112 protein-coding genes (1 of these 112 running past the window's edge) are annotated in these 115,043 nt (G+C 44.8%); 75 read left to right on the top strand and 37 right to left on the bottom strand.

Going from position 1 to position 115,043, the window contains the following annotated elements; translation table 11 throughout:
- Window positions 1-1,468 carry the 3' portion of an isocitrate lyase gene (locus ACUM5Y_RS13375; RefSeq protein WP_445977381.1) on the top strand. The gene continues 137 nt to the left of window position 1, outside the view, so only the last 1,468 of its 1,605 coding nucleotides appear in the window; its start codon lies off the left edge, out of view; the stop codon is at window positions 1,466-1,468.
- An 88-nt stretch (window positions 1,469-1,556) separates the two neighbouring features.
- On the opposite strand, the gene ACUM5Y_RS13370 is transcribed toward ACUM5Y_RS13375, so the two are convergent.
- Window positions 1,557-3,227: a methyl-accepting chemotaxis protein gene (locus ACUM5Y_RS13370; protein ID WP_445977380.1), complete on the bottom strand. Its 1,671-nt coding sequence runs from the start codon at window positions 3,225-3,227 to the stop codon at window positions 1,557-1,559.
- Between the two features lie 255 nt (window positions 3,228-3,482).
- Between ACUM5Y_RS13370 and ACUM5Y_RS13365 the strand changes: the two genes are divergently transcribed.
- Window positions 3,483-4,643 (top strand): diguanylate cyclase, encoded by a 1,161-nt coding sequence (locus ACUM5Y_RS13365; protein ID WP_445977379.1) that lies wholly within the window; start codon window positions 3,483-3,485, stop codon window positions 4,641-4,643.
- Between the two features lie 133 nt (window positions 4,644-4,776).
- Window positions 4,777-5,490: a YccT family protein gene (locus ACUM5Y_RS13360; protein WP_445977378.1), complete on the top strand. Its 714-nt coding sequence runs from the start codon at window positions 4,777-4,779 to the stop codon at window positions 5,488-5,490.
- Window positions 5,491-5,551: 61 nt separating this feature from the next.
- On the opposite strand, the gene ACUM5Y_RS13355 is transcribed toward ACUM5Y_RS13360, so the two are convergent.
- Window positions 5,552-6,436, bottom strand: coding sequence for a carboxylate/amino acid/amine transporter (locus ACUM5Y_RS13355; protein ID WP_445977377.1), 885 nt, complete (start codon window positions 6,434-6,436; stop codon window positions 5,552-5,554).
- Window positions 6,437-6,604: 168 nt separating this feature from the next.
- Between ACUM5Y_RS13355 and ACUM5Y_RS13350 the strand changes: the two genes are divergently transcribed.
- Window positions 6,605-7,243 carry an HD domain-containing protein gene (locus ACUM5Y_RS13350; RefSeq protein WP_445977376.1) on the top strand — a complete coding sequence of 213 codons (639 nt, stop codon included), beginning with the start codon at window positions 6,605-6,607 and terminating at the stop codon, window positions 7,241-7,243.
- Here ACUM5Y_RS13350 and modC read toward each other — a convergent pair.
- From modC to ACUM5Y_RS13330, 4 genes are read right to left on the bottom strand one after another with little or no spacing between them, the layout of a single operon-like run.
- Window positions 7,240-8,343 carry a molybdenum ABC transporter ATP-binding protein gene (gene modC / locus ACUM5Y_RS13345; RefSeq protein ID WP_445977375.1) on the bottom strand — a complete coding sequence of 368 codons (1,104 nt, stop codon included), beginning with the start codon at window positions 8,341-8,343 and terminating at the stop codon, window positions 7,240-7,242. The two genes, ACUM5Y_RS13350 and modC, sit on opposite strands and share 4 nt — an antisense overlap.
- Window positions 8,343-9,068 (bottom strand): molybdate ABC transporter permease subunit, encoded by a 726-nt coding sequence (gene modB / locus ACUM5Y_RS13340; protein WP_445977374.1) that lies wholly within the window; start codon window positions 9,066-9,068, stop codon window positions 8,343-8,345. The genes modC and modB overlap by 1 nt, the downstream gene beginning before the upstream one ends.
- A gap of 12 nt (window positions 9,069-9,080) precedes the next feature.
- Entirely contained in the window at window positions 9,081-9,899 is an 819-nt protein-coding gene (gene modA, locus ACUM5Y_RS13335; RefSeq protein WP_445977373.1) for a molybdate ABC transporter substrate-binding protein, read from the bottom strand.
- Window positions 9,900-9,916: 17 nt separating this feature from the next.
- Window positions 9,917-10,246, bottom strand: coding sequence for a Rieske (2Fe-2S) protein (locus ACUM5Y_RS13330; protein WP_445977372.1), 330 nt, complete (start codon window positions 10,244-10,246; stop codon window positions 9,917-9,919).
- 245 nt (window positions 10,247-10,491) lie between these two features.
- Here ACUM5Y_RS13330 and ACUM5Y_RS13325 point away from each other — a divergent pair, with 245 nt between their 5' ends.
- Window positions 10,492-12,804, top strand: coding sequence for a transglycosylase domain-containing protein (locus ACUM5Y_RS13325; RefSeq protein WP_445977371.1), 2,313 nt, complete (start codon window positions 10,492-10,494; stop codon window positions 12,802-12,804).
- 8 nt (window positions 12,805-12,812) lie between these two features.
- On the opposite strand, the gene glgA is transcribed toward ACUM5Y_RS13325, so the two are convergent.
- A complete protein-coding gene (gene glgA / locus ACUM5Y_RS13320) occupies window positions 12,813-14,252 on the bottom strand; it encodes a glycogen synthase GlgA (protein WP_445977370.1) in 1,440 nt (479 codons plus the stop codon).
- A gap of 111 nt (window positions 14,253-14,363) precedes the next feature.
- Here glgA and glgC point away from each other — a divergent pair, with 111 nt between their 5' ends.
- From glgC to acpS, 8 genes are all read left to right on the top strand, one after another.
- Window positions 14,364-15,614: a glucose-1-phosphate adenylyltransferase gene (gene glgC, locus ACUM5Y_RS13315; RefSeq protein WP_445977369.1), complete on the top strand. Its 1,251-nt coding sequence runs from the start codon at window positions 14,364-14,366 to the stop codon at window positions 15,612-15,614.
- A 271-nt stretch (window positions 15,615-15,885) separates the two neighbouring features.
- Window positions 15,886-16,506 carry a riboflavin synthase subunit alpha gene (locus ACUM5Y_RS13310; protein ID WP_445977368.1) on the top strand — a complete coding sequence of 207 codons (621 nt, stop codon included), beginning with the start codon at window positions 15,886-15,888 and terminating at the stop codon, window positions 16,504-16,506.
- 268 nt (window positions 16,507-16,774) lie between these two features.
- Window positions 16,775-18,580 (top strand): translation elongation factor 4, encoded by a 1,806-nt coding sequence (lepA, locus tag ACUM5Y_RS13305; protein WP_445977367.1) that lies wholly within the window; start codon window positions 16,775-16,777, stop codon window positions 18,578-18,580.
- A 52-nt stretch (window positions 18,581-18,632) separates the two neighbouring features.
- On the top strand, window positions 18,633-19,457 hold the full coding sequence (gene lepB / locus ACUM5Y_RS13300; protein ID WP_445977366.1) for a signal peptidase I: 825 nt from the start codon (window positions 18,633-18,635) through the stop codon (window positions 19,455-19,457).
- Window positions 19,458-19,475: 18 nt separating this feature from the next.
- Entirely contained in the window at window positions 19,476-20,159 is a 684-nt protein-coding gene (gene rnc, locus ACUM5Y_RS13295; protein ID WP_445977365.1) for a ribonuclease III, read from the top strand.
- Window positions 20,152-21,054 carry a GTPase Era gene (gene era, locus ACUM5Y_RS13290; protein WP_445977364.1) on the top strand — a complete coding sequence of 301 codons (903 nt, stop codon included), beginning with the start codon at window positions 20,152-20,154 and terminating at the stop codon, window positions 21,052-21,054. The genes rnc and era overlap by 8 nt, the downstream gene beginning before the upstream one ends.
- A 5-nt stretch (window positions 21,055-21,059) precedes the next feature.
- Entirely contained in the window at window positions 21,060-21,794 is a 735-nt protein-coding gene (recO, locus tag ACUM5Y_RS13285) for a DNA repair protein RecO (RefSeq protein ID WP_445977363.1), read from the top strand.
- Between the two features lie 29 nt (window positions 21,795-21,823).
- Window positions 21,824-22,210, top strand: a complete 387-nt coding sequence (gene acpS, locus ACUM5Y_RS13280) for a holo-ACP synthase (protein ID WP_445977362.1) — start codon at window positions 21,824-21,826, stop codon at window positions 22,208-22,210.
- Here acpS and ACUM5Y_RS13275 read toward each other — a convergent pair.
- Complete coding sequence (locus ACUM5Y_RS13275; RefSeq protein ID WP_445977361.1) at window positions 22,188-24,962, bottom strand: response regulator; 2,775 nt, start codon at window positions 24,960-24,962, stop codon at window positions 22,188-22,190. The genes acpS and ACUM5Y_RS13275 overlap by 23 nt on opposite strands.
- A gap of 24 nt (window positions 24,963-24,986) precedes the next feature.
- Window positions 24,987-25,211: a hypothetical protein gene (locus tag ACUM5Y_RS13270; protein ID WP_445977360.1), complete on the bottom strand. Its 225-nt coding sequence runs from the start codon at window positions 25,209-25,211 to the stop codon at window positions 24,987-24,989.
- Between the two features lie 132 nt (window positions 25,212-25,343).
- On the opposite strand from ACUM5Y_RS13270, the gene cysM reads away from it, so the two are divergent.
- The 10 genes from cysM (at window position 25,344) to ACUM5Y_RS13220 (ending at window position 37,015) form a co-directional block, all read left to right on the top strand.
- Window positions 25,344-26,234, top strand: coding sequence for a cysteine synthase CysM (gene cysM, locus ACUM5Y_RS13265; protein WP_445977359.1), 891 nt, complete (start codon window positions 25,344-25,346; stop codon window positions 26,232-26,234).
- Window positions 26,235-26,409: 175 nt separating this feature from the next.
- Window positions 26,410-27,714, top strand: coding sequence for a 23S rRNA (uracil(1939)-C(5))-methyltransferase RlmD (gene rlmD, locus ACUM5Y_RS13260; protein WP_445977358.1), 1,305 nt, complete (start codon window positions 26,410-26,412; stop codon window positions 27,712-27,714).
- Between the two features lie 11 nt (window positions 27,715-27,725).
- Window positions 27,726-29,975, top strand: coding sequence for a GTP diphosphokinase (gene relA / locus ACUM5Y_RS13255; RefSeq protein WP_445977357.1), 2,250 nt, complete (start codon window positions 27,726-27,728; stop codon window positions 29,973-29,975).
- Window positions 29,972-30,784, top strand: coding sequence for a nucleoside triphosphate pyrophosphohydrolase (mazG, locus tag ACUM5Y_RS13250; RefSeq protein ID WP_445977356.1), 813 nt, complete (start codon window positions 29,972-29,974; stop codon window positions 30,782-30,784). Before relA ends, mazG begins: the two co-directional genes overlap by 4 nt.
- A 101-nt stretch (window positions 30,785-30,885) precedes the next feature.
- Window positions 30,886-33,516 carry a phosphoenolpyruvate carboxylase gene (ppc, locus tag ACUM5Y_RS13245; protein WP_445977355.1) on the top strand — a complete coding sequence of 877 codons (2,631 nt, stop codon included), beginning with the start codon at window positions 30,886-30,888 and terminating at the stop codon, window positions 33,514-33,516.
- A 230-nt stretch (window positions 33,517-33,746) separates the two neighbouring features.
- The gene (gene adk / locus ACUM5Y_RS13240; protein ID WP_445977354.1) at window positions 33,747-34,403 is read left to right on the top strand and encodes an adenylate kinase; all 657 of its coding nucleotides are present in this window, start codon (window positions 33,747-33,749) and stop codon (window positions 34,401-34,403) included.
- Window positions 34,404-34,410: 7 nt separating this feature from the next.
- Window positions 34,411-35,118, top strand: a complete 708-nt coding sequence (tsaB, locus tag ACUM5Y_RS13235) for a tRNA (adenosine(37)-N6)-threonylcarbamoyltransferase complex dimerization subunit type 1 TsaB (protein ID WP_445977353.1) — start codon at window positions 34,411-34,413, stop codon at window positions 35,116-35,118.
- Between the two features lie 3 nt (window positions 35,119-35,121).
- Window positions 35,122-35,922: an undecaprenyl-diphosphate phosphatase gene (locus ACUM5Y_RS13230; protein ID WP_445977352.1), complete on the top strand. Its 801-nt coding sequence runs from the start codon at window positions 35,122-35,124 to the stop codon at window positions 35,920-35,922.
- Window positions 35,923-35,946: 24 nt separating this feature from the next.
- Complete coding sequence (locus tag ACUM5Y_RS13225) at window positions 35,947-36,234, top strand: hypothetical protein (protein ID WP_445977351.1); 288 nt, start codon at window positions 35,947-35,949, stop codon at window positions 36,232-36,234.
- Window positions 36,227-37,015: a class I SAM-dependent methyltransferase gene (locus tag ACUM5Y_RS13220; protein ID WP_445977350.1), complete on the top strand. Its 789-nt coding sequence runs from the start codon at window positions 36,227-36,229 to the stop codon at window positions 37,013-37,015. The genes ACUM5Y_RS13225 and ACUM5Y_RS13220 overlap by 8 nt, the downstream gene beginning before the upstream one ends.
- On the opposite strand, the gene ACUM5Y_RS13215 is transcribed toward ACUM5Y_RS13220, so the two are convergent.
- Window positions 37,012-37,245, bottom strand: a complete 234-nt coding sequence (locus tag ACUM5Y_RS13215) for a SlyX family protein (RefSeq protein ID WP_445977349.1) — start codon at window positions 37,243-37,245, stop codon at window positions 37,012-37,014. The two genes, ACUM5Y_RS13220 and ACUM5Y_RS13215, sit on opposite strands and share 4 nt — an antisense overlap.
- A 273-nt stretch (window positions 37,246-37,518) precedes the next feature.
- On the opposite strand from ACUM5Y_RS13215, the gene ACUM5Y_RS13210 reads away from it, so the two are divergent.
- Both ACUM5Y_RS13210 and tpx read left to right on the top strand, forming a co-directional pair.
- The gene (locus ACUM5Y_RS13210) at window positions 37,519-37,989 is read left to right on the top strand and encodes a cold-shock protein (protein WP_445977348.1); all 471 of its coding nucleotides are present in this window, start codon (window positions 37,519-37,521) and stop codon (window positions 37,987-37,989) included.
- A gap of 33 nt (window positions 37,990-38,022) precedes the next feature.
- Complete coding sequence (gene tpx / locus ACUM5Y_RS13205) at window positions 38,023-38,520, top strand: thiol peroxidase (protein ID WP_445977347.1); 498 nt, start codon at window positions 38,023-38,025, stop codon at window positions 38,518-38,520.
- 81 nt (window positions 38,521-38,601) lie between these two features.
- Here the strand turns inward: tpx and panD are convergent, their stop codons facing one another.
- From panD to dapE, 4 genes are read right to left on the bottom strand one after another with little or no spacing between them, the layout of a single operon-like run.
- Window positions 38,602-38,982, bottom strand: a complete 381-nt coding sequence (gene panD, locus ACUM5Y_RS13200) for an aspartate 1-decarboxylase (protein WP_445977346.1) — start codon at window positions 38,980-38,982, stop codon at window positions 38,602-38,604.
- Between the two features lie 54 nt (window positions 38,983-39,036).
- Entirely contained in the window at window positions 39,037-39,411 is a 375-nt protein-coding gene (locus ACUM5Y_RS13195; protein ID WP_445977345.1) for a hypothetical protein, read from the bottom strand.
- Window positions 39,412-39,414: 3 nt separating this feature from the next.
- Entirely contained in the window at window positions 39,415-39,687 is a 273-nt protein-coding gene (locus ACUM5Y_RS13190) for a hypothetical protein (RefSeq protein WP_445977344.1), read from the bottom strand.
- 8 nt (window positions 39,688-39,695) lie between these two features.
- Window positions 39,696-40,835: a succinyl-diaminopimelate desuccinylase gene (gene dapE / locus ACUM5Y_RS13185; protein WP_445977343.1), complete on the bottom strand. Its 1,140-nt coding sequence runs from the start codon at window positions 40,833-40,835 to the stop codon at window positions 39,696-39,698.
- A 79-nt stretch (window positions 40,836-40,914) separates the two neighbouring features.
- On the opposite strand from dapE, the gene ACUM5Y_RS13180 reads away from it, so the two are divergent.
- Window positions 40,915-41,112 carry a hypothetical protein gene (locus tag ACUM5Y_RS13180; protein ID WP_445977342.1) on the top strand — a complete coding sequence of 66 codons (198 nt, stop codon included), beginning with the start codon at window positions 40,915-40,917 and terminating at the stop codon, window positions 41,110-41,112.
- On the opposite strand, the gene ACUM5Y_RS13175 is transcribed toward ACUM5Y_RS13180, so the two are convergent.
- From ACUM5Y_RS13175 to map, 5 genes are all read right to left on the bottom strand, one after another.
- Complete coding sequence (locus ACUM5Y_RS13175) at window positions 41,102-41,509, bottom strand: ArsC family reductase (protein WP_445977341.1); 408 nt, start codon at window positions 41,507-41,509, stop codon at window positions 41,102-41,104. The genes ACUM5Y_RS13180 and ACUM5Y_RS13175 overlap by 11 nt on opposite strands.
- Window positions 41,509-42,546, bottom strand: a complete 1,038-nt coding sequence (gene dapD, locus ACUM5Y_RS13170; protein WP_445977340.1) for a 2,3,4,5-tetrahydropyridine-2,6-dicarboxylate N-succinyltransferase — start codon at window positions 42,544-42,546, stop codon at window positions 41,509-41,511. Before dapD ends, ACUM5Y_RS13175 begins: the two co-directional genes overlap by 1 nt.
- Before the next feature lie 31 nt (window positions 42,547-42,577).
- Window positions 42,578-43,783: a succinyldiaminopimelate transaminase gene (gene dapC / locus ACUM5Y_RS13165; protein ID WP_445977339.1), complete on the bottom strand. Its 1,206-nt coding sequence runs from the start codon at window positions 43,781-43,783 to the stop codon at window positions 42,578-42,580.
- Window positions 43,784-43,787: 4 nt separating this feature from the next.
- Window positions 43,788-46,481 carry a [protein-PII] uridylyltransferase gene (gene glnD, locus ACUM5Y_RS13160; RefSeq protein WP_445977338.1) on the bottom strand — a complete coding sequence of 898 codons (2,694 nt, stop codon included), beginning with the start codon at window positions 46,479-46,481 and terminating at the stop codon, window positions 43,788-43,790.
- Window positions 46,482-46,542: 61 nt separating this feature from the next.
- Window positions 46,543-47,400, bottom strand: coding sequence for a type I methionyl aminopeptidase (map, locus tag ACUM5Y_RS13155; RefSeq protein ID WP_445977337.1), 858 nt, complete (start codon window positions 47,398-47,400; stop codon window positions 46,543-46,545).
- A gap of 322 nt (window positions 47,401-47,722) precedes the next feature.
- Between map and rpsB the strand changes: the two genes are divergently transcribed.
- The 23 genes from rpsB (at window position 47,723) to ACUM5Y_RS13040 (ending at window position 73,278) form a co-directional block, all read left to right on the top strand.
- Entirely contained in the window at window positions 47,723-48,457 is a 735-nt protein-coding gene (gene rpsB, locus ACUM5Y_RS13150; protein ID WP_445977336.1) for a 30S ribosomal protein S2, read from the top strand.
- Between the two features lie 86 nt (window positions 48,458-48,543).
- Window positions 48,544-49,404 (top strand): translation elongation factor Ts, encoded by an 861-nt coding sequence (tsf, locus tag ACUM5Y_RS13145; protein ID WP_445977335.1) that lies wholly within the window; start codon window positions 48,544-48,546, stop codon window positions 49,402-49,404.
- Between the two features lie 131 nt (window positions 49,405-49,535).
- Window positions 49,536-50,258 (top strand): UMP kinase, encoded by a 723-nt coding sequence (pyrH, locus tag ACUM5Y_RS13140; protein ID WP_445977334.1) that lies wholly within the window; start codon window positions 49,536-49,538, stop codon window positions 50,256-50,258.
- Window positions 50,259-50,265: 7 nt separating this feature from the next.
- The gene (gene frr / locus ACUM5Y_RS13135) at window positions 50,266-50,823 is read left to right on the top strand and encodes a ribosome recycling factor (protein WP_445977333.1); all 558 of its coding nucleotides are present in this window, start codon (window positions 50,266-50,268) and stop codon (window positions 50,821-50,823) included.
- 56 nt (window positions 50,824-50,879) lie between these two features.
- On the top strand, window positions 50,880-51,611 hold the full coding sequence (gene uppS / locus ACUM5Y_RS13130; protein ID WP_445977332.1) for an undecaprenyl pyrophosphate synthase: 732 nt from the start codon (window positions 50,880-50,882) through the stop codon (window positions 51,609-51,611).
- 3 nt (window positions 51,612-51,614) lie between these two features.
- On the top strand, window positions 51,615-52,418 hold the full coding sequence (locus tag ACUM5Y_RS13125; RefSeq protein ID WP_445977331.1) for a phosphatidate cytidylyltransferase: 804 nt from the start codon (window positions 51,615-51,617) through the stop codon (window positions 52,416-52,418).
- On the top strand, window positions 52,418-53,590 hold the full coding sequence (gene ispC / locus ACUM5Y_RS13120) for a 1-deoxy-D-xylulose-5-phosphate reductoisomerase (RefSeq protein ID WP_445977330.1): 1,173 nt from the start codon (window positions 52,418-52,420) through the stop codon (window positions 53,588-53,590). Before ACUM5Y_RS13125 ends, ispC begins: the two co-directional genes overlap by 1 nt.
- On the top strand, window positions 53,590-54,936 hold the full coding sequence (gene rseP / locus ACUM5Y_RS13115) for an RIP metalloprotease RseP (protein WP_445977329.1): 1,347 nt from the start codon (window positions 53,590-53,592) through the stop codon (window positions 54,934-54,936). The genes ispC and rseP overlap by 1 nt, the downstream gene beginning before the upstream one ends.
- A 43-nt stretch (window positions 54,937-54,979) precedes the next feature.
- On the top strand, window positions 54,980-57,259 hold the full coding sequence (bamA, locus tag ACUM5Y_RS13110; protein WP_445977328.1) for an outer membrane protein assembly factor BamA: 2,280 nt from the start codon (window positions 54,980-54,982) through the stop codon (window positions 57,257-57,259).
- Between the two features lie 31 nt (window positions 57,260-57,290).
- A complete protein-coding gene (locus ACUM5Y_RS13105) occupies window positions 57,291-57,785 on the top strand; it encodes an OmpH/Skp family outer membrane protein (protein WP_445977327.1) in 495 nt (164 codons plus the stop codon).
- Window positions 57,786-57,788: 3 nt separating this feature from the next.
- Window positions 57,789-58,829, top strand: a complete 1,041-nt coding sequence (gene lpxD, locus ACUM5Y_RS13100) for a UDP-3-O-(3-hydroxymyristoyl)glucosamine N-acyltransferase (RefSeq protein ID WP_445977326.1) — start codon at window positions 57,789-57,791, stop codon at window positions 58,827-58,829.
- The gene (gene fabZ / locus ACUM5Y_RS13095) at window positions 58,826-59,263 is read left to right on the top strand and encodes a 3-hydroxyacyl-ACP dehydratase FabZ (protein ID WP_445977325.1); all 438 of its coding nucleotides are present in this window, start codon (window positions 58,826-58,828) and stop codon (window positions 59,261-59,263) included. The genes lpxD and fabZ overlap by 4 nt, the downstream gene beginning before the upstream one ends.
- Window positions 59,263-60,039 (top strand): acyl-ACP--UDP-N-acetylglucosamine O-acyltransferase, encoded by a 777-nt coding sequence (gene lpxA / locus ACUM5Y_RS13090; RefSeq protein ID WP_445977324.1) that lies wholly within the window; start codon window positions 59,263-59,265, stop codon window positions 60,037-60,039. Before fabZ ends, lpxA begins: the two co-directional genes overlap by 1 nt.
- A gap of 74 nt (window positions 60,040-60,113) precedes the next feature.
- Window positions 60,114-61,280, top strand: a complete 1,167-nt coding sequence (gene lpxB / locus ACUM5Y_RS13085; protein WP_445977323.1) for a lipid-A-disaccharide synthase — start codon at window positions 60,114-60,116, stop codon at window positions 61,278-61,280.
- The gene (gene rnhB, locus ACUM5Y_RS13080) at window positions 61,280-61,882 is read left to right on the top strand and encodes a ribonuclease HII (protein ID WP_445977497.1); all 603 of its coding nucleotides are present in this window, start codon (window positions 61,280-61,282) and stop codon (window positions 61,880-61,882) included. The genes lpxB and rnhB overlap by 1 nt, the downstream gene beginning before the upstream one ends.
- 1 nt (window position 61,883) lies before the next feature.
- Window positions 61,884-65,360: a DNA polymerase III subunit alpha gene (gene dnaE / locus ACUM5Y_RS13075; protein WP_445977322.1), complete on the top strand. Its 3,477-nt coding sequence runs from the start codon at window positions 61,884-61,886 to the stop codon at window positions 65,358-65,360.
- A gap of 116 nt (window positions 65,361-65,476) precedes the next feature.
- Window positions 65,477-66,424 (top strand): acetyl-CoA carboxylase carboxyl transferase subunit alpha, encoded by a 948-nt coding sequence (accA, locus tag ACUM5Y_RS13070; RefSeq protein ID WP_445977321.1) that lies wholly within the window; start codon window positions 65,477-65,479, stop codon window positions 66,422-66,424.
- A gap of 72 nt (window positions 66,425-66,496) precedes the next feature.
- Window positions 66,497-67,789: a tRNA lysidine(34) synthetase TilS gene (gene tilS / locus ACUM5Y_RS13065; RefSeq protein ID WP_445977320.1), complete on the top strand. Its 1,293-nt coding sequence runs from the start codon at window positions 66,497-66,499 to the stop codon at window positions 67,787-67,789.
- Window positions 67,790-68,481: 692 nt separating this feature from the next.
- On the top strand, window positions 68,482-69,312 hold the full coding sequence (locus ACUM5Y_RS13060; RefSeq protein WP_445977319.1) for a DUF2971 domain-containing protein: 831 nt from the start codon (window positions 68,482-68,484) through the stop codon (window positions 69,310-69,312).
- Window positions 69,313-69,416: 104 nt separating this feature from the next.
- Window positions 69,417-70,259, top strand: coding sequence for a hypothetical protein (locus ACUM5Y_RS13055; RefSeq protein WP_445977318.1), 843 nt, complete (start codon window positions 69,417-69,419; stop codon window positions 70,257-70,259).
- Between the two features lie 452 nt (window positions 70,260-70,711).
- The gene (locus ACUM5Y_RS13050; protein WP_445977496.1) at window positions 70,712-71,683 is read left to right on the top strand and encodes a transposase; all 972 of its coding nucleotides are present in this window, start codon (window positions 70,712-70,714) and stop codon (window positions 71,681-71,683) included.
- Between the two features lie 503 nt (window positions 71,684-72,186).
- Complete coding sequence (locus tag ACUM5Y_RS13045; protein WP_445977317.1) at window positions 72,187-72,633, top strand: GNAT family N-acetyltransferase; 447 nt, start codon at window positions 72,187-72,189, stop codon at window positions 72,631-72,633.
- A gap of 102 nt (window positions 72,634-72,735) precedes the next feature.
- Window positions 72,736-73,278 carry a hypothetical protein gene (locus ACUM5Y_RS13040; RefSeq protein ID WP_445977316.1) on the top strand — a complete coding sequence of 181 codons (543 nt, stop codon included), beginning with the start codon at window positions 72,736-72,738 and terminating at the stop codon, window positions 73,276-73,278.
- Between the two features lie 102 nt (window positions 73,279-73,380).
- Here the strand turns inward: ACUM5Y_RS13040 and ACUM5Y_RS13035 are convergent, their stop codons facing one another.
- The gene (locus tag ACUM5Y_RS13035; protein WP_445977315.1) at window positions 73,381-73,968 is read right to left on the bottom strand and encodes a TetR/AcrR family transcriptional regulator; all 588 of its coding nucleotides are present in this window, start codon (window positions 73,966-73,968) and stop codon (window positions 73,381-73,383) included.
- Between the two features lie 162 nt (window positions 73,969-74,130).
- Between ACUM5Y_RS13035 and ACUM5Y_RS13030 the strand changes: the two genes are divergently transcribed.
- A complete protein-coding gene (locus ACUM5Y_RS13030; protein WP_445977314.1) occupies window positions 74,131-74,532 on the top strand; it encodes a RidA family protein in 402 nt (133 codons plus the stop codon).
- A gap of 189 nt (window positions 74,533-74,721) precedes the next feature.
- Here the strand turns inward: ACUM5Y_RS13030 and ACUM5Y_RS13025 are convergent, their stop codons facing one another.
- The 3 genes from ACUM5Y_RS13025 to ACUM5Y_RS13015 form a co-directional block, all read right to left on the bottom strand.
- Complete coding sequence (locus ACUM5Y_RS13025; RefSeq protein WP_445977313.1) at window positions 74,722-75,000, bottom strand: type II toxin-antitoxin system RelE/ParE family toxin; 279 nt, start codon at window positions 74,998-75,000, stop codon at window positions 74,722-74,724.
- Complete coding sequence (locus ACUM5Y_RS13020) at window positions 75,000-75,281, bottom strand: type II toxin-antitoxin system RelB/DinJ family antitoxin (protein WP_445977312.1); 282 nt, start codon at window positions 75,279-75,281, stop codon at window positions 75,000-75,002. Before ACUM5Y_RS13020 ends, ACUM5Y_RS13025 begins: the two co-directional genes overlap by 1 nt.
- A 133-nt stretch (window positions 75,282-75,414) precedes the next feature.
- Window positions 75,415-76,092 carry a nucleoside/nucleotide kinase family protein gene (locus ACUM5Y_RS13015; protein WP_445977311.1) on the bottom strand — a complete coding sequence of 226 codons (678 nt, stop codon included), beginning with the start codon at window positions 76,090-76,092 and terminating at the stop codon, window positions 75,415-75,417.
- Window positions 76,093-76,341: 249 nt separating this feature from the next.
- Between ACUM5Y_RS13015 and pyrG the strand changes: the two genes are divergently transcribed.
- The 11 genes from pyrG to rpoS all read left to right on the top strand — a co-directional run bounded on the left by pyrG (window position 76,342) and on the right by rpoS (window position 86,223).
- Window positions 76,342-77,976: a CTP synthase gene (gene pyrG / locus ACUM5Y_RS13010; protein ID WP_445977310.1), complete on the top strand. Its 1,635-nt coding sequence runs from the start codon at window positions 76,342-76,344 to the stop codon at window positions 77,974-77,976.
- 51 nt (window positions 77,977-78,027) lie between these two features.
- Window positions 78,028-79,323 carry a phosphopyruvate hydratase gene (eno, locus tag ACUM5Y_RS13005; protein ID WP_445977309.1) on the top strand — a complete coding sequence of 432 codons (1,296 nt, stop codon included), beginning with the start codon at window positions 78,028-78,030 and terminating at the stop codon, window positions 79,321-79,323.
- Window positions 79,324-79,427: 104 nt separating this feature from the next.
- Complete coding sequence (locus tag ACUM5Y_RS13000; protein WP_445977308.1) at window positions 79,428-79,703, top strand: septum formation initiator family protein; 276 nt, start codon at window positions 79,428-79,430, stop codon at window positions 79,701-79,703.
- Window positions 79,700-80,434: a 2-C-methyl-D-erythritol 4-phosphate cytidylyltransferase gene (ispD, locus tag ACUM5Y_RS12995; RefSeq protein ID WP_445977307.1), complete on the top strand. Its 735-nt coding sequence runs from the start codon at window positions 79,700-79,702 to the stop codon at window positions 80,432-80,434. Before ACUM5Y_RS13000 ends, ispD begins: the two co-directional genes overlap by 4 nt.
- Entirely contained in the window at window positions 80,431-80,922 is a 492-nt protein-coding gene (gene ispF, locus ACUM5Y_RS12990) for a 2-C-methyl-D-erythritol 2,4-cyclodiphosphate synthase (protein WP_445977306.1), read from the top strand. The genes ispD and ispF overlap by 4 nt, the downstream gene beginning before the upstream one ends.
- Entirely contained in the window at window positions 80,919-82,013 is a 1,095-nt protein-coding gene (gene truD, locus ACUM5Y_RS12985; protein WP_445977305.1) for a tRNA pseudouridine(13) synthase TruD, read from the top strand. Before ispF ends, truD begins: the two co-directional genes overlap by 4 nt.
- Window positions 81,991-82,737 (top strand): 5'/3'-nucleotidase SurE, encoded by a 747-nt coding sequence (gene surE / locus ACUM5Y_RS12980; protein ID WP_445977304.1) that lies wholly within the window; start codon window positions 81,991-81,993, stop codon window positions 82,735-82,737. Before truD ends, surE begins: the two co-directional genes overlap by 23 nt.
- On the top strand, window positions 82,734-83,399 hold the full coding sequence (locus ACUM5Y_RS12975; RefSeq protein ID WP_445977303.1) for a protein-L-isoaspartate(D-aspartate) O-methyltransferase: 666 nt from the start codon (window positions 82,734-82,736) through the stop codon (window positions 83,397-83,399). The genes surE and ACUM5Y_RS12975 overlap by 4 nt, the downstream gene beginning before the upstream one ends.
- Window positions 83,392-84,318: a DUF368 domain-containing protein gene (locus ACUM5Y_RS12970; protein ID WP_445977302.1), complete on the top strand. Its 927-nt coding sequence runs from the start codon at window positions 83,392-83,394 to the stop codon at window positions 84,316-84,318. Before ACUM5Y_RS12975 ends, ACUM5Y_RS12970 begins: the two co-directional genes overlap by 8 nt.
- 48 nt (window positions 84,319-84,366) lie before the next feature.
- Complete coding sequence (locus ACUM5Y_RS12965; protein WP_445977301.1) at window positions 84,367-85,191, top strand: peptidoglycan DD-metalloendopeptidase family protein; 825 nt, start codon at window positions 84,367-84,369, stop codon at window positions 85,189-85,191.
- 27 nt (window positions 85,192-85,218) lie between these two features.
- Complete coding sequence (rpoS, locus tag ACUM5Y_RS12960; RefSeq protein ID WP_445977300.1) at window positions 85,219-86,223, top strand: RNA polymerase sigma factor RpoS; 1,005 nt, start codon at window positions 85,219-85,221, stop codon at window positions 86,221-86,223.
- A gap of 70 nt (window positions 86,224-86,293) precedes the next feature.
- Here rpoS and ACUM5Y_RS12955 read toward each other — a convergent pair whose 3' ends face one another.
- A complete protein-coding gene (locus ACUM5Y_RS12955) occupies window positions 86,294-87,709 on the bottom strand; it encodes an AhpA/YtjB family protein (protein WP_445977299.1) in 1,416 nt (471 codons plus the stop codon).
- 269 nt (window positions 87,710-87,978) lie between these two features.
- On the opposite strand from ACUM5Y_RS12955, the gene serB reads away from it, so the two are divergent.
- Both serB and ACUM5Y_RS12945 read left to right on the top strand, forming a co-directional pair.
- The gene (gene serB / locus ACUM5Y_RS12950) at window positions 87,979-88,893 is read left to right on the top strand and encodes a phosphoserine phosphatase SerB (RefSeq protein WP_445977298.1); all 915 of its coding nucleotides are present in this window, start codon (window positions 87,979-87,981) and stop codon (window positions 88,891-88,893) included.
- A gap of 87 nt (window positions 88,894-88,980) precedes the next feature.
- Window positions 88,981-89,895, top strand: coding sequence for a LysR family transcriptional regulator (locus ACUM5Y_RS12945; protein WP_445977297.1), 915 nt, complete (start codon window positions 88,981-88,983; stop codon window positions 89,893-89,895).
- A 79-nt stretch (window positions 89,896-89,974) separates the two neighbouring features.
- On the opposite strand, the gene ACUM5Y_RS12940 is transcribed toward ACUM5Y_RS12945, so the two are convergent.
- The 5 genes from ACUM5Y_RS12940 to ACUM5Y_RS12920 form a co-directional block, all read right to left on the bottom strand.
- A complete protein-coding gene (locus tag ACUM5Y_RS12940; RefSeq protein ID WP_445977296.1) occupies window positions 89,975-91,168 on the bottom strand; it encodes a molybdopterin molybdotransferase MoeA in 1,194 nt (397 codons plus the stop codon).
- 3 nt (window positions 91,169-91,171) lie between these two features.
- Window positions 91,172-91,711 (bottom strand): molybdenum cofactor biosynthesis protein B, encoded by a 540-nt coding sequence (gene moaB / locus ACUM5Y_RS12935; RefSeq protein ID WP_445977295.1) that lies wholly within the window; start codon window positions 91,709-91,711, stop codon window positions 91,172-91,174.
- Window positions 91,712-91,723: 12 nt separating this feature from the next.
- The gene (gene moaA / locus ACUM5Y_RS12930; RefSeq protein ID WP_445977294.1) at window positions 91,724-92,716 is read right to left on the bottom strand and encodes a GTP 3',8-cyclase MoaA; all 993 of its coding nucleotides are present in this window, start codon (window positions 92,714-92,716) and stop codon (window positions 91,724-91,726) included.
- A 143-nt stretch (window positions 92,717-92,859) separates the two neighbouring features.
- Window positions 92,860-93,933, bottom strand: a complete 1,074-nt coding sequence (gene queG, locus ACUM5Y_RS12925) for a tRNA epoxyqueuosine(34) reductase QueG (protein ID WP_445977293.1) — start codon at window positions 93,931-93,933, stop codon at window positions 92,860-92,862.
- Between the two features lie 54 nt (window positions 93,934-93,987).
- The gene (locus ACUM5Y_RS12920) at window positions 93,988-94,248 is read right to left on the bottom strand and encodes a hypothetical protein (RefSeq protein WP_445977292.1); all 261 of its coding nucleotides are present in this window, start codon (window positions 94,246-94,248) and stop codon (window positions 93,988-93,990) included.
- Window positions 94,249-94,670: 422 nt separating this feature from the next.
- Between ACUM5Y_RS12920 and ACUM5Y_RS12915 the strand changes: the two genes are divergently transcribed.
- The 3 genes from ACUM5Y_RS12915 (at window position 94,671) to ACUM5Y_RS12905 (ending at window position 97,430) form a co-directional block, all read left to right on the top strand.
- Window positions 94,671-96,383 (top strand): acetolactate synthase 3 large subunit, encoded by a 1,713-nt coding sequence (locus tag ACUM5Y_RS12915; protein WP_445977291.1) that lies wholly within the window; start codon window positions 94,671-94,673, stop codon window positions 96,381-96,383.
- 1 nt (window position 96,384) lies between these two features.
- Window positions 96,385-96,876, top strand: a complete 492-nt coding sequence (ilvN, locus tag ACUM5Y_RS12910; RefSeq protein ID WP_445977290.1) for an acetolactate synthase small subunit — start codon at window positions 96,385-96,387, stop codon at window positions 96,874-96,876.
- 116 nt (window positions 96,877-96,992) lie between these two features.
- Window positions 96,993-97,430, top strand: coding sequence for an Lrp/AsnC family transcriptional regulator (locus ACUM5Y_RS12905; protein ID WP_445977289.1), 438 nt, complete (start codon window positions 96,993-96,995; stop codon window positions 97,428-97,430).
- On the opposite strand, the gene ACUM5Y_RS12900 is transcribed toward ACUM5Y_RS12905, so the two are convergent.
- The 4 genes from ACUM5Y_RS12900 to ggt form a co-directional block, all read right to left on the bottom strand.
- The gene (locus tag ACUM5Y_RS12900; protein ID WP_445977288.1) at window positions 97,427-98,311 is read right to left on the bottom strand and encodes a DMT family transporter; all 885 of its coding nucleotides are present in this window, start codon (window positions 98,309-98,311) and stop codon (window positions 97,427-97,429) included. The two genes, ACUM5Y_RS12905 and ACUM5Y_RS12900, sit on opposite strands and share 4 nt — an antisense overlap.
- 321 nt (window positions 98,312-98,632) lie before the next feature.
- Window positions 98,633-98,776: a type B 50S ribosomal protein L36 gene (gene ykgO, locus ACUM5Y_RS12895; RefSeq protein WP_445977287.1), complete on the bottom strand. Its 144-nt coding sequence runs from the start codon at window positions 98,774-98,776 to the stop codon at window positions 98,633-98,635.
- Window positions 98,777-98,778: 2 nt separating this feature from the next.
- A complete protein-coding gene (locus tag ACUM5Y_RS12890) occupies window positions 98,779-99,027 on the bottom strand; it encodes a type B 50S ribosomal protein L31 (RefSeq protein WP_445977286.1) in 249 nt (82 codons plus the stop codon).
- A gap of 216 nt (window positions 99,028-99,243) precedes the next feature.
- Window positions 99,244-101,004 (bottom strand): gamma-glutamyltransferase, encoded by a 1,761-nt coding sequence (ggt, locus tag ACUM5Y_RS12885; RefSeq protein WP_445977285.1) that lies wholly within the window; start codon window positions 101,002-101,004, stop codon window positions 99,244-99,246.
- Window positions 101,005-101,212: 208 nt separating this feature from the next.
- On the opposite strand from ggt, the gene ACUM5Y_RS12880 reads away from it, so the two are divergent.
- From ACUM5Y_RS12880 to ACUM5Y_RS12870, 3 genes are all read left to right on the top strand, one after another.
- Complete coding sequence (locus ACUM5Y_RS12880) at window positions 101,213-101,608, top strand: ACT domain-containing protein (protein ID WP_445977284.1); 396 nt, start codon at window positions 101,213-101,215, stop codon at window positions 101,606-101,608.
- A 123-nt stretch (window positions 101,609-101,731) separates the two neighbouring features.
- Window positions 101,732-102,316: a DUF938 domain-containing protein gene (locus tag ACUM5Y_RS12875; RefSeq protein WP_445977283.1), complete on the top strand. Its 585-nt coding sequence runs from the start codon at window positions 101,732-101,734 to the stop codon at window positions 102,314-102,316.
- 100 nt (window positions 102,317-102,416) lie between these two features.
- The gene (locus ACUM5Y_RS12870) at window positions 102,417-103,055 is read left to right on the top strand and encodes a LysE family translocator (protein ID WP_445977282.1); all 639 of its coding nucleotides are present in this window, start codon (window positions 102,417-102,419) and stop codon (window positions 103,053-103,055) included.
- A gap of 78 nt (window positions 103,056-103,133) precedes the next feature.
- On the opposite strand, the gene luxS is transcribed toward ACUM5Y_RS12870, so the two are convergent.
- From luxS to yjeH, 3 genes are all read right to left on the bottom strand, one after another.
- A complete protein-coding gene (luxS, locus tag ACUM5Y_RS12865; protein WP_445977281.1) occupies window positions 103,134-103,646 on the bottom strand; it encodes an S-ribosylhomocysteine lyase in 513 nt (170 codons plus the stop codon).
- Window positions 103,647-103,814: 168 nt separating this feature from the next.
- Window positions 103,815-105,989, bottom strand: coding sequence for an esterase-like activity of phytase family protein (locus ACUM5Y_RS12860; RefSeq protein WP_445977280.1), 2,175 nt, complete (start codon window positions 105,987-105,989; stop codon window positions 103,815-103,817).
- A 174-nt stretch (window positions 105,990-106,163) separates the two neighbouring features.
- Window positions 106,164-107,435 (bottom strand): L-methionine/branched-chain amino acid transporter, encoded by a 1,272-nt coding sequence (yjeH, locus tag ACUM5Y_RS12855; RefSeq protein ID WP_445977279.1) that lies wholly within the window; start codon window positions 107,433-107,435, stop codon window positions 106,164-106,166.
- A gap of 159 nt (window positions 107,436-107,594) precedes the next feature.
- Here yjeH and ACUM5Y_RS12850 point away from each other — a divergent pair, with 159 nt between their 5' ends.
- Window positions 107,595-108,026, top strand: coding sequence for an Lrp/AsnC family transcriptional regulator (locus tag ACUM5Y_RS12850; protein WP_445977278.1), 432 nt, complete (start codon window positions 107,595-107,597; stop codon window positions 108,024-108,026).
- Between the two features lie 42 nt (window positions 108,027-108,068).
- On the opposite strand, the gene argC is transcribed toward ACUM5Y_RS12850, so the two are convergent.
- Window positions 108,069-109,100, bottom strand: coding sequence for an N-acetyl-gamma-glutamyl-phosphate reductase (gene argC / locus ACUM5Y_RS12845; RefSeq protein WP_445977277.1), 1,032 nt, complete (start codon window positions 109,098-109,100; stop codon window positions 108,069-108,071).
- Window positions 109,101-109,199: 99 nt separating this feature from the next.
- On the opposite strand from argC, the gene ACUM5Y_RS12840 reads away from it, so the two are divergent.
- The 5 genes from ACUM5Y_RS12840 to msrQ all read left to right on the top strand — a co-directional run bounded on the left by ACUM5Y_RS12840 (window position 109,200) and on the right by msrQ (window position 114,823).
- A complete protein-coding gene (locus ACUM5Y_RS12840; protein ID WP_445977276.1) occupies window positions 109,200-110,933 on the top strand; it encodes a chloride channel protein in 1,734 nt (577 codons plus the stop codon).
- Window positions 110,934-111,018: 85 nt separating this feature from the next.
- Entirely contained in the window at window positions 111,019-112,305 is a 1,287-nt protein-coding gene (hemL, locus tag ACUM5Y_RS12835) for a glutamate-1-semialdehyde 2,1-aminomutase (RefSeq protein ID WP_445977275.1), read from the top strand.
- A gap of 22 nt (window positions 112,306-112,327) precedes the next feature.
- Window positions 112,328-113,101 carry a CDP-diacylglycerol--serine O-phosphatidyltransferase gene (gene pssA / locus ACUM5Y_RS12830; RefSeq protein WP_445977274.1) on the top strand — a complete coding sequence of 258 codons (774 nt, stop codon included), beginning with the start codon at window positions 112,328-112,330 and terminating at the stop codon, window positions 113,099-113,101.
- Window positions 113,102-113,225: 124 nt separating this feature from the next.
- Window positions 113,226-114,215: a protein-methionine-sulfoxide reductase catalytic subunit MsrP gene (gene msrP, locus ACUM5Y_RS12825; protein WP_445977273.1), complete on the top strand. Its 990-nt coding sequence runs from the start codon at window positions 113,226-113,228 to the stop codon at window positions 114,213-114,215.
- A 2-nt stretch (window positions 114,216-114,217) separates the two neighbouring features.
- A complete protein-coding gene (gene msrQ, locus ACUM5Y_RS12820; protein ID WP_445977272.1) occupies window positions 114,218-114,823 on the top strand; it encodes a protein-methionine-sulfoxide reductase heme-binding subunit MsrQ in 606 nt (201 codons plus the stop codon).
- Window positions 114,824-115,043 lie beyond the last annotated feature (220 nt).

Raw genomic sequence — 115,043 nt, 5'->3', positions numbered from 1 at the left:
CAAGTACACGGCCAAAATTATGCGTGAAGACATGGCTAAATACGATGCCGATGCCAGCCAATACACCCAATCTTTAGGTTGCTGGCATGGCTTTGTGGGCCAGCAAAAAATGATTTCTATTAAGAAACACTTTGGCACCACACGCAGTCGTTACCTCTACTTGTCAGGTTGGATGGTAGCGGCCATGCGTTCTGAGTTCGGGCCTCTACCGGATCAATCCATGCACGAGAAAACCTCAGTGCCTGCGCTGATTGAAGAGTTATACACCTTTTTAAAACAAGCCGATGCCCGTGAGCTACAGCATTTGTTTAAAGCCATGGATGAAGCTCGTGAAGCGGGGGATGAAGTGAAAGCGCAAGCCATCCAAGAGCAGATAGATAACTTTGAAACCCACGTGGTGCCAATTATCGCAGACATCGATGCAGGTTTTGGTAACGAAGAAGCGACCTACTTGTTGGCGAAGAAAATGATTGAAGCGGGGGCTTGCTGTATCCAGATTGAGAATCAGGTATCGGATGCCAAGCAGTGTGGTCATCAGGACGGTAAAGTGACCGTGCCTCATGAAGACTTTTTGGCCAAGATCAATGCGGTGCGTTATGCCTTCATGGAACTTGGAGTGGAAGATGGGGTGATCGTGGCTCGAACGGATTCTTTGGGAGCGGGTCTTACTCAGAAGATTCCAGTGTCCCAAACGCCTGGGGATCTTGCCGAGCAATACAATGCCTACCTTGATGGGCAAGAGGTGCAGAGTCTAACTGAGCTTAAGTCCGGCGATATGGCGATTATGCAAGGAGATCGTTTAATTAAACCGACTCGTCTTGCCAACGGTCTCGTTCGCTTTAAGGCCAATACTGGCGCAGATCGCGTGGTGCTCGATTGTATTACCTCCCTGCAAAATGGTGCTGATCTTTTATGGATAGAAACAGAAAAACCGCACATCGGGCAAATTGCAGACTTGGTGAATCGTGTTCGAGCCGTAGTGCCAAATGCCAAGTTGGTCTACAACAACAGCCCATCTTTTAACTGGACGCTAAATTTCCGTCAGCAGGTATTTGATGCTTGGTTGGAAGCTGGAAAAGATGTCTCTGCTTATCAGCGTGAACAGCTAATGGCGCAAGCTTATGATGGCACTGAGTTGGCCGAAGAAGCGGATGATCGCATCCGTAACTTCCAAAAAGATGCGGCGGCGCAAGCAGGCATTTTCCACCACTTGATCACTCTGCCAACTTACCATACGGCGGCTTTGTCGACGGATAACCTAGCGAAAGATTACTTTGGTGAGCAAGGTATGCTGGGTTACGTGTTAGAAGTTCAACGTAAGGAAATTCGCCAAGGTTTGGCTTGTGTGAAGCACCAAGACATGTCTGGCTCAAATATTGGTGATGACCACAAGGAGTACTTCTCAGGCGCTCACGCACTGAAAGCCTCCGGTAAAGATAACACCATGAATCAGTTCGCCGCGATCTAGGGGCGAAGGGTAACGACATTTCCCTTTTTAAGGTCGACAACACCGCTATGTTGTCGGCCTTTTTTTATTAAGGGTTGGTAGGGGATGATTAGGTTTTAAATTTACGGGTAACCGCTTGAATGTTTTCTGACTGTTTTTCAAGTCGTGCGAATTGATCGCTGGTTTGCTGAGAACTTTTCCCAATGGTTTCTGCAAGTAGCGCAATGTCCGCAATGTTTTTAGACATGTCATTCACCACATCGGATTGCTGGGATGCAGCGTTGGAGACATCGACATTCATTGCTGTTAACTCTTTCATGGATTTAGAGCTGGAATGAATAATACCCGTAATGGTTTCCATGGCTTGTACAACCGAAGTTCGTTTTTCTGTTGTGTTGGCCATATCTTGAATGGTTTTCTCAGCACTGGCTTGGAGTTTATCAAGGATATTTTTGATTTCCTCCGTGCTTTGTTGACTGCGTTGGGCAAGGGTTCTTACTTCATCTGCGACCACAGCAAAACCACGACCAAGTTCGCCTGCACGAGCGGCTTCTATGGCAGCGTTAAGGGCAAGCAAGTTTGTCTGTTCGGAAATGTCTTGGATAACACTCAATACAGAATTGATGTCGTCCACATTACCACCAAGCTCTTGTACCGAGCCTTCAACACTGTTTAAAACTTGAGTCAGAGCGTCCAGTTCTTTACCAGATATTTGAATCTGAGAAAGCATTTCTTGAACTTCTTTATCTGTGTTTTCAGCAGATGTACGAGTAAGTTCTGCGTTATTAGCAATTTCTAGCGCAGTAGATGACATCTCTTCGATGGCGGCGGCTGTGCTGGTGGTTTCTTGGATCTGGCTGTCGGAGTCATTCGCTAAACGTTGATGCTGTTCTCTAGAAACGACAGCAATATCATTCAGTTGATCCCCCGCATCTTTCAGCGATTGTATGTCTTTAGACATGGAAGCGAGAAAACGATTGAAATGCTTAGAAGTGTCATCCAATACATCTAAAGAGCTGCCTGGTAGGGTTGCGGTTAAATCACCTTCTCCATCCGCGAGGTCTTCAACAGCATCCCTTAGGGCATGTAAGGCAGATAGAATGGATCGGATGGCCAAGAAAACAATAATAGCGACTAAGGCAGAAAGTAGCGCGATAATGATGAGTTTGGTGGTGAGGCTTTTTTGCTCCGACTCTTTTAGGGAGGCATTAATATTGACTAAGGCGGTATCAACACCGTCGATGAAAAAGCCTGTGGCAATGGCGATGCCCCATTTTTCAATCCAAACGGCATAGCTGTATTTCGCCGAAGGTTCTTTTTCACCCGCCTTAGGGAAGTAGTAGGTGGTGAACCCTTCCCCCGATTGAGCGGCGGTTAAAATATTTTGTACGATCAAGTTACCGTGTTTATCTTTAGAGTTAATGTAGTTACCACCAACCCCAACCCCAGAACCACTCATTAACCGATTGCCATCACCATCGTAGGCAAATAAGTAGCCCACATTGTTGTCATAACGATAATTGAAAAGCAGATCAAGGGCCTCTTTCATCCCCGTGTTACCAGGCTTATCAATATAAGGTTGAATAATACTTAGAGAAGAGTCGATGACGGTTACAAGGCGTTTTTTCTCGACATTAATAATGGTCTCTTCCGATATCTTAGACATATCTTTGTTGACCGTATTAAGGGTTTGGATTTGGGTAATGATACTGACCAAGCCGACCAGAATGAAGGGAACAAACGCAAGCATGTATACTTGGGCTTTGAGGGATCGAAACATAAATCTGTCTCCACTTGGGGTCAATTTAGTTGAATTTTATTGGCTTATAAAGAATTACAAAAGTATCAAAAATAGGCAAAGACTCAAAATTGCTATTGCCATACAATATATGTCCTTATAATAGCCTCAATATGAGAGCTCACTTTCGTTGATTTACAAATAATTACAATAATTATAAGGACTCTAAGCCTTATATGTTGCCACCATATATTTTTTTAAATGACATGAACTTGACGGAAAGTCTTTATTCATTTTATGCGCCAGCCAAGATACCAAAATCATATTATTACGCTATCACTGGTGAGTGTTATCAACATGGTGATTTTGTTGTCCGTGATCGTCTGGCACATCCATTCTGCTGTGGTCAAAGAACGCAAAGACTTAATTCATTCACAAGTTGAGTCAGCATTGGGACTTGCCAATAAAATTTTTCAGAAATCCTTAGCGGATGGAGCTTCATCAGCCGAAGCTGAGCAAGAGTTATTCAAATACATTGGCGCAATGACATTTCAAGAAAATGGCTATTTTTGGGTATTAGATCGACAAGGCAAAATGCTAGCACATCCGAATTTAGCCAATATGTCCACAAAATCTTTAATTGATGTGCAAGACAGTGAAGGGCGATTCTTTATTCGTGACATGCTCAATACTGCCGATCAAGGAGGTGGCTTTGTTCATTATGAATGGCCTAAACCTGGCGGCCGCCAGCCAGTGGCTAAAATAGGTTATGTGGAATTGTTCAAACCTTGGCAGCTAGTGTTTGTTTCTGGGCTTTATGTGGATGATTTAAATCAAGATATTATGGAGCAGTTCTCATTAGGGTTCGTAATAATTTTTGTTTTATTTGTGTTGAGTATTTTTGTATCGCTGCGTTTATCTAAGGGGTATTTAAAAGAGTTTCGTCACAAAGCCACTCATGACTCATTAACCCTTTTATATTCCCGTGGGCATTTAAATGATGTCGCTCCAAGGATGTTTGATAAGGCGGCTAAGACACCTTTTTCAATCGTGTTTTTTGATTTGGACAAATTTAAGTCGATCAATGATGAGCTCGGCCATAAATACGGGGACTCTGTGCTCTCGGAAGCCAGTATGATTATTAAAAGTGCCTTGTTACCCCATAAAAATGTTTTTCGCTATGGTGGTGAAGAGCTGGTGGCCCTGCTAAAAGCGACAGAAGAAGAAAGCTTTGATATCGCTGAAAAGGTTCGACTCGCCATTGCTGAGCACGAATTTCATGGCCCTAAAGGCAAGCCGTTTCATATTACGGTTAGTGCTGGTATTGCTCAGAAAAAAGCAGGGGACAGTTTGGTTGAGCTATTGAAGCGTGCTGATCTATGTATGTACATAGCCAAAGAAAGAGGCCGTAACAAAGTAGTGATGGACTCTGATGTGCGCAAAGCGGACCGAGATTAAGCCTGACTCAGTTGAATTGTGCAGCCACTATGGATTAATGGCTTTTGCCACTTCTTGCTAGCCGAAAAGGCCAAAAAGTACTGTTTATTATGATAAATTTGCCACTTTCTAGTGGCTTATTAAAAGGAACAGTATGTTACACCCGATTAAGTTGGCATTATTCGGTGGTTTGGTTTCACTCGCTGCAAGCCCTCTCTTAGCCGCGACATTTGAAGTGCCCCGTGCCTTTGAAATCATGTATGTGGACCAACAAGCAGCGAATAAATTTGGTAATGATTTTAAAGTCGAGGTTGCGGCAGGTCAGCACCAATTAGTGGTACGCTTTAATAAATTGCTACGCCAAGGTGGTGATACCCAGCTGTATCGTTCGGAACCTTTTGTGTTAGATGTCAGCTTTGTGCAAGACACCAACATTTTGTTGCAGGCTCCTTATGTTTCCTCTCAAAAACAAGCCCAAGAATACGCTGAACGCCCCCAGTTTGACTTAATCGATAGGGATTCAGAGCAAAGCGTTAACTTTCAAAAAATACAGCTAAAAACCCGCTCAGGATTTCAAAATACCCGAGATTATCTCGCCGAAGTCGCTTTGCTTACTGAGAAATCCGCTGCATCTCCCTCACCCGTTGCGCCAGTGCTGGATGGTCGGTTAGAGGATATTGCATTAGAAATGCTGAAGTTTTGGTACAACAAAGCCAGCTTAGTCACACGTGAAGAAGTTCAATCGTGGCGTTCTAACTCAGAGCGCAAGGTTGAAGTGAGTGATGTTGCCGCAGAGATGCTGAACTTTTGGTCACAAAAAGCCAATGTTGCCCAGCAAGATGCGTTCTTAGCTTGGACACTGAAGTAGTCTTTCAAGGGTAGAAGGTGTTGGCCACTCAATAATGAAACTTAGTGAGTGGCCAATTGGTTTAGGCGTGGCTCATTTTCTTTTGGCGAGCTTGGATTCTTTGGTTGAATTTATCGTTCACAACCAGCGCTAATAGAATGATGGCTGCACCGATGGACAAACGTAAAATGTCGGCGTCACGGTTCCAAAACAGTACATTCACCAAGATGCCCGCAGGGATCAGTAGATTGTTAGCAATGGCTAAGGTGCCCACGTTAACTAAGGTCGCCCCCTTGTTCCAAGCGAAATACCCCACTCCAGAGGCTACCACACCTAGATACACCAGAATGGACCATTGCAGATTGGTCGTGGGTAGTTTGTCTGTGTTACCCATTAAAAGGAAGCAAGGCACTACCACAATCAAGGCACCAATGAAGAACCAGCCAAAGACTGTGCGTTGTGGTAAGTCTGGACGCTCTTTGGCTATGATGCGTTTATAGCCTACTTGCCCAGCAGCGAAGCACAGGTTAGCCCCTTGCACGATTAGTAAGCCTTTAAGGAAGCCTTCGTCAATGCCTTGGTAGCGAATCGCCACAGCTCCTAGAACGGCGAGTAGCGCACTGATAACAAAGCCCACATTGAGTCGACGGTCAATAAGGTCGTTGAGCAGGGTAATATAAATTGGTGTCATGACGGTAAACAAGAGCACTTCCGGCACCGACAAGTAAAGGAAGGACTGGTAGTAAAAACCGTACATAATGCCGAGCTGAAAAGCGCCACAGGCCATGAGTTGTAAAATAACTTTGCGTTCAATTTGACGAGGGTTTAGAAAAGGCAGAAACACCAGCGTCGCCAAGGACACGCGTATGAGTACGGAGAACCATGCATCTACTTGCCCCGCAAGATAGACGCCGATTAAACTGAAAGAAAATGCCCACAAAAGAGTGACAGCAACAAGTATCGACATGAGAATCAATTCCATCTAAGAAAATTTGCGCCAGTGTACCCATTTATAATATTGGGGTAAATCAGTTTACTGAAATTAATTTTCTGGTTTACTAATGGTTAGTAATATTTTTGATTAAGAGGGGATGCTGGTAGGGCTCTTGGGGAAAATGATTAGAAGGATTCGTTTGTGACAGAAAGCCAGTTAGCGAACTATGAGATGTTATTTCAGCCATTTTTAGACAATAACCAAGAGGGTGATGTCGCCCATGATATGGCTCACTTAACACGAGTTGTTAAAACTGCGAAGAAACTCGCTCTTGAGGAAAAAGCAGAGCTGGCCATTGTGGTGCCTGCGGCGTGGTTACACGACTGTGTGTCTTACCCAAAGAACCATCCTGAAAGGCATTTAGCCTCTCTTAGGGCAGCGGATAAAGCCATAGAGTTTTTGGTTTCTGTGGATTACCCGAGGGAATACTTTGCCGACATTCATCATGCGATACATGTCCACAGTTTTAGTGCCAATCAACCTGCCAATAGCTTGGCGGCAAAAATTGTCCAAGACGCCGACCGCTTGGATGCTTTAGGTGCCATTGGAATTGCTCGTTGTATGCAGGTAAGTGGCGCGCTAAACCGGCCATTATATGCACCAGAAGACCCTTTTTGTGAAACGCGACCGTTAGATGATCAGCACTATTCCATCGATCATTTTTATAAAAAGCTATTTCATATTTCAGATCAGTTGAATACCGCTTCTGCTCGAACGGAAGGTAAGCGCAGAGAGCAAGTTATGCGAGACTTTTTGACGCAATTAGCGGCGGAAATTTAGACGATGACCGCCACAGACTTAATTTGTGCATAGACGATCATGCCTGTTTTGAGCTGTAAATGATGGACAGATAGTGCGGTGATTCTTGCCAAAATGGGGGTGTTACCAGCCAGTAAGCGTACGGTGACCATGCTGGTATCATTTGGTTCTTGGGCTATTTGATCTACCTTAACTTGTAATCGATTGAGGATGCTGGTGTCATCGTGAGCACTTAAAGATAAGCTAACATCTTTGGCTTGAACCCTTACTTTTACATCCTCGCCGATTTTACGTTGCGGGGTTTTTACCCGTAAACTTTGGCCATCGAAATGCAGTTCAGATAACCCCCACTCGGACTTTTCGGCTGATAGCCTCCCCTGTATGACAACACTGGCATCTTGATAGTGACAAAAAGTCGTGCCCAGTTTACCCAGCAATTGCTGAGTAGGACCATGCTCTGTGATACGGCCATTATTCAGTACTAGCATGTTATCCGCTAGGCGAATAACCTCATCCAGCGCATGGCTAACATAGACAATGGGCAGCTGAGTTTGATGGCAAAGGGTTTCTAGGTAAGGCAATATTTCTTGTTTTAAAGCCTCGTCTAATGCAGATAAAGGTTCATCCATTAGTAGTAATTTGGGTTGAATTAATAAGGCTCTGGCAATGGCGATACGCTGTCTTTCCCCCCCTGAAAGTTGATGTGGGTAGCGTTTGAGTAGAGGGCCAATTTGCATGAGCGCCACCACATCTGAGTATTGGATTTGGGGCTGGCTAGTGTCCGCTCTATTGAGTGCAAAACGAAGATTTTGTTCCCCATTCAAATGATCAAACAAGCTACTTTCTTGAAAAACATAACCTATAGGGCGACGGTGGGTGGCTAACCTATGGGTTTGGCTTTGCCAGACCTGGTCTTCAAAAACAATATCCCCTACTAAGTGACTGTCGAGACCGGCAATCGCCCGTAGTAAACTGGTTTTTCCTGACCCTGACGGCCCAAATATAGCGGTGACCCCTTGAGTTGCAATCTTGGTTTTCACATCAAGAGAAAATTGTCCGTCAGCACTGGGGAAGCTTTTTAAGGCGAGATATAAACTAGATTGAGTTTCAGCCACAGGCATTATTGTTCTCCAAATGGCGAATGTGTTTTGGCCTTTTTATGCCCGCCAAATAAATTGTGTTGGCGTTTCTTTTGGCTGTACAAAAGCGTCAAAATTAGAAAGGCAAAGCCCACCATGAGCAGGGATAGAGAATGGGCTTGTTGATATTCCAATGCTTCTACATGTTCGTAGATCTTCACTGAGATCACGCTGGTTTGTGAAGATATATTGCCCCCTATCATTAACACCACACCAAATTCGCCGAGTGTATGGGCAAAGCCCAAAATGGCAGCGCTTAGATAACCGGGTTTGGCTAAAGGCAGTACAACATAGATAAAGGTTTGCCAAGGAGAAGCTCGTAAGGTGGCGGCGACTTCTAACGGACGACGACCAATAGCCGAAAAAGCATTTTGTAATGGCTGCACTACAAAGGGCAGTGAATACACCATGGATGCAATGACTAACCCCGTGAAGCTAAAGGGAAGCGGGGCGATACCAAGCTGGTCAAGGAGCTTTCCAACAGCACTGTTAGGGCTAAGAAAGATGAGTAAGTAAAACCCTAAAACAGTGGGAGGAAGCACCAATGGCATGGCGACAATGGCGTTAATGGGGCCTTTTAACACAGATTGTGTACGGCTTAGCCACCATGCAAGAGGAGTAGTGATAACCAGTAATAAGCAGGTCACAAGGCTTGCTAACTTGAGGGTTAACCAAATAGCGGATAGGTCGTCTGCGCTCAATGTCATGAATAGAGTGCCTTATGAAGGAGAGGCAGATAGATAGCCAAATCGTGTGATCAGCCTTTGAATATCTGGGCTATTTAGAAAGACCAAAAATTCTTCTATTGCTTCTTGGTGAGGGCTTTTTACAAGAGAGACCACGGCCTGATTAATAGGTTTATGCAGATTCGCCGGAATAAGCAAAAATTGTTTTTCAGTCTCTTTGTCAGACAGACTAATTTGATCTTGATAGGCGAGCACTTGCGATAGGGCAACTAGGCCTAAATCCGCATTGTGAGAATAGGCAAACTGGAAAGCTTGGCCAATATTTTCCCCTTGGACTAGTTTGCTTTTTACCGAGTCCCACAATTTAAGAGATTCAAGACTTTGCTGTGCGGCCATCCCGTAAGGGGCAAGCTTGGGGTTGGCAATCGCGATGCGCCTGGCTTTGGTGAAAAGCGGATCAAAGTTTTGTGTTTCTAAAGGTGTGGCGGACCATAAGGCTAATTGACCTTGGGCATAGATACTAAAACTATTCGCTTTCGCCAGCCCAGCGGCAATCAGTTTTTGGGGGTTTTCTGTGTCAGCGGATAAGAAAGCATCATAGGGTGCGCCATGCTGAATTTGTGCATACAGCTTTGCCGACGAGGCGTAGGCTAGGGTGATTTCATGACCTGAAACTTGTTCAAATCGCTGGGCGATAATGGTCATCGGAGCAATGAAGTTCGAGGCAACCGCCAATCGCAATGGCTGTGAGAACACCTGAGTTGAGAGGCTGAGCGTTAAGCAGATTAGAACAACGCGCCAGCGATAAATTGAGAAAGCTGTGTTTTTCAATTTATCGCGCCTGTGAGGCATATTTGCTCCAAAAATTATTAAGCCAATAGTAGGTAGCAGTCACCTTGGTGCATACCAACGGTGGCTTTGGCGAGCTGACTTCCTTGGCATGGGCCCGTGATACAGGTGCCATCTTTCGGGGAAAACAAAGCGCCATGGTGCTTACATTTTAGGTAGTCGCCGTCACCATCGAATGCGCAGTCTGTAGGTTGCGACAAAGGTTTATTTTGGTGAGGGCATAAGTTTTTATAAGCAAGGATCTGGCCATCGTATTTTGTAATAAGAAAATGGTGTTGCTCAATATTAACACTTAAGGCCTGACCTTCCGGTAAGTTCTCTACGTTGGGTATTAGATGTTTATTAAACACGTGATCGCTACACTTCTTCTGGTGAATGTTTTTGTTTTAATGTTAACAAGCTTTAGTATTTGTTACCTAATTGTGACCACATCTTAGCGGTATCCCACAATTATAAAAATAGAAAAAAGTAAGTAAATTGTAATATATGTAAAAGATGACTCTAAAACGGCTGAGCGGTTGAGTCAATATGCAGTAACTGAGTTAGTTTCTTAGATGACATTGATCCTAAACTTTAAGCTCCTTATACTGCGCCCATGACTAAAAAAAGCCCTGCCAAATCCACTCGAAAATCCTCACCTGGCCGTAAACGATCTGTATCGCGAAAGCGTCGCCCCTCTTTTTTGAGTCGTTCTATACGGTTTGTTTTTAAATGGGGGATCATCTTAGGCCTTCTTGCCAGTATCCCATTTGCCCTTTGGGTTTGGTGGTTAAATGGCCAAGTCGTGGCACGTTTTGAAGGCCAAAAGTGGCAGGTGCCTTCCGAGGTTTACAGTGCTCCGATCACTTTGCAAAGTGGTTCACCTTGGAACAAAACGGATTTAGAAACCTTGTTAAAAGACAATGGCTACCGGTTTGGCCGGAATAGCCAAAAAGTGGGTTGGGCTGCACGCAGTAATACAAAGGTGAGTGCTTACTTACGGTCTTATGTAGATCACCTAGGTTACCATGAAAGTGCTCGACGAATATTCTCGTTTCCAAATGGTAAACTCGCCATCCATACCCTTAGTGGTGAAGCGGTTGATCAAGCGCAAATTGAACCCCAGCGAATCGGCTTTTTATATGGGGGTAATACTGAGCGGCGCCAGATTCTTACTTTCGAACAAATCCCTGTTAGTCTGATCGATATTCTTATCGCGGTGGAAGACCAAGATTTTTATCAGCACTGGGGGATCTCTTTAAGTGGTATTGCTCGTGCTGTTTGGGTGAATTTTACCCATGGCTCTCGTCGTCAGGGAGGCTCAACCTTGACTCAGCAGCTGGTGAAGAACATGTATTTAAGTTCCGAGCGAACTTATACCAGAAAGCTCACCGAAGTGATTATGAGTTTGTTGCTTGAGTATCACTATTCTAAACAAGACATTATTACCGCTTACATGAACGAGGTGTACTTAGCTCAAGTAGGTAACAGTGGTTTACACGGCTTCGCTGCGGCCAGTCAGCATTTCTTTGCCCGTCCGCTTAACGAGTTGAACATTGATGAATTGTCCTTGCTGGTGGGGATGGTGAAAGGTCCTTCTTTGTATAACCCGCAGCGCTCTCCCGAGCGGGCTATGTCACGTCGTAATACGGTGTTGGCTGTCTTGAAAGCGCAGGGTAGGCTGACGGATAAGGATTATCAACTGTTAATAAAACGACCGATTCGTTTATCGGAAAAGCAAAAATCTCGTTCGGTGTATGGCGACTATCTAGATTTGGTGTCTTTACAGCTGTCTCGGGATTTTGATGAAGATACGCTCGCCACCGAGAACTTGCGCATTTATACGGGACTCGACATTCGCGCACAGCAAGCGGCCAGCATTGCTGTACGTCGACAAGTAAAAGCGTTAGAAAAACGCGATAAAAAGTTACAAGGCTTGCAGGCGGCAATGGTCATTACGGATCGGGGCAATGGTCAGGTTCGTGCTGTGGTTGGCTCTAGTGGGGATCACTATACGGGCTTTAACCGTGCCTTAGGCGCTGTACGACCGATAGGTTCTTTGGTGAAACCTCCTTTATACCTTTCGGCGATCGCCTCGGGTAAATATACATGGTGGTCGAAAATTGAAGATAAACGCCTGCGATTTAATGTAGGTGGTGAAGTCTGGCAACCAGAAAACTATGATCGCAAGTTGCATGGGGAAGTTCATCTGTATGAAGCCATGGCTAAGTCATATAACTTAGCGACTCTAAATCTGGCCACACAATTAGGCTTCGACAGAATTGGGCAAACCTTACGTGATTTGGGGGTTAAGCGACCCTTTACCATGCGACCTTCTACGACTTTGGGGGCATTAGAGTTGTCCCCATTTGAAGTCGCGCGTTTATATCAGCCGATTGCTTCCCAAGGACGAAGCAGTGAGTTAGGTGTGGTGCTGGCGGTCACTGATCAACAGGACAGGCTCATTAAACGCTTCACCCATAAGGGTAACGTCCCTTTCACGGATGCCGCCCTTGCGGTGACCCTAGATGGCATGACAAAAGTGCCTGAGATAGGTACGGCGAGAGCGTCGAAAAGAGAGTTTCCTAATTTAACTTATGGGGCTAAAACCGGGACAACCAATGGTCAAAAAGACAGCTGGTTTGTAGGCATTACCGGAGATTACTCGTCTGTTATCTGGCTAGGGGATGACGATAATGTGCCCTTGAGCATCACCGGTAGCAGTGGCGCGCAAAAAGTCTGGATGGATTTTGCCAAAGCTTTGCCGCAACGTTCGCTGCCAAGCAGCCTACCGGATGGCGCATTTCGCTATAGTATTCTTAAGGATAAGTTTGAGATTGCAGCCCCCCGTTGTGATAACAAGGTAGAGCTGGCTTTCATTGTAGGAACTCAGCCACAGGAAAGTACGTCTTGCCTGTGGCCGTTCTAGTCTAAGTTTTAGCGGTTATTGAGAAGTGATTGGTATAGGCCAAGCCATTGGTCTGTAACCGCTTGCCAACTATAGTCGTATGACATAGCGTTGGTTTGTAGCTGCTGCCATTTTTCAGTATCACGGAAGGCTTCAACCGTGCGCTGTAAGGCTTCATACAAAGCATGAGCAGACGCTTCTTCAAAGACGAAACCATTAGCTTTATCACCGCCTTCAAACACAGTGTCTGCCAACCCACCGGTTCGACGAACCACAGGCAGGGTGCCGTATTTAAGGGCGTAGAGTTGAGTCAGACCACAAGGTTCAAAGCGCGATGGAATAAGAAGCGCATCGACACCCGCCTGTAAGCGGTGAGAGTAGTCCTCCATGTAGCCGATGCGCACAGAGACTTGCTGAGGGTAACGTTTTTGTAGCTCAAGGAAGCCTGCTTCGAGTTGTTTGTCTCCTGAACCAAGCAGTACCAGCTTACAGCCTTGCTCTAACATATTCGGCATGACTTCGAGTACTAGGTCCAAACCTTTTTGTTCCGTTAAACGACTGACTATACCTAGCACGGGCTGGTCGAGATGGGTGTCTAATCCACATTCTTCTAATAGTAAGCGTTTGTTATCTTGCTTAAGATGTAAGCTGTTTTTGTCGTAATTAATGGCAAGTAAAGCGTCTTTTTCAGGCGACCATTGGTCATAATCTACACCATTAAGAATGCCGGTTAACTTACCTTGCATAGCGGTTAAAACGCCGTCTAAACCGTCCCCATAGTGAGGGGTTAAAATTTCACTGGCGTAAGTTGGGCTAACCGTAGTAATGGCGTCAGCGTAGACAAGTCCTGCTTTTAACGCAGAAAACTGTCCGTAAAATTCCAGACCATGCATGTTAAACATATGGTGAGGCAATTGCAGATCATAGAACTTTTCTTGAGCAAAGCTACCGTTGTAACGTAAGTTGTGAACCGTAGTGACGACTGCGCTATCTTGGTTTCCCCAGCTGTGTAAATAGGCCGCGGCTAGGCCGGTTTGCCAATCATTTAAATGCGCAATATCCGCTTGCCAATTAATGACGGTACTGTTAGAAATGATATGAGCCACTGCCCACGAAAATGCGGCGAACCTAAGGTGATTGTCTGCGTAATCTAACCCATGATTATCGACGTATGGGCCACCATCCCGTTCAAACAAGGCTTGGCATTGTACTAGCCAAATAGGGGTGTCATTTTCAGGTAGGTGGCTTTCCAGTAACAGTAAATCACCTACCCCAAAAGGGTTTCCTAGGTTGATAGTGTTATGAATAGGGGCTACTTTATCTAGTATGCCGTTATAAGCAGGCATGATCAGCCTAACATCACAGCCTTTTTTCCTTAATGCTAAGGGAAGTGCGCCGGCTACATCGGCTAACCCACCTGTTTTAATCAGAGGATAAATTTCTGAAGCAGCAAAGAGAATTTTCATCATGTTGTTATCTTTTAGGTGTTAGGTTGATTCAAGAGTATACCGAAATTGAGTTTCAAGTAGAGTGTGACTATTAAAAATAATATTTAAAGTCTTTAGTGTAAGGGAATTAATATGGATTTAAATACGGCGTGTATGAAAACCCTGTCTATTATCTTGGCGGGTGGTCGAGGCTCTAGGCTGAAACAATTGACGGATAATCGATCAAAGCCTGCCGTGCCGATTGCTGGCAAGTATAAAATTATCGATTTTCCACTTTCTAATTGTGTAAATTCGGGTATGCGCCGCATAGCGGTATTAACTCAATATCGTTCTCACACATTGAATCAGCATGTACAAAGAGGTTGGAACTTTCTTCGTTCAGATTTTAATGAATTTATTGAGCTCTGGCCTGCCCAACAACAGACTGGAGGGGATTGGTATCAAGGTACCGCGGATGCTGTTTATCAAAACTTAAGTATGATTGATGGCCTAGATAGCGAATATATTTTGATTCTCGCGGGTGATCATGTTTATAAGCAAGACTATAGCATCATGCTCAAAGAGCATATTGAGAGCGGTGCAGATGTATCGGTGGCTTGTATTGAAGTGCCGGTTAATGAGGCGAATCAGTTTGGTATTATGCATGTCGATGAAAGCGACAATATCATTGCTTTCGAGGAAAAACCTTCCAATCCTCCAACTATGCCGGGTAACCCAGACGTCTCTTTGGCGAGCATGGGGATCTACATTTTCAATACGAAATTCTTATGTGAAAAGCTTCGCTCGGATGCTGGGGACAAAGATTCCAGCCATGATTTCGGTAAAGATTTAATTCCTTTCTTTGTGGGTAGAAGTACCATCAAGGCGCATCACTTTTCCCGAAGCGTGATAAAAAATGAAAGCTACTCACACCCATATTGGCGTGATGTAGGTACTTTAACGGCCTACTGGGAATCTAATATGGATTTAACCCGCTTAGTGCCAGAACTAGATTTATACGATGAAGATTGGCCAATACGTACCGCCCATTACCAGCGCCCAGCGGCTAAGTTTAATTACAATTATGAGGAGCGTATGGGGACGGCATTAAACTCTGTTGTATCGGCGGGCTGTATTGTGTCTGGGTCTACAGTTGAAAAGTCCATCCTCTTTAACAATGTTAGGGTGAACTCTTACTCTCACGTTAATCGCTCAGTGATCTTGCCAAGGTGTGATATTGGCCGTAACTGTCGCCTTACAAAAGTTGTTTTGGATTCGGATTGCCGTTTACCTGAAGGCACCATCATAGGGGAGGATGCTCAGCAGGATGCAGAGCGTTTTTATCGAAATGAAGATGGTATTACCCTAGTGACACAAGAGATGATCGAAAAATTGTATAACTGATACTTTCTTAACTCTTCTCTAAGCCCGTTTAAAACTTTGTTTTAAACGGGCTTTTTGTTTCTGGGTGAATAATGACTCGTAGCTATCTCCCGAGTACCCCCTGTATGACAGGTTATCCCCTCAACCTGTGGATAACCCTATTGGTGAGTGAATGATAAGTCTCTATAAGCTAGAGGTGGCGTAGCTTTTACTATTAGTGTTTAATTCTTCCCCAGTGATGCGTATATGGTGTCAATTTCAGTTTATTTCCCCTACGAGGTTTAGAAATTATATGTTTACAGGAATAGTTCAGGGTGTCGGAGAAGTCGCTCTGGTAGAAAAAGTGGGTCGCAATAAACGTTTACAAATACAATTCCCAGAAGCCAGTATGCAAGGTCAGCAGTTGGGTGCAAGTGTCGCCATTAATGGTGTGTGTTTGACCGTTGCAGAAATATCCACAGACCAATTAACTTTCGATGTGATTGATACGACCCTAGCGCTGACTAACATTGGCGAGCTTACTGTTGGTTCGAAAGTGAATTTTGAGCGAGCGGCACGCATTGGTGATGAGATTGGTGGTCACCTAATGTCTGGTCATATTATGACCACAGTTAGCGTGGTCGGCGTTGAACAGATCGATGAGAGTGTCCACATTCGTTTTACGACTGACCGTCAGCAAGAAGTCGATGCAAGACGCTACCTTTTCGATAAAGGCTATGTTGGCCTGAATGGCGCCAGTTTAACCATCAGTAATATTGGCCCAGACTGGTTGGAGGTTTCCTTGATCCCTGAAACCCTAAGATTGACCAATTTTGTGAATTTGGTAACGGGCAGTCGGGTGAATCTAGAGATTGATGCCCATACTCAAGCAACGGTTGATACGGTTGAGCGTATTCTTCAAAACAAAGCTTAATCATCTGTGAATAGGCCTAGGCAACAAGATGACTGAGTGTGGTGTTAAAAACTCCTGCCTAAGCACTCTAAATGAATGGAGTCCTGACGGGAATTTCGGTAGAATGCTCGCCATTTCTATCCTCAGAAATTGTTAACGAGTGGCGTCATAAACCACAGGGCAGCAACAAATGTTTTGCACCTATGTTGAAGTGGCAACTAGCCTTGCCTATCACCATAACCGTTAACCATTACTGAGCCTAATATCGCTTTTAAAGTGTGAGTAAATAGTGTCTTCTAATAATCTTAAGCACATACGTAATTTCAGTATCATCGCCCATATCGACCATGGTAAATCTACCTTGGCTGACCGCTTCATCCAAACTTGTGAAGGTTTGAGTGAGCGTGAAATGTCCGCCCAAGTACTTGATTCTATGGACATAGAACGTGAGCGTGGTATCACCATCAAGGCCCAGAGTGTGACTTTGGATTACCATGCCAAAGATGGTCAAACTTATCAGCTAAACTTCATCGACACCCCTGGGCACGTGGATTTCTCTTACGAAGTCTCTCGTTCTCTTGCTGCGTGTGAAGGGGCCCTTTTGGTAGTAGATGCCGCACAAGGCGTGGAGGCTCAATCAGTCGCTAACTGTTACACAGCGATCGAGCAAGGCTTAGAAGTTATGCCTGTGCTGAACAAAATTGATTTGCCGCAAGCCGAGCCTGAGCGTGTGTGTGAAGAGATCGAAGAAATTATCGGTATTGATGCCATGGACGCGGTCACCTGTTCTGCGAAAACTGGCATGGGTGTAGACGATGTACTAGAGCGTTTAGTTGCTACCATCCCACCACCAGAAGGGGATGTGGATGCACCACTGCAAGCACTGATTATCGACTCATGGTTTGATAACTACTTGGGCGTTGTTTCCTTAGTACGTATCAAGCAAGGTACTTTGCGTAAGAAAGATAAAATCTTCATTAAATCGACCAAGCAAGTTCACCCTGTCGACATGGCTGGTATCTTTACACCAAAACGTAAAGAGACTGGCGTCTTGAAAGCCGGTGAAGTGGGCTATGTTGTGGCCGGTATTAAAGACATCCATGGGGCGCCAGTGGGTGACACCATCACGCACGCTTCGACGCCGGACGTTGAACAACTTGCGGGTTTCCAAAAAGTTAAGCCACAGGTTTATGCGGGTTTGTTCCCAGTTAGCTCCGACGACTACGAAGACTTCCGTGTTGCGCTAGATAAGCTGACGCTAAATGATGCCTCCTTGTTCTTCGAACCAGAAAGCTCCGACGCCCTAGGCTTTGGTTTCCGCTGTGGCTTTTTAGGTATGCTGCACATGGAGATCATCCAAGAGCGATTAGAGCGTGAATATGATCTGGATTTGATCACCACAGCCCCAACAGTAGTGTTTGAAGTGGAGCTGAATAACGGTGACGTTATCAATGTTGATAGCCCATCTAAAATGCCTGATCCTGGTACCATCAAAGAAATGCGCGAGCCTATTGTGGAAGCGAATATTCTTGTGCCACAAGAGTACCTTGGTAACGTTATTACCTTGTGTGTTGAAAAACGTGGCATGCAAAAAGACATGCAATACGTAGGACAGCAAGTACAGCTACGCTATGAACTGCCAATGAATGAAGTGGTAATGGACTTCTTTGATAAATTGAAGTCTTGTAGCCGTGGCTTTGCGTCTCTTGATTACAGCTTCAGTCACTTTAGCCCTGCACCGCTATGCCGTTTGGACATTCTTATCAATGGTGAGCGTGTTGATGCGCTGGCGTTGATAATGCATAAGGATAACGTGCAATTTAAAGGCCGTGCTTTGTGTGAAAAAATGAAAGATCTGATTCCTCGCCAAATGTTTGACGTGGCGATTCAAGGGGCGGTGGGTGCGAAGGTTATCTCGCGTACCACAGTAAAAGCACTACGTAAAAACGTTATCGCTAAGTGTTACGGCGGTGATGTTAGCCGTAAGAAAAAACTGTTGCAGAAACAGAAAGAAGGTAAGAAACGTATGAAGCAAGTTGGTAACGTTGAAGTGCCACAATCTGCTTTCTTAGCGGCGTTACAAATAGATAATTAAGCATTAACAGTTACCCCAGCGTGATGACATCACGCAGCGATGGAGAGATGTAATGGGTTTTGATTTTGAGCTGATTTTAGCGATTGCTTTTTTTGTGACCGGTGCAGTTTGGTTGTATGACCGCATCGTTTATCTGCCAAAGCGCAAGTTAGTGCTGGCAGAAATGACACCAGAAGCACGTCAGGCGATCAGCAAAGACACTAAGCAAACGCTTGCACAAACCCCTAAGCTGGTCACGGAAGTAAAATCTTACTTTGTGATTGTGGCGGTTATCTTTGGTTTACGCTCGTTTGTGGTGGAACCGTTTCAAATTCCATCTGGCTCCATGTTGCCCACTTTAGAAATCGGCGATTTCATTTTGGTGAATAAGTTTGAGTATGGCGTAAGGTTGCCTGTTTTAAATACGACCCTGATTCCAACCAATGAGCCAAAACATGGTGATGTCGTGGTGTTCAAATACCCTCGTGATCCAAGCTTGAACTATATTAAGCGCATGGTGGGTTTGCCAGGGGATAAGATCAGTTATCATAATAAGACCTTGTCCATCAACGGGCAGGTTTTAGCGACGAATTTAGTGGCGGAGCTATCCACTTCCCTAAATCCTAACAAAGAGCCGGTACGGGTTTTTGTGGAAAACTTGGGAGGTAAAAATCACGAAGTCTACAATTCTTACTACCAGAATCCGCTTGAAGGTGACTGGGTTGTACCAGAAGACTCGTATTTTGTGATGGGTGATAATCGCGATAACAGTTCAGATAGTCGTGTTTGGGGTTTTGTACCGAAAGCCAATATGAAAGGCCGTGCCTTTTACGTGTGGCTACACTGGAATGAGTTGTTAAGCGTTCCAAGTTTTAAAAATAATGGTCTGATTGAATAAAGATTTTTTGGAGTAATTTTGAGTTCACTGTATCAAAAATTGTGTCGCCGCATAGGTTATTATTTTGCCGACCTAGGCCTATTGGAGCTCGCACTGACACACCGTAGCTTCGGCGGCAAAAATAACGAGCGTTTAGAGTTTCTAGGTGACTCGATTCTTAATTATGTGATCGCAGAAGATCTATTCCATCGCTTCCCGAAAGCCAAGGAAGGTGAGCTGAGTCGATTGCGTGCGTCTTTAGTAAAAGGCGACACACTGGCCGAATTGGCCCGAGAATTTAAGCTAGGTGATTTCCTTAAATTGGGTGCTGGCGAGTTGAAAAGCGGAGGCTTCCGCCGTGACTCTATCTTAGCGGATTCCGTGGAAGGCATTATCGGCGCTATCTATTTAGATGCCGGTATGGACACTTGCCGTACTCATATTCTGGATTGGTATAAATCTCGACTGGATGCGACGTCCTTGAAAGTGGTGACGAAAGATGCGAAAACTCGCTTGCAGGAATATTTGCAAGGTCGTAAATACGCGTTGCCGAATTATGAAGTCGTAGACATTCAAGGTGAGCCTCATGATCAAACTTTTTATGTTCATTGCCAAATTGAGTTGAGTGATGAGGCTATTCAGGGCAAGGGTAACAGCCGTCGTATTGCCGAGCAAAATGCCGCTGCGAAAGCGCTAAAACTATTGGAACAAAAAGATGTCTGAGGAAGAAATTACTCACTGTGGTTATGTGGCCATAGTTGGTCGACCCAATGTCGGCAAATCCACGCTGCTTAACCATATTTTGGGCCAAAAGTTATCCATAACGTCCAGAAAACCACAAACGACCCGCGATCAAATTTTAGGGGTTAAAACCGAGGGGCAGGTGCAGGCGATCTATGTGGATACACCTGGATTGCACCTTGGTGAGACAAAAGCCATAAACCGCTTTATGAATAAAACCGCTTCCGCGGCATTGAAAGACGTGGATGTAGTGTTATTCGTGGTGGACGCAGACCGTTGGACGGAAGAAGATGAGTCCGTATTACAGAAGGTTAAATACGCTTCCTGTCCGGTTATCTTGGTGGTCAACAAAGTCGATCAGTTAGAACAGCAAGATAGCCTATTACCAAGATTAGCGAATTTAGCTGAGCGTATGGAGTTTGCTCAAGTGGTGCCTATTTCGGCATTACGCAACAAAAACCTCGACCGCTTAGAACGACTGGTGACGGGCTATATTCCAGAAGGGATGCCTTTCTACCCTGAAGATCAGATTACTAACCGCAGTTCGCGTTTTTTGGCCGCGGAAATTGTACGTGAGAAGATCACTCGTCAGTTAGGTCAAGAAGTGCCTTACGAAGTGGCTGTACAGATTGAAGAGTTTGTTTACGAAGGCTCGGTTATTCACATCAGTGCGCTTATTTTGGTTGAGCGAAATGGCCAGAAACGCATCATTATTGGTGATCGTGGCGAGAAAATTAAACTGATTGGTAAAGAAGCACGCATAGATATGGAAGAACTTTTCCAGCAGAAGGTTATGCTTAATCTATGGATTAAAATTCGCTCCGGTTGGTCCGATGATGAGCGTGCTTTAGCCAGTCTAGGTTATCAAGAAGAATAAGCTTGATGCGCGCCTTGGCGTACGTTATTCATACTCGCGCTTTTCAAGATGAAAAGGTGCTGCTAGATCTGCTCACTCAGGATCAAGGTTTGATTCGAGGTGTATGGCGGTTAGCAAAAAAAGAGGCTCGGGTGATTCCTGGGCCTTTTTTATGCTATGACATTGAGTGTTCGGGTCGCACGGATTTAAAAACTATCCGACAGTTGGAATCCCTCAAAGCGGGGAAAGTGCTCGAAGGTTTACCTTTATACGCAGCCTTGTATAGTCATGAGTTGATTGCGAAACTTCTGCCGCTGAATTTACCCTTACCGAACATCTACTCCTTGTACCAATGGCTCATTGATAGCTTGGCATCAGGGGCACCGATTGCGCCCTTGCTAAGACGTTTTGAAATGGGCTTGTTTGATGAGTTGGGAATGGCCATTAACTTATCAACCACAGGTCGTGGCCAAGAGGTTCAAGAAGATACCCTGTATCAATTTGATCAGCGGTTTGGTTTACGTCCTTACTATGGTGAGCAACCCAAGGTTCTGCCTGTTTTGTTTGTTGAGGGGCGTTTGGCACAGGCTTATCACCAGGGAGAATGGATGAACAAAGCTGTATTGAATCTAGCCAAAGAGCTACATCGCCACTGGATAGATGGGTTATTGAACGGCAAGCCTGTAGCGGCTCGTAAACTATTGCCTAAGCAAGCCTATCAAGGAGAGCGTTTGTTTGGTGTGCCGATTTTTCGTTATTGATGCTCAGTGTCTAAATAGAGAGAGATGTTTTGATTATAGGTATAGGTACAGATTTAGTGGAAATCGCACGGATAGCCAGCTCTATTGAGCGTCTTGGTGAGCGTTTTGTTGGCCGTATTCTAACAGCCAATGAAAAGCAGCAGTGGCTAAGCATGACGCATAAATCCAAAGCGGATGCATTTGTGGCTAAGCGCTTTGCGGCTAAAGAAGCGGCAGTAAAGGCTTTAGGAACAGGAATCGGACGAGGGGTGAGTTTCCAGCACTTTGAAGTGAGTAATCTAGCGTCAGGGCAACCTATGCTATCCGTCGATGACAGTATTGAGCAGAGGTTTGAAGGTAAGGTTAATTGGCATCTAACCCTCACAGATGAGCAAAAATACGCTCAGGCATTTGTTATTCTTGAGGCCAAGGAATAAGTTTTTGGTTGTCTAGCAACTCTTGAATGGCGTCGATAAAATCCTCAAAGACACCGTCAACATCCTCTAAACCAAGCTCTTTTAGATGGGTTTCCAAAAAGCCTGCATGGCGTGCGATATTTATGGTGCCCGTGTACTTGGATGCCCCATGAATCCTGTGCACCACTTCTATTAGCTTTTCTGTGTCCTGATTGGCTAGATGATGTTGCAGCAGCTTTTGCTCGTCATCGAGAGTATTGGCCAGCATTTCAAACATATCCTTGGCAATGTCGACCCTACCATTGACCATGCCCAACGCTTTTTTCAAATCAAAAATATTGACCAGTTTCTCGTCTACCTGCTCTAAGTATCCGCCTTTGCTATCACACCATTCTTCTATGGTGTTAAGGAGGATTTCTTCATCCACCGGTTTGGTTAAGTAGGCGTTCATACCACTGGCAAGTATTTGCTGTTGTTCCGACCCTAGTGCATGAGCTGTTAACGCGATAATTGGGGTGTTTTTGTAGGTCTCAATCTGACGAATCTCTTGGGTGGTCTCCATGCCATTTTTTTCAGGCATTTGAATGTCCATGAAGATGATGTCGTATTGGGTGGTTTTGGCCATTTGTATGGCCTCCATGCCGCTATAAGCGAGAGAAACATTGAGGTTGTTGCCAGACAACCAATGATTGAAAAGCTGTAAGTTAATCGCCATATCATCCACCGCCAGAATATTAAGGTGCTGCAGCTTAGTGGGCAGGGTTCTTTTGCTTTCAACAGGCTGTGTGCTGGCGGGGTATTTTATATTATCGAGCGCCTTATACAGGCGGTTGTGGCTAATAGGTTTTAGCAAAATGCTTTGGCTGATCTGCTTCAGGCCAGGATGGCGAGCCAGTTCTTCTGGATTTTGAATCATTAAGATACTAGGAATATCAAAAGTGCTCTTGGCAAAATGCACCAGTTCCTTTGCGTCTTGAATGCTTTCATGATCATTAGGGGTTATGTTGATCAGTAAAGCATCAACTTTTTCTTGTTGTTTATTTAAACGATTGATAATGGGTTCAATCTGATTAAAGCTGGTGCAGTTAACACGAATCGAATCAAGATAGTTGGAAAGGTAATCTTGATAACTCTTGCTGGGTTCCAGCATTAGAATATTTAGATTTAAACTTTCTCGTTTAGCGGGTGTGTTTCTTGAAGGTTTTAGTTTTAGGGTAAAGTGAAAATTGGAGCCGCTGATTTGGTCGCTTTTAATGCCGATACTGCCATGCATTTGCTCAACTAGCTTCTTAGTGATGACTAGGCCTAAGCCTGTTCCGCCAAATTTTCGTGTGGTGCTGGTGTCTACTTGAGAAAATGGCTTGAACAGATTGTTGATTTTTTCTTCTGGAATGCCGATACCCGTGTCGATTACTTGAAAGCTGAGGACGAGTTCGTCGTTGTTTTGGGACAGCACTTCCACTTTCGTTTGCACATAGCCGTGGTGAGTAAACTTTATAGCATTCCCTATGAGGTTGGTGAGTATCTGTCGTACCCGAATGCTGTCGCCAATCACCCAGTCTGGAACGTTGGCCTGAAAGTCTGGAACCAAATCGATCTGCTTATCTCGAGTCAGTAAACTGGCGCTGAGAGTTTGGTAAACTTCATCAACCAGCTCTTTTAGATTGAAGTGGTTGTTTTCAAAATTCAATTTGCCTGCTTCGATTTTTGAAAAATCGAGAATGTCGCCAATAATGGCCAGTAGGCTATTGGTAGATTGCTCAATGGTCTCTAGGTATAGACGCTGTTGTGTGTCTGTATTGCTGCTTTGCAGTATCTTGGTATAGCCCAGTATCGCACTTAATGGCGTACGTACTTCATGGCTTATATTGGCAAGGAATTGAGATTTTAAACGATTGGATTCCATCGCTTCTTTATTGGCGATATGTAGCTGGGCACTTTTTTCTTCCATGCTATCCATACTGCGTCGGATATCTTCAGTGGATTGCTCAATCCCTGAAAGTAACTCTTCTTGATGGCTTTCTAAACGCTCCGCAAGTTCTAGGATATTGTTTTGTATTTCCTTGTATTGGGGTGGCATTGACAGCAGCTTGGCATTCGAAAAATTGCCTTTGACGATCTGATCCAGAATGCTAGAAAGTTTATCAATAGGCTGTGTGAAATACTGGGAAAGGCGCCAAGCTAACAGAATGAGTCCAGAGCCAATCAGTATGGTTAGAAAGGCAAGTATCGCAATGTATCGATACATTTGCAGTCTGATTTCACTCTTACTGATTTCAATGCGTACCCAGCCAATGATGTTGTGTTGGTCATTGCTGTTAAGGGTTTCTGGTTGGCTATTAAAAATACTGTCTAGACTGTTGTTGCTGTAAAAAATAGGGGTGAAGTTTAGTAGGAAGTCTTCATAAATCAAAGTGTTAGGTGTGCTTGGTATCTCAATTTTTGTTTTGATATGAGTGCTGCCAAGCTCTGCGATGACTTCTTGGTGGTTGTTAAAAAGCTGTATGCTGTCAACTTCATCATACCTTAACGCACTTTGCATGATGCGATACATCATATTGGTATCGGTAAAGACAATGGCATATTCGCTGCTCAAAGCGACCTGTTGGGCAATGTTATTGGCGCGTTCGAGCAGGTTAGTATTAAGGTCATGATAGCGAGTAGTCAGAAAGCTCAGACTACTCAATAAGGAGATGATTAAAATGGGGGCAAATAGCAGCCAAAAGAGTTTGTGTCTTAAGGATAGGAGATTAATAAATCCAAATAGCTTCATAGTAGGATGAAACCAGAGGTGAAATTAATAACAAGCGAAATTGCCTTTCCCTTTACGACGGTCACATTCTCTCTCATAATTCTCACACGCTAGTGCTTTGGTGCGAGAAGGGTTAGATAAATACTTACACTCACGCCACTTTTGTCTTAGCTCATTATCTGGGATGTCGGCAGATGGACCCGCAAAAAAATCACAAGCCGCTAAAGATAGTGTACATAGTAGTAATGCTAAAGTGCCAAACGCGCGCATTTTGGTCTCCGTAAATAGGAATATAAACTAAGTTTATAACGCTTTCTTATTATATTGTTGCGGTAAAGTGCTTTTAAATAAGCGAGAATGTTAATTTTCAATCCCTACGACATTAATGTCAATGAAGTTTTTATGATTCAATATCCTAGTATAGAGTCCATCATTGGACAAACTCCCTTGGTTCGACTCCAGCGAATCAACCCAAACAGTTCCAACGAAGTTTTATTAAAGCTTGAGGGGCAGAATCCAGCAGGTTCTGTGAAAGATCGACCTGCGTTAAATATGATCTTACAAGCTGAGTTGCGTGGTGACATCAAACCGGGTGATAGCCTGATCGAAGCAACCAGTGGTAATACTGGGATTGCGCTTGCTATGGCCGCGGCCATAAAAGGCTACAAGATGCATCTCATCATGCCAGATAACATGAGCCAAGAGCGTAAATCGGCGATGTCCGCCTACGGTGCGATCTTGCACTTGGTAACGAAAGAAGAAGGTATGGAGCGCGCTCGTGATCTAGCCCTTGAGATGCAAGAGCAAGGGGTGGGTATTGTGCTGAACCAATTTGCAAACCAAGATAACCCTAATGCGCATTATCTGACCACAGGGCCGGAAATCTGGCAGCAAACCCAAGGCAGCGTGACCCACTTTGTAAGTTCTATGGGGACTACTGGTACTATCATGGGGGTTTCCCAGTACCTTAAAGAGCAAAACCCAGAGGTACAAATCGTTGGTCTGCAGCCACAGGAAGGGGCCAGTATTCCTGGCATCCGACGCTGGCCAAAAGCTTACCTGCCTTCTATTTTCGATGAAAAACGCGTGGACACTGTGATGGATGTGGCCCAAGAAAATGCCGAAGTCACTATGCGAAGGTTGGCTAAAGAAGAGGGTATTTTCTGTGGCGTGTCTTCAGGTGGGGCCGTGTATGCCGCGATGGAGCTGTCCAAACAATTGGAAAATGCCGTGATTGTTGCCATTGTCTGTGATCGTGGCGACCGCTACTTGTCCACGGGTGTTTTTTCCTGAAGGTAGAAATAGATTCAGCAGCGGTGAGGGTGTGCGACACTCAAGGCAAATCCAGCTAAGTGACGAATTTAGAGTGTTTTGATTTTTGTATCTGGTATGGAATCAAATCTAGATACGCTAGAATAGCACTTTACAATTCGTTATTGAGTATTGAGAGATCCCCTTGAGAAAGAGAATGCCATCCCGCCGCTCGGCAGCAAAGACAAACCTTGGGCCTATACAGCAATTTGAGGTAGAAGGCTTAACGCACGAAGCGAAAGGCGTTGCCCGACAGCAAGGTAAGGTAACCTTTATTGGCGGTGCTTTGCCGGGGGAAACCGTTGAGGCTAGGGTTTCTAAAGCGGGACGTAACTTTGACGAAGCCAACCTAGTCAATATTGTTAGCCCAAGTCCTTACCGTATGACGCCCACTTGTCAGCATTTTGCAGAGTGTGGTGGTTGCAGCTTCCAACATCTTACTCAAGACCAACAATTACTCGCGAAAACCGATTGGTTGCAACGACAGTTACGTAAGGTGAGTGAGCAGCCCATTGAGCCATTGACCGATCAGGCTTTTGGTTATCGACGACGTGCACGCTTAGCCTTGCAGGTTAAATCGGGCAAAGCCTTACTAGGCTTTCGTCAAAAATCTTCCAAAGATATTGTCGAAATCAGCAATTGCTTGGTACTTACCGAGCGTTTGCAAGACATCTATAAAAGTCTAAAACACACCATTCTTGATGACGACATGGCCACTGCTGTGGGCCATGTCGAACTACTTGAAGACACCCGTGGTGCTTCCGTGTTGTTTCGCTTAACGCGACCTATTACTGAGTCTACTCAAGCCCGTTGGAGTGACTGGGCAAAAACTTTAGGAGTTGAGCTCTATTGGCAAGCACCAGAAGAAAGCAGAGTGACGCTTGCTCAAGAAAAGATGCGCCATTATGACCTAGGCAAGCAGACGCTGACGTATCACCCGCAAGACTTTATTCAGGTAAATGCGCGGATGAACGAGAAAATGATTCATCAAGCAATTAGTTGGCTGCAACCTAACGAAGACGATGTGGTGTTAGACTTATTTTGTGGCGTTGGAAATTTTTCTTTACCCATGGCATTGCATGCTAAAAAAGTGATTGGTGTAGAGGTGCAGCCAAGCATGGTGGCGGCGGCTCAAGCGAATGCCCAATGTAATGATTTAGAAAATATTGATTTTATTGCTGCGGATTTAAGTCAGCCAGCAAAACGACAATTTGCAAAACTAGGGGTCACTAAGGTGTTACTTGATCCCCCACGAGCTGGGGCTTTTGAGTTCTTAGATAACCTAGTTAAAATATCACCAGGACAAATCTTGTACGTTTCTTGCAACGCATCCACTTTAGCAAGAGACGCAGAGTATCTTGTAGCGCATGGCTATCAAGTGGTAAAAGTAGGTTTGATGGAGATGTTCCCACAGACTTCACATATTGAAACCATGATGTTGCTGCAGAAAAGAAGTAAATAAAGGACAAGCAAATGGTAACGGTAAGAAAAGATCATCCAATTACGGACGATGGCACGGTTGATATTGATGCCTGGATGGCGCAATTTGCTGACGAAATTGATGACAATTCTAGAGTGCCCTTGCGCATGGCTTGCGAAGTGGCGCGACTAGCGGAATTGCAATCGGCGCGACCTTCCTACTGGGGGGCTCAAGCGAGTACCTTCCGTGCAGGTCTAGAAATGGTTGAAATCTTATCCGGCTTTCGTGCCGATCAAGACTCTTTATTGGCCGCCGCTTTGTATCGAGTGGTAAGGGAAGATCAGTTACCAATTTCCCGCGTGGTGGATATGTTTGGTCGTAAAGTAGCGTCTTTGATCGAAGGCGTTATTCGCATGGGGGAAGTCTCTAAAAACCTCAGTGCTGATTCGGCAGCAGAAGTGCTTGGCAGCAGCGAAAACCAGCTTGAATCCCTACGTAAAATGCTTGTGTCTATCATAGACGATGTCCGCGTCGTGCTGATTAAGTTGGCAGAGCGTGCATGTGCCATTAAAGAAGCTAAACACCAAGATGAAGACCGCCAGGTCACCGTCGCCCTTGAAGTGCAAAGTGTTTACGCCCCTTTGGCCCACAGGTTGGGCATTGGACATATTAAGTGGGAGTTGGAAGACCTTTCCTTCCGTTATCTTTACCCTAACGATTACAAACGCATTGCCAAATGCCTAGATGAAAAACGCCTTGACCGTCAGCAGTTCATTGATGATGTGATCAATATGCTACGTGAGCGTTTAGAAGCGATTAACATTCATGCGGACCTAATGGGCCGCGCCAAACACATTTACAGTATTTGGCGCAAAATGAAGCGAAAAAACATCAGTTTCGATGAAGTTTATGATGTGCGTGCTGTGCGTATTCTCGTTAACGAGCCCATGGAGTGTTATGGGGTATTAGGAATAGTACACAACCTGTGGCGTCCTATTCCGCAAGAATTTGATGACTATATCAGTAATCCAAAAACCAATGGTTATCAGTCATTGCATACCGCGGTGATTGGTCCTCAAGGGCGTGCTGTCGAGATACAGATCCGTACTCATACTATGCATGAAGATGCGGAACTTGGGGTGTGTGCCCATTGGAAATATAAGGGTACAGATTTAAGCTCGAACAGTTCTAGCTACGAAGAAAAATTGCAGTGGCTACGTACCATTTTGGACTTCCATGAAGTACAGGGGGATTTGGAGTCCCTTTCAGAGCAAGTTCGTAGTGACATCGACCAAGACCGTATTTATGTCTTTACCCCTGATGGCCATGTGGTTGATTTGCCTGTGAATGCGACCCCGGTAGACTTCGCATACCGTGTTCATACGGAAATTGGTCACCGTTGTCGTGGAGCAAAAATTAACGGCAAAATTACTTCTTTGGTCACTCACCTAAAAACGGGTGACAAAGTGGAAATTATGACCTCGAAAGAGGGCACGCCAAGCCGAGATTGGCTGCACCCTACCTTAGGTTACGTACAGACCAACCGTGCCCGAGCCAAAATTCAGAACTGGTTTAGAAAAGAAGATCGTGAGAAAAATCTAGAGGCAGGTAAAACCCTACTGGATAAACAGTTGAAACGCCTAGGAATAGACGACAACCGCATTGATCTTGCCAAAATTGCATCAAGATTTAATTTATCCAATGCGGAAGATATATATGTGGCATTGGGTGCCGGTGATATCTTATTGGCGCGAGTGTTACGATCAATTGATGAGTTTTACAGCCTTGATGGTGGCTCTGCGCCAATACGCCCTGTTCGTCTTAAGAAGAGTCGTCATAAGTCTTCCGATGACGATATTCATATTCTTGGGGTGGGCAAACTGATGACGCAAATGGCCCGTTGTTGTACGCCGATTCCGGGTGACAGCATTATGGGCTACATAACCCAAGGACGTGGTGTTTCCATACATAAGCAGGATTGTTTGAACATAGCGCAGCTAAGCTTGGACGAGCCTGAGCGTATCGTGGAAGTAAACTGGGGTGAGGAACTTGATAATCTTTACCCAGTGAACATTCAGGTAGAAGCTTATGATCGCACGGGCCTACTCAATGACATAACAGGTTTGCTGGCCAATGAAAAAGTAAACTTGTTGTCTATGAATACCTTGTCGGCAAAGGAGAGCCATACCGCTTGTATTCGTTTCACCATTGAGGTGGGAGAGATTGGTGCCTTGAGTAAACTGCTCCATCGCATCAACCAGTTGCCCAATGTCTTGAATGTGTTTAGGGAAAAAGATTTTTGAGTGAATCACTAACGTCTTTGCTGACCCTGATGTCATGCTTGCGCGATAAAGAGTCTGGTTGTGCTTGGGACCTTAAACAAACCTACCAAAGTTTGGCCCAGTACACCTTGGAAGAAGCCTATGAAGTGGTGGATGCCATAGAAAGAGAGAACCTAGCAGACTTAAAAGAAGAGCTAGGCGATTTGCTGTTTCAGGTGGTCTTTCAGGCTCAAATCGCTAGTGAGCAAAAGGTTTTTGATTTTGACGATGTGGTCAATGGGTTGGTGGATAAAATGCTACGTCGCCATCCACACTTGTTTCCAGGTGGTGAGTTATCACGCTTTGGCGAAGCCTCGGAACTGTCGGATGAAGAGATTAGCCTGCAATGGCAGAAAATCAAAGCCGAAGAAAAAGCTCGTAAAGGCGTGCAGAGTCAAAGTATCTTAGATGATGTACCCAGTGCGATGCCTAGCTTGATGCAAGCGGTGAAAATACAGAAAAAAGTCGCCAAAGTTGGCTTTGATTGGCCTGATGTTGCCCCTGTTTTCGCCAAGATTCGTGAAGAACTTGACGAGCTGGAAGAAGCATTGAGCGAACAAGATCAAACCCATGTGGAAGAAGAGATGGGCGATGTGCTCTTTGCAATGAGTAATTTGGCGCGTCATTTGTCTGTTTCGCCAGATGTCGCACTGATGAAAACCAATGTTAAATTTCGTCGCCGCTTCCGTCGTATCGAAGAGCTACTGGGGGAGCGAGAGGCGTCGTTGCAAGAAACGAGTTTGGAAGAGCTCGATAAACTATGGGACCAAGCCAAGCGCGAAGGCTTATAGAAATTCAAAAAATGTCGTTTAATCGAGTATGTTAAGACTCAAGTTATTAACAATATTTTGATCTGGTTATTCTTGACCAGGTGATGAGTAGGAGGGATATAGTGAACGATCGTCAGGCATCATTACGTGAAAATGTCAGGTTACTAGGGGATTGCTTAGGGGAAACCATGAGTAATCATTTAGGGGAAGGCTTTTTAGAGAAGGTCGAAAACATTCGACAGCTTTCTAAAGATGGACGACTCACAGGCGACTCCACCGCATTAATCGCCGCGCTAGAAAAATTGGATGACAATGAGATTGTCCCTGTTGCTCGCGCATTCAACCAGTTCCTTAATTTGTCGAACATTGCCGAGCAGTATCACCGCGTGCATCGCCGCCGTACCAATGAAAGTCTAGGGGTTTATCAAAACCCGATTGGTGATCTGCTAAAACGTTTAGCCGAGAAAGATTTTAGCGGCGAGCAAATGCTTGAGTCCTTGCGTAATCAATCCATTGAATTGGTGTTAACCGCTCACCCTACCGAAGTCGTGCGCCGTTCTCTGATTCGTAAATACGATAATATTTCCAGTGAGCTAGAAGCGCTGGATAAAGACAATATCTTGCCTTTAGAAGAAACCAAGCATATTCGTCGCTTAAAAGAGATTATTACCCAAGCTTGGCATACGGATGAGATCCGTGAACAGCGCCCAACCCCAGTTGATGAAGCCAAATGGGGCTTTGCAGTAATTGAACAGTCTTTATGGCAAGCTGTACCGCGTTTCTTCCGTCAATTAGACGAGCAGTTTAGCCAGTATTCTAATGGCGAAAGTCTGCCGCTAGATTTAGCCCCAATTCGTTTTGCAACCTGGATGGGGGGCGACCGAGACGGTAACCCAAATGTTACTCATACCGTCACCAAAGAAGTGGCCCTATTGGCTCGCTGGATGGCCGCGGATCTGTACATCAAGGATCTTTCGGTTCTACGTTCTGAATTTTCCATGATTCAGTGCAACCAAGCAATGCGCGATCGAGTGGGCGACAGTGCTCAGCCCTATCGTGAAGTGTTACGTCAGCTTGAAAACAAAATGATCGCTACCAAAAACTGGGCCAAAGCCTGTTTAGATGGCGAAGCGGCCTCCGATGAAGGCATCTTCCTCAACAGTAAAGAGCTGATTGATGATCTAGTATTGTGTTACCAATCGCTTATCGACAGCGGCATGAAGGTTATCGCCAATGGTTCTTTACTAGACCTAATTCGTTGTGCGGCAACCTTTGGCATGACGTTGGCACGTTTGGATGTTCGCCAAGATGCCTCCCGCCATATTGATGCCTTGTCTGCCATTACTCGTTTTTATGGTTTAGGGGATTATGCGGAGTGGGACGAAGCGTCTCGCCAAGCCTTCTTATTAACAGAGCTTAACTCTAAACGTCCATTATTGCCTATGGACTGGTCGCCAAGCGAAGAAGTGAAGGAAGTGTTAGACACTTTTGCCATGATCGCGCAAGGAGAAGCCAACTCTTTTGGTTCCTACGTAATCTCTATGGCCAGCGCCCCTTCTGATGTGTTGGCTGTTGCCCTAATGTTGAAAGAGTCTGGGGTCACTTTCCCAATGCGTATCGCGCCTCTGTTTGAGACGCTAGCGGATTTGGATAATGCTGAGCCAATTATCGAACAACTATTCTCATTGCCTTGGTACAAAGCCTACATTAATGGTCATCAAGAAGTCATGATCGGCTACTCAGATTCCGCCAAAGATGCTGGGCAAATAGCAGCCACTTGGGGCCAATACCGAGCGCAAGAAGCACTCACCAAACTTTGTAAGAAACACGGTGTGCACCTGACTTTGTTCCACGGCCGTGGTGGTACCGTAGGTCGTGGTGGCGGTCCTGCTCATGTGGCTATTTTGTCTCAACCACCAGGCTCGGTGAATGGTGCCATTAGGGTGACAGAGCAAGGGGAGATGATCCGATTCAAGTTCGGTATTCCGGATATTGCGGTGCGTTCATTAGAGCTTTATTGCTCTGCCGTGATGGAAGCTTCCTTAATGCCTGCGCAAGCGCCCAAAGATGAGTGGCGCGCCATCATGGATGAAATGGCCGAAGTGGGTATGAATCAATACCGCTCCATTGTCCGTGGTCATGAAGATTTTGTGCCTTACTTTAGAGCCACTACACCAGAACAAGAGTTGGCTAAATTGCCTCTTGGATCACGTCCTGCTCGCCGTCGTTCTGATGGCGGTGTGGAAAGCTTACGCGCGATTCCTTGGATATTTGCTTGGATGCAAATTCGCTTAATGCTACCTGCTTGGTTGGGAGCTGAGAGTGCGCTACAGCAAGCAGTGGAATCTGGAAACTTAGAAAAACTCCAAGAAATGCATAAGAAATGGCCATTCTTTGGGGCCTACCTCGACATGCTCGACATGGTATTGGCCAAGTCAGAACCAGAAATTGCTGAGTACTATGAAAAGCGTCTAGTAGGGGAAGAGCTAAGAGGCTTGGGGCGTTTATTGCGCAGTAAGCTGACACAAGTTAGTACTCTTGTGAAAACACTTAAACAGCAAGAGCGCCTAATCGAAGATAATAAGACGATTCGCCAGTCTATCGACGTGCGTAACCCTTATATTGACCCATTGCATTACCTACAAGCTGAGCTTCTGTATCGCAGCCGTAAGGATGAGAATAATCCTGAGGTTAACAAGGCGCTAATGATCGCTATGGCAGGTATCGCAAGTGGTATGCAAAATACCGGCTAAAGTTTCACCGTATTGTGCTTATAGTCACTATAAGCACAATAAAAGTGAAAAAATCCGTCAGTAAATTTGCATACTAATAGCTTGCTTGGGTATGCTTGGCGACCATTCATTTTATAGCATGCAAGTTTACTATTTTCGAACGCGGTGTTTTCGCGTTATTCGCGTGTCCATGCGAGATAAAAATAAGAAAACTTGTAATTCAGTATATAGCTGACTTTTGGAGACTTTTTATGCGAGTAATATTATTAGGTGCACCTGGCGCTGGTAAGGGTACTCAGGCTCAATTCATCACGGAAGAATTTGGGATTCCTCAAATTTCAACAGGCGATATGTTACGTGCCGCAGTGAAAGCTGGCAGTGATATGGGCTTAAAAGCAAAAGCGGTTATGGATGCCGGTCAATTGGTTTCTGATGACATCATCATTGGCCTAGTAAAAGAGCGCTTAACACAAGACGATTGTGTAAATGGTGCTTTGTTTGACGGTTTCCCTCGTACTATTCCACAAGCGGATGCATTGAAAGACGCTGGCGTAAAAATCGACTTTGTTGTTGAGATCGATGTAGCAGACGAAGAAATCGTTAGTCGCATGAGTGGTCGTCGTGTTCATGAAGCGTCTGGCCGAACTTATCACCTAGTGTATAACCCACCAAAAGAAGCGGGCAAAGACGATGTGACAGGTGAACCTTTAGTACAACGTGCTGATGATACAGAAGAAACTGTTCGCAAGCGTTTGGGTGTTTACCATGACCAAACCGCACCATTGATCGGCTATTACAAAGATTGGCTGGCACAAGATGCCGCAGCAGCGCCTAAATTTGTTAGCGTAAACGGTGTTGGTGATCTTAACGAAATCAAACAAGGTCTGTTAGCTTCCTTAAAGGCCTAGAGATTCGATGACAGCAATATTAGCTTTGGATACTTCAACGTCAGCTTGTTCTGTGGCGTTGAATATAGACGGTGTGGTGTTGGAAGATTTCCGCATCGCGCCCCGTCAACATAATGCCTTAATCCTCCCTATGGTCGAGCAAATCCTTGCTCAAGCAGAATTATCTTTGTCCGATCTAGACGCCATTGCTTTTGGACGCGGTCCTGGATCTTTTACTGGGCTGCGGATTAGCGCTGGCGTCGTACAAGGGTTGGCTTACGGTGCCGATAAACCTGTTATCCCCGTGTCTACACTGGCGGCCATGGCTCTAGAAGGCTTCCAGAAAACCGGTGAGAATTATTGGTTGAGTGCTCTAGATGCCCGTATGGGTGAAGTTTATCTAGGGGGCTATCATGTGAATAAAGCTGATGGTCAATACAGCATTGAGTTGTTACTGGAAGAACGAGTCGCTAAGCCTGATAACTTGCCAAGTCTTGCTCAAGATTACCAAGGAATTGGTTCAGGCTGGTGCTATCAGCAAGAACTGTCGGCATTATTGCCAAACGCTCCTGCACACGTCTTGGCAGAAAATTTGCCAAGGGCGGCAAGTATTGCCGAGCTTGCACAATTGGCCTTTGCAAACGGCGAAATGCAAAGTTGTTATGATGCCATCCCCACTTATTTACGTGATAACGTCACTTGGGAAAAACAAGCACCACGGATAGGAAAACGCTAGGTTATGCTTTGGTACCACATTGTCTTTCTTGCATTAATACAGGGTCTGACTGAGTTTTTACCCATCTCCAGTTCGGCGCATTTAATTCTTCCTGCCCAAGTATTGAATTGGCCAGACCAAGGCTTAGCATTTGATGTGGCTGTACATATTGGTACCTTGATTGCCGTAGTAGGCTATTTTCGCAAAGATATTATGAATATCTTCCTAGCCTGGTGTTGTACATTTAAAGGTGGTAAAAGCTGTGGTGAGAGTCGCTTAGCTTGGTGGATTATTTTAGCGACCATTCCTGCTTGTCTTGCTGGGCTTCTATTCGGTAACTTTATAGAAACACACCTTCGTTCTATCGAAGTGATTGCTTACACTACTATCGGTTTTGGTATTTTATTATGGCTTGCGGATCGATATGGCTTAAGCAAAAAAGTCGAAGACGATTTTAAATTCAAATCCGTTTTGGTGATAGGTTTTGCTCAAGCGTTAGCGCTTATTCCAGGCACATCCCGTTCTGGTATTACCATGACGGCGGCACGTTTTATGGGCTTTTCCCGCGAATGCTCTGCACGTTTCTCGTTTTTATTGTCTATTCCTTTGATTCTCGCCGCTGGCAGTTTAAAACTGGTGGAACTCATTACTAAGGATATACAAGTGGATTGGAGTAGCCTAATTTCGGGTGTGGTTTTATCCGCGGTTAGTGCTTATTTGTGTATTTATTTTTTCTTAAAATGGTTAAATACCATAGGCTTCATGCCATTCATGATTTATCGTTTAATTTTAGCTGCTTTACTCTTAGCCATTGTTTATCAATAATGGCTAAATAGCTGAGGAGGGGTCATGCAAATTAATTCACAATTTCCAGTGGTTTCTCAGCCAACTCATGGCCGCACGCAAAATGCAGGCTACAATGGCAGTTCGTCTCAGCAATTAGTGTCGGCAAAGCCTGTTCCCAGTTCCGTAGCAGATTTTGATGGTGTGATGGGGGCTGAATCCAGCGCTCGTTTTAGTCCCTATGGGGATTTTAATACTTCTACACAACAAGCTCTAAATGCATATCAAGCGACAGAATCACTTTCTTCCGCTAACCCTCGCAATGTCTTAATAGGAATTGACGTCTTTGCCTAATACCCTTGCAGTCAGTGCCGAAGACACCTCACTTATTACAGAAGCTCAAAACCTCGCCCAACAATTGAGTTTGAATTATTTTACCCTGAAATCTCCTCTTAAATTCGTGAAGGAATACGATTACCTGCTCGTCCTTTCAACCTGTGGTGTGGCATTGGCTAAAACGGGCAAAGGAGCACCTAAGCCTGTCTTTGTGGATTTTACCTCAGGTGCGGTGGACCACAGGCGTCGCTTCGGTGGCGGCAAGGGACAAGACATAGCCAAAGCGGTTGGCCTTAATAAACGCGGCCAATTATCCGTGCTGGATGCCACGGCTGGTCTTGGGCGGGATGCTTTTGTATTGGCAAGTTTAGGCTGTCGTGTGCATTTGTGTGAGCGAGTTGGTTTTGTCCGAGCATTGCTGAAAGACGGCTTGTATCGAGCGTCTTTAAACGAAGAGGTTGCCGTGATCTCTCAGCAGATGACCTTGCTGGATGGCGATATTAAAACGCTATCAGGGCAAGCATACGATGTGGTGTATTTAGATCCTATGTTTCCTCATATGGAAAAATCCACTGCGGCGGCTAAAAAAGAAATGGCTTTCTTTCGTGATTTAGTGGGGGCTGATTTAGATGCAGACGAGCTTCTGCCTATGGCTATGTCACTTGCGCAATATCGTGTGGTGGTAAAACGTCCTAAAGGCGCGCCCTTTTTAAATGCTTCTCAACCAACTTATCAGCTAGAAGGTAAATCCGGGCGCTTTGATATATATGTTATTAAATCTCTGGATGCTGAGATTTAATAGTGGGGTGGTTTTTCATTATCATGGACCGCCTCATTCTCTGATTGCTGCTGGCGATAGGTTTCTAATTGTTTAACAAGTAATGATAATTGTTCTTGTATTAATAGCATATCCTTTTGCTGTCTGATTAAGGCTGCGTTCAAACTATCAATTGTATCTTCTTGGAATTGAAGCTTAATTTCGAGTTCGTCGATACGTTGGTCGTTTTCTGAGGTATTCATCGGTGCCATCTGTGTGTTAACCTTAATGAGCTAAACTCTGAGGATTTTAGCCTTTCTATACGTTTTGTTATGTGAATCTTTACATAACGCGCTGGAATTGCTGAAATTTGTTTTTGAAGAAGTCAGATATTTTACTACTATCTTGTTACGCTTCCCATGACGATTTCAGGAAGAGTTTAGTAAATTTGCATTTATTCACTTTAGTAAATTACATGAAGCCTTATTTCGTTTTTAGAAAAGCTTCTATTCACACCAAAATTAAATTTGATAAGAGACATTGTTATGAATGATCATCAGGAAAATGTTACGCGCAACACAGGATCTTCTGCTGGTTCAAATATTTTTTCACTTAAAACCTTTATTATTAGCCTAGTGATCGCATTGATTGCTCCGCTTCTAATGGCAACCGTTTTAAAAGAAGAAGTAGGAACAAACTTTTTAACCTACTTTGGTTTTGTTCTTGTTTCTGTTTACCTTGGGGCGGTTCTGAGCCAGTTTAAAGCGCCTGCTGCTAATGCCGATTCAGAAGAAGATGAAGATGATGACCGTGAGCAGGGGACTGTTAAATGGTTTAACTCTTCTAAAGGCTTTGGTTTCCTAACAATGGATAATGGCGACGATGTTTTTGTTCATTACCGTGCTATCCGTGGCCGTGGCCGCCGCTTCTTGGTAGAAGGTCAATTGGTACGTTTTTATGTCACCGAAGGTGAGAAAGGTAAACAAGCTGAAAACGTCTCCATCGTTCGTGGCTAATCTTAATATTCAATATTAAAAAGGGTTATAGAAATGGCAACAGTTACACTTAAAGGCACGCCGTTTGAGACAGTGGGTTCATTGCCTGCTGTAGGTTCTAGTGCGCCAGATTTCGAATTGGTAAAAACAGATCTATCTGTCGCGACATTGGCAGACTTTGCGGGTAAAAAACTGGTCTTGAATATTTTTCCGTCTATTGATACGCCAACTTGTGCAACGTCAGTACGTAAGTTCAACGAGTCGGCTGCCGCGCTTAAAGACGTAAATGTGGTATGTGTATCTGCTGACTTACCTTTTGCTGCGGCACGTTTTTGTGGCGCGGAAGGTATTGACCATGTTGATACAGGTTCAAGCTTCCGTTCTAGTTTCGGTGCGGACTATGGCTTGACCTTCACTAACGGTCCTTTGCAGGGCATCTTGTCTCGTGCAATTGTTGTCCTTGATGAAAATGGCCAAGTGCTTCATACAGAGCAAGTGGCAGAGACAGCGGATGAGCCAAACTATGAGGCTGCCTTAGCTGTATTAGCTTAATCAGCTATCAAGTTTGTAAAAAAAAGCCTGCTGTGTGATGACACAGCAGGCTTTTTTGTTGCTAATCGATAGGGAAGATACCTAGTCTTTTTGTACCGGAATTGTGTTAGTGGTACGCTCAACCGTATTGTCTTTGTTTAAGTAGACCAGTTTAGGTTTGAAGTTGTCTGCAGCTTCTTCTTCCATTTGTCCGTAAGCAGCAATAATGACACGATCGCCTACTTGTACCTTACGAGCCGCAGCACCATTCATGGAAATGGTTCCTGAGCCTGCTTCCGCTAGGATCACATAGGTGTGAAAGCGTTCACCATTATCCACGTTGTAAATATCAATTTTCTCAAATTCTCTAAAGCCAGCTAATTTAACCAAATCGGCATCGATCGCGCAGGAACCGTCATACCAAAGCTCTGCTTGAGAAACACTGGCCATGTGGAGTTTGCCTTTAAGAAGTGTGATTTGCATGTAAAACTCTCTATTACTATTTTTTATTGTCGGAAAGTGTGACGCTTAGAAAGGTTAATTCCAGATAAACGGGCCAGCGCCATCTGCGTTGACGCGCCACCACTGATCTGGATCTTGATCGCCAGCTTCTTCCCAACTTTGGAAGTTACAACGTATTTCATGTTGTAACGCTTGATAGGCATGTTGGGCACAGTCTGAATCTGTCGCCCAAGGGGTTTTATCGGAATTGAACCAAATAGAAGTAAAACGCTTACCCGCCGCTTGCTCCAGAATAGTGACTTCTATGTCCGTCTCATTATGTTTAATCCATAATTTTGTAGTAAGCCCACTGGTGGCAGGGCTTTTTACGACAAGGAACTCACCTGTTAGCCAATCGATAATACGATTGGTTGGGCAGGACAAAACGTAAATTTCTATATCGGGTTGCATGGTTTAATCCTTCTTACTCATCATGTGATAAAGCCTTAAGACACTCATAGAAAGGTAACCTACTAGCGTCCATAAGACGCCAGCTGCGGCAACAACAAGGCCACAGAAGGCAATAATTTCTTGGCTAAGAGAGTCGCTAAGGACGTTATCCGATACCATGATCATCAAGCTACCAAACAGAAACACCAAGCCCCCTTGCACCATTTTCATGATGGCGAGTCTTGGATTATTGCCTAGTTTAATAGCCAGACGATGTAAGTATGCTCTGATGCGCATGGTATCAATTACTTCACAAAAAGTTTGTTCAAGATGCCTTGGTAGATACTCGAAAGCTGGTTAAGGCTCTCGGCATCAACGCATTCATTGATCTGATGTATGGTGGCGTTAATTGGTCCAAGTTCTACTACTTGGGTACCCATTTTAGCAATAAAGCGACCATCGGATGTGCCACCAGACGTAGAAAGTTCAGGGGTGATATTTACTGTCTCTTGCACTGAGCTGACAATGGCATCAACCAATTCACCTGGGCGGGTTAAAAACGGCAAACCATTATAGGTCCACTGAATGTCGTACTCTAACTGGTGTTTTTCAAGAATCTCGATCACTCTGGCTTTCAACGCATCAAAATCTAACTCGGAAGAGAAGCGGAAGTTAAATTGCGCTTTTAATTCGCCCGGAACGACATTGGTGGCACCCGTGCCAGACTGAATATTAGAGATTTGGAAGCTGGTTGGCGGGAAAAAGTCATTGCCGTTATCCCAATGAGCGTTAGCCATTTCATCTAACGCGGGTGCAGCCAGATGGATAGGGTTTTTAGCAAGATGAGGGTAAGCAACATGCCCCTGCTTACCATATATCGTCAGGTCACCACTAAAAGAGCCGCGACGGCCATTTTTAATAATGTCACCCAGTACATTGGTGCTGGAAGGTTCGCCAACGATACACCAATCTACTTTTTCGTTTCTTGCCATCAAGGCATCCACCACACGAGTGGTACCATCAACAAAAGGCCCTTCTTCATCACTGGTAATTAAAAAGGAGATTTGCCCTTGATGATCAGGGTGTTCTGCAATGAAGTTTTCTACCGCTGTCACCATGGCCGCAAGACTACCTTTCATATCCGCTGCGCCACGACCATACAGCATACCATCAAGAATTTTTGGCTCAAAAGGTGGCACTTTCCAAGCAGATTCCGGACCAGTAGGTACCACATCTGTATGGCCTGCAAAACACAGGTTAGGACCTGTCGTACCACGTTTTGCGTAAAAGTTCTTTACGTCACCAAAAGGCATGGGCTCAATGTTAAAGCCGATTTTTTCCAAGCGAGCGATCATCAAATCTTGGCAACCTGCATCTTCAGGTGTGACAGATGGTCGGGAGATAAGGTCTAGGGCTAATTCAAGCGTCGGTGACAGGTTATTCATTGTTTACCTTTGTCTTTATTTCCACTATTTTAAGAAAAGTTCTGCTAATATTGCAGAAGAATTCATTAAAGGTGGGGTTATGAAATTAAGTGTTGTTTTCTTAATGAGCTGTATTTTAGCTGGTTGTAGTGCATTTACAGAGCAGCAAATTGTTCAAGAGCATTATTTTGTGCCTGTAATTCGTTCTGATGTTGCGCCAGCTGGTTATACTCCTGCGGTAACACCTACCATTACGCACAAAGAGTCTCGCCTCATCTATACGCCTGCTATTGATTAATTAGCGTTTGCTGGTATCGCTCAGCATCAAAACCTAACAGTAGCTCGCCTGATTCGGCCACCAGGATTGGGCGCTTTATCATCGAAGTGTTGCTTTGGATCGCTTCCAGGGCTAACTCATCATTCATATTATTTTTTAATGACTCATCTAATTTACGCCAAGTGGTGCCGCGTTTATTGATGATGTTTTCCCATCCCTGAGAAGCAAGCCAGCTTTTCGCCTGCTCTTCACTGAGTCCAAGTTTTTTATAATCATGAAAGTCGTAAGCAAGCTGATGTTCTTCCAGCCAGCGAAAGGCCTTCTTCATCGTGTCGCAGTTTTTAATGCCGTAAATTTTAATCATATCTACTCGATTTAATGAGAGCCACTTTCTAAACGAAAGTGGCTCTTTATTCATTAGTTGTTAGCGTGTAAGGCTTCGTTCAGTGCAATGGCCGTTTTATTAGTTTTACACTCAATGGCACCGGTTTGAGAGTTGCGACGGAACAACAAATCCGACTGGCCTGATAGGTCACGGGCTTTTACTGTCGATACTAATGCGTTGCTCTCGTCTAATACGTTTACTTTTGATCCTGCAGTGATGTATAGGCCAGATTCAACCGTACAACGATCTCCTAGGCCAATACCGATACCAGCATTGGCACCGATAAGACACTGTTCACCAACACCGATGACAATGTTGCCACCACCAGATAAGGTACCCATGGTAGAACAACCACCGCCAAGATCGGAGCCATCGCCAACGACAACACCTGCAGAAATACGGCCTTCAACCATACTTGTGCCCAGTGTGCCGGCGTTAAAGTTCACAAAGCCTTCATGCATAACGGTTGTGCCTTCACCTAGGTGAGCACCAAGACGGATACGTGCTGCATCGCCAATGCGAACACCCGTTGGTACAACAAAGTTCACCATTTTAGGGAATTTATCCACACTGAAGACTTCGATAGTGCGGCCTTCCATGCGCGCGCTCAATTGACGCTCTGCCAATTCACGAACATCAATTGGGCCTTCGCTCGTCCAAGCGGTATTGACCAATAGACCAAACATGCCATCTAGTACTGTATTGTGTGGTTGAATTAGGCGTTGAGAGATCATTTGCAGCTTCAAATAGACTTCAGCTGGGTTAGCCGGTGCGGTATCCGTTGCTAGTACACACAAAACAACCGGTTGAGTAGAAGCTTTAAGGCGCGAAGCCAATTCTGCTTGTTCGATGTTGCCAGCTTTTAAAAGGCTCATGTGAAGGCGGTTTAGGTCGCCCTCATCAAGAACGATGGTGTCGTTGCCGCTGGTGTAGTTAGTGCTTTCTAAAATAGCATCTAGAGCGCTTTTATCGGCATCTTTAATCGGTGCAGGGTAGAAAACCTCTAACCAGTTGCCTTCTTTGTTTTGAGTTCCGATACCAAGACCGAATGCGAAAATTGAATCGCTCATTTGAGTTTCTCCGACTGAGTTCTAAAGTAAGTTAAGCGTTTGAGTTTAAGTTGTGGCGCTCTATAAAATTGCGAATTCGCTGAGCGGCTGCCACACATTCTGATTCTTCGGCCACCAGTGCCATGCGTACATGCTGGCTACCTGGGTTGTGGCCATTTACCGTACGGCCAAGGTAACTGCCTGGCAGCACTAGTACGGCTTCTTCTTCATATAGAGCCTTACAAAAATCTTCGTCTTGCATGGTCAATTCAGGCCAGAGGTAAAAACCTGCTTCGGGTTTTTTTACCGACATGACTGGGCTTAAGATATCTAAAACCTGTGAGAATTTACGATCGTAAATTTTACGATTTTCCAGCACATGGCTTTCATCTTGCCAAGCGGTAATCGATGCCTGTTGGTGATGAATTGGCATAGCGCAGCCCTGATAGGTGCGGTATAGCAAGAAAGGTTTTAATAGACTGGCATCACCGGCAACAAAACCAGAGCGTAGGCCCGGTAAGTTTGAGCGTTTTGATAAAGACTGAAAAATCAAACAGTTTTTATAATCAAGGTTGCCAAGTTTTTGACAAGCTTCCAACAAGCCAAGTGGGGCTTGATCGCCAAAGTAGATTTCCGAGTAACACTCATCCGCCACTATGGTGAAGCTATGCTGCGCTGCTTTTTTAAGCAAGAATTCGTAATCTTCAAGTGTGGTCACTGTGCCACTTGGGTTGTTCGGTGAGCAAACAAATAGCAGTTCACAGTGTTGCCAAACCTCATCACTAACCGCTTGGTAATCCACCTTATATTGGTTACCAGAACCACAAGGTAAGAAGTGCAATTCAGCCCCTGCCAAAATGCCAGCGCCTTCATAAATTTGGTAGAAAGGGTTAGGGCTAAGGACCAAAGCAGGGCTTTTCTCACCAACTAGGGTTTGAGTAATGGCAAACAGAGCTTCGCGAGTGCCAGTAACCGGTAGGACTTGGCTTTCTGGGCATAACTCAGTAAGAGAAAAGCGTTGTTTTGTCCAGTCTGCAATGGCTTGGCGTAAAGCTAATTCACCCTTGCTGCTTGGGTATTTACTGACCCCAGACAAGCTGTTTTGTAGGGTGTCGACAACAGCCTTTGGTGGCTCGTGCTGAGGCTCACCAATGGTAAGCTTGATCAATGGCTTGTCTGGATTCGGGGTGAGCCCCTCTAAGAGCTCTGCAAGCTTTTGAAAAGGATAGGGGTGCAAAGAATGTATAAAAGGGTTCATTGTTTTATTCCATAGACTGAGAAAAACGGTCAATTTTCTCTTTTAGTAGACGGCAAATTTCGGTCATTTTATCGTTATCTGTGATCAGATTGCCATTTTCTTCAGTGATGTAGAAGGTATCTTCCACGCGTTCACCTAATGTGGCGATCTTGGCTTTATGCAACATGATGTTGTGATTCATAAAGAACTGGCCAATCAGTGCCAGTAGCCCTGGACGATCCGGTGCAGTTACTTCAAGTGCTGACCAAACTTCATCTGGCTGGCTAACAAAGTGCGCAGTTGCAGGGGAGTTGAAGATTTTTAAGATGCGTGGCGTGTGTCTTTGCACTAGGCTGGCGTATAAAGATGGCGAGTCCAATTGCTCCGTGAGAGTGTCACGAATCATCTTAATACGTTCGTTATCAAGGTGCAGGTCGGTACCATTTTCGTTACTGTCCATAACCACAAAGCTATCCAGCGAATAGTTCGTCGTGGTGTGGCTGATTTTGGCATCAAGTACCGTTAACCCCAGTTGTTCGAAAATGGCCGTGGTCACCGCAAATAAATGCTTGTTGATCTGGGTATAGATGAAAATCTTGCTGGCACCAGAGAAGTTTCGCCCCCCAAGTGGTGTAATCGCGACTAGGGGTTTGTCACTTGGACGGTGAGCCAAAATGGCTTCTGTGTTCCACGCAATCTCATCGCCGTTCGAGCGGATGAAGTATTCGTCTTCTATGGTCTGCCAAATGTCTTCAGCGTCACTGATATCAACATTACGCTCAATGATGATCTCTAGTGCTCGTTGCTTGTGTTCGTCGCTGAGCATGGCGGCATCCATTGGATCATCAAGGCCGCGACGCAAGGCGCGTTTGGTTTCCAAGTAAAGTTGACGCATTAAAGAGGCGCGCCAGCTGTTCCACATAGTAGGGTTGGTGGCGTTAATGTCTGCGACGGTAAGAATGAAGAGGTAATCTAGGTATTCTTGATTCTTCACATAGCTGGCAAATTCCCAAATCACATCTGGGTCGGAGATATCTTTGCGTTGCGCTGTCACCGACATAAACAAGTGGTTACGCACCAGCCACACTACCAAGTTAGTGTCTTGTTTAGACAAGCCATGACGTTCACAAAACGCTTGGGCATCGACACAGCCCAGTTCCGAATGATCGCCGCCACGGCCTTTAGCGATATCGTGGTAAAGACCTGCAATATACAGTAGCTCGACTTTTGGCACATGACGAATGGCTTGTGAGGAAATTGGGAATTTTTGCTTGAATTCCGGCAACCATAAGCGACGTAAGTTTTCCACAAGTTGTAGGGTGTGGGCGTCTACTGTGTATATGTGGAAAAGGTCGTGCTGCATTTGTCCGATAATGGCACCGAACTCTGGTAGGTAGCGGCCAAGTAACCCCAAATGTTTCATGGATCGTAAAATGCTGCTGAGTCGGTAGCGACTGGAAATGATGTCTAGGAATAAATCTGTGTTGCGCTTGTTGTTGCGGAAGTCGTCATCAATCAAATCCAAGTTGTCACGTAATTGGCGCATGGTGTTGGCGCGAATGCCTTGGACGTCTTCAAATTGACCATACAGCACATAAAGCTCAAGCATACAGGTCGGATCTTTTTGGAAAAGTTCATCGTCGCGAGCTTCTAATTGGTTGTTATAAATTTGGAAGTGGTCGTTGATGATTTGGATGTTATTGCAGGCATCACTTGGCACAAAGGACTCTTCAAAGTGTTGCAGCAAGACATCATTAAGCTGTTGAATGGCGGCTACGCTTTGATAATAGCCCTGCATAAAGCGCTCAACATTGCGTTTCAAGTCCAGATCGTCAAAACCAAATAATTTGGTGAGTGAGCGTTGGTGGTCAAACAATAGACGGTCTTCTTTGCGGCCTGCGATCATGTGCAATGCCCAGCGAATACGCCATAAGTGGCCTACTGCACCTTTTAACTGTACGTATTCGTCTTCAGACAAAAAGTCCTTTTCAACCAGTTCACTAAAGCGGCTAGTGTGTAGGTGGCGTTTGGCTACCCAGTCAATCACTTGCATGTCACGCAAACCGCCTGGACACTCTTTTAGATTAGGTTCTAAGTTGTAAGCGGTATTTTGATATTTGGCGTGACGCTGTTTCTGTTCTTCTAACTTGGCCTTATAGAAAGAGTGGCCATCCCACATGTGTTCATTATCAATGCGTCGGTTCAATTCATTGAGCGGTTCAGGGGAGCCGCATAAGGTCCGAGCTTCAATCAAATTGGTGATAATGGTGACATCACTTTGTGCTATGTCGGCGCATTCACTGATAGTGCGCACACTGTGACCAACATCTAGGTTGATGTCCCACAAGAAGGTGATAAAGCCTTCGATTTTCTCTTTCGGTACGTCGGTTTGATCATCGATCAAGATGAGCAGGTCTATGTCGGATTTAGGGTGTAGTTCGCTACGACCGTAGCCGCCCACCGCGATTAGGCTAACATTACTTTCTTGAGTGAGCCCTTTAGAAGTCCATGCCGCACTTAAGGCTTCGTCATAGACTGCTGCCAGACCTTTTACTAATTTTTCAATGGGATAAAGGGAGTGAAAAAGGTCGTTGTAAGCGAGAGTTTTTTCTTCTAAAACGTCTTTGTAGTGTTTGATCGAACAGTTGGTGGCAGACAGTGTGTCTTTTTCTTCTTGTGTCAGCAGTGGCGGAGCGTCTGGAAAAGCAGGGAAACCCATATCAAAAGCCTCGATAAATACTAGAAAACGTTAAAGAACGATTAGGGTAGAACACGCTCTCTTATGAGAAGCGTGTTTCTTCTGGGCGGCGTGTAAGAACTTCAACTCCATCTGCAGTCACTAATAAGGTGTGTTCATATTGAGCAGATAAACGGCCATCTTTGGTTTTGGCAATCCAGTTATCCAAACCTGTATGCTTAACCTGTTTTTTACCAGCGTTAATCATAGGCTCGATGGTAAAGGTCATGCCTTCTTCAAGTTCGAAGCCTGTGCCAGCTTTGCCGTAGTGAGCCACTTGTGGCTCGCCGTGGAAAGTGGTGCCAATACCGTGGCCACAATATTCCTCAACGACTGAGTAATGATGCTTGTGAGCATAAGCGGCAATAGCAGCGCCAATATCGCCAAGACGAGTGCCAGGTTTCACCATGTCAATGGCTAGGTATAGGCATTCTTGTGTGACTTTCGCTAGGCGTTCTGCGTGAGGCAATGCTGCCCCAGCAAAAAACATTTTACTGGTGTCGCCATAGTAGCCATCTTTGATGATGGTGATGTCCACATTCACCGCATCGCCTTTCTTTAGGGCCTTGTCATTTGGTATGCCATGACAAATCACATCGTTCACTGAAGTACAGCAAGACTTAGGAAAGCCATGATAGTTAAGCGGCGCAGGAATCGCTCCTTGCACATCCACAATATAGTTGTGTGCCAAAATATCGATTTGCTCAGTCGTAATGCCCGGCACTATGTATTCTTCAAGCATAATCAGTACGTCAGCGGCTAACTTGCCCGCGACGCGCATACCTTCAATATCACTAATATCATTGAAGCGAGTTGCTGCTGGACGAGGGGTTGGTGCAGGTACTGGGCTGCGGCCATTTTTCGTTAGGTTTTCAACTTTTTGTAAGATTTCGTTGCTCATAATAAAACTGTCTTAAATTGTTGCTATCTATAATGGTCAGACATTCTACATGAGTTAGGCGGCAGAATCGCCTCCCTCTAGGAAAAAAACGACCTTGTTTGAGTCGGCAAAAATGCTCGCAAGTCTTTTTGTTTGGCGTCAAATATGGTATAAAACGCCCGCCTTTCGAACAAGGGTTCGAAAAAGGTGTAAAACATTAAAAAACTAACGATCTTACCGCAATAAATAAGAGTGTCTGGGGTGTCTTAGGTTGCCTTAAACCTTTATTGACTGATGCTTTTAGCTGGTAAGCATAAACAACCCAAAATTAAAGGATAAGATAATGCCTACAGTTTCTATGCGCGACCTTCTACAGGTTGGTTCACACTTCGGTCACCAAACTCGTTACTGGAACCCAAAAATGAAGCCATTCATTTTCGGTGCTCGTAACAAGATCCATATCATTAACCTTGAGCACACTGTTCCAGCTCTTAACGAAGCACTTGAGCTTGTTAAGAAAATGGCAGAAAGCAAAAACAAGGTTTTGTTTGTTGGTACTAAGCGTGCTGCATCTAAAACGATTAAAGAGCAAGCGATTCGCTCTGGTATGCCATACGTTAACCACCGTTGGTTAGGTGGTATGTTGACTAACTACAAAACTATCCGTGCATCTATCAAGCGTCTTCGTGAGCTTGAAACTCAAATGTCTGATGGTACTTTCGAGAAGCTGACTAAAAAAGAAGCTTTGATGCGTACTCGTGAGCTTGAAAAACTAGAGCTTTCTATGGGTGGTATCAAGGACATGGGCGGTCTTCCTGATGTGTTGTTCGTAGTTGACGTTGATCACGAACGTATTGCTATCAAAGAAGCAAACAAATTAGGTATTCCTGTTATCGGTATCGTTGATACTAACAGTGATCCAGATGGTATTGATTACATCATTCCTGCAAACGACGATGCTATTCGTGCTGTTCAGTTGTACGTTTCTGCTTTTGCAGACGCGGTTCTTGAAGGCCGTTCTGCAACGGCTGGAAGCGCTGACGAATTCGTTGAAGTAAGCGAAACGGCTGAAGCGTAAGCAAACTATCTAGTTTGTGCTGGTTTCTAAAGGGGGGTATTTTGCCCCCTTTTTTAAATTTGAATTAGTATTAAAGAGGATTTGACATGGCCGCAGTATCTGCAGCATTGGTAAAAGAGCTACGTGAACGTACTGGTCTTGGCATGATGGAGTGTAAAAAAGCACTTGTCGCTGCTAACGCTGATATCGAAGTAGCGATTGAAGAGCTACGTAAATCAAGTGGTATGAAGGCAGCTAAAAAAGCGGGTCGTACTGCAGCGGAAGGTACTATCGTTATGCGTGTTGCTGACGATGCATCTTACGGTGTATTGGTTGAAGTTAACTCTGAAACTGACTTCGCTTCACGTGATGAAGGCTTCGTAAGCTTCGCTAATAAAGTAGCTGATGTTGTTTTTGCAACAAAAGAAACTGATATGGAAGTTTTGCTAGCGGGTGAAATCGGTAGCGCTCGTGAAGCTTTGGTTCAGAAAATCGGCGAAAACATCACGCCTCGTCGTGCAGTAATCGTTGAAGGTGGCCTAGTAGGTGGTTACCTACACGGCAACGGTCAAATTGCTGTATTGACTCAACTTGAAGGCGGCGACGCTGAGTTGGCTAAAGACGTTTCTATGCACGTAGCAGCTGTTGCTCCTCGTGTTGTTAAAGGCGAAGACATGCCTGCTGACGTTTTGGCGAAAGAAGAAGAAATCATTCGTGCACAGCCAGACATGGCTGGTAAACCAGCAGAAATCGTTGACAAAATGATTGTTGGTCGCATTAAGAAATTCTTGGCTGAAAACAGCTTGCTAGAGCAGCCTTTCGTTAAGAACCCAGAAGTTAAAGTGGGTCAACTTGTGAAAGATGCTGGCGCGACAATCACTTCATTCATTCGTCTAGAAGTAGGTGAAGGTATTGAAGTTGCAGAAGTTGACTTCGCAGCAGAAGTGGCAGCACAACTTAAAGGTTAATACCTAGTTGTAATGTCTTGCAAAGAAAAGGGGCAGTTTAACTGCCCCTTTTTATGAGAATTGCATAACTATGAGGTCGGCGATGTCGATTTCAGTTATTCTTCTAGATAAAACCATGACCGGAGGTTGATATGCCAAAAGAGAAAAGCCCAAATTACAAACGTATTCTACTTAAATTAAGCGGTGAAGCGCTGATGGGAGATGAGTCCTTTGGTATTGACCCGAAAGTACTCAATCGTATTGCCCTAGAAATTGGTCAACTGCGTGGCATTGGTGTAGAAGTTGGTATTGTGATCGGTGGTGGTAACTTGTTCCGCGGACAGGCACTTAGCCAAGCGGGCATGGACCGTGTAACCGGTGATCACATGGGTATGTTGGCAACAGTAATGAATGCTTTGGCCATGCGTGATGCGCTAGAGCGTGCCAATATCGCCACTCGTGTTATGTCTGCGATTACCATGACTGGTATCGTTGAACCTTATGACCGTCGTCGCGCTATGCGCTTGATGAAAGAAGGTGATGTACTGATCTTCTCTGCGGGCACGGGCAATCCTTTCTTTACAACAGACTCTGCTGCTTGTTTGCGCGGTATTGAGGTAGATGCTGATGTTGTATTGAAAGCGACTAAAGTCGATGGTGTCTATTCCGCTGATCCGATGAAAGACCCAGATGCTGTAAAATATGATACATTAAGCTATGACGAAGTATTGGAAAAACAGTTAGGTGTCATGGACTTAACAGCGATTTGTTTGACTCGCGACCATGATATGCCAATTCGAGTATTTAATATGAATAAGCCTGGCGCACTGACTAACATCATGGTTGGTGGCTCAGAAGGCACTCTGATTAAGTGAGGAAGTTATGATTAACGAAATTCTAAAAGATGCAGAAGATCGCATGAATAAAGCGGTTTCCTCTGTGGAAGTTGCGTTTAAAAAAATTCGTACAGGCCGTGCCCATCCAAGCATTTTGGATTCTGTGAAAGTAAACTACTACGGCTCTGAAACACCTCTTAGCCAGGTGGCGAACATTACCGTTGAAGATGCGCGTACCTTGGGTGTGTCTCCTTGGGAAAGTAACCTAGTTCCTGAGATTGAAAAAGCCATTATGAAGTCTGACCTAGGTTTGAATCCAGCGACAAACGGTAGCTTGATTCGTATTCCTATGCCTGCATTGACGGAAGAAACCCGTCGTAACTACTTCAAACAAGCAAAAAGCGAAGCAGAAAATGGCCGTATTGCGATCCGTAACATTCGTCGTGATGCCAATGGTAGCTTGAAAGACCTTGTTAAAGAGAAAGAAATTTCTGAAGACGATGATCGTCGTGGTCAAGATCAAGTGCAAAAAATTACTGACAAGTTTGTTGCTTTGGTTGAAGAACGTTTAGCTGCGAAAGAAAAAGATTTGATGGAAATTTAATAGAAAAGGCGAGCAGGCGAGCCATGCTCGCCTTTTTTATTGACTAAGGTAGCTTTATGTCTGACTCAGCTGAAATGGTAGAGGATTTAACTAATATCCCTGCTCATATCGCAATCATCATGGACGGAAATAACCGTTGGGCTAAACAAAAGTTTTTGCCCAGTATTGCCGGTCATACCGCAGGTGCGGGCGCTGTAAGGCGTACGGTGGAAGCTGCGGCAAGTGCTGGCGTTAAGGTACTTACCCTATTTGCTTTTTCCAGTGAAAACTGGAAACGACCTAAGGTGGAAGTCGACGGTTTAATGAGTCTTTTTATGCGTTCCCTGAAGAAAGAGCAAAAACGATTAAGCAAATACGATATTTGTTTAAAAGTTATGGGGGATGTATCTGGCTTTAGTGAAAGCCTACAAGCACAGATTAAGCGTGTGGAAAGCGCGACAGCCAACAATCAAGGCATGGTATTGGTGATTGCCGCTAACTACGGTGGCCGCTGGGATATTGCCCAAGCCGCTAAACAATTGGCAATGCAAGTGGCAGAAGGGAATCTAGATCCAGATCAAATAGATGAAACAATGTTGGCTCAGCATATGTCGCTGTCCGACTTACCCGAACCCGATTTGTTAATCAGAACATCAGGGGAAGAGCGTATTAGTAACTTTATGTTGTGGCAAACCGCCTACGCTGAGTTTGTTTTCCTACCTGTGCTCTGGCCTGATTTTGGTCAATCCCATTTTGATGAAGCGTTGCAAATCTATCAAACCCGTCAACGACGTTATGGTGGTCGATAACCCATGTTAGTCCCTCGTATTATTAGTGCTGTGATTATGGCGCTACTCTTTATTTGCGCTGTATTTGTTTTAGAAGAAGGCAGTTTTGTCTTAGCAATGGGTGGCGTAGTTATCGTGGCTGCGTGGGAGTGGGCGCGACTTTCGGGCGTGCAAAAAGCTGTTGGGCGCCTTGGTTTTGCTCTGGTGGTTGCCGCCTGCTGTTACCTTCTAGAAAGTCTGAATTGGCCGCGATTATCCTTGTATATCAGTCCTTTAGTGTGGTTATTGGCTTTGTATTGGGTGATGCGTTATCCCGATCAGCTTGTTTGGCGCCACGTCGCGGCGAGACTGTTGTTTGGTGTTTTGGTTTTACTCACAACTTGGTCTGCGTTAGTGGTTTTGAAACAATCTGACAATTTTGTTGTCTGGGTATTAGTGCTAATGGGATTAATCTGGGGCGCGGATACGGGTGCCTACTTTGCCGGGCGTGCTTTTGGTAAGCGTAAATTGGCTAGATTTGTGAGCCCTGGTAAGTCTTGGGAGGGCGTGTTTGGTGGTCTCCTGTTAACTCAGTGCGGCATAGGTTTGTTTGCTGTGATGAGTGATTTTTCTCTCAGCGAGTGGTTGGCGTTAACGCTAGTGGCCTTGGTTACCTCCTCGGTCTCTGTGCTAGGGGATTTAACGGAAAGCTTGTTTAAGCGTCATGAGGGTCTTAAAGACTCCAGCAACTTGATTCCTGGGCATGGTGGTGTCATGGATAGAGTCGACAGCTTAACCGCAGCGGCGCCGATCTTTGTCTTATTTTTAATTTTGGTTGGATGGTTGTAATGCAGGGTATTTGTCTGCTTGGCGCAACAGGCTCAATAGGCCAAAGCACATTAGATGTGATTGCCCAGCATCCGGATCAATTTAAATTAGTGAATGCTTCAGCCCATTCCAGCGTTAAAAAAATGGCTGAGATTTGTCATCGTTTTTTACCTGAGCGAGTGGTAATGGGCAGCGCTGAGGCTTGTGATGAATTGCGTGAACTGTGCTCTGGCTTGGATGTCTCCATAGAGTGGGGCGATCAAGCATTAGAAAGCATTGCGGCGCAGGATGGCGTTGATCAAGTCATGGCAGCGATTATGGGCTTTGCGGGTTTAAAACCCACTTTGTCAGCAATCCGTGCCGGCAAGCGTATCTTACTTGCTAACAAAGAGTCTTTAGTCACAGCAGGCCAGCTTTTCATGAATGAAGTGAAAAAGCATGGTGCCGTGTTATTGCCGATTGATAGTGAGCACAATGCTATTTATCAAAGCCTGCCTCAAACGGCCACAGGCGCGGTTAAGAAAGATGTTGCAAAGATAATTCTTACGGCCTCTGGTGGTCCATTTAGAAGTTGGTCTTTAGAAGACATGAAAAGCGTGACGCCAGAGCAGGCTTGTAATCACCCGAACTGGTCCATGGGGCAAAAAATCTCTATTGATTCCGCTTCCTTGATGAATAAAGGGCTGGAGTTAATCGAAGCTTGTTGGCTATTTGATGTGACGCCTGACGATGTTGAAGTGGTGGTTCACCCTGAGAGCATAGTGCACTCCATGGTGTCCTATTTGGACGGTTCGGTGATCGCTCAAATGGGTAACCCAGACATGAAAATTCCCATTGCTTACGGCATGACTTGGCCAAATCGGGTGACCACTCAAGTGCCGCCATTGAATTTAGTGGAAATCGGTTGTTTAAATTTCGAAGCGCCAGATCTGCAGCGTTTTCCTAACTTAGACCTAGCTGCAAAAGCTTGGTATCTAGGGGGTACTGCTATGGCGATCTTAAATGCGGCCAACGAAGTGGCTGTGGCGGCATTTTTGCAAAAGAAAATAGGTTTCTTAGACATTGCACGAGTGAATGAACGCGTGCTTTTTGGCATGAACATAGACCCTGTCGAGTCGTTAAATGTGGTGTTTCAAGCGGACTTATCAACCCGAGAGTTTGCCCATCATGTCATTGCTCAAGGTGATTTTTAATGATTCAAAATATTCTTTCTATTGTTGTGGCCTTGGGGGTTCTAATTACCTTCCATGAATTTGGCCATTACTTTATTGCTCGCCGTTGTGGTGTAAAGGTACTGCGTTTCTCGGTTGGTTTTGGTAAGCCGATTTATCGTTATGTGGGCAAAACTGGCACGGAATATACCTTGGCACTTATTCCCCTAGGGGGCTATGTCCGCATGCTCGACGAGCGTGAAGGGGGCGTACCTGAATCCCTTAAAGAGCAAACATTCAACAGTAAAAATGTTTGGCAGCGTATTGCCATTGTTGCAGCGGGCCCTTTAGCCAATTTCTTATTGGCGATTGTGATTTATGCGCTGGTGGCTTTGATGGGAATACAAACCGTCGCCCCGAAAATTGGCGCTATTGCTGATAATTCACCGTTAGCGCAAACCAATATACAGGTCGGGGATGAGCTGGTTTCGATAGCCGATCAAACCGTGAATTCTTGGGAAGATGTAAATTTAGTGTTAGCAAGCTTGATTGGCAAAACTGAAGGCATTAAGGTTCGCTATCAAGTGTCAGAAACCCAGATGTTACAAGAGACTACTACGCGCCTAGATCGCTGGTTGGTGGGTGAACAGCCGAGCAACTTAATTCGTGCTTTTGGTATTGTGCCTTGGCAACCTAATGTAGCGCCTGTTATCGCCCAAGTGGTCGCTGATGGTGCTGCTCAGCAAGCGGGCTTTCTGGCGCAAGACGTTATTTTGTCGATTGATGATATTGCCATTAGCAGCTGGCAAGAAGTTGTTGACCAAGTCCAAATGAGCCCAAATCAGACATTGGTTGTAACGGTGGCTCGTGATGGTCAACAGAGAGAGTTACTACTACAACCTAGAGCCACAGAGCGTGATGGTCGTGAAGTCGGTTACGCAGGGCTCGCGGTGCAACCACCGGTGTGGGACAAGAGTTTAATACGTGAAAACCAATATGGTGTGTTCGAGTCTTTGTCTTACGGTATAGGTCAAACCTGGAATATGGTTTCTTTAACGGTATCATCCGTAGTGAAGATGGTGCAGGGGTTAATATCGGTCGATAACTTATCTGGGCCAATCACTATCGCAAAAGTGGCTAGTGCGTCAGCGGACTCTGGTTTACAGCCTTTTTTAAAATTTATGGCCTATCTCAGTGTGAGTTTAGGTGTTCTTAATTTATTGCCCATTCCTATGTTAGACGGTGGGCATTTATTGTTTTTTGGCATTGAAGCTGTACGTCGTAAGCCAGTGACTGAGCGTATTCAGAATTTGGCTTACCGTGTGGGTGCTTCGTTACTATTTGCCTTGATGGCGATTGCTATTTTTAATGATATTGCCCGCTTGTAGAGAGGTATATGTGAAGGTTGTTTCAGCGCTAGTTTTTACACTAATGAGTGCGCAAGTTTTAGCGCAAAGCGTCGATGATGTACGAGTGGATGGTTTGGTTCAAATGCCGTCTGAAAGAGCATTTGATTTAATTGGATTCGAACAAGGTCAACATTACGATTCTGGTAACGTTTATCAGGCGATAAATAGCTTATTTAATTCCGGCTACTTTAGTGATGTAGATGTCTATGAAGATAACAATTTAGTGATCTTTAATGTGGTCGAACGTCCTTCTATTGGTTTGTTAACCATAGAGGGAAATGACCTTATCTCTACGGAAGATTTAGAACGTGGTCTTAAGTTGTCCGGTTTAGAGCAGGGTGAAATCTATAAGCCAGAAACCCTCAATCAGATTGAGCAAGAACTACAGCGTCAATACTATGGATTAGGTCGATACAGCGCTAAGGTTAAGATTGAAACGGAAGACATGCCTCGTAACCGTATTGCCATCAAATTGAATATTGATGAAGGTGATACCGCCAAAATCGTACACATTAACATTGTTGGTAATACCCATTTTGACGATGAAGCGCTAACCAAAAACTTTGAGTCGCGTGAGACGGGTTATTGGAACCCCTTTAGCTCTGCTGACGAATACGCAAAAGCGAAAATTGACGGTGATATTAATAAGCTAAAAAGCTTTTATTTAGATAAAGGTTATTTGGACTTTGGTGTGGTATCTAGTCAAGTGAGCTTGTCTGCCAATAAGAAAGAAGTTTATGTGGTGATTAACGTTGAAGAAGGTGAACCTTACTTCATCAATAAAGTGGCTCTGAGTGGTAGTTTGCCGATCTCTGAAGACAGAATATGGAAACATATCGATCAAAAGACAGGCGATGCATTTTCCAGAAGTCAGGTTACTGAGATTATGGAAAACATCTCTACGGAACTTGGCGATAGCGGTTATTTATTTACGGATGTAAACGTCATTCCTAATAAGCATGACAATCATACGGTGGATTTGAGTTATCAAATTGCCCCTGGCCCGAAAGTTTATGTGCGCCGTATTATCTTTAGTGGTAACAGTGAGACTCAAGACGAAGTATTGCGCCGTGAAATGACTCAGTTTGAAGGAGCATTAGCGACCCACTCTGATATTCAAGCATCCAAACGTCGATTAGAGCGTTTAGGCTTCTTTGGTAGTGTTGATCTTCGTACCCGTCCTGTACCTGGCACAACCGACCAAGTAGATCTAGATGTTGTCGTGGTTGAACAGGCGTCTGGTAGCATTCAGGCCAGTGTGGGTTACTCCCAAGAGGATGGTACGGTATTAGGCTTTGGTATTTCCAAACGTAACTTCTTGGGTACGGGTAATAAGCTAAGCTTCAATGCTTCTCGATCCGACTCCTCTGAGGATTACTCTATTTCTTACGACAACCCTTACTTCACAGTTGACGGTGTTAGTCGCGGGGTGAAGGCCTTCTATCAAACCAGTAATCACGACGACGACGATGTTGAAGATTACGACTTGGATAGAATTGGTGTGGGTGTGAGCTATGGTTATCCGATATCAGACACACAACGTCTAAGTTTTGGTGTCACGGTTAAAGAAACGACCGTAAACCTTGGTTATGACCCATCCAATGAAACCAGCGGATATGTGGATGAATATGGGGATAGTTACGACGATTTGATTACCACGCTAACCTGGAGTGATAGTGATCTGATCGGTGGTGTATTGCCAACCAATGGTTATTCCACTACAGCGTCTTTAGAGGTGGCAACACCAGCGGGAGATCAACAGTACGCTAAGCTAGGTTTGAGCTCGCAAAGGTATTGGAATATTTCTAACTCTAACCTTTGGTTGTTCCGCCTAAAAACTCGTCTAGGTTACGGTACAGGCTATGGCGACTCGGATCAGCTGCCTTTCTTTGAAAACTACTTTGCAGGGGGCTCCTACTCAGTTCGTGGCTTTGAATCTTCATCATTAGGTCCACAAAACTCTTATGATGACGATGACACAGATACTTCTGCGATCGGTGGTAATATTCTTATCACAGGTACGGCTGAATTGATTTTCCCTTTGCCTATGGTGGAAGATCATAAATCTGTACGTACGGCTTTATTCTTGGATGCGGGTAACGTCTTTACGGATTCATGTCTTGCGGATAATGATAATTGCGAAGAAGGCGTAGATTTAGGTGAGATACGTTATAGTATTGGTTTGAGCTGGACTTGGATCACACCTATAGCACCGTTGTCGTTTAATTTTGCGCGGCCAATTAACGATGAAGATGGCGACAGCACAGACTTTTTCCAATTTCAGCTAGGTACAACTTTTTAAACTTAAATCATCAGGATCAGGGAGATAAGCAATGCTAAAAGTCATGATAACGCTTTCTACATTATTTTTTGTGGGGGTTTTGCAAGCAACAGAAGTTGCCGTGCTTGACTTTAGAGCGGCTCTATTAAACAGTGAGATCGGTCTGGAAGCGGCAAAAGAGCCTAAGCAAAAAGTTGCTGCTATGGATGCCCGTCTGAAAGAAGAAGAGAACGTTGTTAATGGTATGATTCAAGATTTAAAACGTGATGAGCTAACATTATCACCGGAAGAGTACCAAAAACGCCGTCAAGCTATTGCTGATCATGATAAAAAAGTCCGAGCGATGGCCGCAAAAATGCAGAATGAAGCGCGCACCCTAGAGCAAAAACTTATTCAAGACCTGACGCCAAAAGGTGAAGCGGCGCTAAAAGCCCTGATAGAAGAGCAAGGTATTGAGTTGGTATTAAACCGTCAAGCAAGTTTGTATGCTGGGGCAAAAGTCGATATAACAAGTGAGTTAGTGCAGCGTATCAATAAGGAAAACTAATTTATGAGCTATACTTTGGCCGAATTGGCTGAAAGAGTACAAGGAAAAGTAAAGGGTGATGGCAACTTAGTGATTTCTGGTTTGGGAACACTTGAAAAATCAGACCGACAGCAGTTAAGTTTTTTAGCCAATCCAAAGTATACGAACCAATTAAAAACAAGTGGTGCAGGTGCTGTTCTCGTTAAATCAGTGGAGCAGGCCAGTGTCGTTGAAAATGCCATTATTACTCAAAATCCGTATTTAGCGTTCGCGCAGTTGTCTCATTTATTTGTACCGAAAACTCAGTCTTGGGTAGGTGTGCATGCAAGTGCCACCATATCCGATCAAGCCCAAGTGGCTGAGGATGTGACCATAGGGCCGAACAGTGTTATCGATGAGGGTGCGACGATAGGTTCAGGGACAGTGATTGGTGCGAACTGTGTGGTGGGTCGAAATGCACATATTGGTAGCAACGGTCGTCTTTACCCTAATGTGACCCTTTACCATGATGTAAAAATTGGTGATGACTGCATTCTACACAGTGGATGCGTCATTGGTGCAGACGGTTTTGGATTTGCCCCTCGAACAGACGGTTGGGAAAAAATTAATCAACTGGGTGGGGTAGAAATTGGCAATCAAGTTGAAGTAGGAGCTAATACCACCATTGACCGAGGCGCGCTCGAAAGCACTCGTATTGGCAATGGGGTGAAAATAGACAATCAAGTTCAAATTGCCCATAACGTCATAATTGGCGATAATAGCGCTATTGCAGGCGGTGTAATGATTGCTGGCAGTGTGAATATTGGCGAATTTTGTACTATTTCAGGTGGCTCAGGAATTACTGGTCATCTGACTTTGACCGATAGAGTACACATCACAGCGATGAGCTTAATCAGTCATTCCATATTAGAAGCGGGTTCTTATTCGTCCGGAACAGGAATGGAACCGACTTCAAAGTGGCGAAAAACGGTAGCAAGAATACGACGATTGGACGAGACCGCGAAGCAGGTCTTAGATTTAAGAAAACAAGTGAACAAGTTATTAGAAAAGGTTGATACTAAATGATGGACGTTAATGAAATTCGCCGATACCTACCGCACAGATACCCGTTTTTGTTGGTGGATCGTGTAGTTGAGCTAAACCTAAATGAGTCCATTGTTGCTTACAAGAACGTGACCATAAACGAACCTTTTTTCAACGGTCATTTCCCTGATCACCCAGTGATGCCAGGTGTATTGATTATTGAAGCCATGGCACAAGCCGCTGGTATCCTTGGTTTCAAGACCATGGGTAAAACACCAGAAGATGGTTCTATCTATTACTTCGTAGGTTCTGATAAACTGCGTTTTAAACGTCCTGTTGTGCCGGGTGACCGTGTACAGTTGGAAGCTAAGATTATCACTGAAAAGCGTGGTATCTGGAAATTCGAATGTAAAGCAACGGTTGATGGTGAGCTTGCTTGCTCCGCAACCATTTTGTGTGCAGACAGGAAGGTATAGTGGCAATACACCCTACGGCTTTAGTTGATCCCAATGCAAACGTTGATGCCAGCGTTGAAATAGGACCCTATTCTGTTATTGGTCCCCATGTCACCATAGGGGAAGGTAGTGTTGTAAAGTCTCATGTGGTTATTAATGGCCATACGACGATTGGCGCCCATAATGAAATTTATCAATTTGCTTCGGTAGGCGAAGCGAATCAGGATAAAAAGTATAAGGGTGAAGCGACAAAGCTTGTGATTGGCGATCATAACGTCATTCGCGAGAATGCCACCATTCACAGAGGTACCATTCAAGACGAAGGTATTACCCGTATTGGTGATTATAATCTGTTTATGGCCAGTACCCATGTGGGTCATGACTGTGTTGTTGGTGATAATAATGTATTGGCTAACTATGTGGCACTTGCTGGGCATGTAAAATTGGGCAACAACGTGATCCTAGGTGGCTACACGGGTGTGCATCAATTTTGTCAGGTCAACTCTTACAGCATGTGTGGCATGGGTTCTATGGTCTCGAAAGATGTGCCCATGTTTGTCATGGTGTCGGGCAACCCTGCAAAAGCTCATGGTATGAATTTCGAAGGTATGCGTCGTCGCGGTGTTAGCGGTGATGTGATCAAAGCCTTAAGACAAGCCTACAAAGCTGTCTATCTAAAAGGTTTTACCCTAGAACTTGCCATAGACTACATAGAAGATGGCGAACTTAGCCTCATTCCAGAAGTACAAGCTTTTGTACAATCCATTCGACGCTCCACTCGCGGCATTATTCGCTAAGTTAAGTTGAGTCGTCGAACAAAAAGAAACCTCGGAAGCATTCGGGGTTTTTTTATTATAAGAGAATAGAATTAATGCAAACTGCGTCAGTAACACGTTATGTCCTAGTGGCGGGGGAAGCGTCTGGAGACATTCTGGGTGCAAACTTGATTGCGTCGCTCAAAAAGCTTCAGCCGAATGCTATCTTTGAAGGCATTGGTGGGCCTTTGATGGCAGAGCAAGGTTTGCAAAGCATGGTACCTATGGACCGTTTATCAGTGATGGGGTTGGTGGAAGTGCTGGGTCGCTTGCGAGAGCTATTGACCATTCGAAAAAATCTCTATCAGAACTGTATTGATTCACCCCCCATTGCATTTATAGGTATAGACTCTCCTGACTTTAACCTGCCTTTGGCGCGTAAACTCAAGCAAGCGGGCATTCCTACTGTCCATTATGTGAGTCCGTCGGTTTGGGCTTGGCGCCAGAAGCGTATTTTCAAAATTAAAAAATCTGTCGATTTGATGCTGGCATTATTTCCGTTTGAAATGCCGATTTACCATCAGCACGACATTCCGGTAGTGTGTGTGGGTCATACCCTAGCAGATGAAATCCCTTTGCACAGTGATGTTAACTTCGCCCGAGAAATCCTAAACATTGCTCCGACGGATGCCCCGCTATTTGCTATCTTGCCAGGTTCAAGGGAAGGTGAAGTTTCCCAATTAATGCCACTGTTTGCACAAGCTATGGCATTAATTAAACAGCAAAAGCCCCAAGTGAATTTTATTATTCCGGCCGCCAATGAGGCGAGAAAGCTGCAGATAAAACACATTTTAGAAGAGTTTTCATTGCAAGCCGAGATTATTGATAATCAGTCTCGCACTGTCATGACGGCTTCTGATGCAATACTTGTGGCTTCGGGTACTGCTGCCCTAGAGGCTATGTTAGTGAAGCGACCTATGGTGGTTTCCTATCGAGTAAACAAACTGACCTACTGGATCATGTTGCGAATGATCAAGGTTCCCTACGTGTCATTACCTAACCTTCTGTCGAATGAGCCTTTGGTGCCAGAGTTATTACAAGATGAGGCCACACCGGAGAACCTTGCTAAGCAGCTGCTACAAACATGGAAAAGCTTTGTGGACGATGAATCCATTCAGCAAAAATACCTTGATCTACACAAGATGCTAAAAAAGAACGCAGGTCAAGTAGGAGCTGAAGCCATTATTTCTATGCTTGCAGATAAAACGGCAGGGAAGGCATGATGGAGCCCTTTGTCAGTGAGGTATACCTAGGAAGCTTACTCGCGGGTGTCGACGAAGCCGGACGAGGGCCATTGGCGGGTGAAGTTGTTGCTGCTGCGGTGATTTTGGACCCTAATAACCCTATCGAAGGATTGGCAGATTCCAAGAAACTCAGTGAGAAAAAACGCGAAGCCTTGTTTGATGAGATCAAACAAAAAGCCCTAAGCTATGCCATTGCCAGTGCATCCGTGGCGGAGATAGATGAGTTAAACATCTTGCATGCGAGTATGTTGGCCATGTCTCGTGCTGTCGCCGCTTTACAGGTCGCGCCGGAGCATGCCTTAATTGATGGCAACCGTATTCCTAAAGCACTTATTTGTCCTGCTGAAGCGGTGGTGAAAGGCGATGCGCGGCACCAAGCTATTTCAGCGGCTTCGATTCTGGCAAAAGTTTCCAGAGACAGAGATATCGTGGCTTATGGTCAAGAGTACCCACAATATGGCTTTGAAAAACACAAGGGTTATCCCACCGCTGTACATTTGCAGGCCCTTAAAGATCATGGCTTAACGCCATTGCATCGTCGTAGTTTTGGCCCAGTCAAAAGAATTATAGAAGGATCATAGGGTGTCTACATCGTTCATACATTTACGTGTCCACACAGAATTTTCATTGGTCGACGGTCTGGTAAAAATTAAAGGCTTACTAGGCACTACTGAGCAAATGGCCATGCCTGCGGTAGCCATTACCGATGAAAATAACCTTTGTGGATTTGTACGCTTTTATAAAGGTGCGATGGACAAAGGCATTAAACCTATTTGTGGTGCCGATGTTGTTATTGAAGAAGATGACGAGACAGAGCAGCGTACGCGTTTAACCTTGTTAGCCATGTCTAACAAGGGTTACAAGAACATCATCGAAGTCATCTCAAAAGGTTATCAGCTTGGACAGGTTGAAGGGCGTCCAATCATCGCTCGACAGTGGATTGAAGAGCACAGTGAAGATGTTATTGCCTTATCTGCCGCGCAACAAGGCGATGTGGGTGTCTTGCTACAAAAGGGCCGTGGTGAAGAAGCTCAGCAACGCTTGCAGCGCTGGATGTCGATTTTCCCGAATCGTTTCTATGTAGAATTGCAAAGAACCAGCCGTGCAGGAGAAGAAGACTATATTCACGCTGTGGTGCCTTTAGCCGCGCAGTTGGCTTGTCCTGTGGTGGCCACCAATGATGTACGCTTCCTAAAGCGTGAAAACTTTGAAGCCCATGAGGCGCGAGTGTGTATTCATGATGGGGTGACCTTGGATGACCCTCGTCGTAAGCGCCGTTATTCTGAGGAGCAATACTTCAAAACGGCAGATGAAATGGAAGCCTTGTTTGAAGACATTCCAGAAGCCCTAGAAAACACGGTTGAGATCGCCAAGCGTTGTAGTGTGGATGTCTTGCTAGGCGAATACTTCTTGCCAGATTACCCCGTGCCGGAAGGCATGACCATGGAGTCTTTTTTCAGCAAGTTGTCCTACGATGGCCTACAAGAGCGTTTTGATTTTTTAACCAAGAAATACGGCGACCGCATTGCTAATCGCAAGCAAGAATATTGGGATCGCCTAGATTTTGAGTTAACCATCATTAACCAAATGGGTTTCCCAGGTTACTTCCTTATCGTAATGGACTTTATCCAGTGGGCAAAGGACAACGATATTCCCGTTGGGCCTGGGCGTGGTTCAGGTGCGGGCTCGCTAGTGGCTTACGCCTTAAAAATCACCGACCTTGACCCACTAGAATATGATCTGCTGTTCGAACGTTTCTTGAACCCAGAACGTGTCTCCATGCCGGATTTCGATATCGATTTCTGTATGGATAATCGTGACCGAGTCATCGATTATGTGGCACAAACTTACGGTCGTGATGCGGTGTCTCAGATTATCACCTTCGGGGCCATGGCGGCGAAGGCGGTTGTGCGAGACGTAGCAAGGGTTCAGGGCAAACCTTACAGTTTAGGAGACAAGCTTTCTAAACTGATTCCGTTCGAAATCGGCATGACCCTGAAAAAGGCGCTGGAAGAAGAGCCTGCATTGCCCGAGTTTTTAGCTGGGGATGAAGACGCCGCCGAAGTAATGGAAATGGCCATTTCCCTAGAAGGTGTGGTGCGAAACTTTGGTAAGCACGCCGGTGGTGTGGTGATCGCACCCACCAAACTTACCGACTTTGCCCCCTTGTATTGTGAAGAAGACGGCTCGGGTCTGGTAACCCAATACGACAAAAATGATGTGGAAGAGGCAGGCTTAGTTAAGTTCGACTTCTTGGGTCTAAAAACCCTTACCGTCGTTGATTGGGCGGTAAAAAACATTGATGCGATTAACGAACTAGAGGGTAAACCTCCTCTGGATATTTCCCTAATCGATCTAGAAGACAAATCCACATACGACCTGTTAAAACGTGCTGAAACCACTGCCGTATTCCAGCTGGAATCCCGTGGTATGAAAGAGTTGATTAAAAAGCTCTTGCCATCTCGTTTTGAAGATATTATCGCCTTGGTAGCCCTATACCGTCCGGGTCCTTTGGGCTCGGGCATGGTGGACGACTTTATTAACCGTAAGCACGGTCGTGCTGAGATGTCGTTCCCACATTCGGACTATCAACACGATGATTTGATCCCAGTGCTAGAGCCTACTTACGGGGTCATCCTATACCAAGAACAGGTAATGCAAATTGCTCAGGTATTGGCGAAATTCTCCCTTGGTGGTGCCGATTTATTACGTCGTGCCATGGGTAAGAAAAAGCCAGAAGTTATGGCGGAACAGCGCCTTATCTTCATGGAGGGCGCCCTTAAAAACAATATCGACAAAGACCTGTCAGGTAACATCTTCGACCTGATGGAGAAATTTGCCGGTTATGGTTTTAACAAATCTCACTCGGCGGCTTATGCCTTGGTGTCATACCAAACCGCTTGGTTGAAAAACCATTATCCTGCACCGTTCATGGCGGCGGTGCTTTCTGCCGATATGCAGAATACCGACAAGATCGTTATCTTCATCGAAGAATGTCGATCCATGAAATTGGCGTTGGAACTGCCCAATGTGAATGAGTCTGTGTATAAATTCACCGTTAATCAACAGGGCGCCATCGTTTATGGTCTCGGTGCCATTAAAGGGGTGGGTGAAGGCCCGATCGAGGCCATCGTTGAAGCTCGTAAAGATGGCCCATTTGAACATATTTTTGACTTCTGTCAGCGAGTGGGTCGTAAGGTTAATAAGCGTGTCATGGAAGCTCTGGTTCGTTCCGGTGCGTTTGACACCATAGGACCCAACCGAGCGACCCTGTTTGCCTGCATTGATGATGCCCTCAAGCGTGCAGCGCAAGACGCCAAAAGCCAAGATGCCGGCATGATGGACCTTTTTGGCATAGCCGTAGAAGAGAACACTGAAAATGCCTACGACGAAGTGGGCATCCAGCATGAGTGGCCGCCGCGTCAGCGTCTTGATGGTGAAAAAGACACTCTCGGCCTGTATGTGACAGGGCACCCGATCGACGAATACGAGAAAGAGCTACGCCGTTTTGTGCGCTCACGCATCGTCGATTTACAGCCGAAGCGTGGCGACAGCCAGATCATGGCGGGGCTGATTGTCGATCTACGTATCACCAAGAGTAAGAAGGGCGGCAACATTGCTTTTGTCACCCTAGACGACCGTTCGGCGCGCATTGAAGTCACCGTTTTCCCAGATAACTATGAAAGCTTCAAAGACGTGATTGTGAAAGATGAAGTGATCGTGGTGGAAGGTGAAATCAGTGTGGATGAATTCCGTGGTGGCCAAAAAGTCATTGCTCGAAACATGCTGGATATCCCTCAAGCACGTATTCGCTATGTAGAAGCCTTGCGCATTACGTGGAATTCGGAAACCGTTACCCCAGAAGAAATCAAAAGCCTTGCTCACAGCATGGAGCCCTTTAAGGGCGATGGCTGTGATGTCGTGATAGGTTTTGATACCCCTCAAGCCCATGGGGACATTCGCCTAGGGCCTGCATGGAAAATCTTGCCGGATGATGAATTAATTCACCAACTTCAGAAACAATACGGTAAACAAAATGTTCAGTTGGTGTATACTTAGGCGCATTTAAGAATTTATATACTCGGTAGCGGCTCTGCGGAGGCTACCGATAGAGTTAAGGGTGAAGGACTTTTGCCTTTGTATTTGATGACCACCAAACAGCAGTGTAATTAAACATGAATTTAGATTATCTTTCTTTTGAGCAGCCGATTGCTGAACTCGAACAAAAAATTGAAGAATTACGTCTTGTCGGCAACGACAATGAGCTGAATATCAGTGATGAAATTAGTCGTCTAGAAGATAAAAAAATTGCTCTAACTCAGAGCCTATTCAGTAATCTAGGAGCATGGGAGGTTTCTCAACTAGCCCGTCATCCGCGCCGTCCATACACACTAGATTACATCAACCACGTTTTTACTGACTTCGAAGAAATGCACGGTGACCGCCACTATGCAGACGATCGCGCCATTGTCGGTGGTATTGCACGTTTAGACGGCCGCCCTGTAATGGTGATTGGCCACCAGAAAGGTCGTGAAGTTAAAGAAAAAGTATTGCGTAACTTTGGTATGCCGCGTCCAGAAGGCTACCGTAAAGCCCTACGTTTGATGGAAACAGCAGAACGTTTCAACATGCCAATCGTGACGCTAATCGATACTCCTGGGGCTTACCCTGGTATCGGTGCGGAAGAACGTGGACAAAGTGAAGCGATTGCCTTCAACTTGGCTGTAATGTCACGCCTAAAAACTCCTATCATCTCTACCGTGATTGGTGAGGGTGGTTCTGGTGGTGCTTTGGCCATTGGTGTATGTGACGAGCTAATGATGCTGCAATACGGTACTTACTCTGTAATATCTCCAGAAGGTTGTGCATCTATTCTTTGGAAGAGCGCAGACAAAGCTTCTGATGCAGCGAAAGCTATGGGCATTACCGCTCAGCGTCTACAAGAGCTAGGTTTTGTGGATAACATTATCCCTGAGCCATTAGGTGGCGCGCACAATGCTCATGAGCAAATGGCACAAAACCTAAAAGAGAACGTACTAGCGGCGCTAGATCGTATGGAAGCTCTAAGCACAGAAGAATTGCTAGAACGCCGTTACAAGCGTTTGATGTCTTACGGACTGTAAGCTTTTCGAGTAAGAAAGAGCCTCCTTCATGGGGGCTTTTTTGTTTTTAAAACCGTGATTTTAGGGCAGTAAATGATGCGAACAGATCGCTTTGTGGATGACACTAACGCATTAACCTTTTCTCCTGCATGGCTTGAGGCCTTGTTTGCTGACGCCGGACGCGTGTGGGTAGGGTTAAGTGGCGGAGTGGATTCCTGTGTTCTGTTGCATGCTCTGGTTAACCAAGTCTCCCCACTGCAAAGACAGCAATTAACAGCGATTCATATACACCATGGTTTGAGTGCAAAGGCGGATGAATGGATAGAGTTTTGCCAGCAGCTTTGCCAAGACTGGGGCGTGGGTTTCGTCGCAGAAAAGGTCTGCTTACAGACACAAGCTTCCATTGAAGATGCCGCCCGCAAAGCTCGCTATGAGGTTTTTGAACAGCATGTCTCTTCCAAAGATGTGCTACTGCTTGCTCACCATCAAGGGGATCAAACCGAAACGGTATTGTTTCGTCTATTGCGTGGTACAGGTGGCAAAGGCTTATCTGGCATGCCTGTTGAAAGGGCTCTTGGAGAGACAGGTGCGCGTTTGTTACGGCCATTGCTGTCTGTGAGCAAAGCTCAAATAGAAAATTATGCAGAACGCTTTGCTTTGAGTTGGGTGCAGGATGACTCCAACTTTGACGAACACTTTACGCGTAACTTTCTACGCCAAAGTGTCATTCCTCCTCTGGTGTCTCGCTTTCCCAAAATGCAGGAAAATATTGCCTCAACTGCTCAACGCATTGAGACAGATTACACCATGCTAGCACGCTTTGCAGAGCAGCAATTAGCAAGCTGGTGTAACCCTAAGGGGGGCTTAATACTCACGGAATTGGCCGAACTGGCAGCAGAAGAAAGGCAGTTTTGGTTACGTCATTTCTTGGCTCAGCACGATATCTCTTTGCCCCACCGTCAGCTGGTGAATCTAGATACCATGCTCACCAGTGCTGGGGACAAACAGCCTGAAGTCTTGCTAGCGGAAAAACGCCTACAACGTCATCAACATTGTTTGTATGTCTTGCCACAAGAAAGCCCTGTAGTGCTTGGTAAACTAATAGAAGGGCAATGGCTGACTCGCTCTTTCGATAGCGTAAGAGTATTAGGAGCCGTTAACTGCGAGCTTAAACCACGCCCGCAAGGTGCCAGTATTACCCTCGCCAATGGCAATACTCGCAAACTGAAAAAATGGCTCAATGACCAAAGCATCCCCAGCTGGTGGCGAGATCATTTACCCTACATCTACCAAGACAACCAACTGGTCGCCATCGGTGACCTTTGGGTGCATCCTGACTGGCAAGGCAAAGTAGAATGGCAGCCCTCACCACAACTGCCAATCTAAAGCGGATATACACAACCTCTCTTATTATGAATGGCATTTGAAAATGACATTCTTCCTCGAAACTGCCGCCTACCTCGTCGGAATGTCATTTTTCAAACGCCTCGTATCGTGGGTCGTACTTCAGTGCGACAAACACGAATCTCCGGCTCCCTCGGATTATTGACGCCATTTGAAAATGACATTCTTCCTCGAAACTGCCGCCTACCTCGTCGGAATGTCATTTTTCAAACACCTCGTATCGTGGGGCGTACTTCAGTGCGACAAACACAAACCTCCGAACCCTCGGATTATTGATGGCATTTGAAAATGACATTCCTCCTCGAAATTGCCGCCTACCTCGTCAGAATGTCATTTTTCAAACACCTCGTATCGTGGGTCGTATTTCAGTGCGACAACTTGCTTAGCCAATTCTTTGCTAGTATTGTCTAAAAAACAATCATGAAACTGCGTTTTTGAGCTGGCCGATAAACAAAAAGTCTTTTAGTATCGAGCAACAAGGTTTTGCAGTATCGAAATAACACACTGTGGATAAAAAGGAATAATGGGTACGTTCGTTTTGCCCGCTTTTAGTTTTGTGAATAGCTTTATAAATTAATCTAAATTCAGTAGGTTATAAAATTATTTAGATGGTTTGGAATACATGTGAACGAGCGTGCGCACTATTAAAATGTTACATTTTAACGGAGTATTGAGTGGATTTTGATTATATATATAAATTTCATAAAATTACTGACAATTCAAAAAGTGCTCTTCAAGAAAGAAAAATATGGTTATCCACACAGGCATCGTTAAATGATCCATTTGAAGGAGTAACGAAAACTATATTGCCAGATAATAGAGATGAACTAATTACGAAGTGCGTTAAATACATGACGGATATGCTTTGTGATGAAAAAGGTATTGATACAAATCACGCAAGAGAACTAGTACTAGAAAGGTATTTTAAAAATCCGGATGGCTTTCTTAATTTCGTTCTTGAGCAAGCTAAGAAAGAACATTGTATTTCTATTGAATATACTAAAAAATTAGGCATATATTCTACGTCATCAGATATACCTGGTGATGAACGTTCACACATTTTTAATATGATAATGTGGTCTCTTTATGCTGATGGTTTTAAAGGCTTCTGTATTAAATATAACGCTAAAGAGCTCTATCGTTCACTAAGAGAATTAAATGAGCAGGATACGTTTGCATACACAAAAGTAGATTATGTAACTAAGCCACATGAAATAGATCTCTTTTCACTTAACCATAAAAATAATTTCACGTACTTAAAAGCACTACAGTGTAAGCATGAACAATGGCTACATGAGTGTGAATGCAGAATACTATGCTCTGATACAGGTTTGAAAAACATATCAGAACAGTCAGTTGAAGCCGTATACTTTGGAGATAAAATTGACCCACGTAAAGAATTAGAAATGATAAAAATAATTAATCATGCTTTTCCTGATACCCTGATTTATCGAGTCACGCTCGATAATCAAAGCTATGGGATTAGAGTGGGAAAGAAAATGTAACAAGGTAATTCAAATCGGACACGTAACAGTTGGCCATCGCTACGCGATTATAGCCAACGTTACTTAGCCGTTTAATTAAGCGTTAGTTGTATCAAGGATTATCGATGACTCTAGTTATTGCTGGTTATAGTAGAGGTGGTTTCGAAGAAGGAATCTATTTTGCTGCGGATAGCCATATTACTCAACACAATCAAATTTTAGTAAAAGGATTCAGAAAAGTAATCGAACTGCCAATTAGGGTTAAAGGGTTAAATTTTTGTGGAGACTGGTTTAATAGTTACCTAGGTAATAGATATGAAAGTTCATGTGCTATTGCATTCGCTGGTAGTTCTTTAGTAGCACAGCATTTAATTAATTCGATGAAAAACCATTTGTCAGAGCTTTATCCAACCTTCTCAGAAGGGCGTTATCAAATAGTAATGTCTTGTGAGCAAAGAAAGCATTTGAGAAATAATGATAACTATAGTGAAGATATGTTTCTGGATCGGGATTTAGATAATATTCTTACGGGGGAGTATTTATCTCAAGTTGTTTGTCACTCTATAGAAGCGGTTCTTAATAAAGCAAGAGAACACGGTTCAATGAGTAGATTGTTTGTCGCATATCAAGCTGAATTTATCTTCGGTGTTCAATGTCCACAAACGAGAGAATATCAACTGTATCAATATGAAATTGTTCCAGATGAAGAATTGGGAGTAAAGGTTGAATACCTACGAATAGCGAATGATGATCTTGCTGTTATAGGCGAAAAAGAAAAGTTTAAAGAGTCTGCTCGCGAAGCTTTAAGTCAATGTCCACCTGAGGACAAACCATCACATGCTATGTTTTCGTTTTTGAATCAGTCAATAGATAATGAAAACTCTATTGGCAATAATGGAATCGGAAAACCTAGTGGATTATTTAACCTTCAAGGACGAATGCTGACAAAAGTTCTACATGAGAATTAAATACAGCTAACAAGCTGTTAAACAAGGACAAAAAAACAGTTGGCTTTTGCTCCTTCGTCGCTAATTTTAGCCAACTATTTTATTGCTTGTTAACAGGGCGTTAGGCTATAAGGAGATTATTTTGCTTCAGAAGTTATCGGATAGATTTGACCAGTTGATATCTGAAATATCAAAAATTGAATCCACGATAATTAGGGTCAGGGTAAAATTAGCCACTTTCTTACAGATAGCTTCATTTCCGCTTCCCCGCATCACTATAATAAATTAAAGACTTATCAAGCGATCCGCTTTGCCTTTGTAGCTTTCCACAAGGCGTGCATTCAACCCATTATTTAACTAGGCCATGCACCTCTAAAAGCTAGTAAATCCGTGGCTTTAGTCATTTTCTAAGATATTCTTGGTGATCTTTTCTATACTGAATTTATGTTTTCTCAAGGAAGAGGAAGAGAATGATGTCTATCTCAAGAAACCAGCAAGTGTGCTTATCTGATACCCCTTATTATCATTGTGTCTCAAGGTGCGTTCGCCGTGCTTTTTTGTGTGGTGAAGATCCAATAAACGGAACTAGTTATGAGCATAGGCGGGGTTGGGTGGAGAACCGTCTGTTATTCCTTGCCAGTGTCTTTTCTATTGATGTTTGTGCTTATGCTGTAATGAGTAATCATCTCCATATTGTGCTTCACATAGATGAAGATAAAGCCAAATCATGGTCAACATTAGAAGTTATACAACGTTGGCATCAGCTTCATAAAGGCACCTTATTTACTCAACAATATGAAAAAGAAGAGGTTTTACCTGATTATGCTATAACGCTAGCTGAAGCCTCTGCTAAAACCTATAGAAAACGGCTGATGGACATCAGCTGGTTTATGAAAGAACTGAACGAACCGATCGCCAGAAGAGCCAACTTTGAAGACGGATGCACAGGGCATTTCTGGGAAGGGCGCTTTAAGTCCCAAGCCTTATTAGACGAAGCGGCGTTAATTGCCTGCATGGCCTATGTTGACCTAAACCCACTACGAGCGAACATGGCCAAAACACCTGAAGATTCTGAGTTTACTAGCATAAAACAACGGGTGGTCTCGGCTAAAAGCAAACACCAACCAAAAGCCTTATACCCTTTTGTCGGTAACCCAAGAAAAGACATGCCTGATGGGCTACCATTCAAACTCATGGGGTATCTTGAGTTGGTGGACATGACAGGCCGTATTATCAGAGAAGGCAAACGCGGTGCTATCGATGTCTCGCTACTTCCCATCCTCCAGAGGTTAAATGTTTCGTCGGAAAACTGGCTATGTATCGTCACAGAATTTGAAAAAAGAACGGGCAAAGTTGTTGGTCAAGAACAATCCATCAAGCATTACAGCGAATCACATCACCGATATCGAAAGCCGAATAAAACATGCAGTAAGTTACTTGCTTAGTCATAACTAAAACGTCCCTCAAACCATAAGTGAAGCAGCGAATGCTATTCGGGGATTCAGTGTGTTTCTTATTAGCTGAAAAAGCCTCATCACCCCAAAATTACATGCTAGATCGTCATAACAAAGTGACTATTGACCAGACAAAGCTCTTCAAGATGCCTGTACGAGACTATATGTTATAAGTGAGCTCTGTCACTTTAGAATAGTCATGTATTTAGTGGCTTTAAGAGATGCATGGCCTAGATAATCCGTCATGGATTCATGTGCTTTTACTGGTAGATAACCAAAAAGTCTTTTAGTATCAATCAACAAGGTTTTAGAGTGTCTAAATAATGTGCTGTGGATAAAAGGAATATCGCGCACGCTCGTATTGCTCGCTTTTAGTTTTGTGAATAGCTTTATAAATTAATTTAAATTCAGTAGGTTATAAAGTTATTTAGATGGTTTGGAATACGTGTGAACGAGAGTGCGCACTATTAAGATGTTATGTGCTTGGAGGGAAAATGGAAATCCAGAAGGTCCTAAAATCGGATCTAGAGGCAGTGATAAGGCTTGTTTCAGAGGTCTCAGACAAGGATGTGCTTCCATTGTTTAACGAACAGGGAAAGCAAGAGTATAAGGATAGAGTTTTACCTGATCTAGCGACAACTTTTGACCATGAGAAGTTTTCATCTGTTAAGGTCGTATCAGGTGGGGAAGTCATTGGTTTTGCTGCTTTACGTGAGGGGAACTATCTGACACATTTATTTGTTGCTAATTCACAGCAAGGTTCAGGTTTGGGTCGTGCTTTATTGAATTATTTGCTCAATCAGACAGATGCTCGTGAAGTTAGCCTGCGTTCATCGGTGAATGCTGTTGATTTCTACAATCGTAATGGTTTCGTAGCAACAGGTGAAGAAGCCGAGTTCAATGGAATTAGGTTCGTCCCAATGTCTTTAGTACGCACATAACAAAACGTTCAAAAGTGACCAAAAACGCTGCGCGGTTTTGGCACGTTAACTTTGCGTTAGCTGCTCTTGGTTTTAGCTAGTTTTAATATAAGGATATGTATTATGACTTCCAAGAATTTGAAAATTCTAAATGAACCTTTTGTGTTGTGGTTTCTATCATCTGTTTTATTGGCTTTTATATCTTGGCAATATACGGAGTTACAAAAAAATTCAGCAGAAAAAAAGGTTCAAGAGCATGTGATAAAAAAAGCAAATTTAGAACTTAATCTTTTGCTTCAAGATATTGAGTTTTATTCAAGCCTTGAGAATAAGACAACTGCTTCTCATTTGACCAATGCTATTACTCTTATGCAGTACAATGCCGTGAACAAAACTAATCAGTTTTACGTCCCTACATTGCAAAATGTGATGCTGGAGATTGACTCCCGCACTAAGAGTAAAGGGTTAGAAAAATATCAACGTAAAGTTTTTAAACACCTCACAGTTATTTCAAATTCAGTCAACAGAATTATCACTCCTATGACAAGGCCAAATGACTACATTTGGAATAGGTTAACAGACGAAGAAAAATTGAATTTAAAAAGTTTAAAAGAACTTACATTAGAAATTACTGATTACTATAAATTACGAAGAAAGAGTAGCTAACAAGCAGCCCCTTAACAGGGCGTTATGCGCCAAAGTGTCTCCCCTATGGTTTCTATGTAGATAATCCGGGACAGAGTAAAATTAGCCTCTGACCCATAGCCCTTATGATTCTCTAACCAACCCACTGCACAGGGCATTGAAGGCTTCTATTGCTTTTGGCAGCACAGCTTCTGGTTTATCGCTTGCGGCAACCCAAAGCGCGGCGTTAAGCGCAGCGCCATTTAACAAGCGTGATGCGGCTTCTACATCGACATCCTTCAAAACACCTGTATTCACTAATCGCTTAACTTTCTCAATAGTGATTTGCAGGCATGCGCTCTGGCTTGGCCATTGCGATGGGTCACCAAGAAAGGCTGGTCCGTCCAGCAAAACAATGCGCTGTATTTCTGGCTCCAGTGCCATTTCAATATAGGCGGTTCCCTCCTGTAACAAGCTTTCCCACTCGTTTGCAGCCTTGTCGCCCTCTGTTTTGGCTTTTGTCGCCATTTCCGAATCAAGCTGGTCAACAACCGCAGCCAATAAGCCAAGCTTGTTGCCAAAATTATGATAAAGCGCACCTCTTGTTAAGCCAACGTTTGACGTTAGGTCATCCATAGAAGCTTTCGCAAACCCTTTTTCGGTAAAGGCTTTTCTTGCTGCTTGAATCAATTTAAGCCGAGTTTCGGCCATTTGCTCCTGTCTCTTATTCATTAACTTACCTTTAACATACGGTGCGTATATAAATTTGACATACATAATGTATTTAAAATAAAGTGACATACGTTGTGTATGTCAGTGGTGTGGATTTTACCCATAATCTGCCTTTTATACACGCTGCAAACAAACCATTTCTTATCATGAAGGTGTTTATTTATGTCAAATCGAGAAGCGATACTACCAAAAGCTGCAGAACGTCACGCTTTGTATGAGGCTCATGGTTATTCTGCTGCCATAAAATCCGGAGACTTATTGTTTGTGTCGGGGCAAGTAGGAAGCAGGCTAGACGGTAGCCCAGAGCCAATCTTTAAAAAGCAAGTCGAGTTGGCATTTGAAAACTTAAAGAGCGTCTTAGCTGCGGCAGGTTGTGACTTTGAAGATATTGTTGATGTCACAACTTTCCATACTGATCCCGAAAATCAGTTTGGCGAAATCATGGAAGTCAAGGAAGCTCTTTTCAATACAACTCCGCCATCGAATTGGACGGCTGTTGGAGTAAACTGGCTGGCAGGCTTTGATTTTGAGATTAAGGTGATTGCAAGAGTGCCATCCGTTTAAGGCTCAAAATAGTGGTTAACTGAAAATTTGCGTCAGAGTATATTTAGCTCCCTACTCAGGGGGCTAATCTTTATTTGTTGAAGGTGTATATTGGCAGGGCAGAGACAAACACAGATGAAACAATAATTAGGGGCAGAGTAAAGTTAGTTCTCACAGCCCCTCTCATAGCTCAAGTTAGGTGTTAGTCGCCTAGTCCGTAGGGAACTTTTGTTTCTGGTGTAGAACTCGCATGATGTGAATGATTGAACCTTCAACCCAATATGAAACAATCATTGAAACTTCAGGAATAATTAATAATCTGCCTCGTAATCCATCGCGCTGCACACCCATTAGCGGTTGTTGAAGCAAGTTTTCAACCTTAGCTTCAATAATGTTATCGGTTCGCTCTGCTACATCAGGATTAAAATCGTACAGAAACTCAAAGATCTTTTCTCGATCATTTAGGGATTCTTCTTCCCACACAATCATTATTGGCCTCGATTGCGTATTCTTGCTTTTCGAGCTTCCATGAGAGATTTAGCTGACTCGTTATCAACAAACACGGCTTTACCAGAATCATATTTATCGAAAGCGAGGTTTACTTGTTCTGTTAACCATGTGTCATGGGATAAAGCTTTTCTTTGCTGGTCTGCCATCTGCTCTGTAAGTTCGCGGCATGCATCACTAAGTGTGCGGCCTTGGCTTTTTGCCATTTGTTGAGCTAGGTGCTTTGTTTCGTCATCAACACGAAATTGAATTCTAGTATCCATGTGTCGTTCCTAAAATACCGTACGCACAAATGTTAGCACTGGTGGTGTGAAAGGGGCAACTTAGATAATTAGGGTCAGAGTAAAATTAGCCACTTTTTTACAGATAGCTTCATTTCCGCTTCCCTAAAATAAATTAAAGACTTATCAAGCGATCCGCTTTGCCTTTGTAGCTTTCTACAAGGCGTGCATTCAAACCATCACTGGCATTGATTCTGTCCATGGCTTGCTGATGACTAAAGCCCCAAGCTTGCATGTGTCTTTTCGCCAAGCGTTCTATGGCAAGTTCAAGCGGCACATCTAAAAACCAATGTTGATCGAAAAGTGCTGCGGCTTCTTGCCAACCATCGTCTTGGTGGAGCAGGTAGAGGCCTTCAATTAATACCACTTTGGTTTGTTTTCCGATGCTTAGGGCATCCTGCACTGGGTCGCCCTGCTGGTGGTCGAAACTTGGCCATTTCAGATCATGAGTTTGGTAGCTCTCACGAATGTTTTTCACCGCACTTACAAAACCTTGGCTATCGAATGTCCATGGGGCACCACGGCGAGCAATGGCGTGTTCTGCGTCTGGGCGCTCGGCAAGTTGTGCTTTGGTCAGATGAAAACCGTCCATAGATAAGGCCGCTAGAGCATTTTCTTGGTGGGCAAAGTGCTCGGCTAAATAGGTCGCTAAACTGGACTTACCAGAGCCTGGCCCTCCCGTTAGGCCGATTAAGGTACGCTGGGAGCCTTGTAGACATTGCTCAATATATTGAATGATGGCTTGCACGCTTTGATTCTGCTGATATAGCCCATTGAGTTGTATAGGTGTCATAGTGAGTTTTTCAATTAAGTCCTTTGCCAAGAGGAAGACAGTCTGTAACTTTTTACTCAGTATGGAAAGCGAATTTCATTTCTTATTAGGTTAAATTATATCCACCATTTTTGTCCCATAGGACAAAACAAGCACGTTTTACATTGAGCAAAAGGGCTTGCAATGTTAGTATTCTCATCCGTCCTGAAGGTGCACTTGGCTGTGCCATCATCTCTCATATTTTTATACTTTAAGGCGGGTTAAACACTCATGGCGACACGATATATTTTCGTCACAGGCGGCGTGGTTTCATCACTAGGTAAAGGGATTGCGTCAGCATCTTTGGCTGCAATTCTTGAATCTCGTGGTTTGAAAGTCACCATGCTTAAATTGGATCCATACATCAACGTGGATCCTGGCACCATGAGTCCATTCCAGCACGGTGAAGTTTTTGTAACAGAAGACGGTGCTGAGACAGACCTAGATTTAGGTCACTACGAACGCTTTATTTCCACTAAGATGGGCAAACGCAACAACTTTACCAGTGGCCGTGTGTATCAACACGTACTGAAAAAAGAGCGTCGCGGTGATTATCTTGGTGGTACGGTTCAGGTTATCCCACATATCACAGACGAAATTAAACGTCGTGTTCAAGCCGGCGCTGAAGGTGCAGATGTTGCCTTGGTGGAAATCGGTGGCACAGTGGGTGATATCGAATCACAACCTTTCCTTGAAGCAGTACGTCAACTTCGCGTTGAGTTAGGCGGCCGTCGTGCATTGTTTATGCATTTGACGCTAGTGCCTTACATTCGTACCGCAGGCGAAACCAAAACCAAGCCTACTCAGCACTCTGTTAAAGAGTTGCGTTCTATCGGTATTCAGCCAGACATTCTTATTTGTCGTTCTGAAGTCTCTATCGAAGCGCCTGAGCGTAAGAAAATAGCCTTGTTTACGAACGTAGAAGAGCGCGCGGTTATTTCTTTGCCGGATGCGGATACTATTTACCGTATTCCGCAGATGTTGAATGACCAAGGTTTGGATAGTCTAATCGTTGATCACTTTAATTTAGATTGTAATACCCCTGACCTAGAAATCTGGAACAAGGTAACGGTTGCCAAACTGAACCCTGAAAAACAGATTAATATCGCTATGGTTGGTAAATACATGGAGCTATTAGACGCTTACAAGTCTCTAATAGAAGCCATGGATCACGCGGGTATTCATGCTCGAACGAAAGTGAAGCTTCATTATATAGATTCTGAAACCATTGAAGAAAATGGCACTCAAGCCCTTCAAGGCATGGATGCGATTCTTGTTCCTGGTGGTTTTGGTGAGCGTGGTGTTGAAGGTAAAATTTTGACCGCTCAATACGCTCGTGAAAACAAAGTGCCTTATTTAGGCATTTGTTTGGGCATGCAAGTTGCGGTCATCGAATACGCTCGCAACGTTGCCAAACTGGCTGGTGCTCACAGTACAGAGTTCAACTTAAAAGCAGAGAATCCAGTAGTTGGTCTGATTACAGAATGGACCAATACCGAAGGTTCCAAAGAAATCCGCTCAGAGGAGTCTGATCTGGGTGGGACTATGCGTCTTGGTGCGCAGAACTGTAACTTAACAGAAGGCACTAAAGCTTTCGAAGCTTACGGTAAAGCAGTTATTGAAGAACGTCATCGTCATCGTTATGAAGTAAACAACTTCTATGTTTCAGCCCTAGAAGAAGCAGGTTTGACCATTTCTGGTCGTTCTGCTGACAACTCTTTGGTAGAAATGATCGAGATCGCGGATCATCCTTGGTTTGTGGCTTGTCAGTTCCACCCAGAGTTTACTTCAACACCTAGATACGGACACGGTTTGTTCAGTGCATTTGTTCATGCAGCACTAAAACATGCCGGTAAAGAAAAATAATCTTCGCAAATTTTTCATTTGTGGTTTTTTACTTATTTAAAGGGGTTTTTTATGAGTCAGATCGTTGATATTAAGGGCCGAGAAGTACTTGATTCTCGTGGTAATCCAACTGTTGAAGCTGATGTTATCCTAGCAGACGGTTCTGTCGGTTCTGCATGTGCGCCTTCTGGTGCTTCTACCGGTTCACGTGAAGCTTTGGAACTACGCGATGGCGACAAAAGCCGTTACTTGGGTAAAGGTGTACTAAAAGCGGTTGCGGCGGTTAATGGTCCTATCCGTGATGCCCTAATCGGCAAAGTTGCTGCAGACCAAGCAGAACTTGATAAAGTCATGATCGACCTTGATGGTACTGAAAACAAGTCAACTTTTGGTGCGAACGCTATCTTGGCGGTATCTCTAGCGGCGGCTAAAGCGGCGGCGATCTCTAAAAAAATCCCTCTTTACCAACACATTGCTGATCTAAACGGCACACCTGGCGTTTACTCTATGCCAGTACCAATGATGAACATCATCAACGGTGGTGAGCACGCGGACAATAACGTTGATATCCAAGAGTTCATGGTTCAGCCTGTTGGCGCACCAAACTTCCGTGAAGCTCTACGCTACGGCGCAGAAATCTTCCATGCTTTGAAGAAAGTACTAAGTGCTCGTGGTTTGAATACTGCGGTAGGTGATGAAGGTGGTTTCGCGCCTAACTTGGCATCTAACGCTGAAGCTCTAGCGGTAATCAAAGAAGCTGTTGCTGCCGCTGGTTACGAGCTTGGCAAAGACATCACTTTGGCGATGGACTGTGCAGCGTCTGAATTCTTTGAAGACGGTCAGTACAACTTGAAAGGTGAAGGCAAAGTCTTCTCTTCTGAAGGTTTCTCTGACTACCTAGCTGAGCTATGTGAAGAATACCCAATCGTATCTATCGAAGATGGCTTGAACGAGTCTGACTGGGAAGGTTTTGCTTACCAAACTAAGATCCTAGGCGACAAAATCCAACTAGTAGGTGACGATTTGTTCGTAACTAACACTAAGATTTTGAAGCGTGGTATCGACGAAGGTATCGCTAACTCTATCTTGATCAAATTCAACCAAATCGGTTCTTTGACTGAGACACTAGAAGCTATTCGCATGGCGAAAGCTGCAGGTTACACGGCTGTTATCTCTCACCGTTCAGGTGAAACAGAAGATGCAACGATTGCTGACCTTGCTGTTGGTACAGCGGCTGGCCAAATCAAAACTGGTTCACTATGTCGTTCTGACCGTGTATCTAAGTACAACCAATTGCTACGTATTGAAGAGCAATTGGGCGGCAAAGCACCTTACAAAGGCCTTGCTGAGATCAAAGGCCAAGGTTAATTTTAACCTAGCTCATCAAAGGGAGAACTTAGTTCTCCCTTTTTTTGTTTTTTTTTCACTCGTTTCCTTTGATAATAGGGAATCTATTTTTTATTGAGGGCGTTATGGCGCGTTTGTTATTGGTGGTGTTCATTTGTGCCATTGGCTATCAGTCATACCGATTCTATTACGGTGAGCAGGGCGTGAAACGCCAAGAAGAATTGGCCAAGCAAATCGAATATCAAGAGCGTATCAACTTACGTTTGAAACATCGTAATGATGCTTTACGAGCTCAAGTGGAAGACCTTCGTTTAGGGGAAGAAGCTGTAGAAGAGCATGTCCGCACAGAGCTGCAATACATTAAAGACGGGGAAGTCTTCTATCGTATGGTGGAGAAATGAGCGCGCCAATATGGGTGATCATACCCGCTGCTGGCGTGGGCCAACGTATGCAAGCGGCTTGTCCAAAACAGTATTTGTCCCTGTCTGGCCAAACTATCCTAGATCGTACTATTGGCCTGTTTATTGATCATCCGCACATTGCTGGTGTTGCGGTCGGTATCAGTGAAAACGATGCTTACTGGCCCGACTCCCAGTGGTTCTCTCACCCGCAAGTTATTCGTTTCAATGGCGGTGATGAACGCAGTGATACGGTTTTGAATGGCCTAGCGATGCTTTTACAAACGCAAGGCATTCAAGATCAAGCTGTCTTAGTGCATGATGCCGCCCGCCCACTGTTAAGTGCTTCTGGTTTGCAACGAATCCTTTGTCATCAAGGAGAGCAGGGGGCTTTGTTGGCCACGCCTGTGAAAGATACTGTGAAACAGCAAAACAGTGCCCAGTGCGTACAAACCACCTTGGATCGTCAGTACATTTGGTTGGCGCAAACGCCACAAAAATTTCCTGCAGATGCTTTACACAAGGCCTTAGTAAAAGCCAAAGACCAAGGTTTGCCAGTAACAGATGAATGCTCCGCGATGGAGATGATTGGCTGGCAGCCTGCCTTGGTAGAAGGTGAAAGCCGCAATTTAAAAATTACCTTACCCGAAGATATTGTGATGGCAGAAGCCCTCTTACAACAAGCACAAGGATCATTGGGTAACCCACCGACAATAAGGGAAAACACTTTATGACACCGTTTCGTATAGGCCATGGCTTTGATGTGCATAAATTTGCTGACGGCGAGTTTATTATTATGGCTGGGGTGAAGATTCCCTATCATCAAGGTTTGCTTGCGCACTCAGATGGAGATGTCGCTCTGCATGCCTTAACCGATGCTCTGCTAGGCGCTGCGGCGTTAGGAGACATTGGCAAACACTTTCCAGATACTGATCCAGACTTTGCTGGCGCAGACAGCCGAGTATTATTGCGTACCGCCTATCAAGAAATTCAAAACTTGGGTTACGCAGTGGCGAATGTGGACGTTACCATCATCGCCCAAGCGCCAAAAATGCGTCCTCATATAGACGATATGCGAGCCAATATTGCCCAGGATCTTGGGGTGGATATAGGGGTTGTGAACGTAAAAGCCACCACCACAGAGAAACTCGGTTTTACGGGGCGTAAAGAAGGTATCGCAGTGGAAGCGGTGGCCTTGATTTATAAGCAAGGTGATCTATGAATACCGATTGGCGCTATGCTTGGTCAAAGCCAAATGTCACGGGGGATCTGAAAACCCATGTGCAAGATTTCTATGTAGAAGAGCAGCTTGGTTTTGAGCCAGATGGGCAAGGGGAGTTTTGTTTTGTTTTCATCGAAAAACAAGGGGTGAATACAGACTTTCTTGCTAAGCGTTTAGCGCAAATGGCAGGCATTGCCAGCCACAAGGTGACTTACAGTGGTGTTAAAGATCGCCATGCCTGTACTCGTCAGTGGTTCTGTTTGCATGTGGTGAATAAGGAGCCAGACCTTAGCGGTATCCAAGAAGCCTTTCGTGCTCCAGAGAGCGTACGTTTAATCGTGCAATTACGCCATTCTAAAAAACTGCGTACAGGCGCTCATATTGCCAACCGCTTTGTGCTCAGAATACGTAACATCCAAGGGGATATCACCGAGCTAGAACAGCGCTTAACCCTGATTAAGCAAGGGGGCGTCCCTAACTATTATGGCCCTCAACGCTTCGGCATAAACGGCAATAATTTGCACAACGGAAAAGGTTTTGTGCTCCAAGGGCGGCAAAGTAAACGTAAGCTTGCCAAGACAGAGTCCTTTTGGCTTTCCGCAATACGCTCTTGGTGTTTTAACCAAGCTCTCAGTGATCAAGTTGAAAATGGCATGTGGGCACGTTTGTGCGATGGCGACATTGCTCAATATCAACAAGTAAACGAGCAGTTTAGGGTGAAGCAGATGGATGCGAAAACTCACTTGCAAGCTCTGCAAGGTGAGGTAAGCCCTGTATTACCTTTGATTAGCGGCGGTTGGGAAGCCGGCACTGGCCCTCAGCGTGAAGCCATCATTAAAGCGTCCCTAGCTGACGATCAAGACATTGTTGATGCACTGATAGCCTTCGAACTCTCTAGAGATAGCCGTTTGGCCCGTCTAGTGCCAATGAATATGGCGTGGGAATTGCTAGGCAGTGGTCAAGAGGAAAGGCAGTTGATCGTAGAGTTCTCTCTCACAAAAGGGTGTTTTGCCACCAGTGTGTTACGGGAGATGATTGATGTCACGGATAAGTCGGCCGAGAAGTACCATGAGAATATTGATCGCGAATGATGACGGAATAGACGCATTGGGCCTAAAGACCCTCGCGAGACAACTTTCTAAAGAATATGAAACCCTAGTCGTCGCCCCCGATCGTAACCGAAGTGGTGCCAGCAATTCACTAACATTGACGCGGCCCTTGCAACCCACACAAGTGGCAGAGCATGAGTTTCGAGTGGATGGCACCCCCACAGACTGCGTGAATTTGGCTTTGTCTGGCATGATAGATGGTCAGGTGGATATGGTGGTGTCGGGTATTAATCATGGCGCTAATCTAGGGGATGATGTTATTTACTCCGGCACGGTCGCTGCAGCCATGGAAGCACGCCATTTAGGGCGTCCTGCTTTGGCGGTTTCTTTGGTGGGGACACAACACTTTGAATGTGCCGCGCAGGTGATTTCTCAGCTTTTAAAAGACTCTCATACCTTACAGCTACCCGCAGGGATTTTACTCAACATCAATGTTCCAGATGTGCCTTATGAGGCGCTTAAAGGTATTCGAGTGACTCGCTTAGGCTATCGCCATCGTGCCCAACAGCCGATTTCTGCCGCTCATCCAAGAGGGCTACCGAGCTTTTGGATCGGCGCTTTATCAGAGCCTAACGATTGTTCCCCGGGAACAGACTTTGAAGCCATTGAATCTGGTTATGTGTCGATTACCCCAATACATACCGATATGACCTGTTATCAGGCCCAATCATCACTTGAAGAATGGGTGCATACAATTCGTCCATGAAGCAACGTGATCTTAGCTGGCTGGTAAAAAACACTGAACCGCAAGCCTCTAAAATGGTTCAACAACTAATGGCCCATGGTATTCAACATACTGAGCTACTTCAGCTCATGGGGGATATACCGCGCCATCAGTTTGTTGAGTCTGCCTTTTCGCATCTTGCTTATTCCGCAACACCATTACCCATAGGTAAAAACCAAACCATTAGTCAGCCATTAACCGTTGCTCGTATGACCCAGTGGCTATTAAGTTACGCGCGTCTTGGCCGAGTATTAGAGGTAGGCACGGGTTCTGGTTATCAAACTTGTATTTTGGCGCACTTTTTCAATAAGGTGCACACCATAGAAAGACAAGAGTCTTTGTATCTCAAAGCTAAGCAAAGGTTGGCAGAGATGCAGGTCAATAATGTGGAATATCTATTTGCGGATGGACAGCAAGGCTGGTCGACTGACATCCCCATGGATGCGGTAATTATTACCGCCATGGCCAGTAAAATTCCTTTGGCACTGACTAGCTGCTTAAAGGAGCAGGGCATTTTAATTATGCCGATTGACCACCCAACGCCGCAAATAGGTTGCTGGCGAAAAGAAGGCGATCGTTGGAAATGTTTAGGGACACAACCCGCTCATTTTGTGCCCTTATTAGAAGGATTAGAACATGCCTAAGTGGCTGAAAGTATATTTAAGTGGCGTTCTTATGGGCGCAGCAGATGTGGTGCCTGGGGTTTCTGGCGGCACTATGGCCTTTATTTTAGGTGTCTATGACAGGCTGATACGTGCTTTAAGTGGCGTGAATAAAGAAAGTATTCAGCTTTTGTTTAAATGGGACTTCAAGGGCTTATGGCGTCATTTTGATGGCGTTTTCTTATTGCCGTTAGGGCTTGGCATCATGACGAGTATTTTCGCCATAGCAGGCCTTATTACCCATTTGCTTGCGACCTATCCGAGTTTCTTATGGAGCTTCTTTTTTGGTTTGATCCTCGCTTCGGCTGTCTTTCTGCTGACTCAGATTAAACCGCTGCGATGGCAGCATATAGTGCTACTTATTGTTGGCGCAGCGTTAGGCAGTAGTCTGTCTATGTTGGTGCCAACTCAGCTGAACACCTCCTATATGATGGTTTTCTTCGCGGGTATGATTGCCATTTGTGCGATGATTTTACCGGGCATATCGGGGAGTTTTTTATTATTAATGATGGGCATGTATGGCTTTGTTCTAAGCGCCATTAAAAGCTTTGATTTGGCGATCATTATTGTTTTTGCTTTAGGGGCAGTGGTGGGCTTGCTCAGTTTTTCTAAGCTGTTAGGGTATTTATTAGAACATGCAAAAAATGTCACTTTAGCAGCCTTAACAGGAGTGATGTTAGGGGCTTTAGTAAAGGTTTGGCCATGGAAAGTCACCGACCGTTGGGTTGAAGTAGGCAGTAAAAAATTGCCAATTGAAGAGCATTTAATTTGGCCTTGGCAGAGTGTTGGCTTTCAAGTGACTCAAGATTTGCTATGGCCAATGGGTTTCATTTTAGTGGGTTTTTTAAGTGTTATTCTCATTTCTTACACATCTTTACGAAATTCCGAGAATGTATCCTGAACCCCTAAAGTTGATTGTAAGAGAGGTAAACTTATTTTAATTTGGAGCGTGGTAAAAACACTGTTTTGCTCTAAAACCTACCGTATTGGTTGGGTCGCTTTAGCTTGTTTTTTTACCACTGCTTGTTCCTATGAAGTACTGCATTACTCTTCGGCTAGTAGCCCTACCAGCCGCTCAACTTCTTCTAGTCAAAGTGCGATTCCGAGCACTGGCTATCATCGGGTGAAAAGCGGTGAAAGCCTGTTTTCTATTGCTTTTCGCTATGGTTTAGACTACCGAGATGTGGCGGAATATAATCGCATCTCTTCCCCTTATGTGATTTACCCAAATCAGAAAATTCGTTTATCAGTACCCACTAAGAGTGCTCAAACCGAGCCAGAACTGGTAGCAAAAACCAGCCCAACTCGTGCTGCCAAGGCAAGCACACCAACTCCAACTCAAAGTGCTAAAAACCCCCCTGTAACCAAGGTTACAAAAGCTACAAATACACCTCAAAATGTCGCTTCATGGCATTGGCCAGTGGATGGCACCGTCACTCAGGGGTTTTCAAACGCTGGCGTAAGTAGTAAAGGTATAGACATCAAAGGCAAAAAAGGCGCGTTAGTTAAGGCCGCTGCTGATGGTGTAGTTGTTTATTCAGGTAATGGTTTGATTGGCTATGGCAATCTAGTCATAGTGAAACACAGCGATGTTTACCTTAGTGCTTATGCGTATAACGAAAGCATTCTCGTTAAAGAACAGCAGAATGTTAAAGCAGGGGACTCACTTGCTGTAATTGGAGGAAAAGGCAGTAACAAACCAGTGCTTCATTTTGAAGTGCGCCGTGATGGTCAACCGATAGATCCGCTAAAAATTCTACCAAAAAAACAATAGCTAAAAGTTGGTATTTGGGGAGGCAGTATGGAGTTAACCAATATGGAAAAGGTAACCTCGGAAGAGTTGAATGCTGGTAAGTTTGAATTAGAGGATAGCGAACAAGCTATTCTTGACGAAGAAGCCGAAAATCAAGAATTTGAGTCTGCAGTCAATGCAATGTACAGCGATAACGCATCGACCAAAAGTTTAGATGTGACCCAGCTGTATTTAAGTGAAATTGGCTTTTCGCCACTGCTCAGTGCCGAAGAAGAAGTATATTTTTCTCGCCTTGCTTTGAAAGGGGACGAGAAAGCCCGCAAGCGCATGATAGAGAGTAACTTACGGCTGGTAGTGAAGATTTCGCGTCGCTATTTGAACCGTGGGCTGTCTTTATTAGATTTAATCGAAGAAGGTAATTTAGGGCTCATTCGTGCTGTGGAAAAGTTCGACCCGGAAAGAGGGTTCCGCTTCTCGACTTACGCTACTTGGTGGATTCGTCAAACCATAGAGCGTGGCATCATGAATCAGACCCGTACCATTCGATTGCCCATTCATGTGGTGAAAGAATTAAATGTTTACCTACGGGCTGCGCGAGAGCTTACCCAGAAATTGGATCATGAGCCGAGTGCGGAAGAAATAGCCGAAATGCTGGATCGCCCAGTAAAAGATGTACAGAAAATGTTGGGCTTGAATGAAAGGGTGAGTTCCATTGATTCGCCTGTTGGAGGCGATGTTGATAACGGTAGCCTAGTGGATATTCTGGCTGACACTTTGCATCAAGGTCCAGAAGAAGATCGCCAAGAAGGGGATGTTCTACAAAATATAGAAGGCTGGCTCAATGAGCTAAGTGACAAGCAATGTGAGGTGATTGCACGCCGTTTTGGGCTTCGTGGACACGAACCCAGCACATTGGAAGATGTCGGCTCAGAGATAGGTCTAACGCGCGAGAGAGTGCGACAAATTCAGGTGGAGGCGTTACGCAAATTGCGCCTCATTATGGACAAGAAAGGCCTGTGTTTGGACGATGTGATCCGCATCGAGAACGACTAGTCGAACCTGTGTTCGGCAGAGTTAAAAAAAGATCGCTCAAGCGATCTTTTTTATTGGCCTCAAGCAAGTACTAAACAACTGCTTTGCTCATTTCTTCTATGTGTTGCTGCACTTTTTGCTGGTACTTACCAGATAACCCTTTCACCGCGTAGGCCATCAATTCTTCGTCATTATGTTCCAGAATTTCTGGTAAGCCTGTGAATACTCGGTTCTGTATATGGGGAAGGGTGAATATGTTTTCGTTCAGGAGCAGCACATTGGTGCTCTGAGACTGCCTTAAGGCTTCAACTTCCGTTAAAAGCTCGCCCATATCGTCGGCGACGAAATCTTCTTGATGTACCATCTCGGCAGTTTTGCTGTTGCCCTTGTGTAGCCCTAAGTGGAACTCAAGGGCAGGCGCTTCTTCATAAAGCTCGGTGGAAACTAGCTGATCCACTAAGCCTAAGAACAACTGGGCTGTGCTGACGGCATTAAGGTATAGGTTATCTTCGCAGTCTGTTGCACTGTAGAAAATCATAATGCCATCGTTCTTGTATTGCTTAACTTGACCAAGGTAAAGGTCGCTGGCTTGAAAGATGGCGCGATAAATAGGGGTGAGTAGGTTGGCAACCTGTAGCTCAGACATGCTTTTGTGCCATTCGCTTAAGTTCACTATGTCTATGTAGAGAACGCAGCTACGCTTCTGTGATTCGGCAAAAATTTCATCAAAGTTAATTTCAAACTGCACTTTTTCGGGCGTTTTTTCTACTTCTTCTGTTTCAATCACAGGCGGTGTCTGTGGGGTAAAGTCCAAGGCTTGTACCGACTCAATTTGCTGACAAAGTTGTTTTGCTTCGCGATATTTAGGCTGTGGAAGCGGAATGTCTTTATGGCCTTTTACTAAGCTTTCTAAGGCATAGCTGGCGTCGTTAATGGGGTTATAAAGCCAGCGAGTAATCAGCAATATTATGATGGCCGCAATGGTGGTGGAGAAGATCGCCACGCCGATTAACAGGTTATTAAGGTGCTGTAACGTGGCTTGGGCTGGGGTCTTATCTAACGTGATCAGTACATGGCCGACAATTTCGTCACGGAATTTAATGCTGGAGCTGTAAATGCGTCGTTGATCACTTGGACGGTAATCTTGATCCGCTATCCGATTGGCTTGGCTGCTGTCTGCTTCCGCTAAAAGCTCATCTTTTTTATTAAATACCCGAGCACTCAAAATGTTTTCGTCAATGACCAGACGATTCAGCAACACATTCAGGCTTAACAGGTCGTTGGTGAGAATGGATTGGGTGGCATTAAAAGCAGCTTGGGTGGCCAAACTACTGCCCAACACTTCGGTTTGCTGGGTCAGGTAGTTCCCCAAGGCATGGGTGAGGGTATATAAAAAAAGACAAACAGTAAGAACGATGAGTGCGATAAAGGTCGTGACAGTGACGGCAGCGGCGTTAACCTTGTCACGTAAAAAAACCATAAAACGACTTTCTTTCAATGTTCTCATTAATGTCCTGCAAAAACTTATCGAGATAAAAGGGTGACTCGAGTCCGAATTGGCTTAGTAGATGAAAAAACCACGCCAATAGAGCTCATAATTTAAGTATACCTATCATAACGGCGGTTTTCTGGATTCTTTAAATTAAAACAGGTGCTTATTGAATTAAATTTTACTGGAAGCCTAGCGGCTTTTTCTAGCCTTGTACCCACATTCCTTGCTTTCATCTAAAAGGCGATTTGTTATAGTAGCTGCCATTATTGAATTAAGGAGTTTACATGTCTGCCCGCATTACTTTAATTGGCAACTTGAACGCTGAATTCCTCGAGGAATTTACTCAGTGGTTAGCGTCAAATCACAGTGTTTCTGGCGAAAGCCGCTACCTAACCTCAGCAGCGGCAGATGTCGCTGTGGTTGAGCTGGTTCTAACTTCTGATGTTGCTGATCTAAAACCTTTGCAGAAGCAACTCCTAGAACGCTCGGATGCCACTGGAGTGGATCATATTCTACAAACTCATAGCGTCGATATTCGTCGTGGTGGTGTGGCTGTGTTTGATATGGACTCTACTTTGATCAAAGCAGAAGTCATGGATGAGTTGGCTGTTGAGGCGGGTATTGGTGAGCAAATCTCCCAAGTGACAGCCAGTGCCATGCGTGGCGAAATTGATTTTGTTGAAAGCTTTGTTCAACGTCTTGCTTTGCTGGAAGGGCTAAGCAGTGAAGTCATGGATGGTGTGTATGAACGCATTGTGCATATGGATGGCATCGCAAACCTAATGAAGGTGTTGAATCATTTTGGTTGGCATACGGCGATTCTATCGGGCGGCTTTACCTATTTCGCTGACCGTGTAAAAGCGGCTTATGATATGAGTGAAGTGCATGCCAATGTGCTCGAAATTGTCGATGACAAATTGACTGGTAAACACCTTGGCCCGATTGTAGATGGTGAGCGTAAAAAATATCTGTTATCAGAGATCGCTGCTCAACAGGGTACAGATTGGTCACAAACCATTGCCTGCGGTGATGGGGCGAATGATCTACTGATGTTGAATCATGCGGCCTTGGGCGTAGCCTTGCATGCTAAGCCTTTGGTAAGACAACAAGCTCCTTGCCCAATGAATAATATGGGCTTAGATGGCATTCTGTATTTATTAGGCATGACTGCAGACGAAATTAACGCAGCGTTACGATAAATATTGCCAGAGACCCCCTGCTTGGAAGAAAGCTTGTTATAATCAGTAGTCATAACAAGAAGAGCTTTCTCTAACTAGGGGGTATTCGTGTCAGAAATCAAACTATCTGATATAGATTTGAATCTGTTGCACATCTTGCAAGTGTTAACAGAAGAGTTGAATGTCACCAAAGCGGCGTTACGATTGGATGTTTCCCAGCCTGCGGTAAGCCGTTCCCTCTCCAGACTTAGAGAAATTTTCGACGACCCGTTATTTGTTCGCACCTCCCATGGGCTTTCCCCAACCGCCAAGACCCAATCTTTGTCACCTACTTTAGGCGAGACGCTACAGGCATTAGAAAGCCTAATTCAGCCAAAAGATTTTGTCCCCCTTACCAGCCAGCGTCGTTTTACTTTATCAACCACCGATTTTGGTATTTTGACTGTGCTTCCTAAGATCTTGGATCAATTTCGACAGCAAGCCCCGAATGCCGTGTTGGATGTGAAAGCTTGGAATGAAGACCTAAGTCTCGACTGGGACAACATGGATGTGGATCTTGCTGTGACTGTGTTATCGAAAGAGCCGTCTAGTAATGTTCATGCGACACCATTAAAAAGTGATAGGGTTGTGTGTTTAGCAAGAAAGAATCACCCTAATACTCTGCAAGGTTTAACCTTAGAAAGCTACTTAGCGGCCAGCCATGTGCAGGTGGTGTTAGGTCGAAGAGAGTACTTCGCAGTAGATAGAGAACTCGAAAAAATGGGCGCAAAACGCCATGTGGCCGTGCAATTACCCAATTTCGTGCCCGCTGCACGAGTGGTAATGGACAGTGATTTGCTGTTAACCGTGCCGGAATTATTTGCTGCAGATATGGTGGCGACGGCACCAGAACTTGAGTTATTTGAATTGCCCTTCTTTAATCGAACCTTCGATTATTCCATGATTTGGCACGAGCGCTATCAACACGATGCGGCACACTTATGGTTCCGCCAGTTACTGAAAGACGCTTTTATTGAAGGGTAAGCTTAAAAGATAAAGGCCCAGCAAAATGTCATGAACAATTTGCTGGGCCTTGTTTGAGTATAGTCGCGATCTATCTGTATTAGAACTCACTAAAAGGGTAAAAGTCGTACTCTTTTCCTTCTTCGATCAGTTCTCCTGCCTTGATGTGTAAATAGCCAAGACTTTCACAAGCTGCTAGTAGCGCCCCAGAACTTTGTTGGCGATGAGCGATTACTGAGCCTTTTTCATCCATAGAAACGCGAATAAATTCATCTCGACCAATGCTTTTGTTACGACTAAAGCCTGCAGTGACAGGATAAGCCCTCGGTCGTGCTGCTTGCTGACCGGCACTGGCGGCCAGTAAGGTGCGAGCAAACCAGTGGAAGGTCACCAGAGTGGAGCTCGGGTTGCCCGGTAAACCCAAAAATGGCACACCGTTGACGCTAGCATGTACTAAGGGTTTGCCAGGTTTAATGGCGATTTTCCACAAGTGCAATTGACCCATTTGTTCAAGGCAATGGGTCACGTAATCTTTCTCGCCTACTGAGACGCCCCCAGAAGATAAAATCACATCACATTGCTGACTAAGCTTGGTTAGAGCGTCAAGGGTTGCTTGTTCTTCATCTTTTACATGCAAGACGCAGGTAACTTGATACCCTAATTGGCTAACGAGGGCTTGCAACATAGGGCCGTTGGAATTATATATTTGGCCTGCTTCAAGGGCATGGCCTGCTGGGACAAGCTCATCACCTGTTGTTAAAATGCCGACTTTTAAAGGTTGGTAAACACTCACTTTCGTGATGCCTAAACTGGACAGCAGGCCTATGTGCATGGCTTTAATTTTGGTGCCCGCGCGTAGTACAGTTTGGCCCATGGACATATCCTGCCCCCGAGGGCGAATATTGTCATGAAGCTTAGGTTGTTGGGTAAATATCACCCCTTGCTCAGTGACTTGGGCATTTTCCTGCATGATGACCACGTCGGCACCAACAGGGATGTTGGCACCGGTAAAAATGCGCGCACAAGTGCCCGACTGTAGTGGCTCCGGTGCATGGCCTGCGGCAATGTATTGGCTAACAGGCAGAGCTTTGTCTGCTTGCCAGTCTTCATAACGCAAGGCATAACCGTCCATTGCACTGTTGTCACAAGGAGGGACATAACACTGAGCAACCACGTCTTCGCAAAGAATCCGATTTAAAGCATTAGCCAGTTCGCAGCTTTCGGTTTGCACCAGAGTTTTGCTGTTTTCCTGTAGGCTTGTTAGTGCCTCTTCAAAGGGCATGAGTGGCGGCATAGCTTAGACCTCATGCAGAGGTGAGACATAAGGGCCAATTAGCATGCTGACAAAGTTACAAGGACGATGAGAAGCGTCCAATTGCTCTGCTAAAATGCCATTCCAAGCTGTCTTACAAGCCCCTGTTGAGCCCGGAAGACAGAAGACCAGCGTTTGGTTAGCGAGCCCAGCGACAGCACGAGACTGTATGGTTGAAGTGCCTATTTCTTGATAAGAAATTTGTCTAAACAGCTCACCAAAGCCTTCAATGGTTTTATCAAACAAAGGGGTCATGGCCTCAGGCGTACTGTCTCTAGAATAGAAGCCTGTGCCACCGGTAATTAACACGACATGAGTCTCAGTGCTGGCGATCCATTGGGACACCACAGCGCGCATTTGGTAGACATCGTCTTTAACGATTTGACGCTCACTCAGCTTGTGGCCTGCATTTTGTAAAAGCTCAACCAGAGCATCACCAGAAGTATCTTCGGCAAGAGTACGAGTATCGGAAACGGTTAGTACGCTGATTTTTAAAGGGCGGAAAGGGGTTTTAACTTTGCTCATAGGGGTCCTTTGTTAGCCTCCCGTTGCGCTCATGAAACGCAATATTTGTGGGGCTTCATCTAGGTTAAAATGATGTTTTTCAGGCTTAAGTGCCAAGGCCTCAATAATCGCTTCTTGCAGTGTGATGTTTGACTGCGCTTGTCGAATATAAGGCTTTAAATCTTTGGAATGTTCATTCCCCAAACACAGTAGTAACCGACCTTCTACGGTTAAACGCACCCGGTTACAGGTGTCGCAAAAGTTATGGCTGTGGGGGGAAATAACGCCAACACGGTGACTATGGCCGGCAACTTGATAATAACGAGTAGGGCCGCTGGTCGTGCTGGTGCTTGGGGTTAGTTGGTAGTGCTGACTTAAATCTTGAATGACTTCGTCGCTGGATTTATAGGTGGCCGCTCTATCGTGGTCACTAATGTAGCCCAGTGGCATTTCTTCGATAAAGCTGATGTCCATATTGCGCTGAAGCGCGAAATCCGTCAGGGCAAACAGCTCATCATCGTTGTGATTTTTTAAAATCACACTGTTAATTTTTAAGCGCTTAAAGGGTAAGGAAGCGGCTTTTTCAATACCATCGATCACTTGCTGGAATTTGTCCCGGCGAGTGAGCGTAAAAAAACGCTGAGGATCAAGAGTATCCAAACTGATGTTGATACGGGACACACCCACATTAAGTAGGTCTTGAGACATTTTGTAGAGCTGTGAACCATTGGTGGTAATGGTTAACTCTTCCAGGCCTGGTGTTGAGGCGATTTGCTCAAGTGCCCAAAGAATGTTCTTGCGTACCAAGGGCTCACCACCGGTAATACGAATACGCTTGGTGCCCATGGCGATAAAGGTTTTGGCGACTTGCACGATTTCTTCTAAAGACAAGATGTCTTTTTTCGGCAGAAAGCTAACATCTTCATCCATGCAATAGGTGCAACGAAAATCGCATCGATCTGTGACAGAGATGCGTAAATAGTCTATTCGGCGACCAAATGGATCAATGAGCTGTGAGTCGTGCAAAAAAATACCTCATATGTTGGATCACCATCAAAGCAAAAAAATGCCAATTTAGCAAAGTCATGATGGTTAATTTGAACATTTAGCCGCTGATTAGTTCCCATAGGGATTAAGGCTTGGAGGAATTGCCTGCTTTATAGCTGAGGTTATTTGTGTTGCTGTGCAATGGCCCAATCAACATGTTCTTTCACCAGCTCTGAGGCATCATTGGATGCGGCTTGTAAACTCTTCATGACTCGCTCAGAAAAAGGCGCATTACCCAGTGCGACCGCAAGATTTCGTCGCCAGTTTTCATAGCCCGTACGTCGAATAGGGGAGCCTTCGGTATTTTTAAGGAAGGTCGCTTCATCCCATTCAAATAAACTGACCAGATCTTCCGAATCAAGGTTATGACGTGGCTGGAAGTCATCTTCCGTGGTGTATTTAGCAAACTTTGTCCATGGACAGACCAGCTGACAGTCGTCACAGCCAAACACACGATTGCCCATTTTACTGCGCAGTTCTACAGGGATAGGGCCTTTATGCTCAATGGTCAAATAGGAAATGCATTTGCCAGCATCCAGCACCCAAGGTTCAACAAAGGCATCGGTTGGGCATTGGGTGAGACAAGCGGTGCAACTGCCACAGTGACGTGTTTGGGTTGGCTCGTCCACCGGCAATGGAAGGTTGGTAAAGATTTCCCCCAATAAAAACCAGCTGCCTGCTTTGGGGGTTAATAATAGGGTGTTTTTACCTATCCAACCCATGCCAGCTTGTTCTGCCATTTGCCTTTCTAATATAGGCGCACTGTCCACAAAGGCTCGATAGCCATGAGCACCTACTTGAGCTTCTATCTTTTTTGCCAATTGTGTCAGGCGTTTACGGATCAGTTTATGATAATCACGGCCCAGAGCGTAACGAGCAATATAAGCTTTGTCTTTGGTGGCAAGGCGTTTTACGGTCTCGACGGATTGAGGCAAGTAGTGCATTCGCAAGGAAATAACGCGTTGCGTGCCTGGGTGTAAGTTGTCTGGCTGGAAGCGTAATTCTGAATGGTTGGCAAGGTAGTCCATGCCTGCGTGGTAACCTTTTTCTAACCATTGCTCAAACTGAGGGCGATATTGCTCAAGCTCTGGCTCCACAATGCGTGCTTCGGCAAAGCCAAATTCTGTGGCCCATTGCTTAATGTCGCTGGCTAATTTTTCGAGATCTGCACTGGTAGATAAAGATGGGGGTAGCAAAACAGGTACCAAAATAGGCTTGGCTAGGCGAGGTCATCGCCTAGCTCAGGAAGATCAGTAAAGCAGAGAGTCGCCTTTCACCACATCCATTAGCAATTTAACGAACATGCGGTCCGCTTCTGTGTGGTTTTCTTGGATTTTAAGCGTGGTTTGGTTAGAGACCTCTGCCGCAATGCGCTCGTAGGCATTTGGCTCATTGATATTCTCTTTGGCAATGCGTACTAATTCCCCTGCCAATTCTGGATCCATCAGCATTTTTCGGAAACAGCGCAAAAATTCATCAATAATTCGCTGTTGATTGAGCTCACTGGCCATATTAAAACTCCTAGTCAAATAATCTTGCTATGACACCATGAAGTGTAGGTTAGAGCAAGTTTTATCATAGTTTTCCGGAGTGGGTGTTGACAATATTTTGGGCAAGCTCCAGAATATTCCTATATTTTCGACGCTACCCTGTCGATTACGTCCTTTTAGGGGCCATCAGCCCTCTCAATCAGATGCAATCTGATAAACACAAGTATTGAAAAGCGTGATGTTTGCCTTTTGATACTTCCCCTCGCGAAAAGACGCGGGCAGTGTAAAAACTGCGATTTCTTGCGTTTGAGTGCCCTTAATTTCAGGTTACCTCATTAGTTTTAGCAAACTTCGTTCTACCAACTTTAATCTGCCTAGCTTATACGGTTACAATAGAGCCCATACAGTGTGCAGACAGAATAATATAATAGAGGCGAAATAAGGTGGAGTTATTATCCGGTGGTGAAATGATTGCTCGCTTCCTTAAAGATGAGGGAGTTGAATATATCTATGGTTATCCAGGTGGTGCCGCACTTCATATTTACGATGCTTTGCATCGTCAATCTGATGTAAAACATGTGCTTGTTCGCCATGAACAAGCGGCGACGCATATGGCAGATGGCTATGCGCGCGCAACAGGTAAAGCTGGGACAGTACTGGTGACTTCTGGTCCTGGTGCAACGAATACCGTAACCGGTATCGCAACCGCTTACATGGATTCTATTCCAATGGTGGTTATCTGTGGTCAGGTCATGAGCTACCTGATCGGTGAAGATGCCTTCCAAGAAACCGATATGATCGGGGTGTCCCGTCCTATCGTTAAACACAGCTTCACGGTTAAGCACCCTTCAGAGATCCCAATGATCCTGAAAAAAGCCTACCACATTGCCAGTTCTGGTCGTCCTGGACCAGTGGTCGTTGATGTACCAAAAGACATGACCATGCCGGGCGAGAAATTTGAATACAAATACCCAGAGTCTGTGTCTTTGCGTTCTTACAATCCGCCAAGCAAAGGCCACAGTGGTCAGATCAAAAAAGCTGTTGAGTTATTGCTAGCGGCGAAACGCCCGATCATCTATGCGGGTGGCGGTGTGATCATGGGCGATGCGTCGCCACTATTAGTGGACTTAGCGAAAAAGCTGAACACGCCTGTTACCAATACTCTAATGGGATTGGGTGGCTTCCCGGGCACCGATAAGCAATTCGTCGGCATGCTGGGCATGCATGGTAGCTATGAAGCCAACATGACCATGCACCACAGTGATTTGATTCTTGCGGTTGGTGCGCGTTTTGACGACCGTGTGACCAATGACCCAGACAAGTTCTGCCCTGGGGCTAAGATTATTCATATCGACATTGACCCAGCTGCGATCTCGAAAACCATTCGTGCAGATGTGCCAATCGTTGGTCCTGTTAGCCAGGTATTAGAAGAAATGCTGTCTTTGGTTGAAGGCCAGTCGACTAATAAAGAAGCGCTAGAAAACTGGTGGAAACAAATTAATGACTGGCGTGCTGTGCACGGTGGTCGTTATGACACCAGCAGTGAAAAGATCAAGCCACAAGCGGCGGTTGAAGCCTGCTGGCGTGCTACCAAAGGCGATGCCTTTGTTGCTTCCGATGTCGGTCAGCACCAAATGTTTGCGGCGCAATACTATAAGTTTGACAAGCCGAATCGCTGGGTAAACTCAGGCGGTCTAGGCACCATGGGCTTTGGTCTACCAGCAGCCATGGGCGTTAAAATGAATTTCCCTAAAGAAACCGTTGTGTGTATCACCGGGGAAGGCAGTATCCAAATGAACATCCAAGAGCTTTCGACTTGTTTGCAATATGGCTTACCAGTGAAAATCTTGTGTTTGAACAATGGTTACCTTGGCATGGTTCGCCAATGGCAAGATATGAACTACGAGGGTCGTTACTCCAACTCATATCTAGACTCTTTGCCAGACTTCAAAGTACTGATGGACGCTTACCGTCACAAGTACGTTGAAATTCGTGGTAAAGATGAGCTGGATGCCAAAATGGCGGAAGCGTTTGCAATGGAAGATCAATTAGTCTTCATTAACTGCTACGTGGACCCAGAAGAGCACGTTTATCCAATGCAAGTGCCTCGTGGCTCTATGCGCGATATGTTCTTGAGCAAAACGGAGCGAACCTAACATGAGACACATTATTTCTGTATTAATGGAAAACGAGCCGGGCGCTTTGTCTCGCGTTGTTGGTCTGTTTTCTCAGCGAAATTTTAACATCGAGTCACTTAACGTAGCGGCCACTGATGATCCGACACTATCACGTTTAACGCTAACCACTTATGGTTCAGATCAAGTAGTTGAGCAAATCACTAAGCAACTGAATAAGTTGATTGATGTGGTGAAATTGGTGGATCTCACAGAAGGTCAGCACATTGAGCGTGAAATGATGTTGGTGAAAGTACGTGCTACTGGCGCTCAGCGTGCTGAAGTAAAACGTACAGTGGATATCTTCCGTGGCAACATAGTAGATATGACACCTTCTATTTACACCATCCAAATCGTAGGTGAGTCGGATAAGTTAGACGGCTTCCTACAAGCATTGGGTGGTGCACACTTACTCGAAGTTGTCCGTACTGGTGTATCGGGTATTGCTCGTGGTGAGAAGGTATTAAGCCTGTAAGCTTGAGCTGAAAGTGTTATGCCAAAATGCCGCTAAGAAGTCATTCTTAGCGGCATTTTTATAAGTAGCTTAAAACCCTTGGATCCCATGAAAGCAAATAAATTGTAGGAGCGATTGTGGATAAAATAGACCTAAAACTCATCAAGGCATTAGAAGAAAATGCTCGAATGACATACGCTCAGCTCGGTAAACTGGTGCACTTGTCTGCACCGGCGGTCACCGAGCGAGTGCGCAAGCTAGAAGAGCAAGGGGTTATTGCCGGTTACCATGCGACGGTTAATTTAGAAAAAGTTGGTGTGCCGATTACCGCCTTGGTGGAATGTGAAGTTTATCGAACCAAAGAGCGAGAGTTCAAAGCCTTGGTGTTGAGTCTTGAAGAAGTGATTGATTGCTATAACGTAACGGGACCTTCTGCTTTTATGTTGCGTGTTGCCGTGACATCTATGTCTAAGCTTGATGAGTTGTTAGAAAGGCTCATTGATTTGAGTGACACCCGTACCATGATGGTGCTCGCACAGCCAGTAAAGCGTGGTATGCCACTCAATATAAATTAGCTCAATGGCACAGCTTGATCCGCTGCTTTAGTTTGTTTAGTCGGCCATTGGCTTGCCATCATGCCCACAAAGATAAAGGCACAGCCTAATAGCTCACGATGGGAGAGAGTCTCATTCATTAATAACCAGCCTCCGATGGCGGCAAACACGGCTTCTGTCGATAAAATCAGCGCAGCGGAGCTTGGTGCGACATTTTTTTGCCCTAAGGTTTGCAGTGAGTAGGCAATGGCCGATGAAGCTATGCCCGCATAAACCAGAGGTAACCAGCTTAATTTAATAGCTTGCCAAGTCGGTTGTTCGAAACTGAGGGCCATCAGCCAGGATAAAGCCGCCACAATGACTAATTGCACGATCGAAAAACTAATAATCGGTACTTTTCGAGAGTAGTAACCCACCACTAATACATGCCCTGCCCAAAAGAAAGCGCCAATCAGTTCTATACCATCGCCTTTTTGAATGCTTAAGTTTGGCCCGACTGTCAGCATAAATAAGCCAACCAATGCCAAGACAATTCCAAACCAGGTATTACGAGCAATTTTATGCTTTAGAAATAAGCCCGCAATGGGAACAAACAGCATGTACATGGTGGTGATAAAGCCGGCATTTGCCGCGGTGGTATAAAGCAAACCGACTTGTTGCAGGGTCGCGCCCAAAAACAGCACTAGACCTGCAATGGCGCCAGCCTTAAGGGTTAATGATAAGTCTGCCCTTCTATGCCTTTCGAAAAGATAGGCCAGCGGCAACATTGAAAGAGCGGCTAAAGTAAAGCGGGTCGCGTTAAAACTATAGGGGCCTAATAAATCCATACCGACGCTTTGCGCGACAAAAGCAAAACCCCAAATTACTGCCGTGAGCCATAAAAAACCATGTGAAATTGTCATTATCTATCCTATTGCAAAACAGAGTGCCAGAAAGCAGCACTTCAATATGGAGAGAATTTTAGGGAGAAAAGCCATTGAGCAACAGCTGAATAAAAAGGGATATAAAGGTTATGGCTTTGGAAAGCTAAGATTTTGTTGGTTTTTACTTTCGATTCGAAAGTAATGGCCTTGCTTCGACTGGTGAGGCTTTATATTGGGCTAAAAGTGTGTGGTTTCGAGCCTTCTTGGATTTTACCGCACCTTTTACTAGGACAGGCACACCTAGAGCCCAGCAATATGGGAGATAGGTGTACCGGTTTGAATAGTTTTGGCGAAGTCTGATTAGACTTTTTTTCGACATTTACCCTGTACTGCTTTGAAGCGAGGGTTGGATTTGCAGATAACGTAAATACGCCCTCTGCGTCTAACTACTTGGGCATCTGGGTGACGTCGCTTGGCACTTTTTAATGAGCTGAGTACTTGCATGATTATTTTTCCTGACGCTTAAAACGCTTATTGAATTTGGCAATACGACCATCTTTTTGTGTAACACTTTGCTTACCTGTGTAAAAAGGATGGGAAGCACTGGACACATCTAGCGTCATGTAAGGGTAGGTTTTACCTTCATAATCAGCTGTTTGCGTTGTTTTTACCGTAGAGCCAATGAGAAAGTAGGTATTCGCAACCGTGTCATGGAAAAGCACTTTGCGATATTCCGGATGGATATTAGGTCTCATAATAAATACCTCAGATATAGGATTGAAATGTTATGTTATATTATAACAAATACAATCGTCAATCATTGTCATTTAGAATGTTTGCTATCTATAAGGTGGGATATCAGATAGTGAATTGGCGCAGGTGGAATTTTTGAGTAAACGGCAATGGGGAGATGGATAGTCTCGTTCAAGTTACCAAGAAAACGGCGCGCCCTAGGGCACGCCGTTATTGTATTAGTCTCCTAACACCAAACCTTCTCGTCTTGGATCTGCACCGCCCAGTAACTGGTTGTCTTCAACGATAATTCCTTGAATACCAGAGTTCAGGTCACGCACGGAGATCTTAAAACCCATATCAGTCAGAGGTTTTGCAAAAGCCTCGGCGTTTGAACCCTCTTCTATATCATAAGTACCAAAACGGTTAAGCATGTTTGGCAGCGAGATGGCTTGCTGAATATCCATGCCCCATTCTAAATGCGCGATGAGGGTTTTCGCGACATAACCAATGATGCGCGAGCCACCGGGAGAACCTACGACAAGGTAAGGGGCACCGTCTTTCATCACTATGGTTGGTGACATAGAAGAGCGAGGGCGTTTACCCGGCTCTAAGCGATTGGCAATTGGGTAACCATCTTGGAAAGACTTAAACGAGAAATCGGTGAGTTCGTTGTTCAACAAGAAACCATTACTCATCACGTTGGAACCAAAGCCATTTTCGATGGTGGTCGTGACCGACACGGCATTGCCATCTTTATCCACAATTGAAATATGGCTGGTGGAAGGCAATTCGATGGCGATATCGTCTGCTTGAGCGATCGGGAAGCGCCACTGGGGTGAACCTGGTGCCACTGAATCTAAAGCTTTGCCGGGTGTGATGAGCTTAGCACGTTCGGCAAGGTAGCTCTTATCAAGAAGACCTTCTGGCATAGGCACATAATCTGTGTCGGCCATATAGCGGCCACGATCCGCAAAGGCTAAACGAGAGGCATCCCCGATAATCTGCCATGCCTCAGGGGAGTTTGGTCCCATCTCTGCCAGATTAAATTGCTCTGTGATGCCCATAATTTGACCCACAGTTAGAGCGCCGGAACTCGGTGGACCCATGCCACAGATATCGAATTGTTTGTATGGTAAACACACAGGGGTACGCTCTTTCACCTTGTAGTTGGCAAAGTCTTGCTCGGACAGGACTCCGGGGTTATCCCCAATGCCTTGTACTTTCGTCACAATGTCCTTGGCAATTCTGCCTGTGTAAAACTCTTCTGGACCATAGGTGGATAAAAGATTCAACGTTTCGTAATAGGCAGTATTAGTAAGCTTAGAGCCCGCTTCTCTAGGCGTGCCATCGTGATTGAAGAAATAGGCTTTGGTTTCTGGGTAGCGAGATAGGCGCTCCGCACTACCTTTGATCGATTCTGCTAGGCGTGGCGAAACAATAAAACCTTCTTGAGCGAGCTGAGCTGCGGGGGCAAGTAGGTCTTCCCAAGGTAGAGTGCCGTAGCGATCATGCAATTCGCCCATTAATTTTACCGTGCCCGGTGTTCCCACTGAACGACCACCCACAACGGCAGTGTAAAAAGATAAAGGCTCACCCTTTTCGTCTTGGAAAAGTTCCGGTGTGGCGTCCATTGGTGCCGTTTCACGACCATCGAATGTGGTGAGTTGTTTTTTGCTGGCGTCGTAATACATAACAAAAGCACCACCACCCAAACCGGATGACTGAGGCTCTACTAAACCTAGTGCCATTTGTACGGCAACGAGTGCATCTATGGCTGAACCACCGGCTTTTAGAATATCGTAGCCCGCTTGGCTGGCGACTGGATTCGCGCTCGCCACCATGTAGTTTTTGGCTTTGATTAGTGCTTGTTCTTGAAGACCTGTCGAGGCTTCTGGGGCAACTGTGTCTGCAGCCTGACCTGCTGCGAATAAACTGGTACTGATCAGATAGAGAGGGGTGATGGCAAGGAACTTACGCCATGTTGGAATTTGAAACATAATAGCTACCTATATCCTTGTGGTATTTAATGAATGCCCTTACATGTAATCACACTATAGGGTTTTGGAAAATGCTAGAACACGACAAGATAGTAAGAATTGTTTTGTTATGTGAATGTGTGGAGATGTTGATTTTGCTCTAAGCCACAAGTGACGTACTCTTGGTTTACTTGGTCATCTTTGAATTTAATTTGAAACGGTAGTGGTTATGTCGGGAATAAAAGAGTTAGAAACCTTATTGGCTTCAATGGAGCCTGCTTTAAAAGAGACTGACTATGTATTTTGTACGCTAGATGGCTCAGTAAGTGAGTATGTGTCATTAAATCCCATCGGCATTTTTTGTGAAGAAGAAGGCGTCACCTTAGTACTGGAAAAAAGCATGGCAGAAGAGGCTGATCTTGCTTTTAGCGGAACTTTTAAGCAAATCACTTTGACCGTGCATTCCAGTTTAGAGGCGGTGGGGTTGACCGCGGCCATCTCAAATAAATTGGCAAATAGAGGCATTAGTGCCAATGTGATCGCAGCTTATTACCATGACCATATCTTTGTTCCAGCAGACAAAGCGGATGATGCATTGGCAGCTTTAAAAGAGTTCAGTGCGTAGGTTTTACTGGCATGTATGCCTAAGAAATTGCGCAAACTAAAAGGTTTCAACGGGGTAAGCATTGTTAATTTTTAGGCTAAAGGAGATGATAAAAACATTTTCAATAAAGACTGAGCGATCCATATGAGTAAAGGCTTTTCAATTTCATGTGAAAGAAATCAACACCCCATTCTTGAGCAGTTAACTGAGTGGTTTAAAGACCGTCAGCAAGTGCTCGAAATTGGTTCTGGCACCGGCCAACATGCGGTTTTTTTTGCAAAACACTTATCGCATCTCAATTGGCAAACCAGTGATATGCAGGAGAATCATCCGAGCATCAATGCATGGTTAGCGGAAGCAGAGTTGCCAAATGTGAGCGCCCCAGTGGTGTTTCATGTGGGTAAGAACGACTGGCCAGCTGTAGACGCCGATGCGGTCTTTACTGCCAATACGACTCATATTATGCAAAAGCACGATGCTAAGCTGATGATGCAAACCATAGGTAAACACCTCAAACGCGGTGGCATCTTTTGCCAATATGGGCCAATGAATATTGATGGTGAATACACCAGCGAGGGCAATCGACAGTTTGATCAGCATTTAGCAGAGAGTGGTTGTGGTGGTATTCGTGATATTGCCGAGCTTAAAGAGTGGGCTGAAAATATGCAGCTGGTGGCGCAAATTAACATGCCTGCCAATAATTTTTTGTTAGTATGGAAAGTGATTTAACCCTAAAGCCATTTTTTCGCTCGTTAGGGTGACGCAACCAGTTGCTTGCACATGAGGCAAGCTTAACAATATTCCACAAGGATAAATATTTGAGGGACAAATGAATACGGATACTTTGCTGATTTACTGCGCTGTTGCCTTCTTCTATATCATCAGCCCTGGCCCTGCTGTTTTTTTGGCCGTTTACAATGGTGCTCTTCATGGTATTCGATGTGTTGCGGCTTCTGCATTAGGTAATATTATGGGGTTGTTTGTCTTATCTGCTCTTTCTGCCAGTGGTCTCAGTGCGATTTTGATGACGTCTTCCAGCTTGTTTACCCTAGTTAAAACGATAGGTGCGGCCTATTTAATTTATTTGGGAATAAAGCAATGGCGTAGTAGTAAAGCACTTAACGGGCAGACTTTGTCTGAAGCACAAGGCAGTGATGAAAAAGCTTGGAGCCTTTATTTTAGAGAGGGTTTTGTTGTCGCCATTACCAACCCCAAGCCTATCGTCTTTTTTGCAGCCTTGTTCCCGCAGTTTTTAACGATAGGGTCAGCCGTTCTTCCCCAGTTCACTATCATGACTGGCGTGTTTATGCTTTTTTCTTTTATGTCTTTAGTTACTTACGGGTATTTGGGGAGTAAGGCAAAACGTTTACTATCGGATGGCAAGAAGGTTAAGTGGTTTCATCGTATTAGTGGTGGGCTATTCGTCGGCATGGGAGTCAGCTTGTTTACGGTAAAATCCACGGCTTAATAAAACAACTTAAAGCCTGTATCAGAGTTCATAAAAAAGGTGTCCACTGGACACCCTTTTCGTTTCTTTAAGCTTTGCTTAGCTGTGTTCTTTTAGGAACTCTTCGCTCAAGTAAAGCTCTTCATTGCTGTTCACCTTCACATCGCGGTCTAAAATCATTTGGGCGATTTTTTGCGCTTCTTCAAGGGAGTGCATTTCGTATGTACCGCATTGGTATTCGTTAAGCTCAGGAATGTCGTTCTTTGCTTTAACGCCTAATACATCTTGCATCGCTGCTTTCCAGGCTGAAGCCACTTGGTCTTCTGCTGGTGTACCAATCAGGCTCATGTAAAAACCTGTACGACAGCCCATTGGGGAAATGTCGATGATTTCCACTTGGTCGCTGTTTAAGTGGTCACGCATGAAGCCGGCGAATAAATGCTCAAGCGTGTGAATACCTGTTTCCGATAAAATCTCTTCGTTTGGTATGCAAAAACGTAGATCAAAAACGGTGATGTCATCACCTTTAGGGGTCGACATGCTTTTGGCAATACGTACCGCTGGAGCGTCCATTCTGGTGTGGTCTACACGGAAGCTGTCTAATAAAGGCATGGTTTTCTCCAAGAATATTTATGAGTTCAATTTCGCGCCATTGTACAGCAATTTTGAAGGCCTGTAAGGCAATAAAAGAGTGGTCTTTACTGATGGAACAGCGGGTTCAAAAAAGAAAAACGGCCTCAAAGTTGAGGCCGTTTTGTTTTTTACGAAAGAGTAACTAGCTTAGCGAAGTGTACCAAGCTTGATGAAGTAAGTTTCACCTGTACTGTCATCGACGCCGTCATTATCCGTTACTGCATAGCCTTGACCTAGGCTATCAAGAGTGAAGCCTTCAATTTTATCAACCACTATGCCATTACCCGCTTTTAACTCTGGTAAGAAATCGTGTACTAGTGCCTTTTTCGCCAGAGGCAGTTGCGAGCCGATAGCGGCAGGTTTTAATGAGCTTAGATCCACTTTGTACAAACGCTTCACTTTCGCTGCTTGCGCCAGTTGGTTGTCTCTTTCCAAGATATACAACATGCCATCGTGCGCGGTAATTTCAGACAGCCCCATCCAACCTTTTTGAGCTGGTTCTAACGGATAGTAAACCGCTTGCCATGATTGGTTGGTAAGGTCGTAGCGTAATAACTTGGTGCGATCTTTAGCATCGTCTTTCCAAGGTCGTTGAATCGCGACCCACAAGGCATCGTCTACTAAAGCGATGCCTTCAGCCCCAAAACGTAGCTGATGTTTTAGTAGTTCAGTAGGGAAAGGTATGGTTTGGTCAATCTCACCGTATTCCGTGACATGGTAAATTCCGTGCGGGACTTCTTTATCAGGATGGCCTTCAGAGGCTAGCCAAAAGCCGCCTTTAGGGTCAACCGCAATGCCTTCTAAATCCAATTTTTCTGCTGGCATTCCTTGGCGTGTCACGGTTAATTTATGGGTGATACGAGCCGGTGTTTGGTTTGCGTCGATGGTGAAAATAGCAGGCTGTGCGGAATAGAAGCTATCGTTAACCCCATATAGTTTGCCTGGTGCTTTCAAGTCAGCGGCCAAGCCAGATAACGCCCCCCAACCTATCGGTTGTCCAGAAGCATTGTTTTGCGACACTATGCTTGGGTAGTTAGCATTTTGTTCTTGCCATTGGTAGAGCATCACGTGAGAGCGAGCACCTCCATCTTCCACAAGGTCTGCTTCATTGGCGGTAGCAATGATGTTTCGTTGCGGAATCGCAATGGCAGATTCTGGAGCGATACCGGAAGGCATCATTTGTATAAGCTCTGGTGCTGCGCCTGTGTCACGATAAACCCCGACAATAGAGCCGCGCTCTGACATGACAAAAATATAAGTTTCGTTGCCGAATTTAGCGACTTCTAAACCTTCAGGCTCAGCCCCTTTTTTATTGGAGCGCTTTTCTGGGTAATGACCTGTTTTTACAACTTCATGCTCGAAGCTTTCCGCGCTTTCGAACAAGACATTCCCTTGCTTGTTAAAAATAGTAAAGCCGCGAGCGCCGCCTTTGTAGTCACCTTCATTTGCGATCACAAAACGCTCATTGTCGAGCCACTTGACCGCATCGGGTTCACGTCTAACGTTTTCTAAGCTCTCATTGAAGACCAAGGCGCCATCACGCTTGGTATCAATGTTAGAAAGGTTTACTGTGCCAGCCGAGAAGTCATTAACAATTTTTTTGCTGTTAGCGTCGATAATGATCAGATGGTTGTTTTCCTGCAGAGTAAGCACGATTTCATTAAGGTCGTTAAAAGCGACGAACTCTGGCTCTGGGTCATTCGGTGCAATCTCAGCAAGCCCGTTAAGGTTTATTTTATGAACGCTTTGGCAAATACCAGTGTCCATATTGAAGTCGATGACCGATAGATAGCCTGCTGGCTGCTGTGGTATCTCGCCATCATTTAGGTCTTCATCTCGTTCGTTCTCAATCGCCACGGCGATGTACTTGCCATCTTTTGAAATCGCGACTGAATCGGGTTGGCCGCCAAGGTCACAACGCTGTACAACTTTTTGGCTGTTAAGATCTATTACCGCTAAATAACCGCTAGGTTTTACATAGCTTTCGGAAGTGTTTACGCCAGCAACCACCCAGTTTGCAATACTTGCTACGGAAGTAGGTTCGCCATCTAGGGATAAGAATCCCGCCGCTTGAGGATTATGAGGGTCTTTGATGTTAACAAAGCCGATACCACCCAATGGGCTATCAGAGTAAATGAGGGTATTACCATCTTCCGACGCTGTGATGATTTCCGCTGATGTTTCGGTAGCAATAGGCTTGCTGCCTAGATTCTGAGCAACAGGGAAACTGGCAACACGCTGAAAAGAATTGGCCGAGGCGGTTAGGGCAACACCTGCTAGGCAAGTGGCGACTAGAGTACGACGAAAGTGGTTTATTAGCATTTTTATCTCCGAAGTTGATGGGCAGGGGAGACTAAAGTTAAGGTATTTTAATGACATTCTTATGTCGTTACTGTGCCAGTTTCGTGACATACCAATAGAAGGGTAGCGTCCAATTCTTGCAAAAAAGAGAGATATTGGACGCTAAAGGATTCAGCTAATAATTTAGCGTTGAAGCTATGAAAGTGCGTTATTCTTCTCACTTATGTGATGGGCTTTGCGCCATTGCTCATAACACAACGCAGTGATCATAATCGCGATCGCAAAGAGCATATTTATGCCAATAAAGAACGCCATGCCAAGGCAACTTACTAGCGCTAATGCTGCAAGAACTTTAAGTGTGTTGTTCACCAATCTAAATGCCGCAATGCAGGTGAGAGCATAGATCAATAAAAAATTGCTGTTGGTCATTTCGATAAACCACGCCATTTCCCAGCCGGACAATTCAGAAAAAACAATCGATAAGAGTACGATGGAACATACCAGTAACACGGCATTAATCGGCGTGCCTTGTGGAGATAGTAGCGCAAACTTATGAGGCAGCGCGTTTTGTGTGGCTAAGGACTGAACCATACGCGCGAAGCCTAAAATGTAGATGGCAACATTAGCGAAAGCAATAATGTAAGCGCCTAGTGCAAAAAGCTTGCTGCCAGTATCTCCTACTAATTTATTGACCAGTAAGGCAAGAGATTGGCTATTAGTCACTTCATCACCATAGGTGTGGTGGTAGGCGATCAATAACACCAAGCTAAGGTACGCCAGAATAACCAATGTAATGCCGCCTAATAGAGCGATAGGAAAGTCTCGTGTAGGGTTCTTAAATTCCGCGCCCATGTGGGCCATGACCTCTATGCCGAGAAAACACCAGAATATGACCCCTGTGGCATATAAGGTTGTTTGCCAGTCGGAAGGGCTTTCAGGAGTGGCGATCACACTCACACTGCTGCCAATGTCGGCAATGACACACAGCCAGATAATGGTCAGAATCATCACAATAACGACACCTGTCTGAAAGCGTGCTGAAGCTTGAATGCCCGCCACGGAAAATAGTGTCAGCGCAATAATGGTGATCAAGCTTAGTACCAATAAGTTCATCTCTGGAATGTCTATGATTATGCCTAGGTAGGCTGCTGCCACCTTTACGGCGACAGCTGGGCCGAACAGTAGAATACTCAAGAAAAGCCAGCCGACGGCTTTTTCATAATGTGCTCCAAATGCCTTACCAATATAGTGTGATGCGCCCCCAGCAGAGGGGTACTTCGCTCCTAAGAAAGCAAAGATAAAGGCGATAGGGATCACCATGGCTGCGGTGATGAGCCAAGCATAAAAGGCAAAAGAGCCAGCTTGAGTGACGGATATAGCGGGTAAGATCATCAACCCTGTTCCAATAAAGGTGGTGACTGTCATGGCCATGCCCTGAAGCGGGCCGAGTGTTCGTTGATATTGCATTGGATGTCCTTGAAAAATAGACAAAAAGAGCTGTTAAATGAATGATGAAAGGATATGATGAAAAGCATTTTTATGGGCTAAGCAAAGTGTGGTTATTGCCTCGCAAACTGTCGGATGTTTCGTCAAATTGCTAGGTTTTAGCGATAGATAGGAATCAATATGGCTTTAGATCGTTATGACCAACAGATTTTAGCGTTGTTGGTTAAAGATGCACGTTTGTCTGTGTCGGACATTAGTCGACAGATAAACCTATCTCGCTCCTCGGTTTCCGACCGAATTAAACGTCTGGAAGAGCAAGGGGTCATCACTGGGTATCATGCCCATACGGCGGTTTCAAAAGAAGAGGGTGTTGAGGCTTATTTGGCTTTGACATTCCGTCCATTATCTTGCGATCTCGTCGTGCCTATGGTGGAAAGCATCCCAGAAGTGAAACTTGCCCACTCCATCAGTGGTGACGTGGATTTATTACTGCTTGTGCAAGCGCCAACCATGAAGCGCCTGAATGAAATTCGTGAAGAGATTGAGACGTGGCCGAATTTACATAAGGTCATGACTCATATGTGTTTAACAAAGCGAGTCGATAGAATTTAGTTAGGCGCGCTTAATGACAAGAGCGCCTAACGTGACGGACTGTTATGGCATCATGCCTAAAGCAGTCAAGCCTTGGTTTTCAGCTAAACCTAGCATTAGGTTCATGTTTTGGATGGCCTGACCTGACGCGCCTTTCACTAAGTTATCGATGACAGATAACACCACCACTTTATCACCACCTTGAGGGCGGTAAACCGCGATACGACAGAAGTTTGCCCCTTTAGTACTGCGTGTTTCTGGCAAGCTGCCTGCAGGCATCACATCAACGAAGAAATCATCTTTATAACGTTCTTCGAACAAGCTCTGTAGATCTACAGACGTGTCTAACAGTGTGGCGTACATAGTAGAATGGATACCACGGATCATAGGCACTAGGTGAGGAACAAAGGTTAAGCCAATGGCTTGATCACTGACGAGCTGTAAACCTTGCTTGATTTCCGGTAAATGACGGTGACCCGCCACCCCATAGGCTTTAAAGCTTTCGCTGGATTCACATAATAGAGAGCCAATATTGGCACCGCGACCCGCACCACTAACACCAGATTTCGCATCTGCAATAAGGTGCGCAGGATCGACTAAACCTGCTTCTAGTAATGGAATGAGACCAAGTTGTGTTGCCGTTGGGTAACAGCCCGGGTTCGCAACAAGTTGTGCGCCCTTGATCGCTTCACGGTTTATTTCAGGTAAACCATAGACCGCCTTGGCAACGTAATCTGGAGTTCTGTGTTCCATGCCGTACCATTTAGACCACTCAACGGTATCCTTGATACGAAAATCTGCCCCTAAATCGACAACCTTGATACCACGATCAATTAATTCAGGAACTTGGTCCATGGCAACACCGTGTGGCGTAGCAAAAAACACTAGGTCACACTTTGCTAATTCATCAACGCTTGGGTTAGTGAAACGTAGGTCGTAGTGGCCGCGTAAGCTAGGGTAGATGTCAGAAACCAGTTTGCCTTCTTCACTGCGTGAAGTGATGGCGCTTACTTCCACTTCAGGATGATTGGCGAGAAGTCTTAATAACTCGGCACCGGTATAACCCGTTCCACCTACGATTCCTATTTTATACACGTGTCTTTTCCTACTGTTTTTACCGAAAAAATGGTAATTTTGAATTTAAATGTGATGCAATTAATAGTGCCCGAATTTTGGCTTTGTTGAAAGTGAGGTATGAGCCTGAAAGGATTAAATTTAAAAGAAAAATGGCAAGCCAAAACTCAACACCACAGTGATCTGATGATTTTGTCGATTTTAGGTGCGGTATGTGGCGTACTCAGTGGCTTGGTCATGGCATTGTTTTATATGCTGATATACCTGCCGTTACAGCCCTTAATGAACGGCGGTATTGATGACTTTGAATCTTTACCGGTAGAAATAAGAGTCGCTCTGCCTGTAGTAGCTTGTTTGTTACTGATCGGGCTTTTTTCGTTCTTGCCAAAAAAACACAGTAAAGTCGGCATTCCTTTTGTCATTGAGAGATTAAATTACCACCAAGGCAGCTTGCCGTGGCGTAATGCCGTAGTGCAGTTTTTCTCGGCAGTGATCGCTTTGGTCGGCGGTTTATCTGTGGGCAAAGAGGGTCCGACGGTGCACATTGGTGCGTCTCTCGGGGCGGGTTTTGCTCAGCGTAATAAATTGTCCCAGTACAGTGTCGAGACACTTATTGCTTGTGGCGTGGCGGGTGGTATCGCGGCCTGTTTTCATACCCCTTTAGCGGGTGTTTTGTTCGCTTTTGAAGTCATCTTTTTAGAGTATCGAATGCGTTATGTATTGCCGATTCTCTTGTCAGCGGTCATCGCAACACACGTAAGTCGTTATCTAATCGGGCCTATTGAGGTCTTTGATGTGGGTAATATCACTCTATCTTTTATTACCACAGATTTGGTCTTTGCTTGTTTAGCATTAGTGCTTTTTATCGTGGTTTTAGCCAGTACTTTCTTTCAGCTGCAGCGGCATCTATGGAAGCTTGAGTTTATTGCTGTGCATTGGCGCTATTCGGTCGTCGCTCTTATTACTGTGGCTGTTGCCATCTACTTGCCCCAAGCAATGGGCAGTAGTTTTGACTCATTTTCTCAACTATTGCATGGAGAGCTTATTGGCTACTCTTTGCTGGCGCTTATTTTGGTGAAGGTTCTGTTGAGTGCGATAAGCCTTGGTTTAGGTATTCCCGGTGGAATGATAGGTCCAACCTTTATGATTGGTGGCTTAGCAGGCGTTCAAGTTGCTTTATGGTTTGATATGACAGGCAGTAATATGGCTTTGTTTGCTCTGTTGGGAATGGCCGCCATGATGGCCACCTGCTTTCAAGCACCGTTAACGGCTTTGCTCGCCATGATAGAAATGACCCATTCATCTGAGGTGATTGCACCAGCCCTGTTTGTCATCGTGCTGTCTTGTTTAGTTTCCAAAACCTTATTGGGTCAGGAGTCGATCTTCATTGAAAGGCTTGAGCACATGGGGGTTTCATCGAGTGTGAGCGCATTCCAGCGTCATTTGCGTAGGCAAAAGATCGCTCCTGTAGCGGACTCTGTGATCGTCATTCCCCATTTGTTACCAATTGAGCAAGTGAAAGATTTTGCTGCGAGTATGCTAGACTATGCGGTGTTTGAGCACAGACGTCGCTGGTATCTACTGGATTGCGGTGAGGTTTTAGATCTTTTACAAACATTAAATGAAGGTCCTCAGCCTTGGCTGGTTACTCAAGAAGATAAGAATTGCATCGATGTTATGTTGGCGTTAGATTGCCAATCATTGGTGTGCTTAGAAGAGCCTGATTCTTTAGAAACCATGTTGAGTTGGTTTCAAACCACCAAAAACACAGAGGTTTTGGTGCACTTACCCGATAGTACATATTGTCTGGTGCGTCGTAATCGATTGGACGAGTTCTTATTGAAAGAAGATTAATAGCCAGTCGAGACTTTTTTATACTTTATCGGATAGGTGTTTGTATCCCTGTCCATGTTTTAAATTTTTATGGATTTATATCACTATGAGTCGTTCTGAAGAACTTTATGCTCGTGCCCAACACCGTATCCCCGGTGGTGTTAACTCTCCTGTTCGTGCTTTTAACGGTGTCGGCGGCACGCCGGTCTTTTTTCAACAAGGGTCGGGCGCTTATTTATTTGATGAAGATAAGCAACGTTACATTGATTATGTAGGTTCTTGGGGGCCAATGATTCTTGGTCACTCCCATCCAGATGTATTGAATGCTGTTCGTGAACAGTTGGATTTAGGCTTAAGCTTTGGTGCGCCAACCGAGATCGAGATCACCATGGCAGAAAAAGTCTGCGAGCTTGTTCCTTCTATGGACATGGTACGCATGGTGAACTCAGGTACTGAAGCCACTATGAGTGCTATTCGACTGGCTCGTGGTTACACGGGGCGCGATAAAATTGTGAAGTTTGAAGGTTGTTACCACGGCCACTCGGACTCTTTACTAGTGAAAGCAGGCTCAGGTGCTTTGACACTTGGTGTGCCAAACTCTCCAGGCGTGCCTGCGGATCTTGCTCAACATACCGTGACCTTGCAATACAATGATATTGAAGGCGTTAAACAATGCTTTGCAGAGATCGGCGATCAAATTGCCTGTATCATTGTTGAGCCTGTTGCCGGCAATATGAACTGTATTTTGCCGGAAGCGGGATTCTTAGAGACCCTGCGCGAAGCGTGTGATGAGTCTGGCGCAGTACTCATTTTTGATGAAGTCATGACTGGCTTTCGTGTTGCTCTAGGTGGTGCGCAAGAACATTTTGGCATTACGCCAGATTTGACGACTTTGGGTAAAGTCATTGGCGCTGGCATGCCAGTGGGGGCATTTGGCGGTAAGCGCGAAATTATGTCTCATATTTCACCATTAGGCCCTGTTTATCAGGCCGGTACTTTATCTGGCAACCCAGTTGCCATGGTGGCAGGCTTGGCTGTGCTGAATAATATCAGTGCTCAGGGTTTTCATCAGCAACTCGCTGAAAAAGCCAAGCGCTTAGTGACAGGATTAAAAACGGCGGCGGACGAAGCTGGCGTGCCTTTCTGTGTCGTCAGCGTTGGCGGTATGTTTGGCTTCTTCTTTACGGAAGCAGACAAAGTAAGTCGTTTTAGCGAAGTGCAAGAATGTGATTTGCAACAATTTCAGGCCTTTTATCATTATATGCTGGAAGAAGGCGTATACTTCGCACCTGCAGCATTTGAGGCTGGGTTTATTTCACAGGCTCATACCAATGAAGATATCGATTTTACGATAGCGGCGGCAAAACGAGCATTTAAAAAACTGGTCGTTTGATTCAAATAATTAAGGTAACGATATGTCAGTGCACGAAAAAGAAAGCGCGTTAGAAGAAGATGACGCTATTGAGTCAAGCAGTGAAGACTCCCTTAAAAAGCCACGCAGAGAAGTGTATTTACTGCCAAACTTATTTACCACGGCCGCTCTGTTTTCTGGTTTTTACTCCATTATTGCGGCGATGAATGGTGAATTCTCAAATGCCTCAGTCGCAATATTTATCTCGATGGTATTCGATGGTTTGGATGGTCGTGTTGCTCGGATGACGAGAACACAGAGTGCTTTTGGTGCTGAATACGATTCATTGGCAGATATGGTGTCATTTGGTATTGCGCCTGCGCTAGTGGTCTTTACTTGGTCTCTAGCGCCTTTAGGCAAAGTCGGTTGGATTGCTGCCTTTATTTATGCTGTTGGGGCTGCATTGCGATTGGCTCGATTTAACACCATGGTAGGAATTGAAGACAAACGCTACTTTACAGGTTTGCCAAGCCCAGCCGCAGCGGCGATTGTTGCAGGTGTTATTTGGGCGGCCAATGATAAGGGTGTTTCAGGAGAGGCTTTGTCTACTATTATGGCTTTGCTTGTGCCGATTGTAGGTTTGCTAATGGTGAGTAACGTTAAATACCGCAGTTTCAAAGATTTAAATCTAAAGGGGCGAGTGCCTTTTGTGGTTCTGTTGATCGCAGTTCTATCCTTAGTACTGATCGCCCTAGAGCCCGCATTAGTGCTGATGGGATTGTTTTGCCTTTATGGTATTTGGGGATTGCTTGGAATCGTGTCAAAACGATTTCGATAAATTTTAGAGATCGCAATCAGCCCCCGTTAGGAAGCTTCGTTAATGTCGAGGTTTCCTAACGGGGGCTTTTTTTTGAACTTGTTAGACTCACTTGTGTCTACTTATTAAACATAGGAGGTCTATCATGCTAATTCGTCAAAAACGCCGTTCAGATTGTGCTGAACATGAAGTTACCGATGAGTCCGTTTATTTAAATCGCCGCCAGTTTATGAAGGCCTCTAGTGGTTTGGCCCTAGGTTCTGGATTGGTCGGTAACGCTATTGCAGCAGTGCAATCTGGTAATAGCTTGCAGCCTCACGCAAATATTGCCAATGCATTTAATTCGATTAAAGAAACAGCTTATGGCGCAGGGGAAAACGTTGCGCCTTTTGATGTGGCTACCACCTACAATAATTTCTACGAATTTGGTTATGGTAAAGGGGATCCAGAGGAGCGAGCCGCAAGTTTAAAAACTACTCCGTGGACGATCACGGTAGAAGGCGAAGCAGAGAAAACTGGCGAGTTTGATTTAGACGATATTATCAACATGTCGGCGCTAGAAGAGCGTATTTATCGGCTGCGTTGTGTAGAAGCTTGGTCGATGGTTATTCCTTGGGTTGGTGTGTCGCTAGGTGATGTACTGAAACAGTTTAAACCCACCTCAAAAGCTAAATATGTGTACTTCGAAACACTTTATGATCCTAAACAAATGCCTGGGCAGAATGGCGGCGGGATTGAATGGCCTTATCGAGAAGGGCTAAGAATAGATGAAGCAATGCACCCACTAGCTATGTTTGCTGTTGGAATGTATGGCAGTGTTCTACCTAATCAGAATGGTGCTCCTGTTCGACTCGTTTTGCCTTGGAAATATGGTTTCAAGAGTATCAAGTCTATTGTGAAAATTCGTTTTGTTGAGCATATGCCTAAAACCACTTGGAGTATGTTGGCACCCAGCGAATACGGTTTTTACGCCAATGTAAATCCACAGGTTGATCATCCACGTTGGTCACAAGGTCAAGAAAGACGTTTGCCAGGTGGCATCGTTTTCCCTAATGTTATCAAAACCGAAATGTTTAATGGCTACGATGAAGTCGCAGGCCTGTATTCGGGAATGGATTTAAAAAGGAACTACTAAACGTGGCAAAGTTTTGGGATAGGAAAGAAAAGCCCTTTGTACTGGTAGTGTTTCTATTACCATTGGCATGGATGGTGTATTCACTATTAACTGGGCGCTACTTTCCTGACCCTGCTGAACCCCTTATGACACTAAGTGGTATTTGGGCAAGTGTCGCCATGGTGGGTGTGCTTCTAATAACACCCATTGTTAAAAATACTAATTTTAAGTTCTTAAATAGATACCGTCGTTTTGTTGGCCTGAGTGCTTTCTTTTATGCATTGCTCCATTTACTGATATATCTAGTGTTTCATGCAGGCCTCAGTTGGCAGTGGATCATCCAAGATGTATTGCAGCGCCCCTATATCTATATCGGTTTATTTGCCTTTGTCATTTTGCTTTTATTGGCAATGACGAGCACCAAAAAAATGATGAAGCGTCTTGGTGTGAATTGGAAGAAACTGCATCAATATGTCTACTTCGCAGCCTTAGCTATCGTCGCCCATCTATGGTGGCAGGTGAAAAGCGATATCACGATTGCTCTATGGGTAACTGCCTTTCTAGCTCCTCTTCTTTTGATGCGTATTAAGCAATTCCCTTTGCTTAAAAACTTTTTTACAAAAAGTTAAAAAACTACTTGCACTAAATCTGTAGATCCTTAATATACGCCCTCGCTGACACGGACAGGGCTTCACTCTTTAAGAGAAACGAAGCAGCTTAAGTGGTACGGCAACGCTCTTTAAAATAGATAATCAGATAATTTGTGTGGGCGCTCGCTGGAGACTTCAGAAGATCGACTTACTAGCTTTTGTTAGAGGTTGATCAAAAAAATTGAAGTCTTACGAGACG

Source organism: Marinomonas dokdonensis (assembly GCF_052747885.1).
Note: the sequence above shows the minus strand (reverse complement) of the source record. Positions and strands in the feature narration are given on the sequence as shown.

What these genes read in the sequence shown, in the direction of transcription:
- ACUM5Y_RS13370 (WP_445977380.1), bottom strand. Translation starts at nt 3,227, where the DNA reads ATGTTTCGATCCCTCAAAGCCCAAGTATACATGCTTGCGTTTGTTCCC.
- ACUM5Y_RS13365 (WP_445977379.1), top strand. Translation starts at nt 3,483, where the DNA reads ATGCGCCAGCCAAGATACCAAAATCATATTATTACGCTATCACTGGTG.
- ACUM5Y_RS13360 (WP_445977378.1), top strand. Translation starts at nt 4,777, where the DNA reads ATGTTACACCCGATTAAGTTGGCATTATTCGGTGGTTTGGTTTCACTC.
- ACUM5Y_RS13355 (WP_445977377.1), bottom strand. Translation starts at nt 6,436, where the DNA reads ATGTCGATACTTGTTGCTGTCACTCTTTTGTGGGCATTTTCTTTCAGT.
- modC (WP_445977375.1), bottom strand. Translation starts at nt 8,343, where the DNA reads ATGCCTGTGGCTGAAACTCAATCTAGTTTATATCTCGCCTTAAAAAGC.
- modB (WP_445977374.1), bottom strand. Translation starts at nt 9,068, where the DNA reads ATGACATTGAGCGCAGACGACCTATCCGCTATTTGGTTAACCCTCAAG.
- modA (WP_445977373.1), bottom strand. Translation starts at nt 9,899, where the DNA reads ATGCCTCACAGGCGCGATAAATTGAAAAACACAGCTTTCTCAATTTAT.
- ACUM5Y_RS13325 (WP_445977371.1), top strand. Translation starts at nt 10,492, where the DNA reads ATGACTAAAAAAAGCCCTGCCAAATCCACTCGAAAATCCTCACCTGGC.
- glgA (WP_445977370.1), bottom strand. Translation starts at nt 14,252, where the DNA reads ATGATGAAAATTCTCTTTGCTGCTTCAGAAATTTATCCTCTGATTAAA.
- glgC (WP_445977369.1), top strand. Translation starts at nt 14,364, where the DNA reads ATGGATTTAAATACGGCGTGTATGAAAACCCTGTCTATTATCTTGGCG.
- ACUM5Y_RS13310 (WP_445977368.1), top strand. Translation starts at nt 15,886, where the DNA reads ATGTTTACAGGAATAGTTCAGGGTGTCGGAGAAGTCGCTCTGGTAGAA.
- lepB (WP_445977366.1), top strand. Translation starts at nt 18,633, where the DNA reads ATGGGTTTTGATTTTGAGCTGATTTTAGCGATTGCTTTTTTTGTGACC.
- era (WP_445977364.1), top strand. Translation starts at nt 20,152, where the DNA reads ATGTCTGAGGAAGAAATTACTCACTGTGGTTATGTGGCCATAGTTGGT.
- recO (WP_445977363.1), top strand. Translation starts at nt 21,060, where the DNA reads ATGCGCGCCTTGGCGTACGTTATTCATACTCGCGCTTTTCAAGATGAA.
- ACUM5Y_RS13275 (WP_445977361.1), bottom strand. Translation starts at nt 24,962, where the DNA reads ATGAAGCTATTTGGATTTATTAATCTCCTATCCTTAAGACACAAACTC.
- ACUM5Y_RS13270 (WP_445977360.1), bottom strand. Translation starts at nt 25,211, where the DNA reads ATGCGCGCGTTTGGCACTTTAGCATTACTACTATGTACACTATCTTTA.
- cysM (WP_445977359.1), top strand. Translation starts at nt 25,344, where the DNA reads ATGATTCAATATCCTAGTATAGAGTCCATCATTGGACAAACTCCCTTG.
- rlmD (WP_445977358.1), top strand. Translation starts at nt 26,410, where the DNA reads ATGCCATCCCGCCGCTCGGCAGCAAAGACAAACCTTGGGCCTATACAG.
- relA (WP_445977357.1), top strand. Translation starts at nt 27,726, where the DNA reads ATGGTAACGGTAAGAAAAGATCATCCAATTACGGACGATGGCACGGTT.
- adk (WP_445977354.1), top strand. Translation starts at nt 33,747, where the DNA reads ATGCGAGTAATATTATTAGGTGCACCTGGCGCTGGTAAGGGTACTCAG.
- tsaB (WP_445977353.1), top strand. Translation starts at nt 34,411, where the DNA reads ATGACAGCAATATTAGCTTTGGATACTTCAACGTCAGCTTGTTCTGTG.
- ACUM5Y_RS13230 (WP_445977352.1), top strand. Translation starts at nt 35,122, where the DNA reads ATGCTTTGGTACCACATTGTCTTTCTTGCATTAATACAGGGTCTGACT.
- ACUM5Y_RS13225 (WP_445977351.1), top strand. Translation starts at nt 35,947, where the DNA reads ATGCAAATTAATTCACAATTTCCAGTGGTTTCTCAGCCAACTCATGGC.
- ACUM5Y_RS13215 (WP_445977349.1), bottom strand. Translation starts at nt 37,245, where the DNA reads ATGGCACCGATGAATACCTCAGAAAACGACCAACGTATCGACGAACTC.
- ACUM5Y_RS13210 (WP_445977348.1), top strand. Translation starts at nt 37,519, where the DNA reads ATGAATGATCATCAGGAAAATGTTACGCGCAACACAGGATCTTCTGCT.
- tpx (WP_445977347.1), top strand. Translation starts at nt 38,023, where the DNA reads ATGGCAACAGTTACACTTAAAGGCACGCCGTTTGAGACAGTGGGTTCA.
- panD (WP_445977346.1), bottom strand. Translation starts at nt 38,982, where the DNA reads ATGCAAATCACACTTCTTAAAGGCAAACTCCACATGGCCAGTGTTTCT.
- ACUM5Y_RS13195 (WP_445977345.1), bottom strand. Translation starts at nt 39,411, where the DNA reads ATGCAACCCGATATAGAAATTTACGTTTTGTCCTGCCCAACCAATCGT.
- ACUM5Y_RS13190 (WP_445977344.1), bottom strand. Translation starts at nt 39,687, where the DNA reads ATGCGCATCAGAGCATACTTACATCGTCTGGCTATTAAACTAGGCAAT.
- dapE (WP_445977343.1), bottom strand. Translation starts at nt 40,835, where the DNA reads ATGAATAACCTGTCACCGACGCTTGAATTAGCCCTAGACCTTATCTCC.
- ACUM5Y_RS13180 (WP_445977342.1), top strand. Translation starts at nt 40,915, where the DNA reads ATGAAATTAAGTGTTGTTTTCTTAATGAGCTGTATTTTAGCTGGTTGT.
- ACUM5Y_RS13175 (WP_445977341.1), bottom strand. Translation starts at nt 41,509, where the DNA reads ATGAATAAAGAGCCACTTTCGTTTAGAAAGTGGCTCTCATTAAATCGA.
- dapD (WP_445977340.1), bottom strand. Translation starts at nt 42,546, where the DNA reads ATGAGCGATTCAATTTTCGCATTCGGTCTTGGTATCGGAACTCAAAAC.
- dapC (WP_445977339.1), bottom strand. Translation starts at nt 43,783, where the DNA reads ATGAACCCTTTTATACATTCTTTGCACCCCTATCCTTTTCAAAAGCTT.
- glnD (WP_445977338.1), bottom strand. Translation starts at nt 46,481, where the DNA reads ATGGGTTTCCCTGCTTTTCCAGACGCTCCGCCACTGCTGACACAAGAA.
- map (WP_445977337.1), bottom strand. Translation starts at nt 47,400, where the DNA reads ATGAGCAACGAAATCTTACAAAAAGTTGAAAACCTAACGAAAAATGGC.
- rpsB (WP_445977336.1), top strand. Translation starts at nt 47,723, where the DNA reads ATGCCTACAGTTTCTATGCGCGACCTTCTACAGGTTGGTTCACACTTC.
- tsf (WP_445977335.1), top strand. Translation starts at nt 48,544, where the DNA reads ATGGCCGCAGTATCTGCAGCATTGGTAAAAGAGCTACGTGAACGTACT.
- pyrH (WP_445977334.1), top strand. Translation starts at nt 49,536, where the DNA reads ATGCCAAAAGAGAAAAGCCCAAATTACAAACGTATTCTACTTAAATTA.
- frr (WP_445977333.1), top strand. Translation starts at nt 50,266, where the DNA reads ATGATTAACGAAATTCTAAAAGATGCAGAAGATCGCATGAATAAAGCG.
- uppS (WP_445977332.1), top strand. Translation starts at nt 50,880, where the DNA reads ATGTCTGACTCAGCTGAAATGGTAGAGGATTTAACTAATATCCCTGCT.
- ACUM5Y_RS13125 (WP_445977331.1), top strand. Translation starts at nt 51,615, where the DNA reads ATGTTAGTCCCTCGTATTATTAGTGCTGTGATTATGGCGCTACTCTTT.
- ispC (WP_445977330.1), top strand. Translation starts at nt 52,418, where the DNA reads ATGCAGGGTATTTGTCTGCTTGGCGCAACAGGCTCAATAGGCCAAAGC.
- rseP (WP_445977329.1), top strand. Translation starts at nt 53,590, where the DNA reads ATGATTCAAAATATTCTTTCTATTGTTGTGGCCTTGGGGGTTCTAATT.
- bamA (WP_445977328.1), top strand. Translation starts at nt 54,980, where the DNA reads ATGAGTGCGCAAGTTTTAGCGCAAAGCGTCGATGATGTACGAGTGGAT.
- ACUM5Y_RS13105 (WP_445977327.1), top strand. Translation starts at nt 57,291, where the DNA reads ATGCTAAAAGTCATGATAACGCTTTCTACATTATTTTTTGTGGGGGTT.
- lpxD (WP_445977326.1), top strand. Translation starts at nt 57,789, where the DNA reads ATGAGCTATACTTTGGCCGAATTGGCTGAAAGAGTACAAGGAAAAGTA.
- fabZ (WP_445977325.1), top strand. Translation starts at nt 58,826, where the DNA reads ATGATGGACGTTAATGAAATTCGCCGATACCTACCGCACAGATACCCG.
- lpxB (WP_445977323.1), top strand. Translation starts at nt 60,114, where the DNA reads ATGCAAACTGCGTCAGTAACACGTTATGTCCTAGTGGCGGGGGAAGCG.
- rnhB (WP_445977497.1), top strand. Translation starts at nt 61,280, where the DNA reads ATGGAGCCCTTTGTCAGTGAGGTATACCTAGGAAGCTTACTCGCGGGT.
- accA (WP_445977321.1), top strand. Translation starts at nt 65,477, where the DNA reads ATGAATTTAGATTATCTTTCTTTTGAGCAGCCGATTGCTGAACTCGAA.
- tilS (WP_445977320.1), top strand. Translation starts at nt 66,497, where the DNA reads ATGATGCGAACAGATCGCTTTGTGGATGACACTAACGCATTAACCTTT.
- ACUM5Y_RS13055 (WP_445977318.1), top strand. Translation starts at nt 69,417, where the DNA reads ATGACTCTAGTTATTGCTGGTTATAGTAGAGGTGGTTTCGAAGAAGGA.
- ACUM5Y_RS13050 (WP_445977496.1), top strand. Translation starts at nt 70,712, where the DNA reads ATGTCTATCTCAAGAAACCAGCAAGTGTGCTTATCTGATACCCCTTAT.
- ACUM5Y_RS13045 (WP_445977317.1), top strand. Translation starts at nt 72,187, where the DNA reads ATGGAAATCCAGAAGGTCCTAAAATCGGATCTAGAGGCAGTGATAAGG.
- ACUM5Y_RS13040 (WP_445977316.1), top strand. Translation starts at nt 72,736, where the DNA reads ATGACTTCCAAGAATTTGAAAATTCTAAATGAACCTTTTGTGTTGTGG.
- ACUM5Y_RS13035 (WP_445977315.1), bottom strand. Translation starts at nt 73,968, where the DNA reads ATGAATAAGAGACAGGAGCAAATGGCCGAAACTCGGCTTAAATTGATT.
- ACUM5Y_RS13030 (WP_445977314.1), top strand. Translation starts at nt 74,131, where the DNA reads ATGTCAAATCGAGAAGCGATACTACCAAAAGCTGCAGAACGTCACGCT.
- ACUM5Y_RS13025 (WP_445977313.1), bottom strand. Translation starts at nt 75,000, where the DNA reads ATGATTGTGTGGGAAGAAGAATCCCTAAATGATCGAGAAAAGATCTTT.
- ACUM5Y_RS13020 (WP_445977312.1), bottom strand. Translation starts at nt 75,281, where the DNA reads ATGGATACTAGAATTCAATTTCGTGTTGATGACGAAACAAAGCACCTA.
- ACUM5Y_RS13015 (WP_445977311.1), bottom strand. Translation starts at nt 76,092, where the DNA reads ATGACACCTATACAACTCAATGGGCTATATCAGCAGAATCAAAGCGTG.
- pyrG (WP_445977310.1), top strand. Translation starts at nt 76,342, where the DNA reads ATGGCGACACGATATATTTTCGTCACAGGCGGCGTGGTTTCATCACTA.
- eno (WP_445977309.1), top strand. Translation starts at nt 78,028, where the DNA reads ATGAGTCAGATCGTTGATATTAAGGGCCGAGAAGTACTTGATTCTCGT.
- ACUM5Y_RS13000 (WP_445977308.1), top strand. Translation starts at nt 79,428, where the DNA reads ATGGCGCGTTTGTTATTGGTGGTGTTCATTTGTGCCATTGGCTATCAG.
- ispD (WP_445977307.1), top strand. Translation starts at nt 79,700, where the DNA reads ATGAGCGCGCCAATATGGGTGATCATACCCGCTGCTGGCGTGGGCCAA.
- ispF (WP_445977306.1), top strand. Translation starts at nt 80,431, where the DNA reads ATGACACCGTTTCGTATAGGCCATGGCTTTGATGTGCATAAATTTGCT.
- truD (WP_445977305.1), top strand. Translation starts at nt 80,919, where the DNA reads ATGAATACCGATTGGCGCTATGCTTGGTCAAAGCCAAATGTCACGGGG.
- surE (WP_445977304.1), top strand. Translation starts at nt 81,991, where the DNA reads ATGAGAATATTGATCGCGAATGATGACGGAATAGACGCATTGGGCCTA.
- ACUM5Y_RS12975 (WP_445977303.1), top strand. Translation starts at nt 82,734, where the DNA reads ATGAAGCAACGTGATCTTAGCTGGCTGGTAAAAAACACTGAACCGCAA.
- ACUM5Y_RS12970 (WP_445977302.1), top strand. Translation starts at nt 83,392, where the DNA reads ATGCCTAAGTGGCTGAAAGTATATTTAAGTGGCGTTCTTATGGGCGCA.
- rpoS (WP_445977300.1), top strand. Translation starts at nt 85,219, where the DNA reads ATGGAGTTAACCAATATGGAAAAGGTAACCTCGGAAGAGTTGAATGCT.
- ACUM5Y_RS12955 (WP_445977299.1), bottom strand. Translation starts at nt 87,709, where the DNA reads ATGAGAACATTGAAAGAAAGTCGTTTTATGGTTTTTTTACGTGACAAG.
- serB (WP_445977298.1), top strand. Translation starts at nt 87,979, where the DNA reads ATGTCTGCCCGCATTACTTTAATTGGCAACTTGAACGCTGAATTCCTC.
- ACUM5Y_RS12940 (WP_445977296.1), bottom strand. Translation starts at nt 91,168, where the DNA reads ATGCCGCCACTCATGCCCTTTGAAGAGGCACTAACAAGCCTACAGGAA.
- moaB (WP_445977295.1), bottom strand. Translation starts at nt 91,711, where the DNA reads ATGAGCAAAGTTAAAACCCCTTTCCGCCCTTTAAAAATCAGCGTACTA.
- ACUM5Y_RS12920 (WP_445977292.1), bottom strand. Translation starts at nt 94,248, where the DNA reads ATGGCCAGTGAGCTCAATCAACAGCGAATTATTGATGAATTTTTGCGC.
- ilvN (WP_445977290.1), top strand. Translation starts at nt 96,385, where the DNA reads ATGAGACACATTATTTCTGTATTAATGGAAAACGAGCCGGGCGCTTTG.
- ACUM5Y_RS12900 (WP_445977288.1), bottom strand. Translation starts at nt 98,311, where the DNA reads ATGACAATTTCACATGGTTTTTTATGGCTCACGGCAGTAATTTGGGGT.
- ykgO (WP_445977287.1), bottom strand. Translation starts at nt 98,776, where the DNA reads ATGCAAGTACTCAGCTCATTAAAAAGTGCCAAGCGACGTCACCCAGAT.
- ACUM5Y_RS12890 (WP_445977286.1), bottom strand. Translation starts at nt 99,027, where the DNA reads ATGAGACCTAATATCCATCCGGAATATCGCAAAGTGCTTTTCCATGAC.
- ggt (WP_445977285.1), bottom strand. Translation starts at nt 101,004, where the DNA reads ATGTTTCAAATTCCAACATGGCGTAAGTTCCTTGCCATCACCCCTCTC.
- ACUM5Y_RS12880 (WP_445977284.1), top strand. Translation starts at nt 101,213, where the DNA reads ATGTCGGGAATAAAAGAGTTAGAAACCTTATTGGCTTCAATGGAGCCT.
- ACUM5Y_RS12875 (WP_445977283.1), top strand. Translation starts at nt 101,732, where the DNA reads ATGAGTAAAGGCTTTTCAATTTCATGTGAAAGAAATCAACACCCCATT.
- ACUM5Y_RS12870 (WP_445977282.1), top strand. Translation starts at nt 102,417, where the DNA reads ATGAATACGGATACTTTGCTGATTTACTGCGCTGTTGCCTTCTTCTAT.
- luxS (WP_445977281.1), bottom strand. Translation starts at nt 103,646, where the DNA reads ATGCCTTTATTAGACAGCTTCCGTGTAGACCACACCAGAATGGACGCT.
- ACUM5Y_RS12860 (WP_445977280.1), bottom strand. Translation starts at nt 105,989, where the DNA reads ATGCTAATAAACCACTTTCGTCGTACTCTAGTCGCCACTTGCCTAGCA.
- yjeH (WP_445977279.1), bottom strand. Translation starts at nt 107,435, where the DNA reads ATGCAATATCAACGAACACTCGGCCCGCTTCAGGGCATGGCCATGACA.
- ACUM5Y_RS12850 (WP_445977278.1), top strand. Translation starts at nt 107,595, where the DNA reads ATGGCTTTAGATCGTTATGACCAACAGATTTTAGCGTTGTTGGTTAAA.
- ACUM5Y_RS12840 (WP_445977276.1), top strand. Translation starts at nt 109,200, where the DNA reads ATGAGCCTGAAAGGATTAAATTTAAAAGAAAAATGGCAAGCCAAAACT.
- hemL (WP_445977275.1), top strand. Translation starts at nt 111,019, where the DNA reads ATGAGTCGTTCTGAAGAACTTTATGCTCGTGCCCAACACCGTATCCCC.
- pssA (WP_445977274.1), top strand. Translation starts at nt 112,328, where the DNA reads ATGTCAGTGCACGAAAAAGAAAGCGCGTTAGAAGAAGATGACGCTATT.
- msrP (WP_445977273.1), top strand. Translation starts at nt 113,226, where the DNA reads ATGCTAATTCGTCAAAAACGCCGTTCAGATTGTGCTGAACATGAAGTT.